Source organism: uncultured Marivirga sp., assembly GCF_963974845.1.
In the GTDB taxonomy this organism is placed as follows: domain Bacteria; phylum Bacteroidota; class Bacteroidia; order Cytophagales; family Cyclobacteriaceae; genus Marivirga; species Marivirga harenae.
Genome location: NZ_CAXBEQ010000006.1, coordinates 1 through 115,343 on the forward strand (window position 1 = coordinate 1; position 115,343 = coordinate 115,343).

General features: G+C 35.7%; 96 protein-coding genes and 2 tRNA genes (1 of these 98 running past the window's edge). 68 read left to right on the forward strand and 30 right to left on the reverse strand.

The annotated features are described in order from the left end of the window. Nucleotides 1–42: 42 nt before the first annotated feature. The 5 genes from AAC601_RS13710 to mutS form a co-directional block, all read right to left on the reverse strand. Nucleotides 43–126 (reverse strand) — tRNA-Leu (locus AAC601_RS13710). A 238-nt stretch (nucleotides 127–364) separates the two neighbouring features. After that, nucleotides 365–437 (reverse strand) — tRNA-Gly (locus AAC601_RS13715). A gap of 77 nt (nucleotides 438–514) precedes the next feature. Next, nucleotides 515–1,447, reverse strand: a complete 933-nt coding sequence (locus tag AAC601_RS13720; RefSeq protein WP_340153576.1) for an acyl-CoA desaturase — start codon at nucleotides 1,445–1,447, stop codon at nucleotides 515–517. 617 nt (nucleotides 1,448–2,064) lie between these two features. Continuing rightward, nucleotides 2,065–3,084, reverse strand: a complete 1,020-nt coding sequence (locus tag AAC601_RS13725) for a PAS domain-containing protein (RefSeq protein ID WP_340153577.1) — start codon at nucleotides 3,082–3,084, stop codon at nucleotides 2,065–2,067. A gap of 233 nt (nucleotides 3,085–3,317) precedes the next feature. After that, nucleotides 3,318–5,921: a DNA mismatch repair protein MutS gene (mutS, locus tag AAC601_RS13730; protein ID WP_340153578.1), complete on the reverse strand. Its 2,604-nt coding sequence runs from the start codon at nucleotides 5,919–5,921 to the stop codon at nucleotides 3,318–3,320. 47 nt (nucleotides 5,922–5,968) lie between these two features. Here mutS and AAC601_RS13735 point away from each other — a divergent pair, with 47 nt between their 5' ends. Then, nucleotides 5,969–6,505 (forward strand): RNA methyltransferase, encoded by a 537-nt coding sequence (locus AAC601_RS13735; protein ID WP_340153579.1) that lies wholly within the window; start codon nucleotides 5,969–5,971, stop codon nucleotides 6,503–6,505. A gap of 301 nt (nucleotides 6,506–6,806) precedes the next feature. Here AAC601_RS13735 and AAC601_RS13740 read toward each other — a convergent pair whose 3' ends face one another. From AAC601_RS13740 to AAC601_RS13755, 4 genes are read right to left on the reverse strand one after another with little or no spacing between them, the layout of a single operon-like run. Further along, nucleotides 6,807–9,239 (reverse strand): TonB-dependent receptor, encoded by a 2,433-nt coding sequence (locus AAC601_RS13740; protein ID WP_340153580.1) that lies wholly within the window; start codon nucleotides 9,237–9,239, stop codon nucleotides 6,807–6,809. Further along, on the reverse strand, nucleotides 9,236–10,573 hold the full coding sequence (locus AAC601_RS13745; RefSeq protein WP_340153581.1) for an HTTM domain-containing protein: 1,338 nt from the start codon (nucleotides 10,571–10,573) through the stop codon (nucleotides 9,236–9,238). The genes AAC601_RS13740 and AAC601_RS13745 overlap by 4 nt, the downstream gene beginning before the upstream one ends. Beyond that, complete coding sequence (locus tag AAC601_RS13750; RefSeq protein ID WP_340153582.1) at nucleotides 10,560–11,678, reverse strand: imelysin family protein; 1,119 nt, start codon at nucleotides 11,676–11,678, stop codon at nucleotides 10,560–10,562. The genes AAC601_RS13745 and AAC601_RS13750 overlap by 14 nt, the downstream gene beginning before the upstream one ends. Nucleotides 11,679–11,684: 6 nt before the next feature. Continuing rightward, complete coding sequence (locus AAC601_RS13755) at nucleotides 11,685–12,782, reverse strand: DUF4856 domain-containing protein (protein ID WP_303271407.1); 1,098 nt, start codon at nucleotides 12,780–12,782, stop codon at nucleotides 11,685–11,687. Between the two features lie 708 nt (nucleotides 12,783–13,490). On the opposite strand from AAC601_RS13755, the gene fumC reads away from it, so the two are divergent. From fumC to AAC601_RS13770, 3 genes are all read left to right on the forward strand, one after another. After that, nucleotides 13,491–14,891, forward strand: coding sequence for a class II fumarate hydratase (gene fumC / locus AAC601_RS13760; RefSeq protein ID WP_303271408.1), 1,401 nt, complete (start codon nucleotides 13,491–13,493; stop codon nucleotides 14,889–14,891). Between the two features lie 74 nt (nucleotides 14,892–14,965). Next, the gene (locus AAC601_RS13765) at nucleotides 14,966–15,616 is read left to right on the forward strand and encodes an Ezrin/radixin/moesin family protein (protein ID WP_303271409.1); all 651 of its coding nucleotides are present in this window, start codon (nucleotides 14,966–14,968) and stop codon (nucleotides 15,614–15,616) included. Between the two features lie 127 nt (nucleotides 15,617–15,743). Continuing rightward, nucleotides 15,744–18,209, forward strand: a complete 2,466-nt coding sequence (locus tag AAC601_RS13770; protein ID WP_340153583.1) for a bifunctional UDP-N-acetylmuramoyl-tripeptide:D-alanyl-D-alanine ligase/alanine racemase — start codon at nucleotides 15,744–15,746, stop codon at nucleotides 18,207–18,209. A 33-nt stretch (nucleotides 18,210–18,242) separates the two neighbouring features. On the opposite strand, the gene AAC601_RS13775 is transcribed toward AAC601_RS13770, so the two are convergent. Continuing rightward, nucleotides 18,243–18,884, reverse strand: coding sequence for a hypothetical protein (locus tag AAC601_RS13775; protein WP_340153584.1), 642 nt, complete (start codon nucleotides 18,882–18,884; stop codon nucleotides 18,243–18,245). Nucleotides 18,885–19,278: 394 nt separating this feature from the next. Between AAC601_RS13775 and AAC601_RS13780 the strand changes: the two genes are divergently transcribed. Further along, nucleotides 19,279–19,503: a hypothetical protein gene (locus tag AAC601_RS13780; RefSeq protein ID WP_340153585.1), complete on the forward strand. Its 225-nt coding sequence runs from the start codon at nucleotides 19,279–19,281 to the stop codon at nucleotides 19,501–19,503. Beyond that, nucleotides 19,490–19,846, forward strand: a complete 357-nt coding sequence (locus AAC601_RS13785) for a hypothetical protein (RefSeq protein ID WP_340153586.1) — start codon at nucleotides 19,490–19,492, stop codon at nucleotides 19,844–19,846. Before AAC601_RS13780 ends, AAC601_RS13785 begins: the two co-directional genes overlap by 14 nt. 121 nt (nucleotides 19,847–19,967) lie before the next feature. On the opposite strand, the gene AAC601_RS13790 is transcribed toward AAC601_RS13785, so the two are convergent. The 4 genes from AAC601_RS13790 to AAC601_RS13805 form a co-directional block, all read right to left on the reverse strand. Continuing rightward, nucleotides 19,968–21,020 (reverse strand): endonuclease/exonuclease/phosphatase family protein, encoded by a 1,053-nt coding sequence (locus AAC601_RS13790; RefSeq protein WP_340153587.1) that lies wholly within the window; start codon nucleotides 21,018–21,020, stop codon nucleotides 19,968–19,970. A gap of 173 nt (nucleotides 21,021–21,193) precedes the next feature. Then, nucleotides 21,194–22,519: an ABC transporter permease gene (locus AAC601_RS13795; RefSeq protein WP_303271415.1), complete on the reverse strand. Its 1,326-nt coding sequence runs from the start codon at nucleotides 22,517–22,519 to the stop codon at nucleotides 21,194–21,196. Nucleotides 22,520–22,537: 18 nt separating this feature from the next. After that, a complete protein-coding gene (locus tag AAC601_RS13800; RefSeq protein ID WP_340153588.1) occupies nucleotides 22,538–23,467 on the reverse strand; it encodes an ATP-binding cassette domain-containing protein in 930 nt (309 codons plus the stop codon). A 91-nt stretch (nucleotides 23,468–23,558) separates the two neighbouring features. Continuing rightward, complete coding sequence (locus tag AAC601_RS13805) at nucleotides 23,559–24,977, reverse strand: GAF domain-containing protein (RefSeq protein ID WP_303271417.1); 1,419 nt, start codon at nucleotides 24,975–24,977, stop codon at nucleotides 23,559–23,561. 254 nt (nucleotides 24,978–25,231) lie between these two features. On the opposite strand from AAC601_RS13805, the gene AAC601_RS13810 reads away from it, so the two are divergent. The 19 genes from AAC601_RS13810 (at nucleotide 25,232) to AAC601_RS13900 (ending at nucleotide 48,735) form a co-directional block, all read left to right on the forward strand. Further along, a complete protein-coding gene (locus AAC601_RS13810; protein ID WP_340153589.1) occupies nucleotides 25,232–25,789 on the forward strand; it encodes a YceI family protein in 558 nt (185 codons plus the stop codon). 30 nt (nucleotides 25,790–25,819) lie between these two features. After that, a complete protein-coding gene (locus tag AAC601_RS13815) occupies nucleotides 25,820–27,109 on the forward strand; it encodes a hypothetical protein (RefSeq protein WP_340153590.1) in 1,290 nt (429 codons plus the stop codon). A 98-nt stretch (nucleotides 27,110–27,207) separates the two neighbouring features. Then, nucleotides 27,208–27,786, forward strand: a complete 579-nt coding sequence (locus tag AAC601_RS13820; protein ID WP_340153591.1) for a YceI family protein — start codon at nucleotides 27,208–27,210, stop codon at nucleotides 27,784–27,786. A gap of 56 nt (nucleotides 27,787–27,842) precedes the next feature. Beyond that, on the forward strand, nucleotides 27,843–28,364 hold the full coding sequence (locus AAC601_RS13825; RefSeq protein ID WP_340153592.1) for a hypothetical protein: 522 nt from the start codon (nucleotides 27,843–27,845) through the stop codon (nucleotides 28,362–28,364). A 3-nt stretch (nucleotides 28,365–28,367) separates the two neighbouring features. After that, the gene (locus AAC601_RS13830; protein WP_303271422.1) at nucleotides 28,368–28,574 is read left to right on the forward strand and encodes a helix-turn-helix transcriptional regulator; all 207 of its coding nucleotides are present in this window, start codon (nucleotides 28,368–28,370) and stop codon (nucleotides 28,572–28,574) included. Between the two features lie 141 nt (nucleotides 28,575–28,715). Next, nucleotides 28,716–29,543 (forward strand): ABC transporter permease, encoded by an 828-nt coding sequence (locus tag AAC601_RS13835; protein WP_303271423.1) that lies wholly within the window; start codon nucleotides 28,716–28,718, stop codon nucleotides 29,541–29,543. 166 nt (nucleotides 29,544–29,709) lie between these two features. Next, on the forward strand, nucleotides 29,710–30,234 hold the full coding sequence (locus AAC601_RS13840) for a UpxY family transcription antiterminator (RefSeq protein WP_340153593.1): 525 nt from the start codon (nucleotides 29,710–29,712) through the stop codon (nucleotides 30,232–30,234). A gap of 295 nt (nucleotides 30,235–30,529) precedes the next feature. Beyond that, the gene (locus AAC601_RS13845; protein ID WP_340153594.1) at nucleotides 30,530–31,762 is read left to right on the forward strand and encodes an ABC transporter ATP-binding protein; all 1,233 of its coding nucleotides are present in this window, start codon (nucleotides 30,530–30,532) and stop codon (nucleotides 31,760–31,762) included. After that, on the forward strand, nucleotides 31,762–32,685 hold the full coding sequence (locus tag AAC601_RS13850; protein WP_340153595.1) for an FkbM family methyltransferase: 924 nt from the start codon (nucleotides 31,762–31,764) through the stop codon (nucleotides 32,683–32,685). Before AAC601_RS13845 ends, AAC601_RS13850 begins: the two co-directional genes overlap by 1 nt. Before the next feature lie 2 nt (nucleotides 32,686–32,687). Further along, complete coding sequence (locus AAC601_RS13855; protein ID WP_340153596.1) at nucleotides 32,688–33,569, forward strand: hypothetical protein; 882 nt, start codon at nucleotides 32,688–32,690, stop codon at nucleotides 33,567–33,569. Continuing rightward, nucleotides 33,566–34,660, forward strand: a complete 1,095-nt coding sequence (locus AAC601_RS13860) for a glycosyltransferase family 4 protein (RefSeq protein ID WP_340153597.1) — start codon at nucleotides 33,566–33,568, stop codon at nucleotides 34,658–34,660. Before AAC601_RS13855 ends, AAC601_RS13860 begins: the two co-directional genes overlap by 4 nt. Further along, nucleotides 34,609–36,537: an asparagine synthase (glutamine-hydrolyzing) gene (asnB, locus tag AAC601_RS13865; protein ID WP_340153598.1), complete on the forward strand. Its 1,929-nt coding sequence runs from the start codon at nucleotides 34,609–34,611 to the stop codon at nucleotides 36,535–36,537. The genes AAC601_RS13860 and asnB overlap by 52 nt, the downstream gene beginning before the upstream one ends. Next, the gene (locus tag AAC601_RS13870; RefSeq protein ID WP_340153599.1) at nucleotides 36,537–37,673 is read left to right on the forward strand and encodes a glycosyltransferase; all 1,137 of its coding nucleotides are present in this window, start codon (nucleotides 36,537–36,539) and stop codon (nucleotides 37,671–37,673) included. The genes asnB and AAC601_RS13870 overlap by 1 nt, the downstream gene beginning before the upstream one ends. After that, nucleotides 37,663–38,742: a hypothetical protein gene (locus tag AAC601_RS13875; RefSeq protein WP_340153600.1), complete on the forward strand. Its 1,080-nt coding sequence runs from the start codon at nucleotides 37,663–37,665 to the stop codon at nucleotides 38,740–38,742. The genes AAC601_RS13870 and AAC601_RS13875 overlap by 11 nt, the downstream gene beginning before the upstream one ends. Beyond that, nucleotides 38,717–39,688: an FkbM family methyltransferase gene (locus AAC601_RS13880; protein ID WP_340153601.1), complete on the forward strand. Its 972-nt coding sequence runs from the start codon at nucleotides 38,717–38,719 to the stop codon at nucleotides 39,686–39,688. Before AAC601_RS13875 ends, AAC601_RS13880 begins: the two co-directional genes overlap by 26 nt. Beyond that, nucleotides 39,685–40,941: a hypothetical protein gene (locus AAC601_RS13885; RefSeq protein WP_340153602.1), complete on the forward strand. Its 1,257-nt coding sequence runs from the start codon at nucleotides 39,685–39,687 to the stop codon at nucleotides 40,939–40,941. Before AAC601_RS13880 ends, AAC601_RS13885 begins: the two co-directional genes overlap by 4 nt. A 1-nt stretch (nucleotide 40,942) precedes the next feature. Then, nucleotides 40,943–41,740, forward strand: coding sequence for a glycosyltransferase family 2 protein (locus tag AAC601_RS13890; RefSeq protein ID WP_340153603.1), 798 nt, complete (start codon nucleotides 40,943–40,945; stop codon nucleotides 41,738–41,740). Further along, nucleotides 41,740–42,933, forward strand: a complete 1,194-nt coding sequence (locus tag AAC601_RS13895; protein WP_340153604.1) for a glycosyltransferase — start codon at nucleotides 41,740–41,742, stop codon at nucleotides 42,931–42,933. Before AAC601_RS13890 ends, AAC601_RS13895 begins: the two co-directional genes overlap by 1 nt. 9 nt (nucleotides 42,934–42,942) lie before the next feature. Beyond that, a complete protein-coding gene (locus AAC601_RS13900) occupies nucleotides 42,943–48,735 on the forward strand; it encodes a PKD domain-containing protein (RefSeq protein WP_340153605.1) in 5,793 nt (1,930 codons plus the stop codon). 332 nt (nucleotides 48,736–49,067) lie between these two features. Here the strand turns inward: AAC601_RS13900 and AAC601_RS13905 are convergent, their stop codons facing one another. Beyond that, on the reverse strand, nucleotides 49,068–50,351 hold the full coding sequence (locus AAC601_RS13905; RefSeq protein WP_303271438.1) for an acetyl-CoA hydrolase/transferase C-terminal domain-containing protein: 1,284 nt from the start codon (nucleotides 50,349–50,351) through the stop codon (nucleotides 49,068–49,070). A gap of 117 nt (nucleotides 50,352–50,468) precedes the next feature. Between AAC601_RS13905 and AAC601_RS13910 the strand changes: the two genes are divergently transcribed. Further along, entirely contained in the window at nucleotides 50,469–51,002 is a 534-nt protein-coding gene (locus AAC601_RS13910; protein WP_340153606.1) for a hypothetical protein, read from the forward strand. A gap of 31 nt (nucleotides 51,003–51,033) precedes the next feature. On the opposite strand, the gene AAC601_RS13915 is transcribed toward AAC601_RS13910, so the two are convergent. From AAC601_RS13915 to AAC601_RS13935, 5 genes are all read right to left on the reverse strand, one after another. Continuing rightward, nucleotides 51,034–51,432: an STAS/SEC14 domain-containing protein gene (locus AAC601_RS13915; RefSeq protein WP_340153607.1), complete on the reverse strand. Its 399-nt coding sequence runs from the start codon at nucleotides 51,430–51,432 to the stop codon at nucleotides 51,034–51,036. A 290-nt stretch (nucleotides 51,433–51,722) separates the two neighbouring features. Further along, the gene (locus AAC601_RS13920) at nucleotides 51,723–53,186 is read right to left on the reverse strand and encodes a glutamate synthase subunit beta (RefSeq protein WP_303271441.1); all 1,464 of its coding nucleotides are present in this window, start codon (nucleotides 53,184–53,186) and stop codon (nucleotides 51,723–51,725) included. A 1-nt stretch (nucleotide 53,187) separates the two neighbouring features. Continuing rightward, nucleotides 53,188–57,711 (reverse strand): glutamate synthase large subunit, encoded by a 4,524-nt coding sequence (gene gltB, locus AAC601_RS13925; RefSeq protein ID WP_340153608.1) that lies wholly within the window; start codon nucleotides 57,709–57,711, stop codon nucleotides 53,188–53,190. A gap of 225 nt (nucleotides 57,712–57,936) precedes the next feature. Then, complete coding sequence (locus AAC601_RS13930; RefSeq protein ID WP_340153609.1) at nucleotides 57,937–59,052, reverse strand: PQQ-dependent sugar dehydrogenase; 1,116 nt, start codon at nucleotides 59,050–59,052, stop codon at nucleotides 57,937–57,939. 458 nt (nucleotides 59,053–59,510) lie between these two features. Next, on the reverse strand, nucleotides 59,511–61,271 hold the full coding sequence (locus AAC601_RS13935) for a long-chain fatty acid--CoA ligase (RefSeq protein WP_340153610.1): 1,761 nt from the start codon (nucleotides 61,269–61,271) through the stop codon (nucleotides 59,511–59,513). Between the two features lie 186 nt (nucleotides 61,272–61,457). Between AAC601_RS13935 and AAC601_RS13940 the strand changes: the two genes are divergently transcribed. Then, nucleotides 61,458–61,781, forward strand: coding sequence for a hypothetical protein (locus AAC601_RS13940; protein WP_303271445.1), 324 nt, complete (start codon nucleotides 61,458–61,460; stop codon nucleotides 61,779–61,781). A 66-nt stretch (nucleotides 61,782–61,847) separates the two neighbouring features. Here the strand turns inward: AAC601_RS13940 and AAC601_RS13945 are convergent, their stop codons facing one another. Continuing rightward, nucleotides 61,848–62,267: a nucleoside-diphosphate kinase gene (locus AAC601_RS13945; protein WP_303271446.1), complete on the reverse strand. Its 420-nt coding sequence runs from the start codon at nucleotides 62,265–62,267 to the stop codon at nucleotides 61,848–61,850. A gap of 194 nt (nucleotides 62,268–62,461) precedes the next feature. On the opposite strand from AAC601_RS13945, the gene AAC601_RS13950 reads away from it, so the two are divergent. The 7 genes from AAC601_RS13950 (at nucleotide 62,462) to AAC601_RS13980 (ending at nucleotide 67,857) form a co-directional block, all read left to right on the forward strand. Next, entirely contained in the window at nucleotides 62,462–63,505 is a 1,044-nt protein-coding gene (locus AAC601_RS13950) for a bifunctional oligoribonuclease/PAP phosphatase NrnA (RefSeq protein WP_340153611.1), read from the forward strand. Continuing rightward, nucleotides 63,492–64,424, forward strand: coding sequence for an FKBP-type peptidyl-prolyl cis-trans isomerase (locus AAC601_RS13955; protein WP_340153612.1), 933 nt, complete (start codon nucleotides 63,492–63,494; stop codon nucleotides 64,422–64,424). The genes AAC601_RS13950 and AAC601_RS13955 overlap by 14 nt, the downstream gene beginning before the upstream one ends. A 1-nt stretch (nucleotide 64,425) precedes the next feature. Next, entirely contained in the window at nucleotides 64,426–64,965 is a 540-nt protein-coding gene (locus AAC601_RS13960; RefSeq protein ID WP_340153613.1) for an FKBP-type peptidyl-prolyl cis-trans isomerase, read from the forward strand. Beyond that, nucleotides 64,958–65,485 (forward strand): FKBP-type peptidyl-prolyl cis-trans isomerase, encoded by a 528-nt coding sequence (locus AAC601_RS13965; RefSeq protein WP_303271450.1) that lies wholly within the window; start codon nucleotides 64,958–64,960, stop codon nucleotides 65,483–65,485. The genes AAC601_RS13960 and AAC601_RS13965 overlap by 8 nt, the downstream gene beginning before the upstream one ends. 19 nt (nucleotides 65,486–65,504) lie before the next feature. Continuing rightward, nucleotides 65,505–66,083: a non-canonical purine NTP diphosphatase gene (locus AAC601_RS13970; RefSeq protein WP_340153614.1), complete on the forward strand. Its 579-nt coding sequence runs from the start codon at nucleotides 65,505–65,507 to the stop codon at nucleotides 66,081–66,083. Between the two features lie 467 nt (nucleotides 66,084–66,550). Beyond that, nucleotides 66,551–67,168 (forward strand): uridine kinase, encoded by a 618-nt coding sequence (gene udk, locus AAC601_RS13975; RefSeq protein WP_340153615.1) that lies wholly within the window; start codon nucleotides 66,551–66,553, stop codon nucleotides 67,166–67,168. Beyond that, the gene (locus AAC601_RS13980; RefSeq protein ID WP_303271453.1) at nucleotides 67,165–67,857 is read left to right on the forward strand and encodes a TrkA family potassium uptake protein; all 693 of its coding nucleotides are present in this window, start codon (nucleotides 67,165–67,167) and stop codon (nucleotides 67,855–67,857) included. The genes udk and AAC601_RS13980 overlap by 4 nt, the downstream gene beginning before the upstream one ends. Nucleotides 67,858–68,460: 603 nt before the next feature. Here AAC601_RS13980 and AAC601_RS13985 read toward each other — a convergent pair. Continuing rightward, the gene (locus AAC601_RS13985) at nucleotides 68,461–68,838 is read right to left on the reverse strand and encodes a helix-turn-helix transcriptional regulator (protein ID WP_340153616.1); all 378 of its coding nucleotides are present in this window, start codon (nucleotides 68,836–68,838) and stop codon (nucleotides 68,461–68,463) included. A 116-nt stretch (nucleotides 68,839–68,954) separates the two neighbouring features. Between AAC601_RS13985 and AAC601_RS13990 the strand changes: the two genes are divergently transcribed. The 13 genes from AAC601_RS13990 to AAC601_RS14050 all read left to right on the forward strand — a co-directional run bounded on the left by AAC601_RS13990 (nucleotide 68,955) and on the right by AAC601_RS14050 (nucleotide 82,184). Beyond that, complete coding sequence (locus tag AAC601_RS13990; protein ID WP_340153617.1) at nucleotides 68,955–69,155, forward strand: hypothetical protein; 201 nt, start codon at nucleotides 68,955–68,957, stop codon at nucleotides 69,153–69,155. A gap of 217 nt (nucleotides 69,156–69,372) precedes the next feature. Beyond that, a complete protein-coding gene (locus AAC601_RS13995) occupies nucleotides 69,373–70,017 on the forward strand; it encodes a hypothetical protein (protein WP_340153618.1) in 645 nt (214 codons plus the stop codon). 207 nt (nucleotides 70,018–70,224) lie between these two features. Further along, nucleotides 70,225–70,734 (forward strand): hypothetical protein, encoded by a 510-nt coding sequence (locus AAC601_RS14000; protein WP_340153619.1) that lies wholly within the window; start codon nucleotides 70,225–70,227, stop codon nucleotides 70,732–70,734. Then, complete coding sequence (locus tag AAC601_RS14005; protein ID WP_340153620.1) at nucleotides 70,734–71,213, forward strand: hypothetical protein; 480 nt, start codon at nucleotides 70,734–70,736, stop codon at nucleotides 71,211–71,213. Before AAC601_RS14000 ends, AAC601_RS14005 begins: the two co-directional genes overlap by 1 nt. Before the next feature lie 147 nt (nucleotides 71,214–71,360). Then, the gene (locus AAC601_RS14010) at nucleotides 71,361–73,505 is read left to right on the forward strand and encodes a peptidase domain-containing ABC transporter (RefSeq protein ID WP_340153621.1); all 2,145 of its coding nucleotides are present in this window, start codon (nucleotides 71,361–71,363) and stop codon (nucleotides 73,503–73,505) included. A 338-nt stretch (nucleotides 73,506–73,843) separates the two neighbouring features. Then, nucleotides 73,844–75,142 carry a carboxypeptidase-like regulatory domain-containing protein gene (locus tag AAC601_RS14015; RefSeq protein ID WP_340153622.1) on the forward strand — a complete coding sequence of 433 codons (1,299 nt, stop codon included), beginning with the start codon at nucleotides 73,844–73,846 and terminating at the stop codon, nucleotides 75,140–75,142. Nucleotides 75,143–75,500: 358 nt separating this feature from the next. Beyond that, nucleotides 75,501–76,415, forward strand: a complete 915-nt coding sequence (locus tag AAC601_RS14020) for a patatin-like phospholipase family protein (RefSeq protein WP_303271463.1) — start codon at nucleotides 75,501–75,503, stop codon at nucleotides 76,413–76,415. Next, nucleotides 76,393–77,007, forward strand: coding sequence for a class I SAM-dependent methyltransferase (locus tag AAC601_RS14025; protein WP_303271464.1), 615 nt, complete (start codon nucleotides 76,393–76,395; stop codon nucleotides 77,005–77,007). The genes AAC601_RS14020 and AAC601_RS14025 overlap by 23 nt, the downstream gene beginning before the upstream one ends. A 182-nt stretch (nucleotides 77,008–77,189) precedes the next feature. Then, nucleotides 77,190–78,878 carry a PAS domain-containing sensor histidine kinase gene (locus tag AAC601_RS14030; RefSeq protein ID WP_340153623.1) on the forward strand — a complete coding sequence of 563 codons (1,689 nt, stop codon included), beginning with the start codon at nucleotides 77,190–77,192 and terminating at the stop codon, nucleotides 78,876–78,878. Nucleotides 78,879–78,930: 52 nt separating this feature from the next. After that, nucleotides 78,931–80,409, forward strand: a complete 1,479-nt coding sequence (locus AAC601_RS14035; RefSeq protein ID WP_340153624.1) for a glycine--tRNA ligase — start codon at nucleotides 78,931–78,933, stop codon at nucleotides 80,407–80,409. Between the two features lie 119 nt (nucleotides 80,410–80,528). Further along, entirely contained in the window at nucleotides 80,529–80,840 is a 312-nt protein-coding gene (locus AAC601_RS14040) for a thioredoxin family protein (protein ID WP_340153625.1), read from the forward strand. Further along, on the forward strand, nucleotides 80,821–81,078 hold the full coding sequence (locus AAC601_RS14045) for a hypothetical protein (protein ID WP_303271468.1): 258 nt from the start codon (nucleotides 80,821–80,823) through the stop codon (nucleotides 81,076–81,078). Before AAC601_RS14040 ends, AAC601_RS14045 begins: the two co-directional genes overlap by 20 nt. Before the next feature lie 242 nt (nucleotides 81,079–81,320). Next, nucleotides 81,321–82,184: a transporter substrate-binding domain-containing protein gene (locus tag AAC601_RS14050; protein ID WP_303271469.1), complete on the forward strand. Its 864-nt coding sequence runs from the start codon at nucleotides 81,321–81,323 to the stop codon at nucleotides 82,182–82,184. A gap of 97 nt (nucleotides 82,185–82,281) precedes the next feature. On the opposite strand, the gene AAC601_RS14055 is transcribed toward AAC601_RS14050, so the two are convergent. Then, the gene (locus AAC601_RS14055; RefSeq protein ID WP_303271470.1) at nucleotides 82,282–82,590 is read right to left on the reverse strand and encodes a hypothetical protein; all 309 of its coding nucleotides are present in this window, start codon (nucleotides 82,588–82,590) and stop codon (nucleotides 82,282–82,284) included. Nucleotides 82,591–83,199: 609 nt separating this feature from the next. Here AAC601_RS14055 and AAC601_RS14060 point away from each other — a divergent pair. From AAC601_RS14060 to AAC601_RS14070, 3 genes are all read left to right on the forward strand, one after another. Continuing rightward, nucleotides 83,200–84,522: an NAD(P)/FAD-dependent oxidoreductase gene (locus AAC601_RS14060; RefSeq protein WP_340153626.1), complete on the forward strand. Its 1,323-nt coding sequence runs from the start codon at nucleotides 83,200–83,202 to the stop codon at nucleotides 84,520–84,522. Nucleotides 84,523–84,607: 85 nt separating this feature from the next. Continuing rightward, entirely contained in the window at nucleotides 84,608–85,642 is a 1,035-nt protein-coding gene (locus AAC601_RS14065; RefSeq protein WP_340153627.1) for a histidine kinase, read from the forward strand. Nucleotides 85,643–85,659: 17 nt separating this feature from the next. After that, the gene (locus AAC601_RS14070) at nucleotides 85,660–86,379 is read left to right on the forward strand and encodes a LytTR family transcriptional regulator DNA-binding domain-containing protein (protein ID WP_303271473.1); all 720 of its coding nucleotides are present in this window, start codon (nucleotides 85,660–85,662) and stop codon (nucleotides 86,377–86,379) included. Here AAC601_RS14070 and hemW read toward each other — a convergent pair. Beyond that, the gene (gene hemW, locus AAC601_RS14075; RefSeq protein WP_340153628.1) at nucleotides 86,376–87,506 is read right to left on the reverse strand and encodes a radical SAM family heme chaperone HemW; all 1,131 of its coding nucleotides are present in this window, start codon (nucleotides 87,504–87,506) and stop codon (nucleotides 86,376–86,378) included. The two genes, AAC601_RS14070 and hemW, sit on opposite strands and share 4 nt — an antisense overlap. Here hemW and AAC601_RS14080 point away from each other — a divergent pair. The 8 genes from AAC601_RS14080 to gldN all read left to right on the forward strand — a co-directional run bounded on the left by AAC601_RS14080 (nucleotide 87,490) and on the right by gldN (nucleotide 96,799). Further along, nucleotides 87,490–89,148 carry a hypothetical protein gene (locus tag AAC601_RS14080; RefSeq protein WP_340153629.1) on the forward strand — a complete coding sequence of 553 codons (1,659 nt, stop codon included), beginning with the start codon at nucleotides 87,490–87,492 and terminating at the stop codon, nucleotides 89,146–89,148. The genes hemW and AAC601_RS14080 overlap by 17 nt on opposite strands. 76 nt (nucleotides 89,149–89,224) lie before the next feature. Beyond that, nucleotides 89,225–90,316, forward strand: a complete 1,092-nt coding sequence (locus AAC601_RS14085) for a DUF4271 domain-containing protein (RefSeq protein WP_303271476.1) — start codon at nucleotides 89,225–89,227, stop codon at nucleotides 90,314–90,316. A 28-nt stretch (nucleotides 90,317–90,344) separates the two neighbouring features. Further along, complete coding sequence (locus tag AAC601_RS14090; protein ID WP_303271477.1) at nucleotides 90,345–91,124, forward strand: uroporphyrinogen-III synthase; 780 nt, start codon at nucleotides 90,345–90,347, stop codon at nucleotides 91,122–91,124. 113 nt (nucleotides 91,125–91,237) lie between these two features. After that, nucleotides 91,238–92,194 (forward strand): type IX secretion system membrane protein PorP/SprF, encoded by a 957-nt coding sequence (locus tag AAC601_RS14095; protein WP_303271478.1) that lies wholly within the window; start codon nucleotides 91,238–91,240, stop codon nucleotides 92,192–92,194. A gap of 170 nt (nucleotides 92,195–92,364) precedes the next feature. Continuing rightward, nucleotides 92,365–93,402, forward strand: coding sequence for an SUMF1/EgtB/PvdO family nonheme iron enzyme (locus tag AAC601_RS14100; protein ID WP_303271479.1), 1,038 nt, complete (start codon nucleotides 92,365–92,367; stop codon nucleotides 93,400–93,402). Nucleotides 93,403–93,459: 57 nt separating this feature from the next. After that, the gene (gene gldL / locus AAC601_RS14105) at nucleotides 93,460–94,272 is read left to right on the forward strand and encodes a gliding motility protein GldL (protein WP_303271480.1); all 813 of its coding nucleotides are present in this window, start codon (nucleotides 93,460–93,462) and stop codon (nucleotides 94,270–94,272) included. A 31-nt stretch (nucleotides 94,273–94,303) separates the two neighbouring features. Beyond that, nucleotides 94,304–95,890 (forward strand): gliding motility protein GldM, encoded by a 1,587-nt coding sequence (gene gldM / locus AAC601_RS14110; RefSeq protein ID WP_303271481.1) that lies wholly within the window; start codon nucleotides 94,304–94,306, stop codon nucleotides 95,888–95,890. A gap of 24 nt (nucleotides 95,891–95,914) precedes the next feature. Continuing rightward, on the forward strand, nucleotides 95,915–96,799 hold the full coding sequence (gene gldN / locus AAC601_RS14115) for a gliding motility protein GldN (RefSeq protein WP_340153630.1): 885 nt from the start codon (nucleotides 95,915–95,917) through the stop codon (nucleotides 96,797–96,799). 48 nt (nucleotides 96,800–96,847) lie between these two features. On the opposite strand, the gene uvrC is transcribed toward gldN, so the two are convergent. Genes uvrC through AAC601_RS14130 form a run of 3 tightly spaced genes read right to left on the reverse strand, consistent with a single transcriptional unit; the run spans nucleotide 96,848 to nucleotide 103,587 of the window. After that, nucleotides 96,848–98,641 carry an excinuclease ABC subunit UvrC gene (gene uvrC, locus AAC601_RS14120; protein WP_340153631.1) on the reverse strand — a complete coding sequence of 598 codons (1,794 nt, stop codon included), beginning with the start codon at nucleotides 98,639–98,641 and terminating at the stop codon, nucleotides 96,848–96,850. An 11-nt stretch (nucleotides 98,642–98,652) separates the two neighbouring features. Continuing rightward, a complete protein-coding gene (locus AAC601_RS14125; RefSeq protein WP_340153632.1) occupies nucleotides 98,653–100,932 on the reverse strand; it encodes a transglycosylase domain-containing protein in 2,280 nt (759 codons plus the stop codon). 42 nt (nucleotides 100,933–100,974) lie between these two features. After that, nucleotides 100,975–103,587 carry a tetratricopeptide repeat protein gene (locus AAC601_RS14130; protein ID WP_340153633.1) on the reverse strand — a complete coding sequence of 871 codons (2,613 nt, stop codon included), beginning with the start codon at nucleotides 103,585–103,587 and terminating at the stop codon, nucleotides 100,975–100,977. A gap of 104 nt (nucleotides 103,588–103,691) precedes the next feature. Here AAC601_RS14130 and AAC601_RS14135 point away from each other — a divergent pair, with 104 nt between their 5' ends. The 10 genes from AAC601_RS14135 (at nucleotide 103,692) to atpG (ending at nucleotide 110,725) form a co-directional block, all read left to right on the forward strand. Continuing rightward, nucleotides 103,692–104,543, forward strand: coding sequence for a M23 family metallopeptidase (locus AAC601_RS14135; protein ID WP_340153634.1), 852 nt, complete (start codon nucleotides 103,692–103,694; stop codon nucleotides 104,541–104,543). A gap of 23 nt (nucleotides 104,544–104,566) precedes the next feature. After that, the gene (locus AAC601_RS14140) at nucleotides 104,567–105,007 is read left to right on the forward strand and encodes a polymer-forming cytoskeletal protein (RefSeq protein WP_303271487.1); all 441 of its coding nucleotides are present in this window, start codon (nucleotides 104,567–104,569) and stop codon (nucleotides 105,005–105,007) included. Next, the gene (locus tag AAC601_RS14145) at nucleotides 104,985–105,197 is read left to right on the forward strand and encodes an AtpZ/AtpI family protein (protein ID WP_303271488.1); all 213 of its coding nucleotides are present in this window, start codon (nucleotides 104,985–104,987) and stop codon (nucleotides 105,195–105,197) included. Before AAC601_RS14140 ends, AAC601_RS14145 begins: the two co-directional genes overlap by 23 nt. Before the next feature lie 4 nt (nucleotides 105,198–105,201). Continuing rightward, nucleotides 105,202–105,591 (forward strand): DUF6168 family protein, encoded by a 390-nt coding sequence (locus AAC601_RS14150; protein WP_340153635.1) that lies wholly within the window; start codon nucleotides 105,202–105,204, stop codon nucleotides 105,589–105,591. A 111-nt stretch (nucleotides 105,592–105,702) separates the two neighbouring features. After that, entirely contained in the window at nucleotides 105,703–106,770 is a 1,068-nt protein-coding gene (gene atpB, locus AAC601_RS14155; protein WP_303271490.1) for a F0F1 ATP synthase subunit A, read from the forward strand. Nucleotides 106,771–106,808: 38 nt separating this feature from the next. Then, nucleotides 106,809–106,997 (forward strand): ATP synthase F0 subunit C, encoded by a 189-nt coding sequence (gene atpE / locus AAC601_RS14160; RefSeq protein ID WP_085516136.1) that lies wholly within the window; start codon nucleotides 106,809–106,811, stop codon nucleotides 106,995–106,997. Between the two features lie 82 nt (nucleotides 106,998–107,079). After that, the gene (locus AAC601_RS14165) at nucleotides 107,080–107,580 is read left to right on the forward strand and encodes a F0F1 ATP synthase subunit B (RefSeq protein WP_303271491.1); all 501 of its coding nucleotides are present in this window, start codon (nucleotides 107,080–107,082) and stop codon (nucleotides 107,578–107,580) included. A gap of 9 nt (nucleotides 107,581–107,589) precedes the next feature. Beyond that, nucleotides 107,590–108,147: an ATP synthase F1 subunit delta gene (gene atpH / locus AAC601_RS14170; RefSeq protein WP_340153636.1), complete on the forward strand. Its 558-nt coding sequence runs from the start codon at nucleotides 107,590–107,592 to the stop codon at nucleotides 108,145–108,147. Between the two features lie 29 nt (nucleotides 108,148–108,176). Further along, complete coding sequence (atpA, locus tag AAC601_RS14175) at nucleotides 108,177–109,751, forward strand: F0F1 ATP synthase subunit alpha (RefSeq protein ID WP_303271493.1); 1,575 nt, start codon at nucleotides 108,177–108,179, stop codon at nucleotides 109,749–109,751. A 92-nt stretch (nucleotides 109,752–109,843) separates the two neighbouring features. Further along, nucleotides 109,844–110,725: an ATP synthase F1 subunit gamma gene (atpG, locus tag AAC601_RS14180; RefSeq protein ID WP_303271494.1), complete on the forward strand. Its 882-nt coding sequence runs from the start codon at nucleotides 109,844–109,846 to the stop codon at nucleotides 110,723–110,725. 53 nt (nucleotides 110,726–110,778) lie between these two features. Here the strand turns inward: atpG and AAC601_RS14185 are convergent, their stop codons facing one another. The 3 genes from AAC601_RS14185 to AAC601_RS14195 form a co-directional block, all read right to left on the reverse strand. After that, on the reverse strand, nucleotides 110,779–111,249 hold the full coding sequence (locus AAC601_RS14185) for a CBS domain-containing protein (protein ID WP_303271495.1): 471 nt from the start codon (nucleotides 111,247–111,249) through the stop codon (nucleotides 110,779–110,781). Between the two features lie 72 nt (nucleotides 111,250–111,321). Beyond that, on the reverse strand, nucleotides 111,322–111,927 hold the full coding sequence (locus AAC601_RS14190) for a class I SAM-dependent methyltransferase (protein WP_340153637.1): 606 nt from the start codon (nucleotides 111,925–111,927) through the stop codon (nucleotides 111,322–111,324). Nucleotides 111,928–112,088: 161 nt separating this feature from the next. Further along, a protein-coding gene (locus AAC601_RS14195; RefSeq protein ID WP_340153638.1) for an AAA domain-containing protein crosses the window boundary here: on the reverse strand, nucleotides 112,089–115,343 show its 3' portion. The gene runs 768 nt beyond the window's last position; the window shows 3,255 of its 4,023 coding nt (coding positions 769–4,023); the start codon falls outside the window, past its right edge; it ends in the stop codon at nucleotides 112,089–112,091.

A 115,343-nucleotide genomic window follows, 5' to 3' on the forward strand; every position in this document is an offset into this window, starting at 1 on the left:
GCCATAAAACACAAAAAGCCTCTCATTACTGAGAAGCTTTTGTGCCAGGAGCGGGACTTGAACCCGCACGAACTAATGTTCACAAGATTTTAAGTCTTGCGTGTCTACCAATTTCACCATCCCGGCTTAATTTAATTCATGCTAAAAAGCATTGAATAAATTAAGGTTTTAATTTTTTTATACCATTTTGTCCAAACTCCTTTAGCTGAACTAATGCTCACAATATTTTAAGTCTTGCGTGCCTGCCTGTCTTTAAACTTTCATAATTGAAGGCAGACAGGTCTACCAATTTCACCATCCCGGCTAAGAAGGTGGTATGTGTCAAAAAAATAAGTGAGCCTTATGCTCACTTATCTAACTTTTGAGCGGGAGACGAGGTTCGAACTCGCGACCTCAACCTTGGCAAGGTTGCGCTCTACCAGCTGAGCTACTCTCGCTTTTCCCTCAATGGGATTGCAAATTTAATAGGCTGCTTTTAAAATACAATAGCAATTCACAAAAATTTAAAAAAAATTTAAGCTACCTGCTTTTTATACTGCTCTTTTAACTCTTTTGCTTCCTGCTTATTTCTTGACTTTTTTATGTGTTTGGGTACAGCTTTTAAATCCCATATTAATCCTATCATTGACATAAACTTTAGTCCATAATAGGTTAAATCTACTTCCCACCAAAAGAATCCTTGCCTGGCGGAAGTCTCGTAATAATGATGGTTATTGTGCCAGCCTTCTCCTAATGTCAATAAAGCTAACCAAACGCTATTTCTGGATTCATCCCCGGTTTCGTATCGTTGGTTACCGAATTTATGCATTATACTATTAATTGAAAAAGTAGCATGATATAAAATGATCGTACTCAAAAAGAATCCAATAAATAGTGTGGAAAAGCCTGCAGCTGTAAACATGGCAAGTATACTACCTCCATTGACCAATCCGCCTAAAGCCATTACTAATAGAGCCAGCAGGACAGGTGGTACCAAATAATTTCTATTTAGCCATCGCAATTCCGGGTATTTGCTGTAATCGGAAATTACTTTAAAATCAGTTTTTTTAAAATCAGAACCAATAATCCAACCCACATGAGAATACCAAAAACCAAAATGCAACATGCTGTGAGGATCTTTCAGGGTATCGCTGTTTCTATGGTGGTGGCGGTGATGTGAAGCCCACCAAAGTGCACCTTTTTGGGCAGAGGTCTGTGCAAAAAAAGCAATTAAGAACTGGAACCAGCGTGAAGTATTATAACTTCTGTGGGCGAAATATCTGTGATATCCACCTGTTACCCAAAACATTCTCCAAACATATAGGAAGGCACAGACAGTCCAATCGAACCAAGTAGCACCTGTCCAAATTGCACCTAATGGCAATAAATGGACGATGGCAAAACTAATTTCTTTTTTCCAACTGCCTTTTTTTCGAATCTTTAGGTTTTCTTTTACTGCAACTGCCATTTCAAATAGTATGTAATTTAATAAGTAAGTACAAAGATAGGACTAATCCCTTTTTAAATCTTGAAAATTCAGAACGATTTGATCTACAAAATAGTTCTGTGACTGAAATATTTAGATAGGAATTGAACACTCTTTTATAAAAATCAATGTGCAGAGTTTTAAATCGTGTTCCCTGAGATGGTCCTTTTGCCAGTATATGGCTAATTATAGAATGATTCCGTCCTCATGCATCGGTGAAATCTATAAGTAATAATTGATTATAAAAAATATGGTTCCCCTGCCAGAACAACTATTGACCATGTCTAGGGAAAAGTTTCAAAGTGGTTCATCTCACAGATTTACTATTTCAAGCACGGGATTGCGAAACAAAGTGTAAAGAATCTGTCTTCTCTGGATTTGGTATCGCGCCCAACCAAAGGTTAAGTTAAATCCGCAGTTGAGAGTTGTTTTGCAAATTGCTCTAAAAGAGAAGAAAACACCTTTTTTTAAAACCTTCCCTACCCCAACGCTCCCGAAACGTTATTGAGCAAGTTTGGCAACTGATATGTAGTCATTTATTGATTGAAAATAATGGACGATGTGCAACACAAATAAATAAATTTTTGTTGAGGATTATTTTAAGCTGATTTAATTGAGTCTGGATAGCTGATATAAGTGCTTTCAGACACTTTCAGGATTATTTTCTCTAAATTAAAAGCAGAGCTTTTCAAGTGGTTTAGGATGACCTTACTATCTTCATTTACTTCTTCAAAATCCAGTAAATTCAGTAGACCAAGAATAGAAGCTAAAGGAGCTCTCACTTCATGAGCATTGATAAAGGCAATATCGTCTAATTTTTTCTCGGATGCTTTAATTCTCTTTTCCAGATTTACTTCTTCTGTGATGTCAGTCGATGTCAAAATGATACCCATAATATTGCCAGCAGAATCCGAAACCGGCTTCAACTCCATATCCATAACCTTTTCATAACCGCTTAAATTTTTAAAGGATCTACAAAACTTTTGTTTATGACCATTTTTAGTTTTTTCAAAAAGTGCTTTGAAGGTATTTGAAAAACTACTTCCAAAGTAATGGAAAATAAACTCATTCAGCCTTAGTTCTTTGTGAGTGTACCATGAAAAAAATTCGTAAGCCATTGCATTGAATTCAATTACATCTCCATCTAAGCCAATTAAAATATTAACTTCATCAGCATCATTGAAAATAGCTTTCATCCAACTTTCCGTTGTTTCCTTTTCAGTTATCATGCTTTGTTGAGATTTACCCACTGTTGCCAGTAAATTAAAGCCTATATAGGTCCCATTTTCATCTCTGGAAGGGATAATGTTGGTATGGAACCAGGAGGATGAGCCATTGACATTCGAAAAAGCAAAGTTTCCATTCCAAGATTTTTGTTGACGGAGTAAGTAGCTTAATTCGTCTTGAATATAATCAGGAAGTTCACTGCATAAGTGTTGGAAAAAGTTTAATCTATCTAGTGTGTTTTTATCAAGACCTGTGACTTTCAAAAATGTCTCATTGGCAGAAAGAACATCAAAATTTTCATTAAGTGATAGCAGCACAACATTATCAGATAAGTAGTCAATAGGATCCTTTTTTGCTTTTTGTGCTTGTTCAATGTTTATAACTTTTTCCATAAGGATCTTTAAACAGCCTTTAGCGTTAAATGTTTAGCTTTTGCTGCTGTGACGCCTTTGAAGCACACTTCAGGGAAGAGGGTGAATCTGTATTATATGTATCTACATATAATTTAAATGAGTAAACAAGTAAATTGTAGTTGATCCTTTTGGAGAGATAAAAAATTACAGAATTAAATTTATTTAGCTTTTTCTCAAATGAATGCTATCAACTCTCAAAAAAGAAAACTGAATTATTTCAGCTTACTTTTTAGTTCATTGAGTTTCAAAAGAGCCTCAACTGGTGACATGGAATTAATATCTAGTTGATCTAATAGATCTCTTATTTCAGAAAGGACTGGATCGGCCTCGAACATATTTAGTTGATAATTATTCTTAGGGACGGCTTCTATTTTTCGATTGGCTTTATCCCTAATCTTATCCTTTTCCAAATGATGCATTATTTCATTGGCTCTCAAAACCACTGGATTTGGCATTCCTGCAAGGTGGGCGACATGAATACCAAAACTGTGTTCGCTTCCTCCCTTTTTTAGCTTTCTCAAAAAGATTATTTCACCATCGATTTCTTTCACCGATACATTGAAATTCTTGATTCGAGGAAAATCATGGGCTAACTGATTCAATTCATGATAATGAGTCGCAAATAATGTTTTAGCTTTAGATTTCGGATGATTATGTAAAAATTCTACTATGCTCCAAGCGATGGATACCCCATCATAAGTGCTCGTTCCTCTTCCAATTTCGTCCATCAAAACCAAGCTTCTATCTGAAAGGTTATTCAATATGCTGGCGGTTTCCGTCATTTCTACCATAAAGGTTGATTCACCCTTGGATAGATTATCTGATGCTCCTACTCTAGTAAAAACTTTATCTACTAGGCCAATTTCAGCTGATTTGGCCGGAACATAACACCCCATTTGTGCCATGAGAACTATTAACGCGGTCTGTCTAAGCAAAGCCGACTTACCAGCCATGTTTGGCCCCGTAATAATCATGATTTGCTGGCTTTCATTATCTAAAAACACATCGTTGGGAATGTATTCTTCACCATGTGGCAGTTGTTGTTCAATTACTGGATGTCGACCTAATTTAATATCTAAAGCGGTACTATCTGATATAGTCGGTTTCACGTAATCATTGGCTTGAGCGATTTCTGCAAAACTCAGTAAACAATCTACTTGTGCTATAATTCTGGCATTTTGTTGAATAGGGCTGACAAAGTCCATAGCATTTTGTAATAGACTATGAAATATCCTCTGCTCTATTACCACCATTTTATCTTCTGCACCCAAAATCTTTTCCTCGTATTCTTTTAGCTCTTCGGTAATGTACCTTTCTGCGTTAACCAAAGTCTGTTTTCGAATCCACTCTTGCGGCACTTTATCTTTATGAGAGTTGGTCACCTCCAAATAGTAGCCAAAGACTTTATTGTAGGCCACTTTTAAAGAAGTTATTCCAGTCTTTTCCATTTCTCGCTTCTGCAATTGAAGCAAATAATCTTTTCCTGAGAAAGCTATTTTCTTCAATTCATCCAAGTCATGGTCAACTCCTTCTTTAATCAAGTTTCCTTGATTGGTATGTAATGGAGCATCCTCCATCAATTGACCATCTATCAATTCATATAAATACTCACAAAGATTAATTTGATTGGAAAGCTTTTTCAAAGCTTGCTCATCAGATTCGTCCAATGCTTTTTTTAAGGGAACCATTAAACCTAGAGCCTTTTTCAGTTGATTCAGCTCTCGTGGATTTACTCTCCCAACAGCTACTTTAGAAATCAACCTTTCCACATCGCCCATTGATTTTAATGAAGTGTTCAGTTGCTCTTTCAGATCATTTCGATTATGAAAAGCCTCAACAATTTGCAGGCGCTCCTCAATGATCGCCTTATCTTTTACCGGTAATACCATCCACTTCTTGATTTGGCGGGAGCCCATAGGAGTGAGGGTTTTATCTAAAATTTGAATAAGTGGAATTCCTCCTTCTTGTTGCGGATAAACTAGTTCTAAATTTCTGATTGTAAATTTATCCATCCAAACATATTTTTCCTCTTCAATTCTCGAGATGGAAGCAATATGTTCAATTTTTTTATGCTCAGTTTCTTCCAAATAATGTAGAATGGCTCCCGCAGCAATGATTCCTTCCTCAAGGTTTTCAATTCCAAATCCTTTTAATGAATTGGTCTTGAACTGCTTAGTCAGTTTTTCATAAGCAAAATCAAAAGCGTAAATCCAGTCTTCCAAATGATGGACATTATAATCATCGGAAAATTTTTGAGAGAAATGCTCTCTAGCTGACTTGGAATAAATGATTTCCGATGGCTGGAATCCTTGCAATAATTTGTCGATATAAGGAGCATTTCCAGAAGCAGTCATAAACTCTCCTGTGGAGATATCTAAAAAAGCAATCCCCAAAGTGTTTTTGGAAAAATGAATAGAAGCCAGATAATTATTCCTGCCTGTTTCCAACACATTATCATCAAAACTAACGCCTGGGGTTACCAATTCCGTTACGCCTCTTTTCACAATTCCCTTTACTGATTTTGGATCTTCCAATTGATCGCAAATGGCTACTCTGTGCCCAGCACGGACTAATTTAGGGAGATAGTTATCCATGGCATGATGTGGAAAACCAGCTAATTCGATATGGGAAGCAGAACCATTTGCCCTTTTAGTCAGAATAATATTAAGAACTTTGCTTGCTTTCACGGCATCTTCCCCAAAAGTCTCATAAAAATCGCCCACACGGAATAATAGTAAAGCCCCAGGATATTTGGACTTTATTTGATTATACTGCTTCATTAAAGGGGTTTCCTTTGCTTCTTGAGTCTTCGCCATGCTTTTAGGGAAATGTTCTTAGTTTTGCAGTTCAAAGATGATAAAATATGAGGAAATTAGCCAATGAAGAATTGAATCGATTGGAAGTTGATGAATTCAAAAAGGTGAAGAAAAATCCAATCGTTTTGGTGTTAGATAACGTCAGGAGCATGAATAATGTAGGTTCTGCCTTTAGAACGGGAGATGCATTTTTAATTGAAAAAATTTATTTATGCGGAATAACCGCCCAACCCCCTCATAGAGAAATTAATAAAACGGCACTCGGGGCAACCGAAACTGTAGAATGGGAGCATTTTGAAAGCACATTGGAGGCGATTGAAAAACTAAAAAAAGACGGGTATAAAATCTTGAGTGTTGAACAAGCTGAGAATAGTTTGAGTTTAGAGAAATTCACTCCTGAACCGCATGAAAAATATGCCTATGTTTTCGGTAATGAGGTTTATGGCGTTGAGCAAGAAGTCGTGGATCAAAGTGATCATTGTTTGGAAATCCCCCAATTCGGCACTAAACATTCTTTGAATATTTCGGTGAGTATTGGGGTGGTGCTGTGGCATACTGTTTTTAAAAGCGGTATGGTAAGATAAGTTTAAATCATTCTTTGGTATAGTAAAAGACACCCCTATAATCCCCTCAAGGGGATAGATCGCTCAGATTTATATCAGCAATAAATAATTAATTTTATCAATGCTTATGACTACAATTTGATAAAGTGGAAATATCAAATTAAAAGCAAAAGTAATTTCGTACGTCTCCCCCCTTGAGGGGGGCGAAGGGGGTGTCGATTGAAAAGAATCTGCTAGATAAGGCTCTTAAGGAAGTTTTCAGCTTTTATTTAGTGCGTGGGATCAGCAATCCTCACCAAAAAGACACTGGCGACTGTGTGAATTAAAACTTCAAATCCAAAGTCACATAAAAGTTTCTCCCTGCAGAAGGGATAATTCCAGGGCCAGGATAGCCAACAGCTCTTCTTGTAAAATAATAGTTGTTCGTTAAATTATTGATACCTGCTTCAAGCTGAGCAAATTTGTATTTGTATTTTGCACTCAAATCTAGGACGTGAAATGAAGGGATGACCCCATCCACTCCGGTTGCAGTTCTCTTAGCATTTGTAGCTTCAGTGAATTGTTCACTCAAATAGGTGAATTGCAAAGTGGAAGAAAAGTTTTTCCAATTGTAATTGATACCGGTCTTGATATTCAAATCCGGGACTAACTCCACTTTATTTCCAGCAATGGAGCTTTCCATATTGTCTTCAGCATACCGTCCTCTAATAAACGCGGCATTTAAAAAAGTACTAATTTCATGAATGGGTTGCGGGTTTAAAAATTTACTCCAGTTCATTTCTGTATATGATTCAATTCCTGCGATCGCTGCATTCCCAACATTGGTTCTATATCGATAGATTCTTGGGAAACCATCGATAGCATCATCATAGCGTAAAAGCGCTCCTAATCTGTCATTGTAGGCCAAATAGAATAAGCTCCAGTCGAAATTTAAAAAGTCGCTATAATTACCTCTGAAACCCAAATCAGCATTGTAACCGCTTTCATCTTGCAAATTAGAATCAACCAAAATATTGGTGTTATTCACTCTTAAGTCATTGAAGTTAATTCCTCTATAGTTCATGGAGATATTTCCATAGACTTCTAAATCAGCTGGGGTTTTGTAACTCACGCCTAAGCCGGCCAACATAAAAGATCTATCTAAATTCTTAGATTCATAAATAGTGGTATCGAAAATAATATCTCCGGCAAGGTTTTCCACCATATTTCGGTAGTAACCAGAGCTATTGGTGCTGATATATTCCCATCTTAAACCCGGAGTGATGCTTAATCTCTTATTCACGTTAATAATATTTTCTGCAAAGAGCGCCACGTTTTCCGAAGGGTAACTAAAAGATAAGTCTTCTAAATTAGCAGGATTATTATATTGGAAATCAGCATCAAAGCCTGCTGGTCCTAACCCCTGACGCTGTTGTGTATTTCCTCTAAAGTACCTTGCACCAACGGCTAATGCTTGAATTTGACCCATAAAATCGTATCGATGCAATAATCTTAATTCAGAGCCAAGGTTCTCATAATCATCCCAAAGTAGATTTCGTTCTTCTTCAGGAAAATCAGCCTGAGTTACTCTTTCCAAATTACCCAGAGCTTTTCTGGAGCCAACTAAGCCAAATGTCTTCCAGTTTAGCTTAGTTCTATCATTAATTCGGTAGTCTAGAATGATAGCAGGTATATTCCATTCAATTCCAAACCAGTTTCGCTCTCTAACTGATTGCCTTGGATCTCGCTCAAAAAGATTATCAGTTAATCCACCGGCTTGTTGAGCCAAATAATCCATATGCGTAAACTCAAAGCATAAATATAATTTATCACCTATATCGAAATTCACATCTGCAAATAATGTATTGGATTCAAATGATTCGTTATCTCTAAACCCATCACCTTGTTTTCTCTGATAAAAAACAAAGTAATCCATTTTCTCAGTATTACCAGAAAGGCTATTGTAAGAGCTCAATAATCCAAAAGAACCCGCTGTATTTCTTGTATGAAATTGGGCAGGCTTTCCTTCTGGAGCTTTCTTAAATAAGAAATTGATCATGCCTCCAAATTGAGAGCCATATTGCAAAGAGGCCGCGCCTCTCACTACCTCAATTTTGGAAAGTGCCTCAACTGGCGGAGTATAGTAGCTTTCTGGGTAGCCTAACGGATCAGCGGAAATATCATATCCATTTTGGCGCGTATTAAAATTTGAGGTTCTGTTAGGGTTTAATCCTCTTCCGCCAATTCCCAATTGTAGACCACCACCATCACTTTCCCATATGTTTAAGCCCGGCACTTTTGCAAATACCTGTCGAGCATTATTTGTGGCTAAATTACCGTTGATTTGATCAACAGCTATCACTTCATTTTTCTTGGCTTCATATATCAGTGTTCCTTCTACAGGATTAAGCCTTGTAATATTAAAAACCTTTGATTTTTTACCGATGGTTTTTACTTCTTCTAAAGTTTCCAGTAAGGGTTTTAAAGTAAAGTTGATGGTTTCCCAATTGCCATGTAATTCAATCTCTTTGATTTCACTTTGCCTCCCTAAGTAAAATGCAGCTATCTTATATTTGCCTTCTGGCAGATTCAATTTATAATTTCCATTGCCATCGGTCACAGCTTTTTGATTACTATCTAAGACGAAAATTTCAGCTAATTCAATTCCTTTTTCACTCTCAGAATCTTCAACTACTCCTCTTATACCTTGAGCAAATAAAGAATTAGTAAATGCACTAATCAATAATATGACAATATAGATATTCGGTTTTCTCATTGATTATAAGGCAATACCCAATTTTTGTGTTGATAACTATTTTTTACTGTCGCCAAATTAACCGCAGGATCAATGAAAGGACGACTACCCTTTCCGTTGATGGTCGCATAGCTTTCCACGAATACTTCCACTTCTGAATTATAATCAGATTGATATTGATCCCTGAGGAAATGGGCAAATTGCAGTATCATATCCGGTTGAGTATTCATCATTTTTTCCTGTACCGGAGTTAAATATTGGCTTGGAATTACTTCAAATGCCTTATTTTTTTCAGGTAGGTTTACTGTGAATTGTGTATAGCCCACCTTTTCCATTAGCATTACCCGCCAAGAAAAACGATAACCCTGCTCAGTCCAAAACAACTTCCCAGGATATAATGCATATCTGAACGGCAATAAAATTTGCAAGCCGAAGAAGATTATTAAGAAATACTGTAAAACAATTGGTTTGTAGAAGTAAGAAGAGTGGGTTAGAAGCGGTTTTTGTATAGGCATGATTTTGTGCCAAAGTTTTTTATGGAAATCTTCTGAGAAGAATATGAGCGTACTAACCACCATGATGTAAGGAAACATTCCGATTTGGAAGAGAGCGGCTGTCATGAAATGGAAAACAATAACTGTTAGATAAGCAAAAATTCTTGTTCTTTTCCATAACAAGAAAAAAGGAATAGACAGATCATAAAAAGCGCCAAACCAGCTGAATAAGTAGGCGGTTAATTTATAATTTAGTAATGGTCCAATGATAGGGGTGTCCGCTCTTGAAGGGAGCCATATCTTTAAAGGAAGAGCCTCTAATAACCAGTCAGCTTGGAGTTTAGCCAGTCCGGCAAAGCAATAGACCAATGTTAATTGCAAAATAATAATGTGGATGCTCCAAGCTGGAACATAAAATTCTTGCTTCTTTTTGCGCCAAGCATCAAGTGAATAGGCTTTATGCGCTGGCACGAGGATCAACAAGAAAGCAATGATGCTCACAAAATAGTAATGATTGAGATAATTGGTTTTATCTATCAGCTCTACATAAGTGAAACTTACGAAAAACAAGGTTGCGCTCCATCTGTAAAAGGCTCCTAGTGCAATTCCAATTGCAGCAATTCCCATCAGGGCAAAAAGGATATACATACCTGGGTCTCCCCATGACTGAATCCACTCGAAACCTAAATATGGAAAGTAGAAGTCAGGATCAATGTATTGTTTGGCAATCCAACCATTAGCCCAAAAGCGAATTATGGAGGCAAGCATCATAATACCAAAAGCTACCCGAAAGGTAGCTAATGGTGCAATATGCTTTACTTGATTGAGGCGATATTTGGGAAGCCACTTAGTCACCGTCATTATCTTGGAAAGTGATAGAAACAGACATAGCTGAAGTCATATCCACCTTTATTAATGGGATTACAGCTTGTAGAGCATTGTACACCTCAACCAATTGACTTCCCTCAGCGGAGGCTACCTCACTGTAAGGATTGGAAATTTTCTCCATTTCTTCTAGGGCCAAGGTTTTTTGATTGATAATGGCCACACTTAAATCTTGATCATCACGTGTTTTGGCATTTAGGGCTAATAAATAGTCATCTAAACCAAGACCATCTTCATTGGCATTGAAGTGTTCTCCTTTAAAAACCTGTATGGAGGATAGAACTGCTTTTTCTGCTAATTCACCAGACCAACCAGAGTAAAAGGCTTCCACATCCTGAGGAGAAAGCACGCCACCCGTTCTAGGATTACCCCCTGCAGGAAAACCGATTTTTGCATTTTTAATCCTTATGTCAAATTGAAAATTATATTCATTGACTAATAAGCTGGTTCCACTTCCTACGTCAGTGCCGGTGTTTCCAACAAAAGTTGATCTATAATCAGGCCAATCTTGTGAAATTATATTAGAAACTGTTTGAATATCTTCCACCAGATCAGTTAAATATTGCAAGCGATTATTTCCTAAATCAGGATTCCCAAAATATGCAACAACGTCCTCGTTAGTCTCTCCAGTACCGAATAATAGATAATCCAATGCTGGGAAGCCTTTGGCTGCCACGTTAGAAGCAGAACCCAAAACATAATCTTGTGTATTTATATTTTCTTCAATAACATCCGCTTTGGCAGGGAAGATATTGACTCTGTCCCTTAAATTAACATTGGCAACCGGCCCAACTTGCACAAATGCCAAGTGTTGGTACACTAACCAGGCTTCTTTCAGTTCAGCACGTAAAACTTCCAAGCTTTCAAGTGAAATATTTTCATTAAAAGAGTTAGTTGCAACAGAAAGCCCCTCTGCTTCTAAGGCAAAGTTTTCTATAGATGGCTGAATTACATTATCAGCCATATTAACTAGAAAAGTCTGTCTGTCAAAATCCACTTTTTCACTGCCTGACTCATTATCACAGGCAGCGAAAAAAACAGAAACTATTAATATGAAGAAAGAAAATCTTAAATTTCTCATTATGTATTATAGTTGGTCTTGAAAATCTTCAAATCCGTAAGCTTCAACCAAAGTCGCTTTTGCAGCATTGATATTATCGGTGGTAATCTCGTAGAAATTATCACCTAATTCTTCTAAAACCCCATCGATTTCAGCATTGCTTAATTTTTTGTTTGGATTGTATTTCAATGCATGGATGAAAGCCCAAGCTTCTGATAAAGTATGGTTCCTAATGGCGTCATCTGCAAATGCTTGATTCGCTGCATTCAAATAATGAACAGCTGTTCCAGCGGATACTTTTTCCCATTCATTTCTGATGATTTCGATCTGCTCATCTCTAGTTTCTAAATCTTGGTTTGAAATAGCTGCTCGTCCAGTAATGAAGGCATTCATTAAAGCCTCATTTGTGCCCAGTAAACCATCTCTTCCGTTAGAATATTTACCCCAAAATCTCGCCCCGTCAGGATTTCCTGGGAAATCAGTTGCTACTCCTAAGTAACCAAAGGCCTCATCCCAGTGATGCTCCATTGCTGTTCCTTTTCCTTCCTCTATTTCTTCATTATCTACATCCATTTTATCAGAACCCAAATAGATAGAAACTCCTTGGAAATAAAAGCATGAGCCCATCAAACCTTTTTCGATATATTGGATATGCTCAATACCGTTAGCATCGAAGAAATATTGTTTTGAACCATCGTTGGAGGTTACAACACCTGGTGTTCCATTGCTTCCTACACCGCCATCAGCCTCGGCCGTTGCCGCTGCAAAATCTCTGATGAATTCCTGAAACATGCTGATGTCTCCTTCAACTGTTTTATTTTCCAATTCTTTGCTATCAGCTTCATTCAATTCTGTATTGTTAAAAGCATTGTTTTCGTTAGCATACATATCCAACATTGCCTGAGCGTCTAAAACTTCTCCGTTGTTAGCAGTTTTCATGTAAACTGTTAATTCATCTAACATATCCAATCTTTGGATTTGTCCTGTATAGCTCACATTTTCAAAATCATAAGTCGATGGAATTTCATAGTTGCCATCATTTTCACTAACAGTGTTTTCATCGTCACAAGCAGTGAAGGCAAGAGCTGCCAATAGTGATAATCCTAGTAATCTTAACTTGATCATTTTTTGCAAAATTAATATTTGTATTTAGATTGATTCTAATGATGATGCAAAATTAATTTTATTTAGATTGCTTACAAATAAAAAACTACTTTTATTTAGATTACATATAAATAATTGCAAAAATGTGTCTTTAAACTATTTTTGAGACCTGTTTGGAGGTGGTTTGAATTACAAGAATAATACTTGGGTTCAATATTTATAGGGCGTCCTGAAGGGAAATTCATGAATCTGGCTATACAAATTGTAGCGACAATTCAGAATACTCATCATATATATAACTTAATTGCTATGATTATTTTGAATAATGGTTTTAATGGAATGAGATGTACTCTTACAGTAAATATTTTGAATAATCACTTTTTACGGGAATACCGCATAGCCAGTTGAGCCTGTCGAAATGTCTTGTAAAGAGGACATTACCTTTTTTCCTCCTTCTTTTAATTGATGACAATAGCTTACTGATAAGACGCAGACAAAGATCATAAGTAAGCTTATCATCAGCCTTCTATATAGGTTATTCATTTAAGCCTTTCATTTGATGCGGTGCAAAAATATTGGAATTTTCTATCATTTACTAAAAAACTATGACTTATTTAATATTTGGTTTGATTATAATCATTTATTAGCATGCTGATTTTCACAGTTTATCATAGCAATTCATGTGATTAGTTGTAATTTTACGCTGTTAATCGAAAAATACATTTGGAAATGGAATATAGGATTGAAAAAGACACAATGGGTGATGTGAAAGTGCCTGCTGATAAGTATTGGGGCGCCCAAACAGAAAGAAGTCGAAATAATTTCAAAATAGGTGCTGAAGCCAGTATGCCTTTGGAAATAGTGCACGGCTTTGCTTACCTCAAAAAGGCAGCGGCACATACCAATCACGAGTTAGGTGCTTTAAGTGAAGAAAAGAGAGATTTAATCTCAAAGGTTTGTGATGAGATTTTAGATAATCAGCATAACGATCAGTTTCCTTTGGTAGTGTGGCAAACGGGCTCCGGTACACAATCCAATATGAATGTAAACGAGGTGGTTTCGAACAGAGCTCAGATCTTGGCCGGAAAAACATATGAGGATGATAAATTAGTCCATCCTAATGATGATGTGAATAAATCCCAATCATCTAACGATACCTTTCCAACCGGAATGCATATAGCCTGCTATAAAATGGTCATAGAGACTACTATTCCCGGGATTGAAAAGTTACGAGATACATTAAAGGATAAATCAAAAGCCTTCGAAAAAGTTGTAAAGATTGGACGGACACATTTAATGGATGCAACTCCTTTAACCATAGGTCAGGAATTTTCCGGATATGTTTCACAGTTGGACCACGGCTTGAAAGCGCTGAGAAATACACTTGATCACCTATCGGAGATAGCGCTGGGCGGAACAGCGGTTGGAACTGGAATTAATACACCAGATGGATATTCGGAATTAGTTGCCAAAAAGATTGCAGAGTTTTCAGGATTGCCATTCCGAACGGCTGAAAATAAATTCGAGGCTTTGGCAGCTCATGATGCAATAGTAGAATCTCACGGAGCATTGAAGCAGATTGCTGTTTCATTGAATAAGATCGGAAATGATATTCGATTATTAGCTTCAGGACCAAGATCCGGAATTGGTGAAATCATAATTCCAGCAAATGAACCTGGTTCTTCAATCATGCCGGGTAAAGTAAATCCTACTCAAGCAGAAGCTTTAACTATGGTTTGTGCTCAAGTAATGGGAAATGATGTTACAATAACAGTAGGGGGCACGCAAGGGCATTATGAATTGAATGTTTTCAAACCAGTGATGGCGGCTAATTTTCTTCAGTCCGCAAGATTAATAGGAGATGCGTGTGTATCATTTAATGATAATTGTGCTATTGGAATCGAACCCAACTACGAAAGAATAAAAGAACATTTAGATAATTCCTTGATGCTGGTAACTGCATTAAATACCAAAATTGGATATGAGAAGGCAGCCAAGATAGCTAAGACGGCTCATGAAAATGGTACTAGACTTAAAGATGAGGCTGTTAATCTAGGATTTTTGACCGCAGAGGAATTTGATCAGTGGGTAAAACCAGAGGATATGATCGGCAGTTTGAAAAAACAATAAATAGTATTATTTGTCTTTATAGTAGTTATTTACTTACTTTAGTTGTACAAAATTGAATTAACCGAATTGATGATATGAAAAGCAAGATAAGTTTAATCGCCATTTTAATGATTTTTTGCATGGCATTTTCCGTTTCCGCTCAACTTAGCAGGAAGGAAAAAAAGGAAATGAAAAAAATGGCCAAAGAGCTCAAAAGAAATCCGGAGCAGATGAAGGCAATGGTTGAAGAGAATGAGAGTTTGAAAAGTTCAGTTGCCAGCTTAAATTCAGAAGTGGAAAATCTTAAAGGGCAGTTAAGCAATAAAAATGCTGAAATCGCTACCGCGAGACAAGAGGCGCAGGAGGCGAAAGCAATGGCTGAAGCACAACGACAAAGGGCCAACGAGATGGCAAAAAAGGTAAAAGAAGGTCAAAATAGCGAGCCAAATGCATTGGATGAAAGCGGAACTTGGTTTAAAGTGCAAGTAGGAGCTTTTGAAAATATCGATATGTCCGAATACTTCAAAAATAATCCCAATTTCAGTGGAGAAGAGACGGAAGAGGGTTTACAAAGAATTACTCTAGGACGATTTAGAGATTATTGGGAGGCCGATCGGTTCAAAAAGACTTTAAGAAAAATGGGCGTTAAAGAGGCTTGGATCGTACCTTACAAAGACGGTGCGCGGGTTCCTCTAAAAGAGGTGTTAGAAAACCTGTCTGCTAAACCGGAAAACGCTGGAGAATAGATCATCTAGGCTTGCTTGAGACTAATTTCCATTTTATATCAATGGAAATATTGCAAAACACCATGCAATTAACTTTCGAGCAAGCTTTTTTTATATTCATTTTGTATCATTCATTTTGTCCTATAATTTGAAAATTGAATTCTCTTCCCTACCTACTATTCTAGATGGAGATATTTATCAGCTCCGAAAAGATAGAACTATTGAGAATATTTACATAGACAGTAGGAATGCTGTCACCAATCCTAAAAATTTATTTATCGCAATAAAGGGAGAGCGCCACAATGGTCATGATTTCATTGATGAACTCTATAAAAAAGGGATAAGAAATTTCATTATTGATCAAGAAATTAGTAGCCTTAATTACCCTGATGCCAATTTTTTTAAGTCTAATAACAGTGTGGAAGCTCTGCAGTCTTTAGCTGGTTACAAAAGAAAAAGCTTTACTGGTAAATTAATAAGCATTACGGGAAGCAATGGCAAAACCATTGTAAAAGAATGGTTGGGAAAATTAATTGAATCAGTTTATTCAGTTTATAGAAGTCCAAGAAGCTATAATTCACAGGTAGGAGTGCCTTTATCTTTATGGCATTTGAATAACTATCAAGATTATGCAATAATAGAGGCAGGTATATCCAAGCTGGGGGAGATGGAAAAATTGGAAGCCATTATCAAACCTGAAATTGGAATTTTTACGAACTTGGGCACTGCTCATGATGAAGGGTTTTCTAGTTTGGAAGAAAAAGCAAATCAAAAGGCTCTGTTATTTAAAGATGCAAAAACCATCATATTTTGTAAAGATTTCCCTGAAGTCTCTAATTCGCTACATAATATTCCAAGACTTGAAGAAAAAGAGTTTATAGGATGGTCATTTGAGGATAACACTTCTAATTTTTTTGTGGAAAGGGAAGAACGTGGAAATGGAACTGCTATTCGAATTCCTTTTGATGAGCAATTTCATATTTTTCATGTGCCTTTTCAGGATTATGCCTCGTTGGAAAATATCACGCATTGTTTGCTTTTATTATTGCACGAAGGGCTACCTATCAAAATAATTCAAAATACAGTAAATGATCTGAGACCTCTAAATATGAGGTTGGAAACCAAAAAAGGTAAGAACAATACATACCTGGTCGATGATTCCTATAATAATGATTTGGTCGGCTTAGATACAGCCCTGCAATTTTTTGGTCAGCAAAAGCAGTATCAAAAGAGGGTTCTCATTTTATCAGATTTATTAGAAACTGGACTCAGTTCAAAAATTTTGTACAAACAGCTAGCAGAAAGAATTTCTTCTGAGAAGCTCGACTTGATCGTAGGGATAGGAGATGAAATTTCACTGCTGTCAAATCATTACGAGGGGCAGGTTATTAATTTTGAAGACACCAATTCCTTTCTAGAATATGAAAAAGATCATCCTTTTCAAGAGGCAGTAATTCTCATCAAGGGAGCTAGGAGGTTTGGTTTTGAGTCAATTGTTCAGAGATTAGAGCAAAAGATCCATGGAACCGTTCTAGAAATAGACCTCAATAAAATAACCCATAATTTGAACCTTTACCGGTCGAGATTAAAGCCCAATGTTAAAACCATGGTGATGGTAAAAGCATTTGCTTATGGCAGTAGTAGTCATGAGATTGCTAACTGGCTGGAATTTCAGAATGTGGATTATTTAGCAGTTGCTTATGCAGATGAAGGGGTAGTTTTGCGCCAGCACGGGATTAAATTACCCATTATGGTCATGAATCCGGATCCAAGGTCATTTGAACTTCTCCACCAATATGATTTAGAACCAGAATTGTACAGCCAGGAAATTTTCAGAGATTATGCTAGCTATACTCGAAACCAAAAGAAGCAATTTCGAATCCATTTGAAGTTAGACACAGGCATGCATAGGTTGGGTTTTGAGCCTGTGGAAATGGATATTTTAAAGTCACTATTAAAGGACAATCCCCAATTAAAAGTAAGCTCCATTTTTAGCCACCTGGCTGGATCTGATGAAGCATTGCACAATGGATTTTCTGCTCAGCAAGCTATGTCATTTAAGAAATCAGCAGATGCGATAATTGATCATATAGGCTATAAACCAATATTACATCTATTAAACAGTCCAGGTATCAGCCGATTTCCAGACTACCAATTTGATATGGTGCGATTGGGAATCGGCTTGTACGGAATCGATCCCACAGGCCTTCATAGTAGCCAATTAAAATCAGTTTCAATTTTAAAAACTGTAATTTCACAAGTAAAGCGAATTAGAAAAGGGGAAACCATTGGCTATTCAAGAAAAGGGGTGGCTCATGAAGAAATGAAAATTGCCACGATTTCAATTGGTTATGCAGATGGGTTCAATAGAAAATTTAGCCAAGGTGTTGGACAAGTGATGATCAATGGAAAATTGGCTCCGGTTATCGGCAATGTATGCATGGACATGACAATGGTAGATGTGACCAATAGCGAATGTCGTGCAGGAGATGAAGTGATTGTCTTTGGAGAGAATCCCGATATTTCTGAAATGGCAGAAGCGATTGGTACAATCCCATACGAAATCCTTACCAATATCTCAGAGAGAGTAAAAAGGGTTTTTTATACTGAGTAAAACAAGCCCTTTTATTTTAACTTGTTATGTCTTTTAAGAATTACATCCAGTAAAAAATCCTAATAATTTGGAAAAATATAATTGAAGATCCTTGGATCTATCTGTTTTCGAAAAGTCTCCAATTCTTTTTTCATCTACTTTATGCTCTTTAAGAGTAGCTAAAATACAGCTCTTTTCCTTTTGATCTAGCATTTCTCGATTCGTCATCTTATTTAAGAAATAATCTGCGAATTTAAAGTCTAGCTGGTCGAAAACCAGCAAACCATATGTTAGGGAAATAATCGCAGAGTTTTTTGATGATTTCAATGTTGAATATAAATCACCTTTAGTCAGATCTGTTCTGATAAATTCAGCCTTCATTTTGACTAATTGCAACTCAGCATATAAGGCTGTTTTTCCAGAAGCCGTTGATGTATGTATCTCTAAAAATAACTTTGATTCAAAAAAAACCATCAAACTAGTTTCAAAAACCTTCAGCGTTTCGTCAAAAGGGGATTTTTGGGCGACTATCTTATGAGTGGTGCCAAAAAAACATACACCAGCAAGTATCATGATGCATGCGAGGTTTGTAAGGGTTTTCTTCATATTATCTAAGATCATTTTAGCAACATTTATAACAACTCGCTTCACATTTAGCCTGACATTCCCTTTCATCATCATCATTACAGCTATCATTGAATTTTTTTGTTGTTATTTTTTCGCTGTAGTTAAAGCAAGGATGCTAAAACTTCTCTATTAAATATTGACAATTAGACCTTTCAGAGCTTTTGTTTTCATAAGACAAGAATCGGTAATATCCTCTCGAAAAAGCTCATTTAAAAGCTTGCGTAGGTCAAAACTTTCAACATCAAAATTCTGATCTATGCTATAAAATAGTACTAGTTTAATTTATTCAGATATGTATACCGTCTGTACTTCTTTAGAAACAAATTATACAGAAAAAATGAATTAAATGAGACTTTCAGAACATATTTTACTTCATGCTGAAGCTTATGAGAAATAAAAATACCCATTTTTGGGTATTGCCAATTTTAGATTATCCATCGAACTTTGATAAAAAGCTTAGGGGATGAAGTTTTTCTTAGTTATATCAATTATTGCCTTTTGGTGGGTTCCTATGAACTCACCTGGCAATATTGGTATTTCTACTTTTTTGTATTCAACTGAATTGCTAGCACCAATGAATGAGATCAATGATACTACCATTGGCCAGCAGGAATTTTCAACTAAAAGGAAAATGGATCATTTTGGGTTTCGGTCAAGACGGGATATGTTAATAAATGAGATCGATTAAGATGGAAGTAAACTATCAAAATATACAAGAAGAAATTCAAGGGAATTGGCTTTGCACCAAATCCTTTGATCAAACAGAGAAGAAATCAATAGATTTGGATTTTTCTTTATTGATTGCTAAAAATATTATCTCCAGGACAGGCGCTGGAGCCAGATATTGGCCTAATATTGCAAGTTTTGAATTAGTAGGATCAAACAAGGACGGGTATTTTTATCGTGAGGATGGATGTTTCATGCAAGTAAAGACTATAGCTAACAACGAAATGGTAATTGAACTTTTTTTGAAAGATAGCAGAGGACAGCTGAACACCGTAATTTTCACTTTTGAGAAGGAATTGTATTAGTAATTAACCTTATTTTAAGAATAGCAAAAACCTGCGTCAGTTTTCTTTTTAGTTAGGTATTTAGACTGACCGTGTTTTCATCATTCATTTAAGTTGTACGCCTTTCAGCTTTCATCTGCTGCTAAGCCTTTTCAATTTTTTCTTTTGACAAGATCTTATCTTCTTTTTCTAATTCCAATTCATCACTATCGTCATTTGTTTTGGCAAGATTCAGTTGCAGAAACATAGGAAAATGATCGGATCCAATATCGCTCATTCTTTTCATTTTTTGCAGTCGGAAATGTCCTGAACAAAAAACATGATCTAACGGCCATCTGGCAATACTGTGCTTTGCATGAAAGGAACTGAAAAATCCTCTACCTCTTCTCGGATCCAATAGACCGCTAATTTTTAAAAATAGCTCCGTGGTGTAACTCCATGCCACATCATTCAAGTCACCAGCCACAATTGTGGGTGTTTTATCAGCCTGGGTTTTTTGTCCTACCAGTAAAATCTCAGCATCACGAGCTGTAGATTTTGGATTTTCAGACGGTACTGGGGGTTCTGGATGAATCGCATATAGTTTTATTAAACGATTATTCAACTTGATATCCGTTTCAATTGACGGAATGTCATCTTTAATCCAATGGTGAACTCTTGTATTGATAAGCTCCAATTTTGAAAATAAAAGCATACCATAAGTATTCTCTTTATCTTCTAGGACATGATACTTATAATCATTACCAAAAGCATTGACACATTTTTCTTTCCACCATTCGTTAGTTTCTAAAAGTAATACAATATCAGATTGCTCTTTCTGTACCATTTTGGCCAATTTTCCCCAGTCCCGGTTACCTTGCAGAACATTGGCAATTAATAGTTTAATGCTAGGTTTTCGGTCAGTTGGCACAGAATCAATCTGCTTTTTTGCAAAGGGTAAATATGGATAAATCTGATAGGTTAAATAAAATTGGTTTGCAATAAGTAATAGTATAAAACCGTAAGAAAAGTATTCTTCAGCGGTGAATGTGAGAAAGGAGGCAATGACTATGATTAGGTTTGAAACCCACTTTTGCGCTCTAGGGAACTCAAAAACACGAAAAGTCCAATAATCATGACGAATTAAAGGAAGTAAGCTGATAAGTATCAAAATACTTCCTAAAACATAAATGAGAATCTTAACAAAATCTATCAATAGTTCTGGCTTCTATAGTCTGTTCAAGATAATAAAATCATTCTACTAAATTGGATTATAAAATAGTATTCACTAAAAATTGCTGACATATGACAAATTTCAAATAGATCATATCTATTTAATGGAAGTTCAATTGTTAGCTTTTTTATATAAAAAGTAACTCAAGTTGGCCACTAACTATTTGTTTTCACCCATTTCAATAGGGTCTTGTAATTCACTTTAGTACCATGCATTAATATTCCAATTCTATAAATTCTGCCAGCCATCCAAATAGTAAAAATAAATCCAACGATCATCAGTCCCATGCTTAAAGCCAGTTCCCAAGCAGGAACACCAAAGGCAACCCTGGCCATCATGGCTACAGGAGCTGTGAAGGGAATAATGGACAACCAAAAGCTAACATTCCCATCCGGTTCCGGCATTACGAACATGAAGGTTCCTAAGAACCCGATAATCATAGGCATGGTAATCGGCATGGTGAATTGCTGAGCATCGGAGATATTATCGACCGCTGATCCAACTGCTGCGAATAGGGCACCATACAATAAATATCCACTGACAAAGAAAAAAGCAAAAACTGATATATAGTAGGCATAAGGAATATCATAAACAATATTGAGTATTTCCCCTACTTTAGAATTCTCCATCATTTCCTGTGCTTCGGTATTGCCATTCATGCCCGACATACTTTGCTGGGCAGTTTGCATATCGGCAGGATTCAAATCAAACATGCTAAAAACAGCTGATGATAGAACAAAAATCAAAACTACCCAAATTACAAACTGTAATAAGCCCACTGAAGCTACTCCTACTACTTTTCCAATCATAAGTTGGAATGGCTTCACAGAAGAAACAATAATTTCAACGATTTTACTCGATTTTTCCTCAATAACGCCTTGCATGATTTGACTTCCGTAAATCAAAACAAACATATAAACAAGAAAACTAAAGGCATAAGCAATACCATAAGCAACGCCTGCACTACTCGCTTTTTCCTCTCCAGAATCGGATACGTTGATAGTACTTAAGCTTATATTGGTTTTTAAACTTTCTAATTCCTCCTCATTAATTCCGCTAGCTTTTAATTTTTGATCTCGAATTTGAGATTCTATTTGATTTTCAAAATAGGAGCTGGCTTGCAAACTAGGATTCTTTTTGGCGTACATGGTGATCCCTTGCGGATCGCTCAATTCCAATTTTGGTAAATACAAAAGTGCGTAAGCCTCACTTTCAGTAAATATAGTTTTAGCTTCCTCTAAATTGATGTTTAATTCTTCAAAAGCATATTTGTTATCGTTTTCGAAATTAAAGGTTCCTGCTTCATCCAAAACATAAACTTGTTGTTGTTCAGCATTTTTGGATTCTTCTATAGCGAAATACAGCATACCGCCAATTATTGCAGGAAAAAGTAATGGAACTAATATGGTTGCTAATAAAAAACTTTTCTTTTTAACTCTGCTGTCGAATTCCCTTTTAATTACTAAGCCTATCTTGCTCATCTGATGGTTATTTTAAGGTTATGTTGTTGGAATGTTTTGTTTATCTCCTTTTACTAATTGGATAAAAATGTCATTGATGGATGGAATTTCCTCTTGAAATGACACAATATCTACATTTTGATTAATCAATTCCTGTAGTACTTGATTAGAGGAGGAGCCTGATATCAATTTTAAGGTTGATTGCTGTAACCCATCGCCCAATTCTGATTTATTTTCCAGATTGAAGGTATCATTAGTTGAAATACCGTTGCCTCTATGTACTAAAGTATATTGATTGGATTTAAATTGATTTTTGATTGTAGATTTTTCACCGTCTAAAATCTTCTCAGATTTATTGATCAATGCAATATAGTCACACATTTCCTCAACCGACTCCATTCTGTGTGTACTGAAAATAACAGTGCTTCCTTTCTCTCTCAGGCTTAAAATCTCATCTTTTATCAGATTGGCATTAATAGGGTCAAAACCCGAAAAAGGTTCATCTAAAATTATCAATTCCGGTTCATGCATCACCGTAGAGATGAACTGCACTTTTTGTTGCATTCCTTTAGATAGGTCTTCGATTTTCTTATCTAACCAATCCGATGCCTCAAATCTTTCCAACCAAGCCTTAATTTTTTGTACAGCTTCTTTTTTTGAAAGGCCTTTTAATTGAGCCAGATACAAAAGTTGATCGCCAACTTTCATTTTTTTGTACAGGCCCCTTTCCTCAGGGAGGTAGCCAATTGTACCAATATGCTTTGGAGCTAAATTCTCCCCATTGATTTGGATCTGACCGCTATCAGCGTTAATGATTTGGTTTACAATTCTAATAAAAGTACTTTTTCCTGCTCCATTTGGACCCAACAAGCCAAAAATTGAGTGCTTTGGGATTTCTAATTCCAAGTTATGAAGCGCTACATTTTCATGAAATGTTTTATTAAGGTTCTTTGCGGTAAGTATATGCACGTTGATGTAATTTTTTTTACAAATGTATTCCAATAATTATTAACTGCAATAAATAGATTTATAATTGCATTATTTTGCTGATAAGTGGTTGTTAGCCTTTTTGCAATTGATCAATTAATTTTTCCTTTTGCTCTAACTGTTTTTCTATTCTTTCTTTGGCCTCTTTAACGTCATTTAATTCCGATCTCAACTCTGTTTCTTGTCGCTCTTGTTGCTCTTGAGTGGCTTGCAATTCCTCCATATTTTGCCTCATCTCTTCCTCTTGCGAATGCAATTGCTCTGATTGCTCCTGCATTTCAGCTAAAAGATGCTTGGTTTTTTCGTTATTTTTGAGGCTGTTTAGTTGCATGGCAATATTTTCCCCCATTTCTAACATGAAATCTATTTGGTATTGTTCAAAGGTATGGAATGATGCAATTTCAAAAATGCCGTAGACTTCTTCATTCACAATCATTGGAGTGATCAGAATTGATCTTGGATTAGCATCGCCTAAACCACTTTTAATGGTAATATAGCTTTCAGGAATTTCGGTTAAGTAAATATAATCTTTCTCTAGATAGCATTGACCTACCAAACCTTCTCCAGGATTCATTTTTCTTTCCAAATGCTTTTTACGATTAAAGGCGTATGCAGATTTTAGGGTAAGCATCAAATCCTGATCATTTTCATTTTCCAATAAAAATAATGCTCCTTGATTAGCCTCTAAATACTTCACCACAAAGGTGATAATCTTATCTGTTAATACTTTTAAATCCTCTTCTCCTCTTAGGAGTGAGCCTATTTCCGCTAAACCTTTTGTAGCCCATGCCCTTTTCTTTTCTTCAATTTGTGCTTTTTCGAGTTGACCTAAAGACTCTTCTAGTTCTTTCTCCTTTTCTGTGGCTCTTCGGTTTTCATCGGCAAATTGATTAGTAAGCTCTTGTGCTTTGTCGAATTCTTTTTGATTGAGTCTCTGCAAAAAGATAAATAGAAACCCTCCTAACAAGAACGCTCCAAACAGAACTGTAGTCCTGATCCAGGCTTGCTGAAAGGTGGAGTTGTCAAAGCTGGTATCAAAATAGTTATTTAATTCATGAATGTAGAGGACTGGAATTATGGAAATGATAAATGCTGGCAACCAAAACTGAGCTCTTTTATAATCAAATAAGCTAAATGCAATTAAAGAACCGACAATTTGGAAGGCATAAATTTCCTTGAGAATCATATCTTCTGCTTGCATGATAACTGCATGTAGCATTCCTATTACCAATGCCGGCATAATAGACATTAGAAATCTACTCAGAACATTCAATCCAAAATAGGAGGTACTCAATACGATAACATAAGCGACTAGGCCATATAGGCAATATGGCAGAACCTCAGGAATGACTAAACCAGAAATTATAGCATAAAAGCTAATGATAATAATCAAAGCCAAATTAAGAATATTCCCTAATCTTATTTTAGTCTTAACGGAATCAGATATGTTATCTGTGATTCCAAACTCGACTATCCTTGTAAATATGTTCATAATGAATTGATTAATATGAAGCCTTTTCCAAAAGCTATCTTTGTAAAAATATGATAAAGCATTAGAAAATACACCCCTCTTCCAGATTTTTTTAGCCATTTGTTACAATCAGTAACCAATTTAATTTAAATGATTTGTGCAAAAGAGTCACTATAACACTCTCAGGGCAATTAATCATATTTTTCTATGACGTAGATCATGGTTTCGCTAGCATTTACCGACCACCTTTACATCATAATTAAAAGTCAAAAGCTATGAGAAATTTAATGATCATATTGATGCTGTTTTTCGCACCGATGGTGTACGCACAACAGCTTACAGTAAACGAAAGCAACACAAAACTAACCGTTGATGGAACCTCAACTGTTCATGATTGGACAATTGAAGCAGAGCAATTTGATGGTAAGGCAAATGTTACTATTGAAAACAATGCTTTACAAAGCATCAATAGTTTAAGCTTTAATGTTCCTGTTGAAAGTTTGAAGAGTGGAAAATCTGCAATGGATGATAACACTTATGAGGCTTTGAAATCAGATGATCACCCAGTGATTAAATATGAATTTCGATCTATGGACAATGTTAAAGTAAATGGTACTACTACAACAATGTCAACCAAAGGAGTATTAACAATAGGTGGTGTAAGCAAAATAGTGAATATGAATGTAACGGCTGATGCAACTAATGGCATCACATTTAGCGGAGATATCACCTTTAAAATGTCTGTTTTTGAAATAGACCCTCCTACTGCGGTGTTTGGAACCATCAAAACTGGAGATGAAGTAACAATTAAATTTAATACACAATATAAATAAATTAAAACAACAATTTAAATAAAGAAAACCATGAAAACGTTTTTAAGATTCACAATGATTGCCCTATTAATGGGATTTGCGCAAGTGCTTTTCGCACAGGATGGCAGAAACTTGCAGTTTTTCAGACCAGTTGGTCAACCAGGTTTGAATGTGTTTGAACCTTCAAAAGCTGATACAGTAGAATATGAAGGTGTTAAAGTTAGAGTTGGTGGTGATTTTGCCATGCAATTTCAAGGATTAAGCCAAAGTAATGATGCTGCAGCTGGTTCTGGTTTAGAGTTAAAAGAGCTAGGTAATAATTTTAACTTACCAACCGCTAACTTAAACCTTGATGTTCAGATGTATGATGGGGTAAGATTACACTTACGTACTTATTTGTCTGCTCGTAACCATGCTGAAGCTTGGGTAAAAGGTGGTCACTTGCAAATTGATAAATTAGACTTCATCAAAGAAGGATTTATGGAAGGTATTATGAAATATACTACTGTTACCATTGGTTTAGATGAGTTTAATTACGGTGATGCTCACTTTAGAAGAACTGATAACGCAAGAGCTATTTATAACCCTTTTGTAGGTAATTACATAATGGATGCGTTTTCTACTGAAGCTTTTGGTGAAGTAACTATCCAAAATAATGGACTACTTGCAGTGGTTGGTGTTACTAACGGTAAATTAAACCAAAGTGTGACTTCTGGTAATGATAATAAACCTTCTTTCTACACTAAATTGGGATTTGATAAACAAATCAGTGATGATTTCAGAGCTCGTTTAACTGGTAGCTGGTATGTTAATACAGGAACAAGCACTGGAACCTGGTTATACGGTGGAGATAGAGCTGGATCTAGATATTACCAGGTATTGCACACTGTTGGTAATGAAGACTTAGGCGTTGCTTCTCAAGGTGGTAATTTTGATGGCAGATTTAACGCAAGATTTACTAAAATATCTGCTGTGCAAATCAACCCATTCATTAAAGCAGGTGGTTTTGAGTTCTTCGGTATCTATGAAGTAGCTAGCGGATTAAATGAAGGTGACGGTGCGATGACTCAAATTGCAGGTGAAGCGCTATACAGATTTGGTGCTAATGAAAGATATTACATTGGTGGACGTTACAATACAGTAAATGGTAAAATGGCAGAAGCTGCTCCAGAAGACATGAATATTAGCCGATTAAACTTCGGTGGTGGTTGGTTCTTAACTGACAACATCATGACCAAAGTAGAGTATGTTAACCAACAATATAATGGAGATGCTTGGGCAGGAAGATTTGCTGGAGCAGAATTCAAGGGTGTGATGATTGAAGCAGCAATTAGTTTCTAATTTGAAGCATCTTGTTTAGGGAAAGGCGGTGGAGCAATGCTTCATCGCTTTTTTTTAAATTAAACAAAACGTAATTTACCCTTGGATTAAAAAGCTAAATGAAATTTTCATTTCTACATATTCTACTTCTTTCTCTGATTGGGCTTTCTCCTGTTTTTGGACAGAACAGCAAGAAACTGGTGAAAATCAATACCCAAACCTCATATGTGGAAATCCATGGAACCACAAATGTTAATAGTTTTAATTGTAGCTACCGTGCTAACCTACCTGAAAATGAATTTGAAGTAGCTATTTACCAAAAAGGAAATGAGATAGAAATTCAACATGAGGCACTTTTCCTAAAAGTCCTCAATTTTAAATGCCCCAATTCCCAAATGACGGATGATTTCCATGATTTATTAGAATACGAGAATTATCCCTACATCATTTTTAAAATGACTAAAATCACAGATCACAATATGGCTCATATTATGATTGAGATGGCCGGAGAAAAACAGAATTATAAAGTAAAAGTAGAAAATAGCCTTCATAATAATGCAATTACTTCTAGTGCAATAATGCAGCTTTGCATCACAGATTTTGGACTAGAAGCACCTGAAAAGTTCTTCGGAATGGTGCAAGTCAATGAGAATATTGAAGTAGAATTCAAGATAGAATTAAATATTTACGATAAATAATTATTGTTTAACAATAAATTTGTTTAGTTTTGCCAATAATAAATAAAAGTAGAACTATGAAAAGTAATCTTATCTTATCTATTAGTGCAGCATTGATGCAGGTGGCAAGGGTTGTTATTGCCTTATTAGCAGGTTTAATCATCGTAATGTTTATCGGTTCATTTGTAAACGACACTATCGTTCTTTCAGAATTCTTAAAATCAGTATCTTTATCTGGTACAGGTTCGGGCCACATTGTTTATAATTTAAGAGAGGGTAGTTTTTGGGTATCTTTCTTTGTGATTATCCAAAATCTGGCCATACTAATTGTCTGGTTTCTGATATTGGGATATGGAAAGGACATTATGATTAATATAAAGAGTATCAGAACTTTTGCAAAAGATAACGTAAAAGCATTTAGTAGAATAAGCAGCTTAGCTTTACTATTAGTTATCATTCAGTTCATTGCTCTTAGCCCTGGTAAAATTGGACTCAAAATAGAGTTTAGCTACGTATTTTTTGCTTTTGCGGCAATTATTTTAACCCAGGTTTTTAAAGAAGGAGAAAGGTTATTAGAAGAAAATGAATTAACTGTTTAAATCATGCCTATAGTCGTAAATGTAGATGTCATGTTGGCCAGAAGAAAAATGCAATCGAAAGAATTGGCTGAAATCATTGGGGTAACAGTTGCTAATTTATCAATTTTAAAAACGGGCAAAGCTAAAGCGATCAGATTTTCCACTTTAGAAGCTATTTGTAAAGCTTTGGATTGTCAACCTGGCGATCTGTTGGAATATCGGGAAGAGTAGAATTTTATTCAAGCTTTTTATTTTAGCTATTTCAAATTTTTAGGGTGATTTTCGATTGACAATCTTCTAACTCTAAACTTCTAACTCTTTCCCCTATATTTGTAAATTAATTTAAAACGCTGTATATCATTCTCAAGTAGCATGGAAAAACTAGTTGTTGACGCTTCCAAACCGAAATGGCACATTAATTTGAAGGAATTATGGGCTTACCGAGATTTGTTTTACATTTTGGCCTACCGAGATTTGAGAGTTCGATATGCTCAAACATTTTTAGGTTTAGCCTGGGCATTTATTCAGCCATTAGCCACTCTTGTGATCTTTACGGTAGTTTTTGGAAGAGTAGCGCAAGTTGATACTGGTGGAATTCCTTACCCGCTCTTTGCTGTATGCGGAATGGCTTCCTGGTCCTATTTTTCTTTCGTATTGAATCAATCGGGTAATTCTATTATTGGTGCCCAGGAGATGGTGAAGAAAATCTATTTTCCTCGTTTGGTAATTCCATTATCAAAAGCATTAGTGGGATTTGTAGATTTTGCCATAGCTTTACTATTTGTGGTGATTTTAATGATCTATTATGGGTTTATTCCATCAGCTAATATTGTTTATCTGCCCATCTTTATTGCCTTAACCATTATTTCAGCACTGGCAGTCGGAATTTGGCTAAGCGCTTTGACTATTCGATACCGTGATTTTCAGCACGTAGTCCCCTTTTTAGTACAGTTTGGATTATATGCGACTCCCGTAGGTTATCAAGCTAAAGATGTGTTTAACAGAATTCCTGATTGGGCCTCCTTTGTCTATTATGCAAATCCTATGGCAGGTGTGGTAGAAGGTTTTAGATGGAGTTTGCTAGGCGGTGACCCACCCAGTATTTTTGCTTACTTCTCTTTTAGCATAGTTATTCTCCTTTTCATCACTGGACTTCTGTATTTCAAAAGAGTAGAGAAAGTAATGGCGGATATAGTGTAGAAGCTAGAGCCTAGAATCTAGACTTCTTCTGCCTAACTTCCCACTTCCAACATCCATCTCCCAACTTCGCTCTTCTGACTTCCAACTCACATTCTTCATCGAAATCAGTTAAAATCCTTTTTATAAACTGTGAGAAGCATTAATTTTGGATAATATATTATAATTTATGGAACATTGGTTTGCTATTTACACGAAATCCAGAACGGAGAAGAAGGTTGCAGATAGGCTTGCCGATCAGCATATAGAAGTCTATTGCCCAGTCCAAACGGTATTACGACAGTGGTCAGATAGAAAAAAGAAAGTAAAAGTTGCTGTTTTCCCTTCCTATGTATTTGTAAAGTTTCAAGATGATCATGAGCGATTGCGGATATTGCAAACTCCAGGTGTGGTGAACTTCGTACGTCATTTGGGTGCAGATGCAAAAATTCGCCCCAAGGAAATTGAAGCCATACAAAATTTGTTGGGAGAATATGAGGAAGTAAGTGTGGAGCCCCTTGAAAAAGGTGATAAAGTGCAAATACAGCACGGAGGTATGAAAGGACAACAAGGTAAAATAATTATCGCTCAAAAAGACAAAGTAATTGTATATATTGAAAGTCTAGGCCTAAGCTTAAAAGCAGAGGTAAGCAAGGCCAAAGTGAAAAAAGTTGGAAAAGAAGAGGAAGAAAAAAGTGGGAAATACCATTTTTGATGGCGGTTTTACGGTTAGCACCGTCTAAGCGCTAAATACGTGCTCCTATCTCCCGTGAGGGGAATTTAAGGGTACCTGAGAAGAAATAAAAAGAATGCAGGCGCATGTTTTCTAATGTGCCTACAATAAAAAGCATACAGGTAGATGCTAGGTTCCGTAACTGGGACTGAAAGGGCGGAGCCGTAATCGGAGCGAAGCGGAGATCCCGAGACGAAGTAGTCGGGATTCTCAATTAAGATTGTTTAATTAGAATTAGAGTAAGGTAATCTAGCTGTACTTTAACTAGAATATTTATATGACGGACACCGCCATCAGCGTACAGGGTTTAGGGAAAAACTACATTATCGGCCATAAAAAGGAGGGAGACTTCCGCCACGCTATTGGGAATAAGCTGAAAAACATCTTCAAGCCCGATGCCAGCGAGAAAGAAGTCTTTTGGGCACTAAAAGACATCGACTTTGAAATAAAGCATGGCGAGGCAGTAGGCATTATCGGTAGAAACGGAGCAGGTAAAAGCACCCTCTTGAAAATACTCAGCCGTATTACCGACCCCAGTACAGGCCGCTTTGAAATTAATGGGCGTGTATCTTCTTTGCTAGAGGTCGGCACCGGTTTTCATGCAGAACTTTCAGGTAGGGAAAACATTTATCTCAATGGCACCATATTGGGCATGAAAAGAGCAGAAATCAAACAAAAATTTGATGAGATAGTCGATTTTAGCGGAGTGGAAAAATTCTTAGATACGCCCGTTAAGCACTACAGCTCAGGTATGAAAGTACGCTTGGCTTTTTCGGTGGCCGCCCATTTGGAACCCGAAATCTTAATTGTAGATGAAGTACTAGCCGTAGGGGATGCCGAATTCCAAAAGAAATGTCTGGGCAAAATGGATCAGGTAAGTAAGAATGAAGGAAGGACGGTGCTTTTTGTAAGTCATAATTTGGCAGCGGTATCACAACTTTGTAGTCGTGGCATTTTGCTGAGAAAAGGAAATTTAGTTCTTGAAGAAGAGGTGAACTCCGTAATTCATGAATATATAAGTTATAATAGAACTCAATCCAACACAGGAGAATTGATTAATTTAGACCTACGAAAAGGAGATGGTCGATTCAAGGTTAGTGAGATTAAATTGTTGGATCATAAATTAAACCCGATACGAATAGGTAGAACTGGTTCTGAATTGATCTTTGAAGTATTTTTCAATAAAAAAGTTAATCCTCTACATGGCTCTTTCCGGATAGACTTTGCGATAGACAATGAACAGGATCAAAGAATAGCTTGGTTTAGTTCTGATGCGGTAAATGCTGAATTACAAACCGATTTTGAAAGTATAAAACTAAAGATTACTAAATTTCCATTTGGTGCAGGTACTTATTATCTTACTTTTTATTGTACCGTTAACGGACAAGTAGTTGATTACATTCACCAAGGATATGCCTTTACTATTGAAGAAGGTGACTTTTTTGGAACTGGGAAAATTATACCGAAGTCTCAAACATTTATATACGCTGACCATATAGTTGAAATTTAATGAGTATTTCAAATTTTATTTACAGACAAAAGCAAAAGATAAAATATCATTTTGCAATTACTGATCATGAACGTTTGGTAGCTGAGATAAATCGCAATGATAGATTAATAGAATTTAGGGAAAACAGTTTTAAACTGAAAGAGGCGGAGTTTATTTTTCCTATAGAATATTTATTCCTTTTGGAAAGATATGATGATTTAGTCTTTCTTCTTAGCCAATCTAATGGTTCTTTTCAATTAATTGGTAATCAACTAGTTTTTAAATTCAATAACCTAAAATTATTTATTAAAACTTCTGAGGAGCTGTTTATTATAAAAGAAGTCTTTTATAAACAAATATATAATATTAATCTTGGTTCTACTTTCAATATAATCGATGTTGGAATGAATGTAGGCTTTACTAGCTTATACTTTGCAAATAGGGATGATGTTCAAAAGGTTTATAGCTATGAGCCCTTTAAAACTACTTTTAAAGATGCACAGGAAAATTTCGAATTAAATAAAGAGATCGAAGAAAAGATTGAACGGAAAAATATTGGTCTCGGACTAGATAGTAAGGTAATTAAGGTTAATTATTCTAATAATTTGAAAGGGAAAAATACCACCAGTAATGTAACTAATTTACAGTCTGAAAGTCTTGATTGTGCTACGATAGAGCTGGTAAAAGCGAGTGATGAAATAAACGCTTTAGTATCTTCTAATCGTAATCAACTGTTTGTAATTAAACTTGATTGTGAGGGAGCTGAATTTGATATTTTTAAAAGTTTTGGTGATCAAAATATTTCAGAAAAGATTGTGGCATTCATGATTGAATGGCATCGAAATAAACCTCAACTATTAATTGAAAAACTAATTCATAATAATTTTAAAGTCCATTGCACAACTGATTCAAAGGAAATAGGGTTTATAGTTGCTGTACGCTAATCATGAGAAAACTTATTAACTTTATTAATCGAAAAATCTCATCCTTACTGGGAACCTATAAAATCAATACAATTGAAGAGAAAATAACTCGGATTGAAGAACTTATTGAAGACATTCAAATTGATGAATATTTAAAAAGGAATCTTTTTGAGAATAAGAGATACTCAGATTCCAAAAGGATTAGCCATTATCATAAATGCGTATATACACAAAATGGCGAGGATGGAATAATTGAGGAGATTTTCAGAAGAATAGGCGTGGAAAATAAAACGTTTGTTGAGTTTGGAGCTCACGGGGTTAAAAATAACAGTACATATTTACTCTTAAAGGGATGGACAGGACATTGGATTATTGGAACTGATCAAGGCTTTGCAGTTATCAACAAAAATTTTAAAGAATTTATAGAGAGTAAAGCTTTAACTCTTGCAAAAAGATGGATAACTAGAGATAATATTGAATCAATTTTTCAGGAAGCAGCGGTTCCAAAGGAATTAGATTTTTTATCAATTGATATCGATGGAAATGATTTTTGGGTTTGGGAAAGTATTTCTAGTTATAATCCACGAGTGATTTGTATAGAGTATAATGCAACATTTCCAGCCAATGTCTCCCTAGCAATGAAATATAATGAAAATCATTCATGGAAGCAGAATAGCTACTTTGGCGCATCATTATTAGCCCTAGAGAAGTTAGGGCAAAAGAAGGGATACAAGTTAGTAGGATGTGATTTTGCGGGTTGTAATGCATTTTTTATTAGAGAGGATTTATCAATTGAATTATTTGAAGCACCATTCACAGCTGAAAACCATTACGAACCGCCAAGGTATTTTATCAGACGAAATTCAGGACACCCAATTGGTGTAGGAGAATTTATTACGGTATGAAAGTAGTGCTTTTTTCCACTCAATGGCCTGAATACATGGTAGAATTAGCGAATGGGCTTTCTAAGCATGCAAATGTAATGCTCATGATGCCAAATAACCATAGGTTCAAGTGTATTCATGCTAGTCTATTAGATCCTCAAATCAGGTTGGTACAGTATAAGTTAGTACTTCATAAGAGTTCAAGAGATAATTTCAAAATGCTCTTTTTTATTTTAAAAACCCTTTGGCTGATTAAACCTGAAATTTTACATATACAGGCAAATGGTCACCGCCTTTTTCATTGGGTAGCGCTTTTTAAGCCTTGGAAAACAAAAATTGTCAATACAATACATGATCCAGCTAAACACATTGGGGATAAAGCTTCTGAACAAATTAATGATGAATTTGTAAAAAACATATCAAAATATTTCACACATAAATTCATTGTTCACGGCAAATCCTTGATAATGGAATTAATCAAAAACTATGACGTAGAACAAAATAAAATTGTAAATATTCCCCATGGTCACTTTGAAATCTATAAAAAGTTTAAAGACGGTCAGTTTGTTACAAAGCACAAGAATTATATATTATTTTTTGGAAGGATATGGAAGTACAAAGGATTGCAATATTTTATAGATGCAGCAGCTATTGTTCTTGAACAATTTCCAAACACCATGTTTTACATCGTGGGAAGGGGGGAATCATTAGATAATTACAAAATTCCTGAAAGACTTCGAGAAAGCCTGTTCATTGAGAATAGATACGTTAGCTTGAGCGAAACTGCGTATTTTATCGAAAACTCATCATTTTTAGTGTTACCTTACCTTGAAGCAACTCAAAGCGGTGTCATTCCTCTAGCATATGCTTTTGGTAAGCCTGTTATTGCCACTGATGTTGGAGCGTTAAGCGAAGTAGTGCTAAATAATCAGACAGGGTTTCTATTAAAAGACGCGAATGTTATTGCTTTATCTGAAAGAATGAGTCTTTTTTTAAGAGACACTAGTTTAATTGACTCTTATGGGCAGAATGCATATAAATTTGCAAAAACACATCTTTCTTGGGATTCAATTGCTTCAAAAACTTTCAAGTCATATCAGAAGGTATTATAGATATGTGTGGGATTATAGGTTATTTAACAGGCAATAAATTAGATAAGGATAATATTGAAAAGAAATTAAGTAAGGCTCAATCATTTTTAAAATTTCGAGGACCAGATAACGGGTCAAGAGAATTAATACAATTTAATGATCAATTTGTAGCATTTGTGCATAACCGCCTAACGATTATTGATTTAAATGAAAAGTCAAATCAGCCTTTTTATAGCAATTCTAAAAATACCATAATAACTTACAATGGAGAAATATATAATTATCGTCAGCTCCAAAAAGAATTAATTGTAGAGGGTTGTAAATTTAGAACTAATTCAGATACGGAGGTAATTATTAATGCCTATGAACAGTGGGGAATACAGAAAACTTTAGAAAAAATAGATGGTATGTTTGCTTTTGGATTATATGACTTCACAAAAGATAGACTATTTATTTCTAGAGATCGATTTGGGAAAAAACCAATGTACTTCTATAATTACAATAGCACGTTTATTTTTGGTTCAGATATTAGATCAATAAAAGAATTAGTTAGGGACAATTTATCAATAGACTTTTATGCATTTAATTATTTTTTATCTGAACTCTCAACTCCTAGTTACAATTCAATATGGAAAGAAGTAAAAAAACTACCACCAGCCACTTACCTTGAGGTATCTTATAATGAATCTAGATATGTCATAAAGCAAGAGAAGTATTGGGAATTGAAATACAGTAACAGTTGCAATTTATCATTCAAAGATATTGTTGAAAAGACAAATTTTCTACTTTCACAAGCAGTAAAGAAAAGGTTGGTTGCTGACGTAAGAGTTGCAACTTTATTGAGTGGAGGGATTGATTCAAGTCTTGTGGTTGCTAAAATGGCAGAATTATCTTGTGACAAGATAAACACATATACGGTGGGTTTTAAAGATCGGGATTTTGATGAGTCTAGTTTTGCTCGTCAAGTTGCTAAGAAGTTTGACACTAACCATACTGAAATTATTTTAGATTCTGATTTAGGTTCAATAATAGATAATATAATCTATGAATATGGAGAACCCTTTGGTGACAGTTCAATGATTCCATCTTATCTAATTTGTAATGAAGTTAGTAAAAATGAAAAAGTTGTTTTAGGGGGTGATGGTGGGGATGAATTGTTCGGCGGTTATGATAACTACTACAAAACTTTCCATTTTGATAAATGGAAGGAATTGAAGGTTTTAAAACCATTAGTCAATGTTTTAAATGATTTAGCTCCATCCTACCGAATTAACCTTCTAAATGAATTACTGAATAAAGCATATCAGCCATATCATAAGTTCCTTGATAGAAACATGGGTTTTAACCAAAAAGATCAAAGTGAACTTCTCATCTCTTCGGTATGCTTCAATAGTATTGATACAGAGCATTCAAAAATTTATAATTCCACTAGTAAGAGTTTAAAGTCAGAATTACTTAAAGTAATGAATGCTTCGTTTCAAACAAGGTTGCTAAATGATTATCTAGTTAAAGTAGATAGGGCATCGATGTTTGCATCACTAGAAATGAGAAGCCCTTTCCTCGACAAAGATTTAACAGAATTTTCAGCCACCCTTAGACCATCACAACTGTATCATCAAGGCGAGCCTAAATCTATATTAAAAAATCTAGCTCGTAAATACTTTGATAGATCTTTTATCTACAGGAAAAAAATGGGATTTGGAATTCCAATAATTAACTGGTTGATTCACAACGATCTTAAAGGATTTATGGATGTGATTTTGTCACCAAATAAATATGTATTGTTTGAATACGCCTTCTTGGAGCAATTGATTAATGAACACATTTCAAATAAGAAAAATCATCAGCATAGGCTGTGGCTAATTTATGTTTTTAACAAATGGGCCTCTTTTAACTAATGAATATTCTTTATTTAATTGATCCTAATTCCATTCATGATCAAAAATGGATTTCTTTCTTTACAGAAAAGTCTGGGTATGAGTGCTTTTTTATATGTAGACGTCATCATTATAATAAAGAGTTAATTGATCAATTTGAAATTAATTTTAAAATCAAGTTCAGGGGCACTATTGATTACTTCTCTTTTAAAAGAATAGGATCTTCAATAAAGCAGGTTTTTACTATAAAGCAGGTTATCGATATAAATAATATTCACTTATTTCATATTCAATTTGCGGAACCAAACGCACTTTGGGCATTTTTTAGGAGGGTACTTGGTGTGCCAATTATAATTACTTGCAGAGGAACAGACGTCTTAAAAACAATCCCTAATCATTTTAACAGAAATGATATATTCAATAAGCTTATTGCATGGGCATATAAAAAATCATTGAACAATGCCGATTGGGTTACTTTTACATCTAAAAGTCAATGGGATTCGATAAGGCCATTAATAGATAGAAAAGACAATATTTCCGTAATTAGAACAGGAGTTAATTTGATTAAATTAGAAAAAGATACCTCTGGGTTTTTTCCGAAAAACATGAGCAAACCTTTTATTCTTTTTCCTAGATATCTAAAGCCAATTTATAATCATGAATTTGCCATTGAAGCTGCGAAAAAGCTTTCATCAGATTTGAAACAAAAATATCAAATGGTTTTTGTAGGAAAAGATGCGGGAGATATCGAATACCAGAACCAATTAATACAGATGTTAAAGGAGGATAGAGAGATTGATTTTTTGTTTTTGGAAAAGCAAAAGCAGGAAAGTATTTGGGAATTATATAAAAATGCTGAGCTAATCATTATGACTCCAAAGTCCGATGGAAGTCCAGTAAGTGGCATGGAGGCTATTGCACTAAATAAAAGACTAATACTTGGACCGTTGGAATATGATAAAGATATATTTAATGAACCTAATATTTTCCAGCTGGAGAAGTGGTCGTCTGATGAACTATCTTCCTTAATTGAAGAAGTGTTAAAGAAAGTTAATACAAATGTGAAACCAACTGTTCAATACCTCAATAAAATTGATAGAGATCATAATATGAAAATATTGGAGAAAACTTATCAAAATCTGATAGTTGGAAATTAAAGAAAAAAATATAATTCTTATTTCTCCAGAGCCTTGGAATCATATTTTTGTTTCCAAGCATCATTATGCTACTCATTTAGCGAAAAGAGGCAATAAAGTTTTTTTCTTAAATCCACCTTCAAAATCACTGCAAATAGAAGAAACAAATATTGAGAATCTTTATTCAGTTCACTATAATGGTTTTGTAAAGGGTCTGCGTTTTTTTCCTCGTATCTTACGGAATTACTTACTCAGGAAAAAATTCGAACAACTTCAAAAAGTATGTAATACAGAATTTGATATTGTTTGGTCATTTGATAACTCAGTGTTTTTTGATTTTTCTGCTTTGCCGAAGAAAGCTTTTTGTATCTCCCATACGGTGGATTTGAATCAAGATTTTGAATTTGAAAAAGCCGCACAATCTGCCGATTTATGTCTTGGTGTTTCGCAAGCTATAGTGGATAAACAAAAGCAGTTTAATGGTAGAAGTTTCTTCATTAATCACGGTTACAATCAAAGCGCAGCTCAGTTCAACGAAGATCTGGTTTTACCTGGCAAGCAAAGTATCAAAGCTTTTTATGCAGGAAATTTGAATATCAGATACCTCGATTGGGAATTGATTCAAACATCTATAGAAGAATTTCCACAAGTAGATTTTATTTTTGCCGGACCATGGGATGAGGGAGCTCAGAAAACTGATATAATAGCTAAGCATAATTTTCATTATATTGGAGTTTTAGCCGCAAAAGATTTAAGAAGCTTTTATGAGATAAGTGATTTGCTGCTAATCACCTACAAATACGCACTCTATCCCGAGCAACTATCTAACTCTCATAAAATGATGGAATATTTGGGGTCTGGTAAGATGATACTGGCTACATGGACAAAAGAGTACGAATCATTGGCAGAAGAAGATTTAATTAAAATGGCTAAAAATACAGAAGAGTTTTTAATTTTATTTCAGGAAGTGATTGCTGATTTAGATAAATGGAATAGTAAGCATAAATCTGGTGTCAGAGTAAAAATCGCTGCCAAAAACTCTTACATAAATCAATTGAGAAAAATTGAAGAAACTACTAAGAATATTTAGGAACTACTCCTTTGTAAATGCTGTTGGCAGAGGTTTAATAAAGTCAAGTTCGAGTACAAATTATAGAATTTCTCAGCGATTGAAGTTATTCTGGCCTGTATCGGGTACTGTACTAATAAAGAAAAAGAATTTCAGTTTTAAACTGAAATCCGAAGGGAACGATGCCTTATCAAACAAACTATATTACGAAGCAAATTGGGAGGACGAGACAATCTACCTATTAAAAGCTCTAGTTCCAAAAGCGAAAGTATTTTTCGATGTGGGTGCTAATATTGGAGTATTTAGTTTACTAGCAGAGCAATTTAACCCAAATACCACGATATATTGCTTCGAACCCAACCCAATCAATGTGAATAGAATTAAGGCAAACTTAATAGCTAATAATTCAAAGAACACAAACTTGGTTTCCAAAGCAATAGGAGAAAAAAAGGGCCAGCTAGAATTTTATGTGCCCAATGGAAATTATACCTCTGACGTATCCTCTTTCTATAATGCCCACACAAAGGACTTCAATGATTTTGGTACCAAAGCAATAAATGTAGAGGTCATATCACTTGATGAGTTCGTCTTGGAAAATAAAGAAGCTCCTGATTTAATTAAAATGGATATTGAACTGTTTGAGTATCAAGCATTAAAAGGTTCTTTAAACTTATTAAGAGAAGAAAACCCAGTAATTATTATTGAATTGTTCAACGATGTGGTCAAAAGGGCTATTAACCCAGCGTTAAACGATGAATTAGAAAAAGACCTTACTTTAAAAACCGAAAAATTGCTTGCAGACTTGGGTTATCATTTTTATTTGATTTCTACAAAAGGATTACTACACATACAAAACCTTACTTCAAATGCCGATTCCAGTATGTACCTGCTAACAAAAGAAGTGCTTAGCAAAACATTCTATTTGCAAAGTGAATATGAAGAATTGTCAAATGAATTATTCCATTGAAAAAACTGCTTATAATTTCCTATCACGCGCTGCCGCTCGATGTTGTTGCTTCTTATAGAACGAAAGCTTTCTGTGACTATTTGAAGGAGAATGACGTATTGCCAACATTAGTTACTCATCGGTGGGAAAAGGAGTATAAAAATGAATGGAAGTATCATAAAAGCAACGAAAAAGAGCTGTATGAATTCAATGGTAATTACAATATAATAAGACTACCAAGACCTAATGAAACGGTAAAATCAAATTCCTCACTTGTAACGTTAAGTTATTGGCTAAAAGGAGAATTTGACCTTCATCTTTCGAATAGTTATAAAGTTTTCAAAAATTTTCTTTTCCAACATTTAAAAAATAATAGGTATGATGCAATTTTAGCCATTTTTAGTCCTCATTTTCATTTGAAACTAGCATACGAAATCCATAAGAAGTTTAAGATACCTTATATATTAGATTTTAGAGATTTATGGGATAATCAAGTGGTAACAAAATCGTATAAACCCACTTTAAAAAAAGATATTCAAGACCGAATCATACAGTATTATTGGAAGCGATGGCTTGGCAAAAGCATGTATTTTTCTACAACTAGTGAAAAATGGCTTAAATTATTAGAAAACCTTACTCCAGTCAAAGGCATAAAAGTTAGGAATGGTCACGAAATTTCAGAGATTTCAACAAAGAAATTTAAAACTAATAAATTTCGTGTAGCATATTTTGGTCGAATTTACCAATATCAGAACCTCAAGGTTATTATCGAGGGGATAAATCTATTTATAAAGCAGTATAACCCAAAAAACAATTTTGAAATTTGCCTCATTGGCATCAAAAGTGTTGACCAGTTTAGTGGATCTGATATTTTTAAGAGTCTAATTAGTAAGGAGTTCATAAAAGAATATGATTATATACCTAAGAAGGAATTAATTGACTTTTCTTTAAAAAAAGTGAGTACCTTCATACTACCTAATCTGAATGAAGATAATGGCAGTTTTTTCGTCAAATTATTCGATTTTATTTCTATCGGAAGAGCAGTGATTTTGGCTCCAAAGAATGGGTCTGAAAATGACTTGGTATTAGGTCAAATTAAAAGAGGTTTGATTACATCATCGCCTAATGAGATAGCGGAATATTTAGGTAAGAAATTTTTAGAATTTAAAAGTTCGGGAGTTATCGAATCATTGATAGACCACGACCTGTTAGCCTCCTTTCACAGGTCTAAACAAGTTGAAAATTTCGCAAAACATTTTTACAAACAGTTTTAGTATGATCTCGATTATATTGCCATTTTTTAATTCAGAAAAATATTTAAAAGATGCAATTAGTTCTGTGTTGCTACAAACTGTTGATCACTGGGAATTAATTTTAGTAAATGACGGCAGTACAGATAATTCAAAAAGTATTGCTCTTTCCTTTGACGATGAAAGAATAAGATATTTTGAACAACAAAATAAAGGCGTGAGCTCCGCAAGAAATCTTGGCTTAGCAAATATGAAAGGGAACGTTTTTTGTTTTTTAGATTCAGATGATATGTTCACTTCAAACAGTTTAGAAAGCAGATTTAGACTGTTGGAAGATAACAAGAATCTTAGTTTTGTGGATGGAGTTGTGCTAAGAAAAAACGAAAATCTAACTCAAACTTTACATAAATGGGTGCCTGCCTTTCAGGGTAATCCTTTACGGGATTTGGTAAAGTTAACTGGTAAAAGTTTTCTTGGGTTAACATGGATGGTACGAAGAGAACCATCGATAAAATATTTTTTTAATGAAAAATTAACACATTGTGAAGACCTTTACTTTTATATGAAAATTGCCGGAAGGAATAGACAGTATAGCTTTACAAATGATACAATTCTGTACTATAGAAGCAGTGCTAATTCGGCTATGGGAGATTTACATGGTTTAGGAACTGGCTACAAGTTTATTGAAAAAAATCTTTGTGACTTGAGAAGAGTGGATTTAGTATCCAAACTGCACTTTAAATTTAAGTATAGGAAATCAATGATACTGGCACATTTAAGAAAGAAGCAGTTTAGGATGGCCCTAAGTTATTTAATCGCTTAATGAAATCCGCCTTAGTTTTTATTTATAATAGTTTTAATGACCCGTTATTTAAGGGAAATTTATTTCAACACTTATTAAAGGAAAGTAAAAATAGTAGATTCAAATTTATCATTATTTCATTTGAGCAACCCGACTATCAATTAAGTGTAGCGGAAAGAGAAAGGATAAAAAAAGAACTCTTGGGTTTAAATATTTACTGGTACCCGTTAAAATGGCATTCAGGTCGGTTGATTCTTTTGAAGAAACTTTATGATGGAATTATTGCTCTCCTACTCGTCCTTAAACTTCATTTTAGATTCAAACCTAAGGTTATTATTTCGCTTGGAACGATAGCGGGCAGCTTTGCTTATATCCTAAAGAAGGTGCTGGCATTAAAGCATTTTGCATATCAGCACGAACCACACAGTGAATTCATGTTGGATTTTGGTATTTGGAAGAAAAGTAGTATTTCATACCGATTGTTAAACTATTTTGAAAGGAAGACTGCTAAATCGGCAGAAATTATATCAACCGGTACCGATTTTATGCTTCATAGACTAAAAAGGGAAAGTGTAACAGGTGAAGTTTATAAATTGCCTAGTTGCGCTAATGATAAAATATTCATTATTGATCACAATAAACGATTAGAAGTGCGCCATAGTTTAGGCTTATCCAAAGAGCACAATGTATTTATATATGTTGGTAAATTCGGAGGTATTTACTATAAAGAAGAGATTTTTGAGGTAATAGGAGAGCTAAATAGATTAATCAATGATTTTTTCATAATTATACTAAGTCCCAATGAACGTTCTTGGATTGAAGAAATGCTTGTAAACGAAAATGTAACTCAATATTATGTGTCAAAAGTACCATATGAGAAAGTTTATGAATATTTAAATGCATCTGATATGGGCATAAGTGCTATTCCAGGTTTTCCTTCTCAGAAATATCGATCTCCCATAAAAGTGGGGGAGTATCTTTTGTGCGGCTTACCTTATATAACTAACAAGGGGGTTTCCGAGGACGATATAATTGCTAAAAAATTTAAAGCTGGTGTTGTATTGAATGAGTTTTCAAAGAATCAGGTAAATGAGCAAATTGATAGCATCAAATCATTATGTAATAGAAATATAAATTTGAGGAAAATAGGACTTAATTACAGAGGTATATCTGTATACAAGTCGGTAACGGATAATGTTTTTAGTAAATTATAAGGCAATAGTTTGAAAGAGATATTTTTTATAATTTCCGCTTGTACGCTAACATTGGTATGTGATATTTATGGGCAATCTCCAGTTGCTGATTTTAATATACCAACAGAGGTATGTTTGGAGGAACAGTTTCAACTGGAAAACATCTCGGTAAATGCAGATAGCTTCGAATGGGATTTTTGCCCTGGAGAATTTTCATCCATTCCGACTGATGAAAATTATGCATCTATTTCAGGCATATCGCAAGGAGAGAATTTACAGATTTATCAGGAGGATTTTTATTCGGACACTATATATGTTTTTGTAGCTTCGGGCAACGGGAGTATATATACAGCTAAGGTTACTAAATCGACAACTGCAGTACCTTCCTTCCAGCCGATCAATATCGCTGGGACGAGTTTTTCAAGGCCGATAGATTTTTCAGTGGTAAAGTTAGAAGGAAACTACTACGGCTATTTGATTGATTTAACATCCAATTTCTTATATGAATTTAGTTTTGGTGGAAGCTTACAAAATGATCCTGTTATCAGTAACCTCGGTGACTTTGGTTCATTGAACAATCCATATAGCATTAAAGCTGTTGTTGAGCAGAGCAATATAAAATTGCTAGTGTCAAATCTGGGTACTAACTATTTAACAATAGTTGAACGTGAAAGTGATGGTATATATTCTTCTGTTAATTTAGTTACTGGTTCTAACCAAGGATGGGGATTGGGCGTAGAGAAAATTAATGGTACTTGGTGGATAGCAGTTGCCTATCGCTCATCTAACCAGCTTCGTTTAATTGATCAAGGTTCTAGCATAGACTTAAACATCAATTCAAATACTGTCCTTTCAAACGCTAGTACTGTTGGTCCAACCAGTGTTTCGTTTGAAACAGAAGGTGACAGTACAAGCCTATTTGTAAAATCAACTAGCACTGGTCTGATGAGGTTTAAGTTTGGGCGTGATCTTACCCAATCTCCTGACTTTCAGCTGTACGGAAATCTAACATCACTGAATTCAAATTTCAGAGGCTTTACCTTTTTTAAAGATAAGCGATCAATATGGAATGGTTTGATGGTTAGAACAACGAGTGAAATCAGGAAGATTGAATTTAGTCAAGATTGTCCGATTCAATCACCAATTTCTTTTGAAGAAAGTCCAATTTCCTCCTTCGATAACCCAGGTTCATATTATGTAAACTTGAAAGCTTTTAATTCTGAAGACAATTATAGTGCTATTACAAAAGACTTGGTGGTTAGCTCGAATGAAGCGCCAACGGGTGAGATAGTTTTAGATGCCGCCTATTGCGTAGCCGATAATATTAGTTACAAATTTGACACTTCCGATGAGATTAGTATTTACAATTGGGATTTTGGCGATGGCAATTCGAGTAATGATATTTCCCCTACTCATAAATATGGCAGTGGTGGAGAATATATTATTACGTTAGAAGTGGAAAGTACATCTGGCTGTCCCAATATATTTTATGACACTTTGAATATCCTTCCAGAACCACAAGCAGAGTTTTCCACTGCAGCCACAGAATTCTGTACATTTGAATCTATTAATTTCGCAAACGATATTCCCTTTGATTTTGGTGCGAATATCGAGTGGTCGTGGAGTTTTAACGGAGAAGGTAGCAGTACAGCCGAGAGCCCGAACTTTACTTTTGAGACATCCGGTACCAAAACCATTACCCTAAAGGCCAATGTACTGGGCTGTGTGGACACCTATCAATCCACTTTGGATATTATGGAGGGTCCTGAACCAGCTTTTGAATACGATAAAAACTGTTTAGGGGAAGCCATACAGTTCACCAATCTGAGCACGGGTGCCAATATCACGGGCTTTCAATGGGATTTCGGCAACGGAGAAAGCAGCACGGACGAAAACCCACAGGCTATTTACGATATTCCCGGGAATTATACAGTAGAACTTACCGTAAGCAACGCCAGTGGCTGTGAGAATACTACTGTCCAAAGTATCCAACTATTTGATCAAATAGTGGACAGTGTTATGGCAACGGAAGCCATTGAAAACCTTCCGTTTGAACTGAGCATTGATTGGAGGGATGATTTTGACAGCACCCAAAACTTAACTTACCAATGGGAGATTGATGGTGAAATACAAACTAGCGAAACAGCCGAATATACTTTAGCCGAAGGTGTATATTCGGTCAACCTTGAAATAATAAGCGCAGGCACTTGTATTTTTTACGCGGATAGGACAATAGAGGTAAAGTTCTCCGAAAAACCAAGCCCCGATTTCAATCTGTCAGACGAGATATGTTTGGATGAACAATTTGAACTGGGAAACATTTCTGTAAATGCTGATAGTTACGAATGGGATTTTTGTCCAGGAGAGTTCTCATCCGTTCCGAATGATGAAAAATATGTATCTATTTCGGGCTTATCGCTAGGAGAAAACTTACAGATTTATCAGGAGGATTTTTACTCAGACAGTATATACGTATTTGTTGCCTCTGGAGGTGGCAACCTTTATAAATCTCGTATTTCCAAATCTACAGAGATAGCGCCATCATTTGAAGCCATCAATTTTTCTGGTGCAAGTTTTTCTAGACCAATAGATTTTTCGGTGGTAAGGCTGGGTGAAAATTACTACGGTTATTTAATTGATTTTAACACTAGTTTTGTTCACGAATTTGATTTTGGATCTAGCTTACGAAATGATCCCACAATAAGTAATCTTGGAGATTTTAGTTCATTGAATGATCCATACAGTTTGAAAGCTGTAAATGATCAGGGCAATATAAAGCTTTTAGTGTCGAATTTAGGAGCGAATTATTTGACTATCATTGAAAGACAAGAGAATGGGACATATACTTCTTCAGATTTAGCTACAGGATCAAATCAAGGTTGGGGGTTAGATGTGATTAAAGTTAACAATAATTGGTGGATAGCTGTGTCATACCGTTCACTGAATCAGGTTCGATTACTAGATCAGGGTAATAGTATAGATGTCAACATCAATTCGAATACTATTTTATCAAATGGTGATACTCAAGGACCAACTAGTGTATCGTTTGAAACGGAAGGCGATAGTATAAGTCTTTTTGTAAAATCGACAAATAATGGTCTGATGAGATTCAAATATTTTGACGATCTTACCCAATCTCCAGACTTTCAGCTATACGGTAATCTTGAATCATTGAATTCAAGTTTCAGAGGGTTTACATTTTTTAAGGACAAACAATCGGCATGGAATGGTTTGATGGTTCGGTCAACAAGTGAGATAAGGAGGATTCAATTTAATCAAGAGTGCTATAGTCCACACCCTATCTCCTTCGAAGAAAGCCCTGTTCCTTTCTTCTCCCAACCCGGCACCTACCCCATCACCCTAACCGCTACTCACCCCAATGGTAATACTGCCTCCATTACCAAAGAAATTACCGTAACAGAAAACCAAGCACCTGACATCGCTTTTACCACAGGGGATAATTTATGTATTGCAAATGCCGTTGAATTTGAAAGCCAAAGTACAGCCGAGCTTAATAGCTATCAATGGGATTTTGGGGATGGTGAAATAAGTACGGAGGCTAATCCTAATCATACTTTTGCCACTGCTGGTACCTATGCCGTAAAATTAAGCGTAAGTGATACCAGTGGCTGTAGTAACCTTTTTGTTGATTCAGTGCAAGTCTTCGAACAGCCTGTCCCCGATTTTCAGGCCAGTGCCCAAGGCAGTGTTTGTTCACAAAAGCCTATCGTTTTTGACAATTTGACAACGCTACCTACTGAAGCCACTTTTTTCTGGGAGTTTGGTGATGGTAACACTAGCACGGAAGAAAATCCTGAGCATATTTATCAGGAAGCAGGAGAATATATCGTAATACAAAGCATTAATATGGCCGGTTGTGAAGTAGAGAAAACCGATACCATTTCGGTCAATCCGGGGCCAATAGTGGCTTTCCAAACAGCGAATAATTGTCTGGGTGAAATCCTACAGTTTGAAAATACCAGTCAAGGCGACTTTTTGGAGAGTTTCCAATGGGATTTTGGGGATGGCACACAGTCCACCCAAACAAACCCAAGCCACCTTTATGATACGGCCGGTACCTATAATGTGCAATTAACCGCCCTTACATCCAACGGATGTGACTTTACCATCTCGCAGGATGTCAACATTCAACCTTTAGCATCAGTGGCTTTTGAGGCGGAAGTGGCATGTGCCAACCAGCCCGTTCAATTTAGCGAACAGGTGAATATTGCAGTTTCCAATATCACCGATTATTTCTGGGATTTTGGCGTTTCCGGCACCCAAACGGATGTTTCCGCCGAGGCCAATCCTACTTTTGCTTTCCCTGCTTCCGGCTCATATAATGTACGATTGCAAGTCTCCACCTCAGATGGCTGTACTACCGATACCACTCAAACCATCATGGTCAATGCATTGCCACAACCAGATTTCGAATTTGAAAACAGCTGTATCAACGAAAGCCGACTGTTCACCCCTCAAAATTCGGCTAATATCACTGCTCATTTTTGGGAATTGCAAAATGCTCAAGGAGAAATTTTGCAGAGCAGTCAAAGCGAGAATTTTGCTTATCTATTCAGTAAAGCAGGCAATTATCAGCTGACCTACCGACAAGAGAATGAAAATCTTTGTAGCAATGCCATTACGAAAAGCTTCACCATCAACGAATTGCCCGAACCAGATTTTGCCTGGGGAACAGCCTGTGCTGGAGAAGCCGTGGAGTTTGAAAATTTAACGGATTTAAATGGGAATAATTTGAAAAAATATAATTGGAGTATTGATGGGGAAGTGATATCCACCGATGCCCGGCCGCAGTACGTTTTTGAGAATAGTGGAGACTATCTTCTCAGTCTTCAAGTAGAAACTCAAGGCGGTTGTGTGCAAAGCGTAAGCAAAGAAATCAGCATTTCCCCAGCTCCAACAGCCTTTTTTGAGCTCACTCAAAACATCGGAGCCTATCCATTCACTTTAAGCACAAGCCCAAGCGGGCAGGACTATCCCCTTGAGGGGATTATAGGGGTGTCATCCAAACTTCCCACTACTAACTCTCAACTTCCAACTTCATCATCAAGGTCAGACGATAGTCAGACCGGCTCATCATACGTATGGTTGTTAGGCAACGACACCATCTCCAACAGCCAAGAACTCAACTACACCATCACCCAACCCGGCACTTACCTACTGGGCCTCATCCTCACCAACGAAGCCGGCTGTAGCGATGAATATTACGAGCAAATAAGAGTCCGGGAGCCTAGTCTAGATGTTTCACTAAGTAATTTAAGGGTAAGCAAAGATGATGAATTCACCACCTTTGTTTTAAACATCAGCAATAGGGGCTCCTTGGTTCCGGATAGGATTGATTTGGATGTTGACTTAGGCAGTTATTCGGTAACGGAAAGCTTAGAAACTCCGCTGTATCCTGAAAGCAATAGAAACTTTTCATTAAGTTTAAAACTAACAGATGAGCAATTAAGAGGCTTGTCAAAAATTTGTATTAATGCAACTCCTAAAACCGGTGATTACAATGACAGTAACAGTCAAAATAATCGATTGTGCACCAATCTAGAAAGTGGATTTAAAGTCATGGATATTTATCCTAATCCTGCGGTTAATCAATTTACCATTCCACTGATCATCCCTGAAACTGATCAATTGACAATCAGTATGGAAGACAGCAACGGCCGACAAGTGAAAATATTCAATTATGATTTAGAGGCCGGCTACAACGAAATCCAGATCCAAAGAGAAAGTCTAAGTCCTGGCATTTATTTCCTCCGATTTCGCCATCAAGGTCAAGAAAAAGTCAAAAAGATCATTTTTCAGTAAAGAACTATACTCCATATATTTCGCCCTTTCAGGGCTTTGGAGATAGTTTTGTCTTTAACAGGGACTTCACGCTTTGTTAGAATATGTCGTCCTTTCGACTTAAGTTTTGGAAGCCTCATCAGTAGTCTGCAAATACTGTTCAAATCATATAATTAAAACCCCGAAGGAATGACATATATAAGCGTGGGGTGAAGCCCACGCTAAAAAAGTTAAAATTCAACCAAGCCCTGGAAGGGCGAAATACTTCTTTCCTTAACTCTTAAATAAACCACTAGCCCTTAAATCATTTCCACTGTTCCCTATCTCCCCTTTAGGGGCAAAGAAAAAGAGCTTTAGTGAGCTTTAAATCTTTCAAAAGCAGCCCTTTCCAATTCCTCCCTCGCGTCAGGATGCGCAATCGAAATCAAGGCTTTTGCCCTTTGATTCAAATTCTTGCCATATAAATCCACCACTCCATATTCAGTTACTACATAGTGAACGTGTGCCCTGGTAGTGGTAACACCTGCTCCTTCCTGTAAGAATGGTACAATTTTGCTCACTCCTTTCTTGGTAGCTGCCGGCATTGCAATAATAGCCTTCCCTCCTTCAGATAAAGAAGCGCCTCTTATAAAATCCATTTGTCCACCTACCCCTGAAAACTGCATTTTTCCAATCGTGTCAGCACATACCTGACCTGTTAAATCAATTTCTATTGCAGAATTAATTGCGGTTACTTTTGGGTTTTTTCTAATGATGGCCGTGTCATTAGTATAAGCCGCCTCCTTCATATGCACTAGCGGGTTATCATCCATGAAATCATATAGTTTCTGGGAACCCACGGCAAAGCAGGTTACTAATTTACCTGTTTTCACTTCTTTCTTGCTTCCATTGATCACTCCACTTTCCACTAATGGCAGAATTCCATCAGAAAACATTTCGGTGTGAATCCCCAGGTTTTTATGATTGCCTAAATTTTGTAAAGCCGCATTCGGAATCGCTCCTATACCCATTTGCAAGGTAGCTCCGTCTTCCACCAAACCGGCAACGTGAGCGCCAATTTTTTGCTCTATTTCTGAAGCTACAACTATGTCATGGCCATGTATAGGTTCATTTACTTCAACGGCATAATCAATTTGACTTACGTGTATAATACCATCACCGTGTGTCCTTGGTACATTAGGGTTAACTTGTGCAATTACCAGTTTGGCTGTTTGTATGGCAGGAATCGTTACGTCTACTGACACTCCTAAGGAACAATACCCATGTTGATCAGGTGTGGAGATTTGAATAAAAGCCACATCTAAGGGTAAAATATTTCTTCTGAAAAGCCAGTGCACCTCACTTAAGAAAATGGGAATATAATCACCTCTTCCCGCTTGAATTGCTTTTCTGACATTTCCACCTACAAATGCGCTATTAATTTTGAATGATTTATAGAATGGTTCCTCCGTGTAAGCTGCTCGGCCTTCAGTGTGCAAATGCATCACTTCTACGTTTTCCAAAGATTGGTGTCTATTAGCCAAGGCATCAATTAATGTTACAGGAGTCATTGCCGCACCTTGAATAAACACCCTGTCTCCGGATTTTACTGTTGAAACTGCCTCTTGTGCAGTTACTATTTTTAATGAATTATCCATTTTTCTTGTTGTTTTGCAGTTGCAAATTTACTACCCATAAGATAAGTATTATTGAGTAAAACCACCGAAAATAATGATTAATATCAGGTTTTTTTTGACATTCATTTATTCGGTGACTTGGCGATAATTCTAGGAAATATTCTGTATATTGAAGACTTAGGCTTTAGTTTCTTAAAGATGTCAACACTCTATTTAAATGTAAAAAGCGGATTATTATTTCCATTCCAGTTTCAAATCCTGGGGTATGTATTTTTATTTTCGGGTATAGCCTTGACTGCCATTAATATTTGGACGAGTATTGTTTTTATTTTGCTGGGAGGATTCATCGTTACTGCATATTCAGGAATTGATTTCAGAGGTGAGCAGCTTAGGGAGTACAACTCTTTCTTGTTCTTCTTTAAATTTGGAAAGTGGCAAAGGATTGAGTCTCCAGAAAAGATATTTATAAAGAAGGTTAAACGGAGTCAAAAGTTTTATGGCAGGGCTAATCAAAGCTCCACATTTAAGAAGGTGATTTATAAGGCATTTTTGAAACTTGATGACAATGCTACTATTTCCTTATTTGAAGATAAAAATCAAGGAAAAGTTTTGGAGAGATCTCAACCCATAGCTAATTACTTTCGTATTGAAGTTGTTGATTATTCGAATTGACAGTCGATAAGGATCCACCAAACTGGGCTCTTTATTTGGAACTTATTTGATTCAGTTCTTCGATCCAAGACTCTGCTTCTTCCAGATTAGATACTATTTTGTAGGGTACAGGTTGATTTTGAAATGAAAAAATCATTTTCAGTACAGCTCTAATTGCAGTGCTTGGGATTACGTAAGCAGTACCCAAACAGTAGTTTTGCATTAATTTCCAGTGCTGGCTGAGCCAGGTTGCTTGCTTCTTTTGGTGCGATAATTTTGGAATAACGGCATTGCTTGCATCAAAAATAATTGCGATGGTTTTTCGATCATCATAGCATTTTTCTACCTCATCCAGATACGTTTGGAAATTTTCATCTGTGCTTTTTTCACCTGTGAAGGTCACGGTAATTATGGGCATCCGGGTAGAATCAACAATAGCGTAAGACTTCATTTTAGGTTTTTTTACTGATTATGTTTTTAACTACGAAAAGGACTAAAGGTTTGGATTGGAGATTACCCAATGAAAATAACGGCTGTACAATGAAAGTAGTCCTGAAAGGACAAAATATTATATAACAGGGTGAAGCCCTGTGGTCAAACAGACTTACTCAAAAAGCCCTGAAAGGGCGTAATATTACGCCCTTTCAGGGCTAATGTCTACTCACTTTTATTTGTAGGGCTTCAACTCTACGTTTTGGTGTGTCAGCCCTTCGGGCCTTAATAAATTCTTCCAAAAGGGGCTCAACTCAACTCCGCCACATTGAAGAATGAATCATCTTTAGCAGGCAATTCTGTTTTCCCCATTAAAAATTGATCGACTTCTCTTGCCGCTTCTCTACCTTCCGAAATAGCCCAGACAACCAGAGACTGACCTCGTCTGGCATCTCCTGCCGTAAAGATATTCTCTACATTCGTTTTGTATGCATTGGCTTCTACTGTTCCAGTTTGAGTTTTATTCACTCCCAGACTATCAAGCAAATGATTTTCTGGATGCGTAAATCCTATGGCCAATAGCGCTAATTCACACGGGACATCTCTTTCAGTACCTTGAATCTCTTGCATGTTTTGTCTTCCTGCTTGAGTTACCCATTCAATGTCCACCAAAGTAATATGGGTTAGCTCTCCTTTTTCATTGCCCTTGAACTCTTTGGTTAATACCCCCCATTTTCTTTCACCACCTTCATCATGCGAAGAGGAGGTCCGTAAAGTCATGGGCCATAAGGGCCAAGGATCTGATTCACCTCTATTTTGAGGTGGTTTTGGCATTAATTCCAATTGTAAAACGGAGCTGGCATGTTGTCTGTGTGATGTACCTATGCAATCTGAACCGGTATCACCCCCGCCAATCACTACTACATTTTTGCCTTCTGCTGAAATTTTATTTTCAATAGAATCTCCTGCTACTTCTTTGTTTTGCATGGTCAAGAAATCCATAGCATACTCAATTCCTTTTAATTCCCTTCCCGGAATGGGCAAGTCTCTAGGAACGGTCGAGCCTGTGCAGATCACAATTGAATCAAAATCATCTTTCAGCATGTCCGGATTAATATTTTTACCCACTTCCGCATTTACTTTAAAGCGGACACCTTCTTCATCCATGATATTAATTCTGCGTTCAACATATTGCTTCTCCAGTTTAAAATCCGGAATTCCATAACGTAATAATCCGCCAATTCTGGATTCTCGTTCAAAAACAGTCACCCAATGACCTGCTTTGTTCAATTGATCTGCAGCAGCTAATCCTGCAGGTCCAGAACCAATCACAGCTACCTTTTTCCCTGTTCGGGTCTTAGGAGGATCTGCTTTTATGTAACCTAGTTCATATGCTTTTTCAGCTATCGTTTTTTCAATATGTTCTATAGCCACAGCCGGTTTATTAATGCCCAATACGCAACTTGCTTCGCATGGGGCAGGACAAATTCTTCCTGTAAATTCAGGGAAGTTATTGGTAGAATATAAAATGTCGGCTGCTTCTTCCCAGTTTTCGCGGTAAACCGCATCATTAAACTCAGGAATGATATTGCCCAAAGGGCAACCAGAATGACAAAATGGAATGCCACAATCCATACATCTTGCTGCCTGCTTTTTGGTTTTCACCTCAGGGAAGGGTTGATATATTTCCTTGAAATCTTCAACTCTTTTTTTTGGGGATCTGCTATCGGGCAACTCCCTATCAAATTTTAAAAATCCGTCTTGTTGTCCCATATTATGCTACAATTTTTTCATTCTCTTTTTGTTCCTCGGCCTTTTTAGCCTCTAATATGCGTTTGAAATCATGAGGAATTACCTTGATAAATTTTGGAAGATATTCTGCAAAATTATCCAGTATTCGATCTGCTTTTTGGCTTCCGGTTGCCTGTGCATGGTAGCTTATAAGCGTTTTCAATTCTTCTACATCTTCTTCTGAGGGGCTTTCCAAACCTACCATTGCTTTATTGCAGTTGTCTTCAAATGCTTGTTTTTCATCTAAGATATAAGCAATACCACCGCTCATGCCGGCTGCAAAGTTTTTCCCAGTTTCACCGAGAACAACTACTCTTCCACCAGTCATATATTCACAGGCATGATCTCCAACGCCTTCCACTACAGCGCTAACGCCTGAATTTCTCACCGCAAATCGTTCTCCAGCCATCCCGTTGATGTAAGCATAACCTGAGGTAGCTCCGTAAAAGGCTACATTTCCAATGATAATGTTTTCTGAAGCATCGAAATCGGAATTTTCAGGAGGATAAATAATTAGTTTTCCTCCTGATAGTCCTTTTCCGTAATAGTCATTGGATTCACCTTCTATCTCAAATGTCACTCCATTCGCTAAGAATGCACCAAAACTCTGCCCGGCAGAACCTTCAAATTTGTATCGGATTGTATCTTCAGGAAGTCCTTCTCCTTTATATTTTTTACTGATTTCGTTAGATAAAATAGCGCCAACTGCTCTATTGATATTTCGAATTGGGAAAGTGGCAGTTACGGGCTTCTGGTTTTCCATTGCCTCTTTGGCAGTTTCCAGTAATTTCCAATCCAACACTTCCTCTAATTCATGTTCTTGTTCAATTTGCTTGAAAACCCCCACTTGTTCAGGGATATTTTCCTGATATAGAATTGGGCTTAAATCCAAGTCTTTCAGTTTCCAGAACGGTACATCATTTCTGATTTTAAGCACCTCTGAATGTCCAACCATTTCCTCAATGGTTTTAAAGCCCAGCTGGGCCATGATTTCCCGTAAATCCTCAGTCAGGAATTTGAAGAAATTCACCACATGTTCAGGGTCACCTGTGAACAATTTTCTAAGTTCAGGATTTTGCGTGGCAACACCCACAGGACAGGTATTGGTATGACATTTTCTCATCATGATACAGCCTTCTACTACCAATGCAGCAGTAGAAATCCCCCATTCTTCTGCGCCTAGTAAAGTTGCAATAGCCAAATCTCTCCCCGTTCGCATCTGGCCATCGGTTTGTACTGTTATTCGACTTCTTAAGTTATTTTTCACCAAGGTTTGGTGGGCTTCAGCTAATCCTAATTCCCACGGCAAACCCGCGTGACGGATTGAACTTAAGGGAGATGCACCAGTTCCGCCATCAGCACCCGAGATCAAAACAACATCTGCATTGGCTTTGGAAACACCCGCTGCCACAGTGCCAACTCCGGCTTGAGAAACTAATTTTACATTAATTCTTGCAGCTCGATTGGCATTTTTTAAATCAAAGATGAGTTGTGCTAAATCTTCAATAGAATAAATGTCATGATGTGGAGGAGGTGAAATCAATCCTACTCCTGGTGTGGAATGTCTTACTCTTCCGATCCATTCATCCACTTTGTGTCCAGGTAACTGGCCACCTTCTCCGGGCTTGGCCCCTTGCGCCATTTTAATTTGTAACTCGTCAGCATTTGTCAAGTAGTAACTGGTCACCCCAAATCTACCTGAAGCTACTTGCTTGATAGCAGAGCGTTCCCAATCGCCATTGGATTTAACCTCAAACCGAACTTCATCTTCTCCCCCTTCTCCACTATTACTTTTTGCACCAATTCTATTCATGGCAATAGCTAATGTAGAATGCGCTTCATGGGAAATAGAACCAAAAGACATGGCTCCGGTGGCGAACCTTTTCATGATTTTGTCCGCTGGTTCCACTTCTGATAGAGAAATGGGAACTCGTTTTTTGAAATCAAATAGCCCTCTTAAGGTTAGTGTATCTTTTACTTGATCATTAATTTTAGATGCATATTTTTTATACAATGAGAAATTGGCTGTCTTTGTTGAATGTTGCAATAAATGGATAGTTTCTGGATTGAAAAGGTGTTTTTCACCTCTCAATTTCCATTGGTAGACACCACCGACTTCCAATCCTTTTTTCACATGTTCATTTTGAGGGAAGGCTTGTAAATGTCTCACTAAAACTTCGCGTGCTAGTCCATCAAAATCTATACCTTCAATTCTTGATATAGTACCCGTAAAACATTTTTCAATTACTGTAGAATGCAGGCCTAAAGCTTCAAAAATCTGGGCACTTTGATAAGATTGCAAAGTGCTGATGCCCATTTTGGATAAGATTTTCAATAACCCATAACCAATAGCAGTTTGATAGTTGGCAACAGCTTCTTCTTTACTAATATCCTCACCCAAAAGCTTTTTATCATGTAAATCTTCAATGGATTTGATAGCTAAATATGGATTAATGGCACTTGCCCCGTAACCAATGATGGTAGCAAAATGGTGCGTTTCACGAACATCACCAGCCTCTATGATGAGTCCCGTTTTAGTTCTTAAATTCTTCTTCACTAAATGCTGATGCACAGCTCCTGTTGAGATCAAAGAAGGGATAGCAGCATGATTTACATCTATATTCTTATCAGACAGGATTAGAACCACTTTTCCGTTATTGGCCGCTTCTTCTGCTTTTGCACAAATAGTATTTATTCCTTCCTCTAATCTTCCCGCTTCACCATCAGCTTTGAAAACGCAATCAATAATTTCATACTCAAAACCGATATCTTTTAAATACATGAATTTGGCAATATCCGAATCTAGCAGCACAGGTTGGGAAATATGAACTTGCTTTGCATGAGCAGGGGTTTCCTCTAAAATATTTAGACTCTCTCCCACGCGGGTAAATAAAGACATCACCATTCGTTCTCGAATTGGATCAATTGGCGGATTGCTCACCTGTGCAAAAAGCTGTTTGAAATAATTGGCTATGTGCTGACTTTGCTTACTCAAAATAGCCAAGGGAGTATCGGCACCCATTGACCCAATGGGTTCGGTTGCACGAACTGCCATATCTGCTAAAATTACTTTTAGTTCTTCAGAAGTATATCCATATGCTTTCTGTTTTCTCAAAAGTATATCGCCCGAGATTTTTTCAGTTTTGATTTCAGGAACTGGTAAGTTTCTTAGTTTTACTCTGTGCGCAATTATCCAATCTTGATAGGATTTATTGGATGTAACTCCATATTTAATTTCCTCATCAAATAGTACTTTTTGCTGTTCTATATCTGCCATCAGCATTTTTCCAGGCTGCAGTCTTCCTTTTTGAATCACATCATCTGATGCAACTGCTAAGGCACCTGCTTCTGACGAAACTATCAGTCGGCCGCTTTTGGTAATGCAGAATCTGGAAGGACGTAATCCATTTCTATCTAAGGTCGCTCCTACTTTTTTACCATCAGTAAAGATCAAGGCCGCTGGTCCATCCCAAGGCTCCATGATAGAAGCATGATACTTATAAAAAGCTTTACGATCTTTATCCATCATGCTATTGTCTTGCCATGCTTCCGGAACCAACATCATCAGAACATGCTCTAAAGGTCTTCCGTCCAATACCAACATTTCAACAATACCATCCAAATTTGCAGAATCCGAATGCTCTGGATTGGTAACGGGTAATAATTTTTCTAAATCCTGATCTGTAAAGACTTTGGAATCGAAATTGGCTTCTTTCGATTTCATTTTGGTCACATTTCCTCTTATAGTATTGATTTCTCCGTTGTGAGCTATAAAACGGAAAGGCTGCGCCAGTTTCCAGTTTGGGAAAGTATTGGTCGAGAACCTTGAATGAATAATGGCAAATGCAGATTTGAATCTTTCATCTCTCAAATCATCAAAATACTCTCTTAATTGGTTGGTCCTTAATTGACCTTTATAAATAACGGTATTGGTTGAAAGGCTACACACATAAAATGCTTTATTGTTTCCTTGCACGTTATGACCAATGAAATGGGTACTATAATTTCTTAATACAAACAGCTTTCGCTCCAGTTCAACAGAAGACATTTGGCTTTCTGCTTGGATAAATACCTGCTCGATTAGTGGTTCTACTGGTTTTGCACCTGCTCCCGGTACTTTTTCGTTAACTGGAATTGCTCTGTAGCCCAATATTTTTAATCCTAACTCCTGTGCATGACTATGCAATACAGCTTTACATTCATCTGCAACTTTTGTCATTTTAGGAAAGAAGAATATACCTGTGCCTACGGGCTGATTTTTTTCATATGAAATATTGGCATCTTCGGAGGTCCACTTGATGAAATGCTCATCAATTTGCAACATGATTCCTGCACCATCGCCAGTTTGCTTGTCAGCACCTGTTCCACCGCGATGTTCCATGTTTTCCAACATATCCAAAGCATCTTGAATAAGTTGAAATTCTTTTTTTCCATTAATGTTAACAATTGTGCCTATCCCGCAGGCATCATGTTCAAAAGCCGAATTGTAAAGAGAATTATTGTGCATAAATTTGATTGTCAGTCAATTGTAAAATATAATTTACTGATAAATACTAATCCAAAAAAGTAATAATTGATGGAATTTAGTGTAGATACTTAGTGTCTAATTTACACTAAGCAAATTTTAAATGCAAATTTAGCTTGGAAATAGATTTTTAAAAGTAAACATAAAAAAACAGTCCTATGCATTTTGAGCGAAATAGGACTGTTTTAATGGGGAGCTAAAGAAGAATTATTTTTTTGGCATAAGTTTAATGATTTTCCCTGGTCCTTCTACGGCAACATAAATAAATCCATCGGGACTTTCAGCAACATGTCTTACTCTGCCAATGCCTTCTAATAGTTTCTCTTCCTTCACATAATTTCCTTCCTCATCCAAAACAACTCTATTTAAGTATCTAAATTTGAGTGAGCCCATCAATATGTTGTTTTCCCACTCGGGATAACGTTCACTAGTCACAAAAGTCATCCCGCAAGGAGCTATCGATGGATCCCAATAATGAACGGGTTGCATCATTCCTTCTTTCTTGGTTTCATCTGTAATTATGCTACCATCATAATCTATTCCATAACTAATTTCAGGCCAGCCATAATTTTTGGCTTTTTGCACAATATTTAATTCATCTCCGCCTTTTGGTCCATGTTCATGAGCCCAAAGCTCACCAGTTTCAGGATGAAATTGCATACCTTGAGGGTTTCTGTGTCCATAGCTCCAAATACTTTTTACGGCATCAGGGATCTGAACAAATGGATTATCTTCCGGAACATCTCCGTTTTCATGAAGCCGGTGAACTTTCCCAAATGGGTTACCTACTGATTGCGCATTATCCATTTCTCCTCTTTCACCAATAGTAAAAAATATATAGCCATCTTTAAAATCTATACGGGAACCGAAATGGACACCAGATCGGGTTTTAGGAAATGATTCATATATCAATTCTTTATTGACTAAGTTATTTCCATCTAATTTTGCTCTCATAATGGCAGTGCTTCCACCACCATCGCCTGGCTTAGAGAAACTGAAGTAGATCCAGCCGTTGCTCTCATAGTCCGGATGTACTTGAATGTCTAATAAACCGCCTTGATTATTTGCATAAACTTCAGGAACTCCATTGAGTTTTTTGCCATTATATTTATCACCTTCAATTATTAATATCTCTCCTTTTATTTCAGTAACTAGCATTCTGCCATCGGGTAGCCAAGTCATACCCCAAGGATTATTCAATCCATCTGCAATAGTTATGGTCTCAAATTCAGTAGCAGCCGTTTTCTTTTCCGGTTCAGCCTGACAAGATATGACGACTGACATGCTGAATAATAGTGCAGGTATAAAAATCGATTTTTTCATAGTTAATGATTTTTGGTATGATGTATTATACCGTTTTAAGTGGATAATGTTGGGTGAGGATGGAAGAGTCAGAAAACTTATGTCTTGACACCACATAATATTTCGCTCTTTTAGGGCTGGATTGAATTTAACTTATTTAGCGTAGGGTGAAGCCCTACGCTTCGATATAACATCCCTTCTTTATCAATTAGATGTTTGTCCTACTTGACCAAGCAAGTCATATTGTTGAAACCTGACAGCTATGGGCAAAAGCATAAAATGTAACAAAGTAGCACTAAATATTTCCTGTAAAAAAACAGGATTTTAAACTTCCTCCCACTAATTAAATGGCATTTTACCTTTAAGTCCTGAAAGGATCCAATAATCTAACACAAGATGAAGCCCTGTGCATAAAACCAAAAGCAACCTCTTAGCCCTGAAAGGGCGAAATATATCACTATTCAAAACAGCAGAAATACTTAATCCTTATAAATACTCTCAATTTCTTTTTGATAATTGTTTTCTATTATCTTTCTTTTTAAGCTCAGTTTAGCCGTAAGCTCATGATTTTCGACCGTCCAAGCTTTTGGCATTAGAACCGTTTTTTTGATTTTTTCATATTGAGCAAACTGCTCATTGGCTTTATCTACTTCTTTTTGAAATTTATCTAAAATGATTTGTTGCTTTACCATATCTGTATCGGAGGAATAAGCTATGCCTTTATGATGGCACCACTCCCTCAAGGCTTCAAAATTAGGAACAATCAATGCTCCCGGGAATTTTTGTCCATCGCCAACGACCATGGCCATTTCTATTAGTGTTGATTCTTTGAGTTTGTTCTCTATATATTGTGGCGCAACATATTTTCCACCTGATGTTTTAAACATCTCTTTCTTGCGATCAGTAATTTTGAGGAACTTACCATTGACCATTTCCCCTATATCTCCGGTATGGAACCAGCCATCTTTGTCTATCACCTCATCAGTTTTTTCTGGTTGATTATAATATCCTTTCATGATATTAGGACCCTTTGCCAAAACTTCTCCATCTTCCGCAATTTTTATTTCTACTCCTGGCAGTGCTGGGCCAACGGTTCCAATCAACATATCTTCTTTATTGTATCTATTGAAAGCAATTCCTGGAGAAGTTTCTGTCAAACCATAAGCCTCTAAAACAGGAATTTGTGCGGACCAGAAAATTGTAGCCAACCTTGGCTGTAATGCAGCTCCCCCTGAGGCGATTAGTTTGATGTTTCCACCCACTGCCTCTCTCCATTTGCTGAAAATTAGCTTATTTGCTAATTTAAGTTGAAAGTTATACCAGCCCCCTTGATTTTTATTTCGATCGTATTTATGTCCGAGGTTTAAGGCCCAAAAGAACATGGATTTTTTGATGCCCGAAAGTTCCATTCCTTTAGCCACTATCTTATCATAGATTTTTTCCAGTAGTCTAGGAACAGTGGTGAACATATCCGGCTGAACCTCTTTTAAATTATCCCCAATTTTCTCTAGACTTTCGGCATAATAAACTGCTACACCTCTGTATAAGTAGAAATAAACACTGGTTCTTTCAAATATGTGACAAAGCGGTAGAAAGCTCAAAGATTTTCTGATGCCTTCCACGTTTAAATTTTCGTTGACTGCTTTCGCATTGCTTAACACATTATTGTGGGTCAACATGACGCCTTTTGGATTCCCTGTAGTTCCGGAAGTATATATTAAGGTCACTAGATCTTCCGGTTCAACTGCATCTCTATAAGGTTGTAGATCAGTCTCATCATTTTCACCACTTTCTTTAAGTTCTGTCCAATGCGGTACGCCTGCTAAATTTTCATAGGAATATATGTTTTTAATAAAAGATAACCCTTCCGAAGCCTTTTTCACTTTATCATAAAGCTCCTGATCTTCGGCAAAAACATATTTTAATCCGGAATCTTCAAAGATAAATTTATAGTCTTTTGGTGTTATAGTAGGGTACATGGGCACACTCACGGCCCCAATCTGCTGCAGCGCCAAATCAATAAAATTCCATTCAGGTCTATTGGAAGAGACTATCCCTACTTTATCATTTTTGGCCAAGCCTAACTTTATAAATCCTCTAGAAATGGAATCAACTATGTTGATCACTTCATCAATGCTGTAATTTTTCCATTTCCCTTCATATTTATAAGAAAAGGTGTCATTTAGTGGATTATTAGCTTTTTGGTAGCTTAATAAATCAAACAGTCGAGTAGGTTCCATAGTGAATTGGTATAATTTTTCATTAATATAATTGAAAATAGAGCTATTGCCATGCAGACAAAAGAAAATTTTTACTTTTGGTAAAAGATTGATTGAAACCTTACAGTTAATTAGAAGTTCTCAATAGGTTGTTAGTATAAATTCATATTTATTCAATATATTTGATAACATCAAAATGTAATAACCATGTTAAATCACAAAAAAACCGGTATTATCATTTTAATACTCGCTTCATTTTATGCATTTGATGTTTCGGCCAAGGAGAAAGATGAGAAAAAAGAGAAGGAAAAGGTTGAAGCAGAGCCCGAAAAAAAGAAGTGCGAAAAAACTGATTCTTTAAATGCATTGAAAGAACAAGCAATCGTTAAAGATAGCCTGAGTCAGGATAGAAACAATGCTCCCAGCTCTATGTCATCTATGTCCTACAATATCCTTTTTCAAGTAATTTACAGATATAGCTTCAAAGAAATTTTTGATTCTCCAGCGGCATCGGAGATCGTAACTAATTAAGTAAAAAAAGGCACCCGTTAGCTAACAGATGCCTCCATTCATTTCAGTAGAAAAAAGGTCTATTTCTTAAAACTTTTCGATATCAGCAAAGAAGAAACTTCCTTCGATTTGTGCATTTTCGTCTGAATCAGAACCGTGAACTGCATTTGCTTCAATAGATGAAGCAAATATTTTCCTAATCGTTCCTTCAGCGGCATCAGCAGGATTGGTAGCTCCAATTAATTTTCTGAAATCTTCAACAGCATTCTCTTTTTCCAAAATCATAGCTACTATATTGCCACCAGACATATAAGCAACCAAATCTTTGTAGAAAGGACGCTCCTTATGAACGGCATAAAACTGCCCAGCTCTTTCTTCGCTTAATTTTGTCATTTTCATAGAAACAATTCGGAATCCACCTTCCTCTATCATTTTTGTAATTGCGCCTATGTTGTTCTCACCCACTGCATCGGGCTTGATCATCGTAAATGTTCTGTTTCCAGCCATTGTATTAATTTTATTGAGTTAAATATTTTGAGCTGCAAATTTAAGGGATTAATCTGATATGAAATATTATATTTCCTTAAACTGCACATGAATTCCTGATTTCATCAAACGCTGAGCTATTTAGGCGTTTGTTTTTCATGATTTTCTTATCAACTTTGCAAATCAATTTAATCCCACTAGGGTTAATCTGATTCATGCAGGATATTTTAAAATTAAAGGAGGTCTTAGAAAACCCTCAGAATATTGTAATTACTACTCACCAAAAGCCAGATGCTGATGCATTGGGTAGTAGCTTGGGAATCTATAATTACTTAATTAAAACAGGTCATACTGCTACGGTGATAACACCTACAGATTATCCCAAATTCCTAAATTGGATGAAGGGTAATGACCAAGTTATGGTCTTCAATGAGAATGGGAATGAGGAAAAAGCAAAAAAGCTAGTAGCAGAGGCGGATCTTATTTTTTGCTTAGATTTTTCCAATCTTAATCGGATAAATGAACTTGGGGATGCGGTTAGGGCCTCTAAAGCAGATAAAGTTCTAATAGACCACCATCGTGATCCAGAAGATTTTGCAGAATACGCATATCATGATGTAGATTCAGCTTCAACTGCTCAGTTAATTTTCAAATTAATAAAACTTTTTGGTGATAAGGAGCAAGTGGATAGTGATACTGCGGATTGCTTATATGCGGGGATTATGACTGATACCGGATCTTTTAAACACCCAAATACAACTCAGGAAGTACATGAGATTGTGGCAGAGTTGATAAGCTTAGGAGCAAATAATTCAGAAGTTTCTAGATTGATATACGATACCAACTCCTTGGATCGTTTAAAATTCTTAGGTTTTGCCCTGAGTGAAAGACTTACGGTATTTGAAAATGAACATGCAGCTTATTTCGCTATTTCTATGGAAGATTTGGAGAAATTCAATTCGAAAAACGGAGATACAGAGGGATTAGTAAATTATGCATTATCGGTTGATGGTATTACGATGGCCGCACTTTTTACTGAAACAGAAGATGGAACGAAACTTTCGCTAAGGTCTATTGGTGATTTTGAAGTGAATACCCTAGCTGGAGAATACTTTAAGGGTGGTGGTCATAAAAATGCGGCAGGCGGAAAAGTAAATATGAGCTTGTCTGAGACCGTCAAATTATTCGAAGAAATAATTAAAAAATACGCTAAACAATTAAAAAACAGAGAAAAAATAGAAGTTTATGAACAATTTTAAAAATCTGGCATTCGGATTATTATCACTTATACTTATAGTAGCATGTGATAGTCAAACCCAAGAAAAGACAGAAGATGGTGTAGAATATGTCCTAATTGAGTCAGGAGAAGGCGGAAGTTTTGAAGAAGGCGATTTTGCTATTTTCTCCATCAAAATTGTCGATAGCAAAGATTCAGTGATGATTGATAGTGAAAGAGATGGCGAGTTGCCTGTCCAAATTAATGATTCGATACTCTCAACTAGAGGCCCATTATTCTCTATTTTGAAGGAATTGCAAATAGGAGATAGCATAAAAACTAAGTTGTCTGCAAGTCAGGTATTGACTGAAGGCTTCAGACAGCCCATTTCTCAGGATAAAGACAAAGCTGAGAGATTGACAGTATTTGCGAAAACATTGGAAAAATTAGATACTGCTGGTTTCATGGCGTGGCAGCAGCAAAAAAGAACCGAAGCCATGGAAGAAATGCAGAAAAAGGCCGAGGAGCAAAAAGGAATTGATGATCAATTAATTAAAGACTTCTTGGCACAAAAAAATATTGAAGCTAATAGAACTGAGTCAGGTTTATTCTACATCGTTACCCAAGAAGGTAGTGGTGAACAGCCACAACAAGGTGATTCTGTAAGTGTGAACTATGTTGGCAAATTGATGGACGGAACCGTTTTCGATACTTCATATGAAGAACTTGCACAGGAAGCAGGGGTTTACAACGAAAACCGCACTTATTCACCATTTAGTTTTCCTATTGGTAAAAGGCAAGTGATCGCTGGATGGGATGAAGGACTAATGTTGTTGAACGAAGGTAGTAAAGCCACTTTTTATATTCCATCAGGTTTAGCTTATGGTCAAAGAGGTTCAGGTCGTAGAATTCCACCAAACAGTCCATTGATTTTTGACGTTGAGCTAGTGGAGGTAAAATAATATGAAAAAAATATTGTTATTGATGATGACGGGGCTACTTACAGTCCTGTTTTCATCCTGCGAGGAGGAATGTGAGAATACTTACGGAGAATGTCCAGAAGAACAGTTGGCAGAAGATGTTCTACTTATTGAGGAATATCTTGAGGATAATAATCTAACTGCTGAGAGACTGACCTCATATGACCTATTTTATATTATTGAAGAGCAGGGAGCAGGAGGAGAACCAGAAAACGGGCAGAATATATCAGTAAACTATGTCGGGAAATTTCTAAATGGAAAGGTGTTCGATACCTCTATTGAATCAGTTGCAAAAGATGCAGAGATTTTCAGTGAATCTAGAACTTATGAACCCTTCAGTTTTACATTAGGGCAGCGTCAGGTAATTTTAGGATGGGATGTAGGATTAAAATTGATAAATGAAGGTGGAAAGGCAACTTTGATTTTACCGTCATACTTGGCTTACGGACCACGAGGGAGCGGATCCATTCCCGCCAATGAAGTATTACTTTTTGAAGTTGAATTAGTGAGCATCAATGAATAAATTATCATTTGTAATGATCAAAAATCTATTATCTATCAGCATTTTTACTGTTTTATTTGTTGGTATTTTTTCTTGCCAGTCGGAAGTTCAATGCAATCAAATACCTGAAAATTCAGCAGACCAAACAAGGTTAGAACAACAAATCCAGGAAATAGAGAGTTTTTTAGAATCAGAAGGGATTGAATACCAAACTCATTCTTCAGGAATCAGGTACTCAGTGCTTGAGTCGGGAGAAGGCAATTCTCCAGATTTTTGTTCTGGCGTTTCAGTAGATTACGAGGGCAGGGTACTAGGTGAAGATGAAACTTTTATTTCGGGAATAGGAACAGATTTCTCCTTGAGATCGAATCAAGTGGTAGTAGGTTTTAAGATAGCTATCAGTTTGATGAATAGAAATGCTGATTACAGACTATTTATTCCTGGAGAGCTTCTTATCAATAGAGGTATTAGCAATACAGTTCCTAGTAGTATCCCTGATGGTGAAAACATTGAGTTTCGCGTTAGATTAAATAGTTATTAATAGAGATTAGCGTAATGTTATGAAACTGTGTTTTGCAACTAATAATCCCAATAAGATCAAGGAAGTCTCTCAGCTCTTAGGAGAAAAATTTGAACTGCTAGGACTGAAGGATATAGGATGTAATGAGGAACTAAGAGAAGATCAAAGCACTTTGGAGGGTAACGCTCAACAAAAAGCCGAATACATTTTCGATAACTATAATATCAATTGTTTTGCAGATGATACGGGCCTTGAAGTGGAAGCTTTGAATAGCGAGCCAGGCGTTTTCTCAGCCCGATATGCAGGCCCTCAACGATCAGATCAGGATAATATGTCACTTTTATTAAGTAGGCTGGAAGGCTCGCCCAATAGACGGGCACGATTTCGAACAGTGATTTGTGCCTTTATTAACAATCAAAAACACTTTTTCGAAGGAATTGCAGAAGGAGAAATCGCAAAAAGACACAATGGGGATAAAGGCTTTGGCTATGATCCTATATTTATCCCAAAAGGTTATTCTCAAACATTTGCACAAATGAGCCTTGAGGAAAAGAACAATATTTCCCACCGATCAATTGCAGTCAAAAAGTTAGTCGATTTTTTGAAAACAATTTCATAAAAACAGTATCAGTATAAAACTGTAATTTTAATAATACCGACAGTCAGATAGGCTGTTTTTAATTCAAAATTTGCTTTCTTTTTATATTTTTTGACACCTATAATTGGCCTAATATAGGTTTATGAAAATTTTAAATTGAAAAGTAGTTGAAATTTAAGCCCTCAAATTTCGCCACGAACGAAAAATGTGGGAAGGATGGCAAAACGCTGAGCCAGCGATGGCATGAAGGGTGGAAACTTCGTTTTGCCTAGATTTTTTGCATACTTTTTCAATATTGGAAAAAGTATAAGGCACCAAATGTGCATCTAAATTTATTACTTTGATATTTAACCTACTTATAAACTTTTGAACAAATGATCCTGGAGAAAAAAAAATAAAATTTCCCATCGATCGATAGCAGTCAAAAAATTGGTCGAATTTTTAAAAACAAATTCATAAAAACAGTATAAAACTGTAGTTTTGCATTCATGAACAATCCATTCATTGTAGGCATCACAGGAGGAAGTGCTTCAGGAAAAACTATGTTTCTGAAAAGTTTATTAGACCATTTCCCTAAAGATGAAATCTGCCTCGTTTCTCAAGATAATTATTACAAAGACCGACATTTACAACCTAAAGACGAAAATGGAGTAGAAAACTTTGATACTCCTCAGTCCATTGAGTTTGATGACTACGCCCGAGACATCAAAATGCTGAAAGAGGGAAAACCAGTGAGCCGAAAAGAATATACTTTCAACAATCCGGATGTAGTGCCTAAAATGCTAGAGTTTAAACCATCCAAAATTATAGTAGTGGAGGGTTTATTTGTATTTTACTTTCCGGAGTTGGTGAAGTTATTGGATTTAAAGGTTTTCATAGATGCTAAAGATTACGTAAAGCTCAAAAGAAGAATCATGCGAGATAATTCTGAGCGCGGCTATGATTTGGATGATGTTTTGTATCGATACGAAAAACATGTGGCACCCACCTATGAAAAATATATCGATCCATTCAAATACGATGCCGATATCATCATTCCAAATAACAATAAATTTGATAAAGGTCTGGAAGTTTTAGTATCTTACCTCAAAAATAAGAGTAAATGACCAATCGCTTTGCAGTAATCGGATTAGGACAGTTTGGAGAATCCATCGCACGTACCTTGAGTGACAGTGGTGCGGAAGTACTAGCTATCGACATTGACCTTGATAAAGTAGAGGCGATAAAAGATGATGTCGCCTATGCTGTTGCATTGGATTCCACAGATGTGAAAGCTTTAAAAGCCCAAAATATTCAGGATATGGACGCAATAGTGGTGGCCATAGGTGAAAATTTCGAAGGACTGTTATTGACTACCGTTTTACTGTTGGAATTGGAAGTAGAGCGAATTATTGCAAGAGCCGCCAATTCACAACAGCGCATGATTTTAGAGAAAATGGGAATAGAAGAGATTTTGTCTCCGGAAGAAACCGTGGGTAAAACTGTAGCAGAAATGTTGCTGCATCCCAACATGAAATCCTTCCTTCCATTACCCGATGATTATGAAATTGTGGAGATCAATACGCCTGCCCGGGTTGTGGATCAAACCATTAGCGAAATTGGATTAAGAGAAAAATATAACCTGAACTTGATAACTGTCAAAAGATTGTATGATGAAAAGGTGGACGGTCAATTACAGCAAGTAGAACACATCATAGGCGTACCTAGAGCCGATACTTTTCTTAAAGAAACTGATATTATGATCCTTCTCGGAAAATCGAAGGATGTAAATAAGTTTATTGAGGTGAATAAGTAGTTTCAGGTAACTTAGACCTTTTTCCAAAGAATAGTACTTAGGAAATGATATTTGTTAAAAATTTATCTTTCCACTCCTATTTCCCTTGGTAAAATTTTATTAAGACAGTTTATTGGTTTAAAGAGACTTTCTCATTGTTCAATGGTTTTCTAGAGAGTAATTTTAAGTGTAAGATTGCATAAATGCTCGTTTTATGCTTCTTATTTTTTCCATTGATGAAAAAGTAAGCAAAAAATCTAGGTAAAATGAAGCTACTTCCCACAAATGCCAACGCTGGCTTGTCTGCACAAGCAGGCCAGCCATTTTACCCTCCTCCCCGCTTTTTCGCTTAAGGCGAAATTGGGGGTGTTAGCTATTAATGCATTCATTAAATAAATTTTGTCTTAGTGTACTTTTTTGCATTATTGGAAAAGTGTTAAAGCGACCATTTCCGAGGAACTCGGAAAAGCGGGAGGGAGGAAAGTTTAGCGAGCCAGTGGTTGCATTGAGGACTGAAGCATTAAACTTTCTTGATTTTTTGTTTCTTTTTGATTAAGCAAAAAGAAAGGGAAAAATGATGATAATGCCCACAGATTCTAAATTAATTCATTCGATATTGTAATCTCAAGCAAAAACCTTTTCCAAAGTTCTAAACTTTGGAAAAGTTGGTTGATAAATAATTACCCCCCCCCTATTTGAATACAAATGTTCTTTAATTTCTAGAAGCTCGCGTTTCAATGACTTTATTTCTTTGCAAAGGTGGGATATTTCAGCTTCAGTTTCATCCACATTGTCTTTCCCTGATTGATTTGACTGAATTAGCTCAATGTAATTTATTCTTAATATTTGGCACATTTCTAATAAATCATTTAGCAAAATATCAGACTTGCCATTTTCAATTCTGTTAAATTTACTTTGGCTTATTCCTATTCTATCGGCAATAAATTGTTGGCTAATGCCTTTTTTAAGGCGTATTTTTCTGATATGATCCCCTATGGACATGACTTTTAGGTTTTAGTTTTAATTATTCAAATATAAATAATGTTATTTAAATATGAATAAAACGCAGAAGATTTTTTTAGTTATTTGTGTATGTTTAACTATTAAAACTTATAATTATGAAAAATTTGAGTATTGAAAGAATGGAGCAAATTGAAGGTGGCGATGAATGCGCAGCAGCAATAGCACTTGGAGTTGCTTCTGTTTGGATAGCAGGGGCAAGTTTTGTGCCTGCGTTAGCACCAGTAGGCATCATATGGACAGTAGGAATGATGGCCGCTGCCGCAGCTGGTGTATTACCTGATGAACAATCATGCTAGTAAATGAATTAGGCTGTCTCAAAAGTAGGATAGCCTTATTTATTGCAAAATATTATTTGAAAATAAACTTTTTATAAGTAAAAAAATCTGAGCTATTGTAGAAATTTCAATAGGAAACCTTAGTTATTTTCATTTTTTAATCCTTCTTCAAAATAATGCTTTGTAAAAATTAGAATCTACACTTTTAAATAACCCTATTTTCTTAAATGAAAAACACATGGTAAAAACAGGATTAAGCATAATACTTAGCATAGGATTGATATTTATTTCTTTTGGTCTATTTTGGATTTACACTAATAACAACCAGATTTTGCCATCAGGAATATTATTGTGCTTGCTTACAATTTTACCGCTGACTCATATTTTAATCAATTTCTTTTTGAAGGAGGATTTAATTTATTTAGGTCATTTTGATAATTATATAAAATTTAAAAATGTTCTCTTTTGGACTGTGATTTATTATTTATATCCGATCATGGCTATGTTTTATTTTCTCTTTATTAAGTATGGTCTTGCTTCAATTAATGTTTTTGAGTATATATTTTATAATATATTAGTGCTAAATTTCTTTGTATTTTCTTCTATTTTTAATGGACTCACGTTGTCAAATTGGAGAAAGATGGGAGACTTTTTTAATTATTTAGTATTAGCATTTTTCCTATTTTTACCATCTATTAGATTTTATATCCTGCCTTTAGTAATTAAACCAAGTAAATCTAAATTTAATATAGAATTTATCGATCTGTTTTTGAAAAGCAACCAATCATTCTTTATCGTTCTTTCGACAATTAGCCTCATAATTTTGGTATTTGTTCTTAATTTTTCTTTCAAATATTTAAAAATTTTAAAGCCTAAAGTGTAATCAAAGATTAGCTTTTTGACCTATTAATTTCTTTAAAAAATGATGGTGAAAGCAAACTATAACATTAATAAAATCTGTTCATTAAGAGATAATGTTGGGTTCCATTTTGTACTATTAATTATCATTACTTATACGGTATTATTTACGACAAATAGTTTTCTGATATCCGATAACCACTTGGTCAATTTTTATTCTAGCCATTTGTCAATGGATCGTATATCTGAAATATTATCTTTTCGTAAAAAATGGGGATTTGTAAATTATATAATAGTTCTAGTAACTATGGCCGTTAAACTTATCCTAGTATGTTCTTGGATACTTTGCGGAACTATTATTGCAGGGTATAAAGTGAAATTAGCATCTATTTTTAAAATAGTATTATTAGCAGAGTTTGTGTGGTTGTTGCCCTCGATAATTTTAATTTTTTGGTTTGGTCTTATTAATACTACTTATACCCTCAATGATGTGCAATATTTCGCTCCCCTGTCCTTGCTAAACCTTTTTGATAAAGCTCACTTGGATTCATGGCTCATTTTTCCTTTGAAATCCCTAAATCTTTTTGAGGTGATTTATATTTTAGTACTAGCTTTAGGCATTAAGAAAATCATGAAGAAAGACTATGATTCAGCATTGAAATTTACCTTACCTGTTTATGGTTCCGCTTTAGTGGTTTGGATATTATTTGTCACATTCTTGTCAATTAATTTGGGAACATAATGAAGAAAAAACTTCTTATCATTGTCGGGCTATTAGTGATTGGTCTTTTGTCTTGGATGGGCTATTCAAGTATTCAAAAATTAGATCAGAAAAGTAAATCGGAAGCGATTATTCAAAACCTCAGTTCCTTGACCAATAAGCTGGGATTTGAAGTAGCAGATACTGATCAATCTACTATTTTCATGTATTTCAATAGTGATTGCCATTTTTGCCAATGGGAAATGAAAGAGATTGGGAAGAATAAAGAAAAGTTTCAAAACTATCAGTTGCTGTTGGCCTCTTTTGAACCTATGGAAGAAGCACTTGAATTTCTTCAGCAATACAATCTTACACAGCATTATGTTGAAGTAGATCCTGATTCATTGACTAACACCATTAGGGGCGGTGTACCACAAACTTTCATATATCAAAACGGCTTACTGCAAAAACATTTTAAAGGGGAAGTAAAAATAGAAGCTATTTTAGAAGTTTTGGAATGAAGGGATAATTATGGGTACTGTATTTAACCAAAACCTGTCAGGTTTTGAATAAAAAAATTGTTTCAGTTTTTGAAAGATACTTAGATTTTTAATGCCAGTAAACCTGACAGGTTTCATCACTGAAAGATATTTAAAAGAACCAACCGCATGATTAAAAAACTCAACCAATATTTCGTTCAGCAACACGGTCAATCGGATTGTGGACCCGCTTGTTTGGCTTCCATTATCAAATTTCATGGAGGAGAGCATAGTTTGGATGAAATCAGAAGGATTACGGGGACTACTCAAACAGGTACTAAATTATTAGGGCTATTTCAAGGAGCAAAAGATTTGGGTTTTGAAGTCGAAGGCTTAGAATCTGAATCAGTCGAGAATTTAAAGGAACTGAATTCCCCTGCTATTTTACATGTGATTTTGGAAAATAGGTTGCAGCATTATGTGGTTTTTTATGGTTTTCAAGAAGACCAATTAATAATTAATGATCCGGGCAGAGGAGTAGAAATATGGTCAAAAGAAAAACTAGAAAAAGTATGGCAGTCCAAAGCTTTGCTAAAGCTGACACCCAATGAGAAATTTGAAAAAGTAAAATCCAAAACTAAAAAATATGAAAATCTTCTGAGTTGGGTAAAGGAAGACCTCAATATTTTATTAGCCGCACTTTTCTTAGGTATTTTGATTGCTATTTTTTCATTGGCCACGGCTATTTTTAGCCAAAAGTTGATTGATGTGATTTTGCCTACTAAAGAAGTCAGCAAACTCATCATAGGACTGGTTTTATTTGCTTTGATTTTATTGATTAAGATGGGGTTAAGTTATGTTAGGTCAACATTTTTGATCACACAAAGCAAGGATTTTAACAATAGAATGATAAGGTCTTTTTTTCAATCCCTTTTAAATATTCCCAAACCCTTCTTCGATTCCAAAAAAACAGGGGATATGGTAGCAAGGATGAATGATACAAGACGCATTCAATCTTCTATCAGCAATCTGATTGGTAATCTTTTAATAGAGTTTTTGGTCATTATCATTTCACTGATTGGGGTTTTTGTTTATTCATGGCAAGTAGGGTTAATTGTTTCTATTTTTATACCTCTTTATGGGTTGATCCTATGGCGATTGAATAAACCGATCATTAATGCCCAAAAAGATGTGATGAGTGCTTATGCGTTCAATGAAGGAAATTATATAGATGTGATTACGGGTATAGCAGAAGTAAAGACAACAGGAACTATCAATCTTTTTCATAAGGCTACTACCTTTTTGTATAAAAACTTTCAAGAGCAGATATTGAAATTGGGTAAAATTCAAGTAAAGTTTGGGTTGCTTACAGAGTTGTCGGGGATATTACTCGTAGTAGGGGTAATATCTTTAGCCTCCTTTTTAGTATTGAGAGGAGATTTGTTAATTGGTTCTTTGGTGGCTTTATTATCACTTTCAGGTTCTATAGGCCCTTCTTTAACCAAAATTGCCCTGTTTAATATTCAGTTTCAGGAAGCGAAAGTAGCTTTCAACAGAATGGAAGAGTTTACAGGAATAAAAACGGAGGATACTGGAGAGAAAGAAATAGAGATCAAAAAGATCGATACGTTAGCAATTGAAAACCTGAATTTTCATTATCCTGGTTCATTAAACTTATTGAACCAAATCAACATGAAAGTGGAAAAGGGGAAAATCACTACCCTTTTGGGAGAAAGTGGTGCAGGAAAAAGCACTATCTTTCAATTGGTTCAAAGATTTTATGCACCATCGGAAGGATTCATAAAAATAGACGGGAATTCAATTAATGATTTAGACTTAGAAGGGTATCGAAAATTAATAGGAGTCGTCCCTCAAGACATTAAGATTTTCAATAATTATTTACTTTTCAATATTTGTTTGAGCGATGATCCTGCAGAATTAGAGCATGTAGTGAAATGGTGTAAAGAATTTGGCTTTGATCAATTCTTTGAAAAATTCCCTCAAGGCTATATGACATTGTTGGGGGAAGAAGGAGCTAATATTTCTGGTGGTCAAAAGCAGTTGGTAGGATTAGCCAGGGCACTATATCGCAATCCACAATTATTGTTGATTGACGAAGGTACATCCGCTATGGATAGAAATACAGAACAGTTTATTCTAAATCTATTACAGCAATTGAAAAAGGAGAAGGCTATTTTATTTGTAAGTCACAGAATGAGAGTTGCTGGTTTCTCTGACTACATCTACATATTGGAAAATGGCAGTATTACAAGTCAAGGAGAACCGCAAGCTTTAATAAAAGAAGAGAACTTCTTTAGCGAATCTGTTAATTAGTTGGCCTTTTGAGGTGAATAAGTAGACGACTTTAACATTTTAACGTTTCTGTGGTTCATACTAAACTACTTTTTAACCTAAAGAGACCATGCAGAATTCCACCTTTGTAAAACTTCTACTCCTTATCGTTTCCTTTGGCATCTTTTTGTTCAATTCTACCTACGGTATTATATCTGTAATAGTGATGCAGGGAACTATATTTTTACTAGAGTACAGGAAAAGAAAACTCAAAGAGTGATTCATTGAGGAACATATTCAGGTATAGCATTTTATTGATTTAGTTTAATTAATATTTTTCAGTAAATTGATTTCAACCTTTAAAATTACCAACTCCCTATATGAAAGTTTTATTCATCGCATCCCTATTTTTATTTTTCAATTTAACACTATTAAAATCTCAAAATCCTCAGCCTGAATACAAAGAAATCAGTGGGACTTTATTTTCCAAAGCAGATTCATCCACTATTCCCTTTGCGAACATCCATTTAAAAGGTACCATGATGGGCGCTCATTCCAATGAAGAAGGACAATTTAGCTTTCGTTTCCCACTAAAAGAAAAGCATGATACAGTAGTGATTTCAAGCATAGGATATGAGGATTTGGCGTTGCTGGTAAGCAATTTAAAAAAGCAAGATTCGGCTTACTATTTAAGTCCAGAACAGGGAATGCTTAATGAAGTAATAGTGAGACCAACGAAAGACACACTCAGGGCTTTAGTGGGTGAGGCGATAAGAAAAATCCCATTTAATTATTCACGAAGGTCATTTCTATTAAAAGGTTTTTATCGCGAAATGGTAGTGAGGAACAATAGCTATGTTCGTTTACTAGAGGCAGCAGTTTCCGTGCAGGATAATGGTTTTGATTTACCCTACAATCGCTTAAAAATCCGACTGGACGAATTGAAAAAAAGCGAGGATTATATCGACTACAGTTTCTTTGAAACAGTTTATAAATACTTCATGGGTGGCGATGAAAACAACTTGTACAAATCTTTTGATTTTGACTATATCAGAGGCTACAATACAACAGAAAACTACCAATATTTAAAAGGATATTATGATCGTTTTGATTTTGAGTTGGATTCAGTAATTCAATCCGATAATGGAGCTGTTTATGTATTAGATTACTACTCTCCCACCTTCCATCTTGGTGGTCTCCAAACTTTTGGAAAAATATATATCAATTCAACCGATTATGGCATTGTTAAACTAGAATTTAATCACCAATTCTTTCCTGTAGAAGACTCCAATGAAGCCAGATTTAATAAGGATCAAGAGAAATTGTTTTTGAAAAATGTTTATAAACAATCCAGTGTGGTTTACCGAAAAATTGGTAAAAAGTATTATTTGAGTTATATAAAATGGAAGGCCCCGGTAAGAGATGCTTGGCAAACCGAAACAGAGGATGGGGAAACAGAAGTGCAGTTTTATGATGCCGCTTTTTACGTAACGGATGTAAAAACCAGAAGAAGAGACTTTAAAAGAATTAAGTATAAAGAGTCAATGGCGGTGGATGAGGATTTATTTGATGTTGAAACACCTTATAATGAAGAATTTTGGAATAATTTTAACTCAGTGATAATTGATCCGAAGCTCAAAAAAGCTAAAGAGGATATTGAACAACTGGAAAGCAATTGAAATTTATTAACTTTAGACCATGAAAAACAAGAGTGCTTATTTAAGATTACTGATTATAATTGGAGTTTTCACATTGTTTCTGCTAAAGGTATATAATCTCTGGTATTATCTGCCTTTTTTAGTTTCATCATTCTATTTAGCGTATCGCGATTCAAAAAAATCGAAGGACAGAGGGAGTTTCGTCCTCACGACAGTTGCGGTCACCTTATTTTTGGGTGTAATTGTTATATTCCGCTTCTTTATGTAATACTTTGTGAGAAATAGCCAGTTCTTAGATCATAAAGCAATCATGACCAATATCTTTAATTTCCGTCCCATTTTTTCCTAACTTGCCTTACAGCCAAATTTTTTAATTGACATGAAGCAAAAAGTAGCGTTAGTTTTAGGAAGTGGTGGCGCCAGAGGAGTTGCCCACATTGGCGTAATTGAAGCATTGGAGGAAAATGGATTTGAGATTTCTTCTATCTCAGGATCAAGTATGGGCGCTGTAATTGGCGGACTGTACGCGGCTGGAAAAATGCAAGAATATAAAGACTGGGTGACTCATTTCGACAAAATTGATGTTTTCAAACTATTAGATTTTACTTTAAGCTTTCAAGGTATTGTGCGGGGAGAAAAAGTATTTAAAGAGATGCGAAAACTCCTGGGCGAATTTAAAATAGAAGATTTTCCAATCCCATTTACAGCTGTGGCGTCCAATATTAGAACCCAGAGAGAGATACTCTTTTCAGAAGGGAATTTAATGGATGCTTTGCGTGCTTCTTGTGCCATTCCCACCGTATTAACACCAGTGTACCAAGATAATGAAGAAATAGTGGATGGAGGCGTGCTCAATCCCATACCTCTAAATCGGGTAAAACGTACCCAAGGAGATATTTTGATTGCTGTAGATGTAAATGCGGCTATTCCTTTTGAGAAGAAAGTGGCGGTAACTGCTGAAGAAGTGAAGCAGGATGAAAAAAATAAACAGTTTTTGGAAGAATTTGCAACCCGGATAAAGAAGTATTGGCCGATGAATAATGGGAAAGAGGTTAGTTCGACTCCCAAGAAGCTAGGCTATTTTGATTTGCTAAATAGATCTATAGACTTAATGCAGGAAAAAATGACCAATTTGCAAATGGAAATCATCAAGCCGGATATGTTGGTTCAGATTTCGAGAAACTCATGCGGTACTTTTGAATTTTACAGAAGTAATGAGCTGGTAGAGATAGGTAAAACTGCATTTGAAAAGTCTTACAGGCAATATAATAATGGATTGGAAACAACTGAATAGAGAACTAGGGAACATTGACCTCTACTGGCTCGATTTTATTCTGAAGGGATATTTACCAGAGGATGCCAAGGTATTAGATGCAGGTTGTGGCGAGGGTCGAAACCTTACTTACTGCCTTCAAAATGGCATGGACGTTTTTGGAATCGATGAAAACCCAGAAGCCATTCAGTTTTTAAAACTAGTGGCAAAGCAGTATAAAATTCAAGATATAGAAGCCAGGTTTCACGTGATGAAACTAGATAAAATTCTTTTTCCGGATGAAACCTTTGATGTGATCATTTGCAGCGCAGTACTGCATTTTGCTAAAAACTATGAGCATTTTCACAAGATGATTTTGGAATTAGTGCGATTGTTGAAACCCGATGGAAAAATTTTCATTCGGAGCATGACCGATCGCTATCTAGCTGAAGGAACTGTTGAGATCAATCAAAATGTTTATCAGTTTCCAAATGAACAAATTCGATTTGCTGTTAATGCCGAAGCACTTATAGGGTTTTTAACGGATTTGGGTTTAGAACTCATAGAGCCCTATAAGGAAGTAGTGGTGCAAAATCGGCATACAATGGGGACGTTCATTCTACAAAAGCAATAATAAAATTGTTTGAAATTTATTACATCTAAATTAGCTCCACAATTCGCCTTTTTTATTGTTTAAAATCTTGTAATAAAAATTTATTACCCAAATTTTGGTAAAATAATACATCAAACGTAATCTGTTACGTCTTACGTAATTAAAAATATTTCGAAAAATAAGTATATTTACTGATTATCAGTATGAAAAAACGCTCATTTCGAAATATTATACTGGGTGAAACGCCCCACATAAAATCTGAAGGAGACTACCGTAAAGCGCTACTTGTCGGTGTTTGTTGTTTAATTCTTTCATTTATTAGCACGGTCAATGGGCTGCTTAATATTTTTTTATGGGATATTTCACTAACACCATCATTCATGGTAGGTATTTTTGGCGGTATTTTCGGGTTTCTGTTAAACCGCTTTGGAAAGTATGAACTAGCAAAACATAGTTTGCTTCTGATTGCCATTTTCTTTGTGTTTATTTTTATGAGCAATGAAGGAAAGTATTATGGTTCACAACTTTACCTATTTCCGATCTTGGTCGCATCCATCACGTTATTTGGCTACAAAAAAGTCAAAATTTGGCTTTTTTATGGACTTATTGCCTTTGCATGTTTTGCAATCAGTGAATTTACGGCATATAAAATTGTCACAGTCGATACCATAAATGAAGCAAAAGAGGACAAAATATATTTCCTGAACTATTTTTTCACCTTTCTTGGGCTTATAGTTGTGATTTATTTTCAGGTGAAATTACAGCATAAATCCGAGCAAAAGATACTGGAGCAAGACCGTAAACTTAAGGAGAGCGAGGAAAGATTTCGCTTGGCCGTTGAGGGTACTAACGCTGGAATATGGGATTGGGAAAATATCAATAGGGATCAACAATGGTGGTCACCTAAGTTGTACGAATTACTGGGCTACAATCCCAAAGAATTTTCACCTGACCAATCTAGTTTTAAAAACTTGTTGGCTGAAAAATCAGACTACCCCCGATTGGTAAACGATTTTAAAAGACACCTTCAAACAAAAGAACCGTTTTCTGTTGAATACAAACTTAAGTGTAAAGATGGAAGCTATCGTTGGTTCCATGGTTCGGGTCAAGCCAAGTGGTCTATTGATCAAAAACCGCTGCGAATGGTGGGCTCCCTCGTTGATATTACAGATAAAAAATTAAAAGAGGAAGAAATTAAAGAAAAGAATCAGCTCTTGGAACAAACCAATGCTGAGCTGGATAGATTCGTTTATAGTGTTTCTCACGATTTGAGAGCACCCCTAAACTCCATTCAAGGTCTTATTAATATAGGTGATACGACTGAAGATAGCCAAGAGTTAAAGCAGTTACTTGGCATGATGAAGAATAGAGTGAAAAAGCTTTATACGTTCATAGATGAAATTATCAGCTTTGCTCGTAACACACGAACAGATATTATCAAGGAAGGTGTAAATCTTTATGATCTGGTAAAGGAAACTTTTGAAAATACTCAATATCGAGAGCTATCTGCAGATATTGATTTCAGAATGAGTATAAGTGAGAATACCGTTGTAAAAACTGATAAAGGACGACTACGAGTAGTGCTAAACAATTTGGTGGATAATGCAATTAAATATCATCGTCATGCAAGTCCAGGAAAATATGTGGCCGTCCAAACCGAGGATTTAGGTAACGAAATTTTAATTAAAGTAGTCGATAACGGACAAGGTATTCCTGCAGAGGCACAACCAAAAATATTTGACATGTTTTTTCGAGCATCAGAAAACTCTAAAGGTTCTGGCTTAGGCTTATATATTGTGAAGGACATGGTAGAAAGATTAGGTGGAAACATAAACTTACAATCAGAAAAGGGAGAAGGAACTACTTTTACAATAAAATTACCTAAAACTTAAAATTTCAAAGAATCCTTTCTTATCCACAATTGATTTAATTTATCTTTGCGGCATGGCAAAGAAAGAACAAACTCCCGAAAATACACTTTTTAGAGATATCATAGCTCACGCTAAAGAATATGGTTTTGTTTATCCTTCAAGCGAAATTTATGAAGGTTTGCAAGCAGTATATGACTATGGGCCCTATGGAGCAGAATTGAAGAAAAACATCAAGGAATTATGGTGGAATACCATGACTCGATTTAATGATAATATTGTTGGTTTGGATTCAGCGATTTTTATGCATTCCGATACTTGGAAAGCCTCTGGCCATATCGAAAGTTTCAATGATCCAATGATTGATAATAAAGATTCCAAAAAAAGATACAGAGCGGATGTCTTGTTGGAAGATAAAGCAGCAGAATATGAGAACTCGGGTCAGCAAGAAAAGGCCGATGAATTATTGAAGAAAACAGGCCAGCTCCTTGAAGCAGAAGATTTGGAAGCTGTTCGTGAGCTAATCATTTCTGAAGATGTAAAATGCCCTATTTCAGGTACCTCAAATTGGACGGAAGTTCGACAGTTCAACCTGATGTTCTCCACTCAAATAGGAAGCGTTTCAGATGGTTCGGGTAAAATTTATTTACGACCTGAAACAGCCCAAGGGATATTTGTTAATTTCTTAAATGTTCAAAAGACGGCCAGAATGAAGGTGCCTTTCGGAATTGCACAAATTGGAAAGGCCTTCAGAAATGAGATTGTTGCACGCCAATTTATTTTCAGAATGCGTGAATTCGAGCAAATGGAGATGCAATTTTTTGTTCGCCCCGGAGAGGAAATGGGTTGGTATGAAAAATGGAGGGATATGCGGGTAAAATGGCACAAAGCTATCGGTATTGCAGATGAAGATTTAAGGTTGCATGAACATGAAAAGCTTGCGCATTATGCCAATGCAGCTGTTGATATAGAATATAAATTTCCTTTTGGGTTTAAAGAAGTGGAGGGAATTCACAGTCGGACAGATTTCGATTTGAAAAGCCATCAAGAAGTTTCTAAAAAGAAGCTGCAGTATTTTGATCCTGAACTAGGAAAAAATTATATTCCCTATGTAGTAGAAACTTCAGTTGGTGCCGATAGGTTGTTTTTAATGTTGTTTTGTAGTGCTTTTAAAAATGAAGAGATTGGTGAAGGAGATAATATCAAAAAAAGGACTTATCTTAAATTGCATCCGGCTCTTGCGCCTGTGAAAGCAGCAATATTACCATTAACGAAAAAAGATGGATTAGCTGAAAAAGGTCAGGAAATCTATAAGTCCTTGAAAGGAGCATTTAATGTTGTCTATGAAGAAGCGGCTTCTATTGGTAAGCGTTATACTCGTCAAGATTTGATAGGAACGCCATTCTGTATTGCAGTTGACCATCAAACTTTAGAGGATGAAACCGTGACCATAAGACATAGGGATAGCACTGAGCAAGAAAGAATGCCGATTGCTGAATTAGAATCATACATTGCAAAAGCGAGTTCCTTTAATAGGATTTATGAGCTTTTGTAGAGGTGTTATTCGTAATAGATTTTATCTATTTTCATATGTAAACAATCAATTTAGTTAATTGTAACCTATTCGTAATTTTGTGGTTCATTTAGGTATAAGTAATTAAACGAATTTAAATAATGATAGAATTAGCAGAAGATAAATTACAAGAGATAGTAGATGAAAATGAAATGGTAATGGTGCAGTATGGTGCGACATGGTGCGGAAATTGCAAAATTACTAAGCCCAAATTCAAAAGATTAGCTGGGGAGAATGAAAGCGTAAAATTTGTTTATGTTGATGCCGAAAAATTACCAAATTCAAGATCATTGGCAGAAGTTAAAAATCTACCAACTTTTGCCGGTTTTAAAAACGGTAAATTAGTAAATTCAATATCAGGAAATAAGCCAAGCATTATAACAGATTTATTAGATGAGGTTACCAATAATTAAGCACGTAGTAGAATTCATCGAAAAAAACGATGAGGATTATGTTGTGGAAAGTATGGATCTGCTCGAGGATTTAATTGAAGCGAAAGGAATTAAAGATGAGGAGCTAGAAGTAATAGGTGAGTTGCTTTCAAATTTTTCAGGTGCTCTCGAAGTTCATAAAGATATTAGATCAGGAACCGATAAGAAAGAAGCATTAAATGGATTTATGAAACGAGTAATGGGATCCATCGATGGATGATTGAATAGCTTCTTTAGTGAGCTTATTAAAAGCACAGGCTCTTTTGAGGCTGTGCTTTTTTGTTTTTAGATACTAGTTTATCATAAAGGAATAGTTATAATTGAATGCCTGCATAACTATTATTTTGATATCCTTTCTCTAATAAGTAGTATTTTGTCGATAAAAGTATTTGTTTTACAGAATATTACTTCCTAATTATAAAAGGTTTAATTACTTTACAAATTGGACACTAAAATGAAACTATGAAGAAGCTTCTATTTAACTCGTTTTTTATGGTCCCCATGTTCTTTATTGGATTTGTATCCAGTGCACAGTATACAGGGGATTCCTTTGCTAAAGCAAAACAGACGAAAACAGCTAATCTAACTTATGTATATTCTGAATCACCTGGTTTTGCCGCTGAAATTAGCGGAAACGTTCAAGGTGTTTGTGTGGATGTAATGAGCGATTTTGAATTTTACTTACTAGATAATTATGGTATTACGGTAAACTCCAAAATGGAAAAAGCTCATGCAAATAATTTTACAGCTTATTTAAACGCAGTAAAAAAATCATCAAATGGTGTTTTTGGCTTAAGCAATACTACTATAACTCAAAAAAGAAAAGCAGAATATAACTTCAGTCCGCCATATATCACTAATATCGGCATGATGTTAAGTAATAGTGCACTTCCCACGCTCAATGACATGAGTAAAATTGCTGATGTTTTTGCTGGTAAAAAGGCGGTTACAGTTAAAGGCTCTACTAATGAAGATCAAATTTTAAAGATAAAGAGTAAATATTATCCTAGTCTTACAATAGAGTATGTTAATTCATTTGATGAAGTATTGGCAAAGATTGTGAATAGCACAGATTATTTCACCAATATTGATTTTACGTACTATTTAGATGCGACAAAATCCAAAAAACCTATTAAAAGACATCCGGCTGGAGATCAAACGGCCGAAGAGTTTGGAATTGTAATGCCTAAGAATAGCGATTGGGATAAGCCATTTGAAGAATTCTTGACGGAATCCTATAGGACTAGTCCAAGTTATAGGAAAATTATTGCTGAACATTTAGGTAGGAATGCACTGCAGTTGCTAGATGCAGTTGTGCAAGAGTAGATGGTAAAAGTAAAAAGCCTCCCACTTTTCAGTGTAGAGGCTTTTACTTACCAAAACATCAACCATTCACTATGAATTAAACTATGCCTTATAAATCCTAAATGTTAGGATTTAGTTCCTTTTCTTTAATAAATATTTTCTGAGATTTATAATCCATCAATAAATCTACATTTCGCATAGCTACAGGATCAATGTTATCTTTTTGAAAGCTGTGCAATAACTCACCTTCTGTACTATAAATTAAAACGTCAGGCTCTTCTTCAATCACGTCATTGATGAAGAATGACTCTGCCATTTCTGCTTTTACTTCTTTGATTAATTTTGGATCGATTGAAACCGATTCTTTACTTGCATATGCATTGCTGAATACAAGTGCTATCACTAAAGTTACTATTACTCTTTTCATTTTATTTTGTTTTAGGTTCTTTTGCTTTCAGGACGCAGAATATTATCGATAAGTTGCACCGAGATCACAAAAAATAATTCGGTTAATGTAATTTATATGTAAGATTTATTACTTTAATCAAGTTTTAGTTACTAAAAATAATATTTTGTTGATACAATTAAAAACCTAATAATATTTGGATCTATGAGGGCTCTTGTAATCTAAAAATATATTTTTTGCAACGCTACATATCGTTTATTTGCGAAGATTGGATGTAAATCCTTTCAGGGGGCAATATTAATAAGTATTTGAATATCAGCGTAAAGCACACTGTGTCTCTGTTCTTAAATGGTAGATGGTTGAATTGAAATAGGATTTAAACAAGACGTCTAAAAGTTGCACCTTCTTTATGATGCTTAGTCTCCTGTTTTGGAGTACCTAGTGAACTTGTCTTTGTACACTTTCAAGAAGAGATTTCTGGTATTATTTTGCCATTTTAAGCGTTAGAAAATTTTTCAGCTTATGTAAGAATAAATGCATCTTAAAACTAATTCAGATGACATAGAAGATATTAAACCTAATATTTTTAAATGAGTTATAAGAGGGTCTAGTTTTTAACTTTAAAGATTTATGGATAAGCCCAATTCATTTAAAATTCCTAATACTAATCAAAAGCGAATTATAATTGTAGGTGGAGGTTTTGCTGGCATCACGATGGCCAAGAAGTTTGCTGGCAAAGATGTGCAAATTGTTCTTTTGGACAGGCATAATTATCACACCTTCCAGCCCTTATTATACCAGGTGGCAACAGCTGGTCTCGAGCCCGATTCGATAGCAGGGCCCTTACGTAAGTTACTTGAAAATCACAGGAATATATATTTTCGAATGGCTACTGTATCTAGAATTGATCAGCAGGAGAATAAGATCATTAGTAATGTTGGCGAATTGGAATACGATTATCTAATAATTGCTGCGGGCTCAAAAACGAATTTCTTTGGTCAGAACGAGAAATTCGAAAAAGCCTTCCCGCTCAAGCAAATCCCACAGGCTTTAGATTTTAGAAGTCACATACTGCAAAATTTTGAAGAGGCAGTTTTAAGTTCCGATGAGGCTAAAATTGAGCGGTTAATGAATATTGTTATTGTGGGTGGGGGTCCCACAGGCGTAGAACTTGCTGGGGCTTTGGGTGAGTTAAAGAAGCACGTTTTACCTAACGATTATCCAGATTTGGATTTTAATAGATTAAACATTTACCTGGTAGAAGGCATGGGAAGGCTTTTAGGTGGAATGTCTGATTTCGCAGATAGGAAAGCCCAAAAATATCTTAAAAAATTTGAGGTGAATGTAAAGCTCAACACCATGGTTAATAGCTACGATGGTGAAAAAGTAGAGTTCAGTAATGGTGAAACACTTCCTGCGGCTACGCTGCTCTGGGGGGCTGGTGTAATGGGAAATGTTATAGAAGGACTTTCAGAAGAAAGCGTTTCAAATAGTAGGTACCAGGTCGACAGATACAATCTGGTAAAAGGAACACAAAATATTTATGCAGTGGGAGATATTGCTTTAATGCAAACAGAGGATTTTCCAAAGGGACACCCCATGTTGGCGCCAGTTGCCATGCAACAAGGAGATAGATTAGCTAAAAACATTTTGGCAGCAATGAAGGGGAATGAACAGAAACCTTTTAAATATTTAGATAAGGGAAGTATGGCTACTGTGGGTAGAAATAAAGCTGTGGTCGATCTTCCTAAAAACTTGCATTTTGGAGGCTTTTTCGCGTGGTTTATCTGGATGTTTGTACACCTTATCTCTATAGTTGGGTTCAGGAATAAAATCGTTATCTTAAGTAATTGGATTTGGAATTATTTTACCTACGATCGAGGTACTCGCTTAATTATTAGGCCATTTGTCCCAAAGGTTAAGAGTCAGAAAGATAAAAAGAAGGTAGCATGATTTGACAGACGGTTTCTTTAATCTATAAAAAGGGGCTTATTTTGTACCAAATTATTGGTTACATATTTTTTAACCTAAGCACGGAATGAACAAAAAGGCACTGTATTGGACGCTTCAGATAGTTGGCTGGACTGCTTATGGCTTATTGAATATTTATTTGGCATATTTGGGTGAAAGGCTTTCCTCGCAACAAGCCACGGGCCAACTTATCTTGGTTCCTTTTTATATTACTATTACTCATTTATATAGAAATTTCATTATCAGCAACGGATGGTTAAAAATAATCATTCAAAAACTGGTCGTAAGAGTAATTATTGCTTGTTTGATTTTAAGTATTATCAATTATGCCTTCTTATTTGGCATCTCCTCGATATTAGGCTTGCTGGATCCCGCCTTTGATTTGAACCCTATCGTAATTTTTCTCAGTATATTGGCTAACCTAATTCTGTATTTTTTATGGTCGCTGGTTTATTTTATGTATCACTATGTGGAGAATTATAATCGGTCATTAAAATATGATGCAGCTATGAATGAAATTGAGTTGAACAACCTTAAATCTCAATTAAATCCTCATTTTATCTTCAATGCATTAAACAGTGTTAGGGCATTGGTAGATGAAGATCCAGCCAAAGCAAAGAATTCTATCACTCAACTTTCCAATATTTTGAGAAACTCTCTAATTTTGGATAAAAAAAGATTGATTAATTTTAACGATGAGTTAAACACCGTTATAGATTTCTTGGCGTTGGAGAAGATCAGATATGAGGAGAGATTGACAACTGAATTTATAATTCACCCAGATTCTTATAAATATCAAGTTCCTCCGCTAATGATTCAAACTTTGGTGGAGAATGGTATTAAGCATGGAATTTCTAACTTAACTTACGGTGGGAAACTTTCAATAGAAACGCAGTTGGACAATAAAAAATGCTTGAATATCTTTATCAGAAATTCAGGAAGCTTTAAATTGGATAAAAGAAGAAAGAACAAGGGGTTTGGTTTGGAAAACACAAAGCAGCGGTTGAAATTGATCTTTGATAATGAAGCCTCGTTTAATATCAAAAACGAATCGGAAGGAAATGTATTAACAACTGTGAAGATCCCACAAGTTAATTATTGAATTTTTAATTTATAAACATGAAGGTATTAATAATAGATGATGAAAGGCTCGCTAGAAAAGAATTAAGCACTTTATTAGCAGAATACAAAGATATTGAAATCTTGGGCGAGGCAGCCAATGCGGATGAAGCTGAAGAAATGATTGACAAGCTAAACCCTGACTTGATTTTTTTAGATATTCAGATGCCTGGTAAAACTGGTTTTGAGTTGTTGGAAACCTTGGAAAAAACCCCGAAAGTCATATTTACCACAGCTTATGATGAATATGCTTTGAAAGCTTTTGAGTTCAATGCTTTAGATTACCTTTTAAAGCCAATTGAACCAAAAAGACTAACCGAATCTATAAATAAAATCCGCAAGGAAGTAGAAGCACAAGCCGAAAGACAAAAAAGTAATAACCAGTTGACTGTAAACGATCAGGTTTTCGTAAAGGACGGGGACAATTGCTGGTTTGTAAGATTAAAAGATGTTCGCTTATTCGAATCTGACGGAAACTACATTAAAGTTTATTTTGATAAGAATAAACCAATGATTCATAAGTCATTAAACGCATTGGATGAGAAATTGGACAATAAGCATTTCTTTAGAGTAAGCCGGAAACATATCATCAATTTAGAATGGATAGATGAAATTGAAACTTGGTTTAATGGAGGCTTGATGGTAAAATTAAAAGGAGGAGATAAGGTTGAAGTAAGCCGAAGACAAGCCACTAAGTTTAAAGATTTGATGAGCCTTTAATTGACCAGAAATAAATCCGAAGCCAATTTATCGGCTAAAAGTCTACCTTTTAGGGTAAGTCTTAAAATATCATTTTCTAAAATGCAAAGTCCAGTATTTTTCCAATGCTCAATTTGTGGCTTTGCATTTTTTACTAGATCATAATTCAATTCATTAGCTAGAAATTTCAAATTACACCCTTCAGATGTCCTTAAGGAAGTCATCAAATATTCATTGATTCGATCTTCCTGTGTCAAGATATCTAATTGAGCAGGGATTTCATTGGACTGTAAAGCCTTCAAGTATTTTCCATTACTAGAGACATTGAACTGTCTGTTTTTTCCGTCATATGAATGAGCCGATGGCCCAATCCCCAAATAAGACTTTTGTTCCCAATAGCTGCTATTATGTTTGGAGTGAAACCCTTTTTTCGCAAAGTTTGACACCTCGTAATGTTCATATCCTGAATTTGTCAGGTATTGTGATAAATATAGAAATTGCTCTGATGAATAATCTTCCGAAGCTTCATTGAGCTTTCCTTTTTGCTGCCACCTACCAAATACAGTATTAGGCTCAATCGTTAAACAATAGGAAGAAATATGAGGTGGTTGAAAACCAACCAGACTTTTTAAATCTTTTTCCCAAGTCTCGTGTGTTGAATTGGGTATTCCATAAATCAAATCTAAACTGAAATTATCGAAGTCACTTTTCTTTATCAATTCTAAACACCGGAAAGCTTCTTGACTATTGTGTGCTCTATTCATCCATTTTAATACTTCTTGGTCAAAGGATTGAATACCCACACTTAATCGGTTAATTCCATTTTGATAAAGGATTTCCAGCTTGTCTTGAGTGATATCATCAGGATTGGCCTCAAATGTAATTTCGGCATCAAATGCGATATTATGAAACCTATTTAAATAGTTGAAAATAGATTTTAGATGAGTTTCATCTAGAAGCGAAGGCGTTCCCCCGCCAAAATAAATGGATCGGATTAATTCTCCATTCAGATATTCTTGTTGAAGTTCAATTTCTTTACAAATTGCTTCTACCATATCATTTTTAATTGCCATATTGGTGGAAAAATGGAAATCACAGTAAAAGCACGCCTGCTTACAAAAGGGAATATGTATGTATATACCTGCCAAAATTAACGCAAATTTAAACCGAATTTTACAGAAGTCCCTCCTGTTTTCATTTCTATATTTTTCAACCTTCTCTTATGCATATTCTCAAAATTCCAGCGACAGTCTTTTACAACAAAGGAATAAAATTCAAGATTCCCTCATAAGATCCGGTTTTTGGGAAGCTAAAGTCGTAATTGACCAGAACAACGGCTTGCAAATAGAGAAAGGTAGGCCTTATTTCTGGAAGCCTATTCAAGTCTATAATGGTCAAATACCCATTGCTGTCCAAAATGTAGAGAAACTGAGCGGTAAAATTGCTAATCAATACGTGCTTAATAAGAAATTAAGGAACTACGTCCGGATGAATTATCATCGGAAAGGATTTCCACTTGCTAAAGCGAATTTAAGCATTAGCAGTTTAGAGGAAAATCAAGTTGAAGCGATTGTCAGGATTAACCCACAAAATTTTATTGTCTATGACAGTCTCGAAATTGATGGAGATAGTCGGGCCGTTAATGTTCCATATTTAAGCAATCTACTAAGTTTACGCTATAATGAACCATTCGATATTAAAGCATATAATGCGATCGGAAATCAAATAGATCAAATCCAGTATTTACGATTAGCCTCTTCTCCGACTCTTTCATTTGCTAATAATAAAGCCAAGATCCAAGTAAATTTACAAAAGGTGAAAAGCAATCAATTTGATGCAATTATTGGGCTGATTCCTGAAGGGAATCGGACGAATCTAACAGGACAAGTGGATGCGCGATTAAGGAATTTGTTCAAGAGAGGTGTAGGATTGGATGTATTCTGGCAGAAGTATTCAGCTAATTCTCAAATTTTAAATACCAGTTTTCGTCAATCCCACGCTTTCAAAAGTCCATTGGGCCTAAATTTTGGGTTTGAGCTTTTGCAAGAAGACAGCACATTTCTTCAAACTGATTTACAATTAGGAGTGCAATATTTTATATGGAGTAATTTCAGTATAGGTATGGCCTATCAACGGCTCAGTAATAATATTCTTAGGGGATTTTCCGAGGAGGAAATTTCAAACCTTAATCCTTTGAGAAGTTCTAACACGAATGCTGTTCTCATTAATTTTTATTGGAGAAATGAATTAACGTATCCGCAATTAAGCAACTATTCCTTTGCTACCCTTAATTTTGGTTTTGGTAACAAGAAAATTACGAATTTCTCGGCATTACCTACTGCTTGGCAAAATGTTCCAGAAGTTAGCAATAGCTTTAGTACTGGCACTAAGTTGCATTTTCAGAGAGTGTTAGGAAAGCGAATATTATTAGAAGCTGTCCCACAATATGCGATCATCAAAAACCCGGCATTGTCTCAAAATGACTTACTGCGCTTAGGCGGGTTGCAAAACCTTCGAGGGTTTGACAGAAATTTCTTCTATTCCCCTTATTATGGACTTCTAAATTTGAATTACAGATACTTTTTAGATCAAAGATCTAGTTTTTTCTTACTTACAGACCTCGCAAAATTACCGAAGAATATAGATTGGGTCTATGCCTTTGGTGCTGGGATAGACGTCAAAAGCCAAAATGGTTGGTTCAGGATAATTTATGCTTTAGGAAATCAGTTGGGAAATAAGCCTGAATTTTCTCAAGGAAAGGTGCATTTTGGTTATATTGCAGTCTTTTAATTTATAAGAGGTTCTCAGCTTATAATCATAGCTAGACTCAGATTGAGAAGTAGAAAAATCATATGTTTTAATCAGTATGTCATTAATTAACAGGCTAATTTATTTGTTGTCAGTTTCAATCTTACTTTCCTGTGTGCAAGAAAATAAGATGCAAGAGGATGACTCAGCTGTAAGTGATAGTGAGTTACGCGTGTGGCACCAAGCCGATACCTTAACAAATATAGATGAATGGCCCTCCGACACTCTCAAACAAATAACATTAGATCTTCAAAATTTCTCAGAATCAATTTTAGAGGTTAGTTCTGATGCTCCGACCTATTTATTTTCCGGGGAAAAGTTAATAGAAAAGTCTGAAAATAATTTTCTGAAGTATTCATTTAAGTCGGTACCAACAGAACAAATTAATATAAGCTGGGATGAAAAGCTGCAAAACATGAGTTTTGGTGTTTATTCAATTGAAAACCCTGACACTAAATTGGATTATCAAGGTCTTGAAAATTCATCTCGGGAGAACAAATGGATCTCTGACAATATTTTGTTGATATTATTGATTGGCGCTTCACTGTTTATGGTAATTGTCAAAGCGAATTACGATAAGCGTTACCTTAATATTTTATCCATTAGTAAGATATTTACCTTCCGCTTGAAAGAAGGAGATCAGTCTCGCATCAGAATAATGGACCAGGACAATTTAGTATTTGCAGGATTGTATGTTTTTTTAACAGCGGGCTTAATTTATTTCTTGATAATGGGCAAGGGTATTAGTTTTCTTGAGATAGAATCAAATGGAATACTGGCCTTTATAAAAATTATATCTATAATCTCTATTGGCTTAATTGGAAAGGTGATTTTAGTTGCAGTTGCCTCAAATTTGTTTGGAAATAATAGAATATCGGCCTTTTACATAAAAGAATTGTTAAATATCAATCTATTTTTCGTCAATGTTCTGTTCTTTACTTCAATTCTAATTTATCTATATGTTGGGTCAATCCCTTCAATTTGGTTAACTATAGCCATTTATGGAATAGTAGCTCTTTATCTTGCTAGGTTAATATTAATATATTTTAAAATATTAAAATTAAGCAGCTTCTCTAATCTCTATTTATTTTCTTACTTTTGCACCACAGAAATATTCCCATTTTTAATTGGACTTAAATATTTCATTTGATTAAACTTTTCAAAGTAGACTTATTAGTATGTCAACAAGTGTAAAAGACCGATTTTATCCGGTAAAGAGTATCATGGTTTCACAACCTGAGCCGGCAGACATTTCAAACTCTCCGTATCATAAATTGGCGGACAAGTACAAGATCAAGATTGATTTCAGGCAATTTATCAAAGTTGATCCTATCGATTCGAAGGAATTTAGGAAGCAAAAAATTGATATCCTGAAACATACTGCTATTATATTTACTAGTAGAAATGCAGTTGATCATTTCTTTAGGATATGTAAAGACAGTAAGGTGGAAATGCCACCTGAGATGAAATATTTTTGTATTTCGGAACAAACCGCAAATTACCTTCAAAAATATATAGTGGTACGAAAGCGAAAAGTTTTCGTGGGAGAGAGAACCGCACAGGATATTTTGAACGTAATTAAGAAGCATAAGAACGAAAAATATTTGTTTCCTTGTTCTAATATCAGAAAGGATGACATTCCATCTTTTATGAATAAGAATGGCTATAATTTCACGGAAGCGACTATCTATAAGACTGTTGCGGCTGATTTATCAGACCTGGAACATATTACATATGATATTTTAGCGTTCTTTAGTCCCTCAGGAATTAATTCATTATTTGTGAACTTCCCTGAGTTCAAACAAAATAAAACAAGGATTGCTGTTTTTGGTCCTACTACTGCTCAGGCAGCGAGAGATGCTGGTTTAATTATAGATATTGAAGCACCATTACCAAACGCACCTTCCATGACAGGAGCATTGGAACTTTATATAAAAAAAGCTAATGGGCTTAAGTAGTTGATTTAAAGTGGATTAAATATATTTAATTCTATAATAACTTTAAATTAATTACATAAAAGCTTGAACAAAAGTTATTTTTATTATATTTATCCTTCTAAAGTGTTGAGGATATGAAAAAAACATTACAATTATTGAGCGTAATCTTCTTGACAGTGGGCATTTTTAATGTCCAAGGTCAAGATGTGCAGTTCTCTCATTACATGTTTAATAATCTTTTTAATAACCCGGCTTACTCGGGAGTAGAAGGTTATACAAAATTAACGGCAATGCACAGGACGCAGTGGGCAGGTTACGCTCCTTCAAACGGTCCTGTCGGTGGTATTAATTCCCAATTAATCTCATTAACGTCTCCAATCATGAGATATAATAGTGGGTTTGGGTTTTATGTCTTAAACGATGATATTGCCAATCAGAATTTTATTCAGGTGCAAGCATCTGGAGCCTATCATTTGGGGATCAAAGATTCTAAATTAAGTATTGGTTTCAGAGGAGGCGTTATTACCCAAAATATTAATAAGGACGGGTACATTGTAATAGATCCTGATGACCCAAACATCAATAATATACAACCGACCCAAGTTCGCCCTGATTTTTCAATTGGGGTAAATTTTCAACATAAGGATTTTTATGTGGGGGCTGCTCTCAACCATTTAATAGAGGCAGAATTTGGATTTGGGTCAGATGCCATAAGAAATCCATATCCAAAGGATTTAATAGTAACGGGTGGTTATACCTTTCCGATAAATTACGACATTAGTTTAACGCCAAGTTTTTTAGTAAGAACTACTGAATTTAGTTCTTACACTTTTGATGTTTCTGCAGTTGCTACCTACAAAGAAAAAATTTGGGGTGGACTTTCCTTCAGACAGCAGGAAGCTGCTATTGTGATGTTGGGGTATAGCTTCTTTAAAGAAAACACATTAAAACTAGGTTATGCTTTCGATTATACCCTTGTAGCACAAAGCGCAAAGAGCACCACTTCACATGAAATTATGTTGAGTTATAGGTTGCCTGCTATATCTACATCGGGAAAAAAGGTGGTGCGAACGCCAAGATTTAGACATTAATCGTAAAATACTTGCAGAATAAAACTTTTTTGTGAAAATTGTAGAGATATTTCTATAAAATATTTAAAATACAATAAAACCTTACAATTTGAGGTTTTATTATTAAGGTGTAAAGAATATATTTAATAATTGTCAATATATTAGCGTTTAGTTAGAAACAAATAGGTGTTATGAATAATAAAGGTGTTTTGAAAAAATTAACCCTATCAATTTTGTTTGTTGCTACTCTTTTCCTTGAAGGCTGTGGTCTTTTTGGAGGTGGTGCTGGCGATGGAGGTAATTTGGTAGGTGTTCCCGGTAGAGAAGGGTGGTATATGGCTACTCCTTATGGTATGAGAGCAGTTCCAGCCGGAACTTTTCATATGGGACAAGCTGACGAAGATGTGGCAGCAAGTCAAATTAATTTTAACAGACAGGTTACAATTGGTGGGTTTTATATGGATGAAACTGAAATTACCAATAATGAGTACCGTCAGTTTATTCAAAGAATGATGGAGGACTCAGCCTCTACTCTTGGCAGGGACTACATAATGAAGGAGCTATACCCTGACACAACAGTGTGGATGAAGGATTTCACTAATCATATGGGAGATCCAATGCAGGAGTATTATTATATGCACCCTGCTTTCGATGATTATCCCGTTGTTGGCGTGGATTGGGAAGCTGCTAAAGTTTTTTCTGAATGGAGAACAGACTATTTGAATTCTTATAGAGAATCATTGGGTGAGTTTCCAATGCCTGCTTTTCGTTTGCCTTCAGAAGCTGAATGGGAATACGCAGCTAGAGGAGGTAGAGATATGGCCAAGTACCCTTGGGGTAATCCTTATATAAGAAATGCGAAAGGATGTATGTTAGCCAACTTTAAACCAGGTAGAGGGAATTATTATGATGATGGAAACGCTTATACTGCAGAAGTAATGTCTTATTTCCCGAACGATTTTGGTTTATTTGATATGTCGGGTAACGTTGCTGAATGGTGTGAGGATGCCTTTAATCCTGCATCAGTTCCTTTGGTTTGGGATTTAAATCCAACATTTTTTGATGAAAGCGAACCTAGAAAAGTTATTAGGGGAGGTTCATGGAAAGACATTGCTTTTTATCTTGAAACAGGTACTAGAGCATTCGAACATAAAGATTCAACAAGAGCTTATATAGGATTTAGATGTGCAATGACTTACCTTGGCAGGTCATCAGGTGCAGAATTTTAATTGACTTTTTAAAAAAATAAAACAATATTTAGACATTAACCATAAAAAACTACAAACATGAGTAATAAAAAAGGCGGATTTCAGGAGTTATTATTCAAGACCATAATGCCTAAGGTGTATGGTATTGGTGCGGCAATCGTAATTATCGGTGCCATGTTTAAGATTCTTCACCTTCCAGGTGCATCTTTTATGTTGGGTGTTGGTTTAAGTACTGAGGCCATAATTTTCTTATTGAGTGCATTTGAACCTGCACATGACGAAGTTGATTGGAGTAAAGTATATCCAGAGTTGGCGGAAGAATTTGATGAAGAACCAGCCCCAAGGAAAAAACAAATATCTTCTGTGTCTGGAGGTTCTGCTTCACAACAATTAGACAAGGTTTTGGAGGAAGGGAAAATTGGTCCAGAACTAATAAAGAGCTTAGGAGATGGAATGAAAAGCATGGCAGACTCTGCCAAACAAATGTCTAATTTAAGTAATGCAGCCGTTGCAACTAATGATTATGCTAACAACGTTAAGCAAGCTAGCAAGTCTTTATTAGAAATGAATAAATCTTATGACACTACTGTTAAAGCAATGTCTGAGATGTCGAACGCTTCGATGGATGCTAAATCGTATCATTCACAAGTACAAGCGGTAACCAAAAACTTGACGGCATTGAATCAAGTGTATGAGATGGAATTGCAAGATTCTCAAAACCATGTTAAAGCGATGAATAAGTTCTACAAGAATTTGTCAACTGCTTTAGATAGTATGACTGAGGCGAGTAAAGATACTGCACAGTTCCAAACAGAAGTTAAAAACTTAACAACTAATCTTTCTCAGTTAAATAAGGTATATGGCAATATGCTATCTGCTATGAAAGGTTAATTTGTTTTTAAAGCTTAAAATATAAATCTATATGGCTGGAGGAAAAGAAACCCCAAGACAGAAGATGATCGGCATGATGTACCTGGTACTGACTGCCCTTTTGGCGCTTAACGTTAGTGTTACGGTACTCGACAAATTCATCGACATAAATAACTCCTTAGAAGTATCTGTTGATGCCGCTAAAGAGCAGAATGGTAATACGCTTCGCAGAATTGAAAATGCTGTAGAGGAATCCGGTAGTCGCCCAGATGATGTGAAAATCTTGGATAAGGCTAAAGAGATTCGTCAAAAGACCAGAGAGATGGTTAATGAATTGGCAACTTACAAAGAAACTTTTGTTAAAATCACTGGTGATAGAGACGAAAATGGTGACTTAGTAGGTAAAACTGATTATGACAGAGTTAGTAACTATATGTTACCTGAAAACGAAAATAATGGAATAGCACTTCAAAAGGAGCTAAATGAATATTCGAAGTATATCGATCAGGCAGTTGGTGATTCTGCGGTTTCGTTCGATTTATTAGCGCTTGACGCCAATGAAAATCCTCGTTTTCAAAATGATCCTAATCAAAAAGGTAAAGATTGGGCTACTTTAGAATTTATGGGCTCTCCAACTCCTGCAGCTCTAGCAACTATCAGTGACTACCAAAACAAAGTTATGGCTTATGAGTCAAGAGCTTTAGATTTGTTAGCAAGAAAAGTGGGTGCTGGTGATTTGAAATTTGATTTAATTCGATTGGTTGCTTTACCGGAATCCAAAGTTGTTGCAGCTGGGGCTAAGTATAAAGCTGACCTTATAGTAGCGGCATCTTCTTCCGCGGAAGATCCTGAAATGACTTTTAATGGTAATGAAATTGATGTTGAAAATGGGAACGGTAAAATCGAATTTACTGTAACTCCAGCTGGTTCTTACGGTGAAGAGGGTACAGCAAGAAAAACTTATGAAGCAACTGCAAAATTAAAAGACAGTGTTTATCGTGAGGAGATTGAATACTTTGTTGCGGAACCTGTAATCCAAGTACAATCTGCTGCTCTAAGCCAGTTGTATCTGAATTGCGGAAATGAATTAGACGTATTGGTTCCTGCCTTAGGAACTTCATATAATCCTTCATTTTCAGTTCAAGGCGGAACTTCTATCCAAGGACAAGCAAGAGGTAGGGTAACAATTATACCGAACGCTCCAAAAGTAACTTTAGGGGTAAGTTCTGGAAGTACCAAAATAGGCAATAAGGTTTTTGATGTTCGTAGAATACCTAAACCTGACGTGCAAGTATTTGCTGGTTCTAAACCAGTGAACTTGAAGCAAGGTGAAAAAGCTACTGCTTTACGTGTATTGAGGGTAGAGGCCATTCCTGATGACAACTTTAAAGCACAATTACCAAAGGATGCTCAATACAAAGTAACTAGGTGGACAATCACCTTAGCCAGAGGGCCTAGACCTGTTGGTCAGCCTATAAAAGCTACAAGTGAAACTGTGAATATATCACAGTTGATGTCCAATGCAAGACCAGGAGATAGATTGGTAGTGCAGGTAGATCAAGTATTAAGAAGAAATTTTAGAGGAAATACTGAAGAGGTAGCGCTAGGTGAGCAAGTCTTCCCGATTACTCTAAATTAATAGAATTTAAGAAATTAACAGGTTATGAAAAAGTTTGTGATATTAGCATTGGGAGTTGTGTTGATGGTTGTTGTACAACCGTCAAAAGCTCAAGAATCGGCAAATGATGGGTATAATCCAAATTCGGTTTACCCAATTCATGAGGACGATATGTTTTTTAAGAAGCGTGTTTGGAGACGAATGGATTTGAAGGAAAAGCAAAACAAGCCATTCTTTTCATCTAATAATGAAATTACCAAACATATAGTAAATGCTGCCAAAGCAGGAATACTTCCTATCTACAAAGGGGACTCCATGGTTAATAGAATGACCAAAGAGGAATTCTTGGAAAAATTGGAAGACCCAAGCTTGAAAGATATGAATATGGGTGGTGCTGACGATGGTTGGGGAGATTCTGGTGGTGATGCATGGGGTAGTGATGATGGATGGGGTGATACAGCTGATGCTGCAGAAGAGGAAGAAGAAAATGCTCCAACTACAGAGATTTCTACCCAATTTACAGTTAGGCAGATGTCAACCTTGGAAATAGTAGAGGATATGATATTTGATAAGCAGCGTTCCGTGCTAGTTTGGGATATTCAAGCTGTAAAAATTATTATTCCTGCGGCAAACTTTACTTCAGGCGTTGAAAGAACAGTTGGGGTTTTTAAATATCTTGATTTGGTGGATCTGTTCAGAAGCAATCCAGAACAAATGATTTGGTTTAATCCGCAAAACAGTGCTGAGCATAAAAATTTAGCAGATGCTTTTGCTTTAAGGTTGTTCAATGCCAGAATCGTGAAGGTTGCTAACCCTGATGATAACATGATTATTGACGTGTATTCGGAATCACCTAAGCAAGGTATAATGGCCTCTCAGTGGTTAGAATATGAATTAATGGAAAAAGAGCACGAATTGTGGTCTTATTGATCAAAAGATTTAGAATTGTTCAAGAGGAAGGTGTATACCTTCCTTTTTTTATTTAAAGGCTTTTATTATTAGCTCGGCCTTAGAGTTGCCTACAATTTTACTAAGATTTTCAAATGAAGCTTCTTTTATCTTCTTTACTGATTTGAAATGATTGAGTAACTGGTCGATTGTTTTTTCTCCAATTCCTTCAATGCCTTCTAGTTCAGTAGTGAAACTATTCTTGCTCCTGATTTGTCTGTGGAAGGTGATGGCAAAGCGGTGTGCTTCATCTCTAAGTCGCTGAATTAACTTTAATGACTCGCTTTTCTTGCTGATATGGACTGGATAGGGATCTTCGGGAAAGTATATTTCCTCTAGTCTTTTAGCAATGCCTATTATTGGAATTTTGCCGTATAGTTCCAATTCATTTAATGCTTTTACTGCTGCACTTAGCTGACCTTTTCCTCCGTCTATTACAATTAAATTGGGTAAATCTTGCTGTTCATCTAGTAGTCTTTTGTATCGTCTTCCTACAATTTCTGTCATAGAGGCAAAATCATCTGGGCCAATCACAGTTTTAACATGATAATGTCTGTATTCACTCTTTTTGGGTCGAGCATTCTTGAAGTGAACCATAGACGCTGTTGGATTGGTGCCTTGCATGTTGGAGTTGTCAAAACATTCAATTTTAAGGGGAAGCTCCTTCAGGCGAAGGTCTGTCTGGAGTTGCTTTAGTACCCTAAGTTCTTTTATCTTACTGGACTCATTTTGATTCAGTTTTTCCTTTTTAAAGAACAAAGCGTTTTTCAAACTCATTTGAACAAGTTTCTTTTTGTCCCCAATTTGAGGTTTAATAAAATGAAAACTCTCTGCTAAGTTCTCAATCTCGATATTTGTTAAAATTTCATTTGTAGTACTCTCATAGAGCTTCCGTAAATCGATTAATGCTAATAGTAGTAATTCTTGATCTGACTCGTCTAGCTTCTTTTTTAATTCAATCGTCTTGGTTGCATTAATGCTTCCGTTTTTCACACGCATGTAATTAACAAATGCATATTTATCCTCCGATATAATGCTACACACATCGATATCTGTAAGTCTTGAATTAACAACTAGTGATCTGCTATGAAATTTCTCTAGGAGGTCGAACTTTTCTTTAAATTTATGTGCCTTTTCAAAATCTAGTTCATCCGCTGCACTTTGCATATTCTCTTTGAAGTGTAGCTTAGGGATATTTAGATTTCCCTTAAGTATTTCAGCTGCTTGGTTAATATCTTTTTGATAGTTATCATGATTTTGTAAGCCTTCACATGGCCCCTTACAATTGCCAATATGGTATTCAAGACAAACCTTAAATTTTCCTGTTTTAATATTCTGATCTGTAAGATTTAGTTTACAGGTTCTAATAGTATATAACTTCCTAATTAATTCTAAGACATTGTTCATTGCCCTCACACTAGCATACGGGCCAAAATATGTGCCGTTTCTAGGAATTCTCTTTCGAGTTGAAATAATTCTGGGGAAAGGCTCATTTGTAATACACAAATAAGGGAAGGATTTATCGTCCTTCAGTAGAATGTTGTATTTAGGTTGTAACTCCTTTATTAATGAGTTTTCTAGAAGAAGGGCATCAAATTCGGAGTTGACAATTGCTATTTCAATTTTTTCAATCTCGCGAACTAGTCTTATTGTTTTTCTATTATGATTTGCAGATTTATTGAAATAGCTTGATACCCTATTTTTTAAATTTTTTGCTTTTCCTACATAAATAATTTCCCCAGATGAATTATGAAATTTGTAAACCCCAGGTAGTTTAGGTAATTCATTTAAATCTTGAGGCTTGAGAAATACCGCATCGTACATTTCACAATTTTTTATTGTATGCCATCAACATCCAATTTTTGAATTTGTTCAGTGGAATCGGTTACATTGTTTTGTTGCATCATATATTGCTCACAATCCAATTCTATGGACAGAGTAGATGGTTTTTTAAATTCTCCTTTACTTACTGCTAACTCCGCATCTTCGTAAACTTTCTTCATAAATTTCTCCCAGATTGGCATTGCCATTCTTGCTCCTTGCCCCAAACCAATATTTCGGAAATGTATACTTCTATCGTCTCCCCCAACCCACGCGCCAGCAGCGATGTCCTTGGTTACACCAACAAACCAACCATCTGAATAATTTTGAGTGGTCCCAGTTTTTGCTCCTATTTCATTTTCTTCTCTTAATTCCCTATCCAAGCCTAAAGCAGTGCCTCCTGAAATTTCGGTGGATCCTTTCAACATATGAAGCATGGCATAGGCAGTTTCAGAACTTAATGCCTCTCCAGTTTTAGGGACAAATTGCTTTAATATCTTTCCGTTTTTATCCTCAATCCTTTCAATGTAAAATGGTTTAGTATAAAAGCCTTCGTTCACAAAAGTACTGTAAGCACCAATTAACTCATAAATTGATACATCCGAAGTGCCTAAACACAATGAAGGAACTGCATCTAAAGGACTTTCTATACCAAGTCTTTGAGCATAGTTGACCACAGTTTGAGGACCGATTTTCTTCATAACGTAAGCAGTTCCAGAGTTTAGTGACCGAGCCATAGCTTGCCTTAAGGTCATGGTTTCTCCTGAAAACTTCCCATCTGAGTTAGAAGGGGTCCAAGTTGGTGGATCTCCTGGGACTTCAAATGTAACTGGCACATCTTCTATTTGGTAACAAGGAGAATATCCGTTATCAATTGCAGCTGCATAAACAAGTGGCTTAAATGTGGATCCAGGTTGTCTTCTTCCTTGTTTTACATGGTCATATTTAAAATACTTATAGTTAATGCCCCCTACCCAAGCCTTGATGTGACCATTATTAGGGTTCATGGCCATAAATCCAGCGTGTAGGAATTGCTTGAAATAACGAATTGAATCCATTGTGCTCAGTACTGTATCAATTTCACCCTCCCAACTAAAAACCTTCATAGACCTGGGTTCCTTTAGCTTTTGAAATATTTTCTTTTCATCATTTCCAAACTCATCTTTCCAATATTTATAGGCTTGTGTTTTTCTAGCTTCATTTTCAACAAAGTCTTTTATTACTCTTCCGGATTCATCTCTCCAAGGCGCTTTCCCTTCCCAATGTTCATCGAAAAGCTCCTGTTGGAACTTCATGTGTTCTTCAACAGCCTCCTCAGCATACTTTTGCATCCTACTGTCGATGGTCGTATAGATTCTTAAACCATCTTCATAGAGATCGTAGCCATTAGCTTTGCTCCAGGCCAAAAGATCCCATAAAATAACTCCTCTGAAGTATGTAGCAAGTCCATCATTATGATTTTCAACGTCATAATCTAATTCTATCGGTTTGCTTGATAATGAATCATAAGCGGTGTCATCTATATAGTTATATTTTCTCATTTGATTCATTACAGTATTTCTCCTTTGAAATGCATTTTCAGGCTGGTAAACCGGGCTGTACAAATTCGGATTTTTGCATAGACCAACTAAAACAGCTGCTTCAGGAATCGTTAGTTGGTCAGGAGTAGTATTAAAAAATGTTTTGGAAGCTGTTTTTATCCCAAATGCATTACTTCCGAATTCAAATGTATTGAGGTACATTGCGATAATCTCCTTCTTGGTATAGGATCTTTCTAATTCTACAGCAACTATCCATTCTTTCATTTTGGCTATTACTAAACCTAGAACAGGAACATTATTTAAACTTCCATTTGATAAATCGCTTCGTGTCCTAAATAATATTTTGGCCAATTGTTGTGAAATTGTACTTCCCCCACCAGCACTTTTATCAAACATTAGAATAGATTTGAAGAATACTCGTCCCAAACCTCTAAGATCAATACCTGAATGCTCAGTAAAGCGTATGTCCTCTGTGGCGATTAGTGCATTTACAACATTAGGAGAAAGTTCATCAAAAGTCACTTGACTTCTGTTATACCTATAATATTTCCCCATTTCCTTATTATCAGCAAAGTATAAGATGGAAGACAAATCACTTTTAGGGTTTTCAAGGGATTTTAAGCCAGGTAGTTCCCCATACCAGCCGTTAAGATTAATGCTGATACTGTAAATAAATAAGGCAAAACCAATGATGGAAATAATAAAAATAGCCCACATTGCCGCTACAGCTTTAAATATCTTTGATTTTTTCATATTAGTTGAACTCATAAATTTGCAGTCAAATCTAAAAAATGCCTATGGTGTTACTTGGTAATTTGTATTGAAAAATTCAGTATAACTGTCCGCCACTTTTGCTTGATAGAAGATTTGAAAATTATCTTTTGAGATTACAAAATTACTAAAATTTAGGCTTTTGAAATTTTTTAAGGGTGATAAATCACTATTAAATTTCTTAAAAAATGCTTCTGCAATCTCTTTTCCCTCAAATTCGCTCAATAGTATCATTGAATAGTCGTCATTAAAAACAAGATTTCCAGATTTTAATTCTTGTTCAGGGAAGAATTTATTTCCGAAATCCTCTATTTCCTGCGGAAGTACACCAGCCAACGCTTTATTTTTTTCATACAGAACAACGAAGTAGTGGGCCTGCTCAAAAAATGGGACGTATTTGATTTGTTCATTTTGTTGCCTTTTCTTATCAAGGTTGTCAATTGCAGCTAAAAGGCTTTTAGAAAAGCTGTATAATTCACTTTCTGGATAATTCTCCATAAAGCTTTGCAACTTGAACTTATAAGGATTTTTACCGTCCGTAATTCCGGTAATAAGAGCCTCTAAAAGTTTTAAATTGTCTTCATAATCATTTTCAGGATAGTTGTTTAAACCCTCATTGATTTCTTTGATGGCTCCCTGATAATTTTCATTTTGATAAAGACGATAGGCCTTTTCGTAGATCACTTTCACTTTGGCACTTGCCAAATTACTTTCTTCCTGATAATTAGGGTTTTCTATAAGTTTGGCGAAAATTGTGTTGGGAAAACTCTTGAGTAGTTCGTTAGCAAATGTTTGAGCTTTTACCTCTTCTTTATCTTCATAATAGATATATAATAAGTAAAGAATTTCAGCTCGGTACTCTGTCTTTGGGAAGCGGCTTAAGAGTGTTTCATAAGTGTCTATGGCATCTTTCTTCTCTTGTAAATCAAAATTGTAGATATTTCCCAATTTATAATAAGCTATTTCCATTTCGTTTAATAGCTTTTCTTGTTGCTCTTTTTCAAATGGAATCGAATTAAAGAATTTTTCTCTTTCTTGAGCTATCAAATCCTCTTCAGATAAATCTTCTTCCCTATCAGCTACAGATTCTTTGGGGGCACTTTCCTGCTCTTCCGACCTACTCTCGTCAAAAACTTGTGTTCTTTTCATTCTCCAATCATCTTGTAATGATCGATTTCCCCAAATTCTTTTAAAAGTATTTCTCCCTTGAGCTACTGTTGCTTGATCATAAAAATAAAATCCACCACCTGGTGCTGTATTGGTTTGGATATTTGGACCTTGTTCAAATGCAGTCGTCTTATTGTTAGCAGCCTGATTTCTTTCAGCCCTTTCACGTTTTCTTTTTTCTTCTTTTTCTTTTTCGATTCTTTCATTCCTTTGTGCCAAAAATATTTTATTAATTGCACTGCTGTCCATTTGGGCAAGACTTACTAATGAATCGTTTTCTTGAATTGTATTTATCTGCTTAATAAAATCTGAAAGTACCGATTGTCTTGTAGCAACCTGTTGATAAATAGTTTCATCTTCCGGCATGATTTTATAAGCACTATCGTAATATGCCTTAGCCAAGGGGTATTTTTTAAGTTCATCGAAATACAGCAAGCCCAATTTGTGGTAGGAGAAAGATTTTTGTCGTTGATTATCAACACTATTTTCGATCGATGATTTATAAAATGGGATAGCTTCTTCAATATTTCCCTGTTTTAGTTCAAACTCACCCATCTCGTAGTAAATCTTGTCTTTAAAGTCCACATTTTTACCATCTTTCAGTAACTGTTCAAAATACTTTCTGATCTTTTTAATATCCTCACCTTTCGACAGCTCTGTTACTTGTGCCATGTTTAATCTAGCGTAAAATGATAATTCATAAGGAGGCCTGTTATTGAGAACTTCTCCATAGTTATCATAAGCAACGGCATCTAATTTTGATTTTTGGTAAAGTTGCCCCAAGATAAAATGCATTTTAGCTTTTTCAGGACCTTTGGACATTAATTTTATGGCAGCGCTTAAGTACTTAATAACATTATTAGGATCATTTAAGATTTGATAATAATGAGCAGCATTTAGATACAATTTTCTCTTATTCGCTTTAGATAATTTTTGTCTATTTAAGTAGTCAATAACTGCTAAAGCATTATTTAATTCACCATATTCTGTAAAGGTTCTAACAAGATAGGTAAGTGCTAAATATTTTGTTTGATCATCTTTACTATTGACATTAACATACTTTAAGGTCTCAATTGATTCTTCATATTCTCGATTTAGCATCCTGGCAATACCTACTAAAATATAGCTATCATCAACCCATTTACTTACTTTATGTCTTTGAATAGCTATTGATGCTTTTTTTATAATATCGTCTACTTTTTCTTGATTCGCATTAACAATATTTGTGTCAATTGGAGCTTTAACTTTTAAAACCCTGTTAAAATTGTTTTGGTGAGCATCCTCTATTTCTAATAATACCTCTTGGAGTTTTTCGTTTGCAATAAAAAATGCATTGTATTTTGCTGTAACATTATGATAACTATATCCGACAAGGCCAGAGTTTTCAGGTGAACAGGCTGCAATCATTAAGAAAAAGCCTAGTAGTAGGTATCGATATTTTTTGATATAGTAACTCACTGTAATTTTCAAACGACTAAAATAAGCGATTCATATAAGAAAAGTATTGAGAGTCGTTGATAATATGTATTTTTGCATTAAATAATAAAAAAACAAAGTTGCGAATAAGAAAGACAATGTCCAATTGGCTTACCACAAGATATCAAATGGTGGTAAGAAACGAAGAAAACTTGGCTGAAGTATCTACCATTAACTTTACTTATGCAAAGGTAGCGGTTATTAGTTTATTATCTTTTATTATAATATTTATTGGGGCATTATATTTATCCCAATCTTTATTGGCACAATGGTTTGATCCAAGACATACTACGATGGAGTATAATCAAAAACTATTGTCCTTGACTATAGAAATGGATTCTCTGAAATCAAGACTGAGAGCTCAAGACCGGTTTATTGGGAATTTACAAACAATTTTACAGGGAGACGTGCCGGATGGAGAGACTTATAGAGAGCCAGATCAAGTGAACACTGATGATCTGAACAAGGATTTTAACCCTCAGAAGATAGATGCAGGAGATTCCATTATTAGACAGGAATTTGAAGAGCAGGACTTTAGTTTAACCAGCTATTCAAGTAATAATTACTCCGATGAATTAAAAGATATTTTCTTTTTTCCACCAATTCAAGGAATAGTAAGTTCACCTTACGACATGAGTATTGACCACTATGGAATTGATATAGTGGCAAAAACAAATGAACCAGTAAAATCTATTGCGGATGGAACCGTTATATTATCATCATGGACTCAAGACGGAGGATATGTGATTGCGGTTCAACATAGAGCAAATTTAATTTCAGTAATCAGGCATAATTCGGCATTATTGAAAAAAGTTGGTAATTTTGTAAATGCTGGCGAAGTAATCTCCATAATTGGCAATTCTGGGGAACTAACTACGGGACCACATGTTCATTTAGAAATATGGTATAATGGAAATCCGGTGGATCCGGAAGAATTTATTACTTTTTAATATAATAGGAAAAGGAAACGGAGATGTTTAATAACAAGCAAGATAAGATACAAATGGCACAAGATATCACAAGTTCAAGCAATACTATCGGTAAAGGAACTACGATAAATGGGGATTTAGAAACCTTTGGAAATATCCGAATTGATGGTAAGGTAATAGGCAATATCAAAACTAAATCAAAATTAGTCTTAGGTAATACTTCTCATATTGAAGGCAATGTATTGTCGCAAAATGCGGAGATTGAAGGGGAAGTTAAAGGAGTTGTAGAAATTACAGAGTTATTGGTTTTAAAACCATCTGCAGTAGTGCATGGTGATATAATCACGAACAAATTAATTGTAGAATCAGGTGCTACTTTTAATGGAGAGTGTAAAATGGGTGTTACCAACAAATCCATTAAAATAGGAGATGAAACTGCTAACGGACAATCAAACCCTAAAATTGAAAAAGCAAAAGCCGTTTAATAATTATTTAAAATTCTCTGGATTAGCTATTCAAATGGCTGTAACAATTTATCTGGGACATCTCCTAGGTGAATACATTGACGAAATTGCTGGAAGTGGATCGGATATTTATACCAAAATAATCACGCTTTTAGCAGTTTTTCTTTCAATTTTTGTTGTAATCCGAGAAGTAATTAGGTCTCAGGAATAAATCAATGTACAAAAGACTTATACTCTTCACATTAATAACAGTAGCAATAGCTGTTTCTGCACTTTTTTTTCAAAAATGGTATATTTCAAATCAGAATGAGTTTTTATCGTACTCATTAGATTCTGTTTATATATTTCACTTCATTGCATTTATTTTTATAGTAGGATCAGTTGAGCTTTTAAGCAAAAAGCTTCCAGATCAGGTGGGTTACTTCTACTTGGCTAGCGTTTTTGTTAAGATCGGCCTCTTCGTACTGGTCTTTAAAGACACTATTTTTTCAGAGACATCCATGGATTTTCTTGAGCGAATATCTATCATAATTCCCTTTTTTATGTTTTTAGTATTTGAGGCGATCTATAGCGGAAGGCTAATGAATGCCAAGGATAATGAGTGAAATTTCAAAGGGTAAAAAACTTAATAAAAAAATTATGTTTATTAAGAAAATGATTACCTTTGCCCCCAAATTAAGGCAATCGTAAAAAGTAGAATGATCAATCCAACTATAATGAGAAACACATTGTTGTTCGCACTATTAATATCGCTAATCAACGTAAATACGTTATTTGCGGTTGCAGGAGGTTCAGAAGATGGTGGACAAATTGACACTAAAGAGGAGATTAACGAATATATTCAGCATCACTTGCAAGATTCTCATGATTTCACTTTTTGGACTAGTGGTAAAACTGGAACGCATTACGGATTTTCTCTTCCGGTAATATTATGGTCTGATGGATTGCATGTTTTTTCTTCCTCTAACTTTGATCACGGTCATGAGGTGGCTGAATCAAATGGGAAACACTTTGCCTTGTTTCATGGGAAAGTTTATGAAACTAATGCGGAGGGAGAAATCAACTTAGATGAAGAGGGTCACGCTACTAATCCAAAGCCTTTGGATATTTCAATCACTAAAAATGTGGTAGGGATGTTGCTAACGTCTTTATTGATGTTCTTAGGATTTATTTCATTAGCTAAGGGATACAATAAAAGATCAATTCCTAAAGGAGTTGGAAGAATTTTGGAGCCTCTAGTGATTTACGTTAGAGATGAAATAGCTAGACCTAACATTGGTTCTAAGTACGAGAAATTCATTCCATATCTACTCACAGTATTTTTCTATATCTGGATTTTAAACTTATTAGGATTAACTCCATTAGGATTTAATGTCACTGGTAATATTGCAGTTACTGTAGGATTAGCTTTGATTACCTTTTTTGTAACACAGTTTAGCGGGAATAAAGATTATTGGAAACATATTTTTTGGATGCCAGGTGTTCCTGTTCTTATGAAGATTATTTTAATGCCTATTGAGGTGTTGGGAATGTTCACTAAGCCATTCGCATTATTAATTCGTTTGTTTGCAAACATTACGGCAGGTCACGTGGTAGTGATGAGCTTAATTGCTCTGATTATTACAATGCGTTCACAATTTGGAATTGTTGCTTCTTCAAGTATTTCATTTGGATTGGCATTTTTTATTACGCTAATAGAATTATTAGTGGCTTTTCTTCAAGCCTACATTTTTACAATGCTGTCAGCATTGTTTATAGGTATGGCAGTAGAGGAGCATCATTAAAAGTGTATTTTTGTTTAATTTAATATAAATCAACTATCATGTACAATTTAATTGGAGCAGGATTAATCGTAATCGGTGCTGGTATCGGACTAGGTCAAATTGGTGGAAAAGCAATGGAAGGTATTGCTAGACAACCTGAGGCTTCTGGAAAAATTCAGACCGCTATGATTATCATCGGTGCATTATTAGAAGGATTAGCATTTGGTGCTTTGATCCTTGCTGGATGATTTAATCCTAAAAAGTAACGCTATTTGTATGCGCTAGGCTGCAAATAGCGTTTTTTAAAACTTAAATTAATCAAATTAAGAGATGGAACAATTAATAAATGACTTTTCTCCGGGCTTGTTTTTCATGCAGCTCTTCATTTTCCTTGTTCTCTTGTTTTTATTGTCAAAGTTTGCTTGGAAGCCAATTTTGAACTCATTAAAAGCTAGAGAAGGCAGTATTGCAGATGCATTACAATCAGCTGAAAATGCAAAAGAAGAAATGGCAAAGTTGCAGGCTGATAATCAAAAACTACTGCAAGAGGCAAGATTAGAGAGAGATAAGCTATTGAAAGAAGCAACGGATATTGCTAATAAAATAAAGGAGGAAGCTAAATCTGATGCAGCAAAGCAAGCTGACAAAATGATTGCGGACGCTAAAAGCTCTATCGAGGTGGAGAAAAATGCTGCTTTGAAAGAAGTAACTACTAAAGTTGCAGAACTTTCATTAAATATAGCCGAAAAGCTTATCCGTAAAAACTTATCTGACGATAAAGCACAAAAGGCTTTAGCGGAAGATTTCATGAAAGATTTAAAACTCAATTAATCTGATCAAATGTCAGAATATAGAATTGCATCCCGTTATTCCAAATCTTTAATTGATCTCGCAGTTGAGAAAAATCAGCTAGAAGAGATTAAGGCGGATATGGAGCTGTTATCTAAGGTCTGTAAGGAAAACAGAGAGTTTATCCTTATGTTAGATAATCCGATTTTGGAGAGCGTGAAAAAGGCTGCTGTTATAAGGGCGGTATTCAAAGATAAGGTACAAGAAATGACATCTTTGTTTTTTGATATTGTTTCAAGAAAACACAGGGAGTCTGTTTTACCTGAAATGGCCAAAGTTTTCAAGCAGCTTTATAATGAGCATAAGGGGATTATTACTGCTGAAGTAAGCACTACATTCAAACTGGATGATAGTTTGCGTTCTGAAGTGATTAAAATAGTAAAAGAGATTTCCGGTAAGGAGGTTGAATTAAGCGAAAAAGTAGATGAATCTTTGATTGGTGGCTTTTTAATCCGCGTGGGTGATAAGCAAATTGATGAATCCATTCAAAGCAAGATGAATGATTTAAGAAGGGAATTAACCCGAAATCAATTAATCAAACAGATTTAAAAAATTAATTAACCTATAATAATAGAATAATGGCAGAGGTTAGACCAGACGAGGTTTCAGCAATATTAAGAGAACAACTTTCAGGCTTCAAAACAGAAGCTCAATTAGAAGAAGTTGGTACCGTCCTTCAAGTTGGTGATGGCGTGGCAAGAATTTATGGCTTAACACAAGCACAATCCGGTGAGTTGTTGGAATTTGAAAACGGCTTACAAGCATTGGTGTTGAACTTGGAAGAAGATAACGTTGGTGCTGTATTGTTCGGTAGCTCTCAAGGAATTAAAGAAGGCGATGCTGTAAAAAGAACAGGAAAAATTGCTTCAATTAAAGTGGGTGATGGCATTGCTGGTAGAGTAGTTGATACTTTGGGGCAGCCAATTGATGGAAAAGGGCCGATCGAAGGTGAACTTTTTGATATGCCTTTAGAGCGTAAAGCTCCAGGTGTAATATTCCGTGAGCCAGTTAGTGAGCCTCTTCAAACGGGTATTAAATCAATTGATGCTATGATTCCTGTTGGTAGGGGTCAGCGGGAGTTGATTATTGGTGACCGTCAGACTGGTAAAACGGCCGTGGCGATTGATGCCATTATTAATCAAAAAGAATTCTATGATGCTGGCAATCCAGTTTATTGTATATACGTAGCTATCGGACAGAAAGCTTCTACAGTAGCTCAAATCGTTGCTGAGTTAGAGAAAGCTGGTGCAATGGCTTATACTACTATTGTTTCAGCTTCTGCAGCTGATCCAGCTCCTTTGCAGTTCTTTGCCCCTTTCGCTGGTGCTGCTATCGGTGAGTACTTCAGAGATACAGGTCGTCCGGGATTGGTTGTTTATGATGATTTATCTAAACAGGCGGTTGCATATCGTGAGGTTTCTTTGCTATTAAGAAGACCTCCAGGACGTGAAGCATATCCAGGAGATGTATTTTACTTACACTCTCGTTTATTGGAAAGAGCTGCAAAAGTTATTAATGACGATACTATTGCTAAAGATATGAATGACTTGCCACCTTCCTTGAAGGATAAAGTAAAAGGTGGAGGTTCTTTAACTGCGCTTCCAATTATTGAAACCCAGGCGGGTGATGTTTCAGCGTATATCCCAACAAACGTAATTTCGATTACAGATGGTCAGATATTCTTAGAAACCAATTTGTTTAATGCTGGTATTAGACCCGCTATTAACGTTGGTATTTCGGTATCTCGTGTAGGTGGTAATGCGCAGATTAAATCAATGAAAAAAGTATCTGGTACCTTGAAGCTAGATCAAGCTCAGTTCCGTGAATTAGAGGCTTTCTCTAAGTTTGGTTCTGATTTGGATCCAGCAACGAAAAGAATCATTGAAAGAGGTAAGCGAAACCAAGAAATCTTGAAGCAAGGACAGTATTCTCCTGTTGCTGTGGAGCAGCAAGTGGCGATTATTATTGCTTCTACAAAAGGATTCTTAGATAGAGTCCCTGTTGATAAGGTTAGAGCTTTCGAAAAGGAGTTTGCCATGATGATGGAAAACCAAGAGAAAGAGACACTTGATGCTTTTAAATCAGGTAAAATTAATGATGATTTGATCGCAGTAGTGAAGAAGGTAGCGGACGATTTATCATCTAAATATTAATATTTTTAAGGAGCTAAGCATAGCTCCTTTACTACGTTTTAAGATTAACTTTTTCCTTTAAATATTAGAGGTTAAAATAGATAAAAGGCTGTATGGCAAATCTGAAGGAAGTAAAAAATAGGATTAGTTCAGTTGTTTCAACACAACAAATAACCAAAGCCATGAAAATGGTGGCTGCAGCGAAGTTGAAGCGTGCGCAGGATAGAATCACGATGATGCGTCCTTATTCCCAAAAACTATCTGCTATTCTACAGAACGTAAGTGGCAGTGGGGAAGATATGAACAATCCTTATGCTAAAGAAAGGACTGTAGAGAAGGTTTTATTGATTTTGGTAACTTCTGATAAAGGTCTTTGCGGAGCTTTTAATAGTACAGTCACACGTAGGGTTAAAAGCTTAATGGAAGGTGAATACAAGTCAATTGCGGAAAATGGTAATTTGCATTTTATGACAATTGGTAAAAAGGCCGCAGACTTTCTAAAGAGAAATAAGCTTCCCAATAATGCTGATTACATTGACCTATTTAATAGATTGAATTTTGAAGATGTCAGTGAAGCAGCACAATTTGTAATGGATGAATTTGAGAAGGGGACTTATGATAAAGTTGAAATCATTTACAATGAGTTCAAAAATGCTGCTACTCAAGTACTGAATCAGGAACAGTTTCTTCCAATTGCTAGAGCAGAAAATGAAGGAGAAGCTGATACAGATCACGCGTATTCATACGAGCCTTCTAGAGATTATATAGAAAAGGAATTAATTCCAACGTCATTAAAGACGCAATTATTTAAAGCGCTTTTAGATTCAAACGCATCAGAGCACGGAGCACGAATGACAGCTATGGACAAGGCGACAGAAAATGCAGGTGAATTGTTGAAAGAATTAAGATTGACTTATAATAGAACTAGACAGGCAGCTATTACAACAGAGATATTAGAAATCACAGCTGGAGCAGAAGCATTAGCTGCTGACTAATTGCAAAGTAGACATATAATGAAGAAAGCCGAAAGATTATTTTTTCGGCTTTTTTAATGCTTCCAGTTGACTTCTTGACTGTCTCGTACTGCCCTCATTATATCGCGTTGGCTTATTTGTCCAACTAATTTCCCCTCTTTTAAAACAGGGAATCTTCTAAACCGCATCCTAAGAAACATATTGGCTGCCTCGAAAATATTCGTGTCGGGATCAATGTGAATAATATTAGTAGCCATATAATCTTTTACTAAGCCAGGTAGTTTTGGTGAATTATTGTATTTGCCTTTAACAATTTCTTTTAGGCAATCACCTTCTGAAATCACACCTATTAGATTGTTTTCCTCGTCTACAACCGGTCCACCAGATATTTTCTTTTTCATCAAAATATCCATGGCTTCGTAAATTGTTTGATGCTGATTGAAAGTGATAAGATTTCTAGCCATGTAATCGGCAACTGAGACGCTTTTTTGTTCTTGTTGCTTCGATTCTTTTTTGATGAATGCTCCTTGATAGCTCTTGACCATGATTGAAAAAATAGTTTAGTGTTGTATAATATACAATTATATTTAATCAAATCAAACTTAAAGCTTTACAAGTCAGGAATTTGATGATTTACTGAAGGTAATAAGCCTGCCTTTTATTTCTAAGTCGTGAAACTCGAGCGAGTCTTGAATCCATTTAAAAGTCTGTTTTTGGTAGAAAAACACATGTGTCAGATCATCTTTATAGTACCAGTTGTCAAAATTGATTTTTTCTTTGTAAAGGTCAGTCATAATAAATAGTTTACCACCAGGCTTCAGCAGAGACTTCAGCTGTTCAAACTCCAAGTACGGTTGATGAAAGTGCTCAGCTACTTCACAGCAAGCTATGTAATTATAGGCTATGTTGAGGACTTCCGGCCTATTGTCAAAAAAGGGATCGTATGTCTCCACATGATATCCGTTTTCTCGCAAAACAGCGGTGATCACAGGACCCGGACCGGCACCAAAATCTAATCCTATGTGTTGTTTGTTAAAATAAGCAATTATCGCTTCCGTAATAGGAGAAACGAATTGACGATAATGAGTATCTCTCACATTATTGTTGTGGGCTTCATAACGATCTAGTTCTCTTGCTTCATTAGGTAGAAATAACTGAGATAAAAATATTCCACCACAATTTGGGCATTTGAAATAATATCTATCATTTGTGATGTGAAACATGGGGCTCAGGGTATTACATAATCTGCAATTTTCTTGTTCATGCATCATAAATAGAAGTGATTCTGAAGTGAAAGAAGATGAAAGAAATGCTTATTCATATATATACATATTTTAGCTCCGGACTCGTCAGGCAGTCATACGAGAACCTAAATTGGGTAAACTTAATCGTTCCTTTTCACAAATTGCACAACTCTTTCCATCAACTCCTCCCTATCATTCCAGAAATTTCGACTCTTGATTTGAATGTACGGCCAGTTCATTTTTGATAATAGGTAGGGAGTATAAGCAAAGATGTCTTTAACCGAAGGATTGTCGTAAAAGAGATTATCATCAGACAGTAGCAAACCTTTGTACTGCTCTTTATCCTTAAAACTCAGATCAGCAAAAGGCAATTCTTCTTCTGCTTTTATGGTTTTCATACTGTTTTCTAACTTCTCTTTTACCTTCAATTTTAGGAACCAACTACTTTCGAAGCTATCGACTGGACTTGGCATAGGTTTAAAGTTACCCTTGGAAACATCTAAGGCATATTGTAAGTAAGATTTTAAGAGCTTCGGCCCATTGTTTTTAGCATCATCCACCTTGAGCTGGTCAGGGAACAAGCTACTAACGATGATTACCTTCTCACGGGCCCTCGTGATAGCCACGTTCAATCTGTTTTCTCCTTTTGGAGCATTGATGCTCCCAAATTGCATTCGTAATCTGCCAGACTTATCAGGAGCATAGCCGGTGCTGAAAATGATGATATCTTTTTCATCACCTTGAACATTTTCAATATTTTTCACAAAGAATTTGCTGGGTAAAGTTAGATGCCCTTTTGCAATCTGTTCTTCTAAAATATCCCAAATCAGACTTTGTTGTGGCGCATTAAAAGTGACTACACCTATTTCTTTTTCAGGTTCATTTTTTAGATATTCCTTTATTAGATCTACTACATTCAGGGCTTCAACTTCATTGGCATTTTGTTCCCAAATACCTTCTACTTTGATATAATCAATTCCTGGGTCAGCTTTGTTAATATAATTGAAGTCAGGCAGTAAACGGAGTCGGTTCTTGTAGAAATGACGGTTAGAGAACTCTATAAGATCTAATGATTTACTTCTATAATGTCCAGCCAAGTGCAGGTTCATTACATATTTGTTGGCCAAATCCAATAAAGAGTCAATTTCCAAATCAGGATGGTCCACTTCTTCCTCTTCCCATCGTACTTTATAAAGGTCATTTGGACTTAGCTGTTTATCATCCCCAGCTACCAACACTTGCTTTCCTCTGTACATAGCAGGAATTCCTTTCTCAACAAAGCATTGAGAGGCTTCATCAAAAATTACCAAATCAAAAATTTCCTCCATGGGAAAAATAGCGGAAACTGATTCAGGACTAGCCATCCAGCATGGTATAAGATCAAACAATTCATCTTGAAATTCCTGAATAACCCTTCTTATTGGCCATATTTGTCGTTTTTTTGTAACCTGATGGCTCAAGTCTCTGTAAGAAATCCGATTATTCAATCGGTTATATTCAACATTTGCAAATGTCCTTTCCCGTACTTTTAGGTTAAGAATATCAGTACTTAATTTTAATTTACTTTCAATTTCATATTGGAGATCATCAGTTTGTTTATCAAATTTTCTTGTGGAGACCTCTCGTAAAATTGGATACTTGGTTTCAATATGATTGATCCATTCTAAATAAATGCTGTTCAAGAAAATGGCTTTAATATTATGATGATCAATAGTGACTTCACTTTCATTTAGTAGCTTTACTACCTCTTTCTCATGATTCTCTAAACTTTCATAAAGCTGGTCAAATTGAACTAGTTCATCAAAGTGCCTTTGGAATGTTTTAATGTAAGTCTGCGGTAATCTTTCTTGTTCTAGCTGATCAATTTGGGTTCTAGTGAGATACCGTTTCCATTCATTTTTCTCTTTAATAGTATCCTCAGATAATTGAATAATAGCCTTAATTTTTTCTAAGAATTCTGATAGGGTTTTTCCTTCAATTAAGGAAAATGCTTTGAAATTAGTGAAAGAGCTTATAATTTCTTTCGACTTTATAGCTTGAGTTTGCTCTTGAAACCAATGATTTAGTTCCATCTGATTTTTGGTCGATGGAATATCTTTTAACCATGTTTGTTTTTTGAGTTTCGTCATATTATGCTCAAAATTGAGGCGATTATCCAGTCGTTTCTCCAAGTCTTTTACTCCTGCACTATTCACGGGAAGGCTGTTGGCTAGCAAGACCTTTTTCAAAAAGTATTTCTCTTTCGCAAATAGTAGCCAATGGATCCACTTGGTAGGTCTTTTTCGAGATTGTCTTCTTAACTGGATGATTTTTTGTAAACTCCCTAAATCTTTTGACTGCAAACTGCTTTCAATTCCACCATCTTTATAACAATCATTTAGTACCCTTTGGACATTGCTGAGCCATAAGGCATTTGTATTGTCATCAGAATAATTGAACATGTGAAGTAAGTATTGATAAGCAGTTGTATTTAGTAATTCTTCGAGTTGATTTAATTTTTCTTGATGCTCCACTACATCTTCAAATTCTTTCAAGCTCATTGATGAACCAACCAGTTTCTTTGATTTTTCAGACGTCTGTTGGAAATAGGACGGAATTTTTTCCAACAATTTTACAATCTCCGCTTTGTCACTCAGATCAAAGTTTTTGAAATTCACACGATCTTGCCAAATGAAATCATCCTTACTGAAATCATCCACATAGGTTTGAAAATGAACTAGTTTCTTAGCGAAGTCTTCAATTTGTTTTTTATGAAAGTGCCGGTGAATCTGCTTTAAATTGATTTTAGTATCATTAAAATCGCAATTTAAATAGAGCTCCTTAGCGGAAATACCACATTCTGATTCATCAAATAATGCCAATCTATATTCCTCTTTTTCTTCAACAATCTGATCAATAATTCTGCTGGTTTTCAGAAATTCTCTTTCAATTTGCACAGAATCTAGGCCATTATTTTTGGCTTCATACTCTTCTAATCTGTCAATTTGATTTTGGATTTGTTCGAATATAGCTTTTCGATCGTTCTTGAAATCATGTACTAGGGCTACGAAGGGTTGCATATCAATTGACTTCATGCGCTCATGAATTACATCAAGGGCAGCTCTTTTTTGGCAAACCACCAATACTCGTTTACCTCGGGCAATGAAGTCCGTTACTAAATTACTTATCAATTGAGACTTTCCAGTTCCGGGAGGGCCTTGCACTACTAATGAATTCCCTTTCTTCACCGCTTTCAGGGCATTTTCCTGATAGGCATCCATAGGGAATACGGTGAAGGTTTCCTCTTCCTTGACGCTCTCAATAAATCGATACCGTTGGGAGTAATCAGAAGGATCTTCGGTTTGTTTATCTGGGTTTCTACTTAAGAAAAACTCTTCTATATCTTTAACTTCCTG

Bases quoted from the DNA above. Each gene is read 5' to 3' on its own strand.
- AAC601_RS13835 (WP_303271423.1), top strand. From the start codon at position 28,716: ATGGAAAAACTAGTTGTTGACGCTTCCAAACCGAAATGGCACATTAAT.
- atpE (WP_085516136.1), top strand. From the start codon at position 106,809: ATGTACAATTTAATTGGAGCAGGATTAATCGTAATCGGTGCTGGTATC.
- AAC601_RS13960 (WP_340153613.1), top strand. From the start codon at position 64,426: ATGAAAAAAATATTGTTATTGATGATGACGGGGCTACTTACAGTCCTG.
- AAC601_RS14025 (WP_303271464.1), top strand. From the start codon at position 76,393: ATGGATTGGAAACAACTGAATAGAGAACTAGGGAACATTGACCTCTAC.
- AAC601_RS13955 (WP_340153612.1), top strand. From the start codon at position 63,492: ATGAACAATTTTAAAAATCTGGCATTCGGATTATTATCACTTATACTT.
- AAC601_RS13750 (WP_340153582.1), bottom strand. From the start codon at position 11,678: ATGAGAAATTTAAGATTTTCTTTCTTCATATTAATAGTTTCTGTTTTT.
- AAC601_RS14020 (WP_303271463.1), top strand. From the start codon at position 75,501: ATGAAGCAAAAAGTAGCGTTAGTTTTAGGAAGTGGTGGCGCCAGAGGA.
- AAC601_RS13805 (WP_303271417.1), bottom strand. From the start codon at position 24,977: ATGAACATATTTACAAGGATAGTCGAGTTTGGAATCACAGATAACATA.
- AAC601_RS13940 (WP_303271445.1), top strand. From the start codon at position 61,458: ATGTTAAATCACAAAAAAACCGGTATTATCATTTTAATACTCGCTTCA.
- udk (WP_340153615.1), top strand. From the start codon at position 66,551: ATGAACAATCCATTCATTGTAGGCATCACAGGAGGAAGTGCTTCAGGA.
- AAC601_RS14005 (WP_340153620.1), top strand. From the start codon at position 70,734: ATGAAGAAAAAACTTCTTATCATTGTCGGGCTATTAGTGATTGGTCTT.
- AAC601_RS13930 (WP_340153609.1), bottom strand. From the start codon at position 59,052: ATGAAAAAATCGATTTTTATACCTGCACTATTATTCAGCATGTCAGTC.
- AAC601_RS14000 (WP_340153619.1), top strand. From the start codon at position 70,225: ATGGATCGTATATCTGAAATATTATCTTTTCGTAAAAAATGGGGATTT.
- AAC601_RS13985 (WP_340153616.1), bottom strand. From the start codon at position 68,838: ATGTCCATAGGGGATCATATCAGAAAAATACGCCTTAAAAAAGGCATT.
- AAC601_RS13825 (WP_340153592.1), top strand. From the start codon at position 27,843: ATGAAAAGTAATCTTATCTTATCTATTAGTGCAGCATTGATGCAGGTG.
- fumC (WP_303271408.1), top strand. From the start codon at position 13,491: ATGGAATATAGGATTGAAAAAGACACAATGGGTGATGTGAAAGTGCCT.
- AAC601_RS14190 (WP_340153637.1), bottom strand. From the start codon at position 111,927: ATGTTTCACATCACAAATGATAGATATTATTTCAAATGCCCAAATTGT.
- AAC601_RS13870 (WP_340153599.1), top strand. From the start codon at position 36,537: ATGAATATTCTTTATTTAATTGATCCTAATTCCATTCATGATCAAAAA.
- gltB (WP_340153608.1), bottom strand. From the start codon at position 57,711: ATGCACAATAATTCTCTTTACAATTCGGCTTTTGAACATGATGCCTGC.
- AAC601_RS13970 (WP_340153614.1), top strand. From the start codon at position 65,505: ATGAAACTGTGTTTTGCAACTAATAATCCCAATAAGATCAAGGAAGTC.
- AAC601_RS13935 (WP_340153610.1), bottom strand. From the start codon at position 61,271: ATGGAACCTACTCGACTGTTTGATTTATTAAGCTACCAAAAAGCTAAT.
- AAC601_RS14165 (WP_303271491.1), top strand. From the start codon at position 107,080: ATGGAACAATTAATAAATGACTTTTCTCCGGGCTTGTTTTTCATGCAG.
- AAC601_RS14045 (WP_303271468.1), top strand. From the start codon at position 80,821: ATGAGGTTACCAATAATTAAGCACGTAGTAGAATTCATCGAAAAAAAC.
- AAC601_RS13855 (WP_340153596.1), top strand. From the start codon at position 32,688: ATGAGAAAACTTATTAACTTTATTAATCGAAAAATCTCATCCTTACTG.
- AAC601_RS14055 (WP_303271470.1), bottom strand. From the start codon at position 82,590: ATGAAAAGAGTAATAGTAACTTTAGTGATAGCACTTGTATTCAGCAAT.
- AAC601_RS14095 (WP_303271478.1), top strand. From the start codon at position 91,238: ATGAAAAAAACATTACAATTATTGAGCGTAATCTTCTTGACAGTGGGC.
- AAC601_RS13895 (WP_340153604.1), top strand. From the start codon at position 41,740: ATGAAATCCGCCTTAGTTTTTATTTATAATAGTTTTAATGACCCGTTA.
- AAC601_RS13980 (WP_303271453.1), top strand. From the start codon at position 67,165: ATGACCAATCGCTTTGCAGTAATCGGATTAGGACAGTTTGGAGAATCC.
- atpG (WP_303271494.1), top strand. From the start codon at position 109,844: ATGGCAAATCTGAAGGAAGTAAAAAATAGGATTAGTTCAGTTGTTTCA.
- AAC601_RS13850 (WP_340153595.1), top strand. From the start codon at position 31,762: ATGAGTATTTCAAATTTTATTTACAGACAAAAGCAAAAGATAAAATAT.
- AAC601_RS13725 (WP_340153577.1), bottom strand. From the start codon at position 3,084: ATGGAAAAAGTTATAAACATTGAACAAGCACAAAAAGCAAAAAAGGAT.
- gldL (WP_303271480.1), top strand. From the start codon at position 93,460: ATGAGTAATAAAAAAGGCGGATTTCAGGAGTTATTATTCAAGACCATA.
- AAC601_RS13775 (WP_340153584.1), bottom strand. From the start codon at position 18,884: ATGATAGCTGTAATGATGATGATGAAAGGGAATGTCAGGCTAAATGTG.
- AAC601_RS13720 (WP_340153576.1), bottom strand. From the start codon at position 1,447: ATGGCAGTTGCAGTAAAAGAAAACCTAAAGATTCGAAAAAAAGGCAGT.
- atpA (WP_303271493.1), top strand. From the start codon at position 108,177: ATGGCAGAGGTTAGACCAGACGAGGTTTCAGCAATATTAAGAGAACAA.
- AAC601_RS14135 (WP_340153634.1), top strand. From the start codon at position 103,692: ATGTCCAATTGGCTTACCACAAGATATCAAATGGTGGTAAGAAACGAA.
- AAC601_RS13920 (WP_303271441.1), bottom strand. From the start codon at position 53,186: ATGGGACAACAAGACGGATTTTTAAAATTTGATAGGGAGTTGCCCGAT.
- AAC601_RS14125 (WP_340153632.1), bottom strand. From the start codon at position 100,932: ATGAAAAAATCAAAGATATTTAAAGCTGTAGCGGCAATGTGGGCTATT.
- AAC601_RS13965 (WP_303271450.1), top strand. From the start codon at position 64,958: ATGAATAAATTATCATTTGTAATGATCAAAAATCTATTATCTATCAGC.
- AAC601_RS13915 (WP_340153607.1), bottom strand. From the start codon at position 51,432: ATGAAGTCTTACGCTATTGTTGATTCTACCCGGATGCCCATAATTACC.
- AAC601_RS13890 (WP_340153603.1), top strand. From the start codon at position 40,943: ATGATCTCGATTATATTGCCATTTTTTAATTCAGAAAAATATTTAAAA.
- AAC601_RS14035 (WP_340153624.1), top strand. From the start codon at position 78,931: ATGGCAAAGAAAGAACAAACTCCCGAAAATACACTTTTTAGAGATATC.
- gldM (WP_303271481.1), top strand. From the start codon at position 94,304: ATGGCTGGAGGAAAAGAAACCCCAAGACAGAAGATGATCGGCATGATG.
- AAC601_RS13780 (WP_340153585.1), top strand. From the start codon at position 19,279: ATGAAGTTTTTCTTAGTTATATCAATTATTGCCTTTTGGTGGGTTCCT.
- AAC601_RS13785 (WP_340153586.1), top strand. From the start codon at position 19,490: ATGAGATCGATTAAGATGGAAGTAAACTATCAAAATATACAAGAAGAA.
- AAC601_RS13735 (WP_340153579.1), top strand. From the start codon at position 5,969: ATGAGGAAATTAGCCAATGAAGAATTGAATCGATTGGAAGTTGATGAA.
- AAC601_RS14050 (WP_303271469.1), top strand. From the start codon at position 81,321: ATGAAGAAGCTTCTATTTAACTCGTTTTTTATGGTCCCCATGTTCTTT.
- AAC601_RS14065 (WP_340153627.1), top strand. From the start codon at position 84,608: ATGAACAAAAAGGCACTGTATTGGACGCTTCAGATAGTTGGCTGGACT.
- AAC601_RS14010 (WP_340153621.1), top strand. From the start codon at position 71,361: ATGATTAAAAAACTCAACCAATATTTCGTTCAGCAACACGGTCAATCG.
- AAC601_RS13945 (WP_303271446.1), bottom strand. From the start codon at position 62,267: ATGGCTGGAAACAGAACATTTACGATGATCAAGCCCGATGCAGTGGGT.
- AAC601_RS13845 (WP_340153594.1), top strand. From the start codon at position 30,530: ATGACGGACACCGCCATCAGCGTACAGGGTTTAGGGAAAAACTACATT.
- AAC601_RS14185 (WP_303271495.1), bottom strand. From the start codon at position 111,249: ATGGTCAAGAGCTATCAAGGAGCATTCATCAAAAAAGAATCGAAGCAA.
- AAC601_RS14060 (WP_340153626.1), top strand. From the start codon at position 83,200: ATGGATAAGCCCAATTCATTTAAAATTCCTAATACTAATCAAAAGCGA.
- AAC601_RS13950 (WP_340153611.1), top strand. From the start codon at position 62,462: ATGCAGGATATTTTAAAATTAAAGGAGGTCTTAGAAAACCCTCAGAAT.
- AAC601_RS13795 (WP_303271415.1), bottom strand. From the start codon at position 22,519: ATGAGCAAGATAGGCTTAGTAATTAAAAGGGAATTCGACAGCAGAGTT.
- atpB (WP_303271490.1), top strand. From the start codon at position 105,703: ATGAGAAACACATTGTTGTTCGCACTATTAATATCGCTAATCAACGTA.
- AAC601_RS13995 (WP_340153618.1), top strand. From the start codon at position 69,373: ATGGTAAAAACAGGATTAAGCATAATACTTAGCATAGGATTGATATTT.
- AAC601_RS14090 (WP_303271477.1), top strand. From the start codon at position 90,345: ATGTCAACAAGTGTAAAAGACCGATTTTATCCGGTAAAGAGTATCATG.
- AAC601_RS13745 (WP_340153581.1), bottom strand. From the start codon at position 10,573: ATGACGGTGACTAAGTGGCTTCCCAAATATCGCCTCAATCAAGTAAAG.
- AAC601_RS13830 (WP_303271422.1), top strand. From the start codon at position 28,368: ATGCCTATAGTCGTAAATGTAGATGTCATGTTGGCCAGAAGAAAAATG.
- AAC601_RS13755 (WP_303271407.1), bottom strand. From the start codon at position 12,782: ATGATCAAGTTAAGATTACTAGGATTATCACTATTGGCAGCTCTTGCC.
- AAC601_RS13990 (WP_340153617.1), top strand. From the start codon at position 68,955: ATGAAAAATTTGAGTATTGAAAGAATGGAGCAAATTGAAGGTGGCGAT.
- gldN (WP_340153630.1), top strand. From the start codon at position 95,915: ATGAAAAAGTTTGTGATATTAGCATTGGGAGTTGTGTTGATGGTTGTT.
- AAC601_RS13765 (WP_303271409.1), top strand. From the start codon at position 14,966: ATGAAAAGCAAGATAAGTTTAATCGCCATTTTAATGATTTTTTGCATG.
- AAC601_RS13740 (WP_340153580.1), bottom strand. From the start codon at position 9,239: ATGAGAAAACCGAATATCTATATTGTCATATTATTGATTAGTGCATTT.
- AAC601_RS13840 (WP_340153593.1), top strand. From the start codon at position 29,710: ATGGAACATTGGTTTGCTATTTACACGAAATCCAGAACGGAGAAGAAG.
- AAC601_RS14150 (WP_340153635.1), top strand. From the start codon at position 105,202: ATGTACAAAAGACTTATACTCTTCACATTAATAACAGTAGCAATAGCT.
- AAC601_RS14080 (WP_340153629.1), top strand. From the start codon at position 87,490: ATGTATATACCTGCCAAAATTAACGCAAATTTAAACCGAATTTTACAG.
- AAC601_RS13815 (WP_340153590.1), top strand. From the start codon at position 25,820: ATGAAAACGTTTTTAAGATTCACAATGATTGCCCTATTAATGGGATTT.
- AAC601_RS13810 (WP_340153589.1), top strand. From the start codon at position 25,232: ATGAGAAATTTAATGATCATATTGATGCTGTTTTTCGCACCGATGGTG.
- AAC601_RS13905 (WP_303271438.1), bottom strand. From the start codon at position 50,351: ATGGATAATTCATTAAAAATAGTAACTGCACAAGAGGCAGTTTCAACA.
- AAC601_RS14015 (WP_340153622.1), top strand. From the start codon at position 73,844: ATGAAAGTTTTATTCATCGCATCCCTATTTTTATTTTTCAATTTAACA.
- AAC601_RS13820 (WP_340153591.1), top strand. From the start codon at position 27,208: ATGAAATTTTCATTTCTACATATTCTACTTCTTTCTCTGATTGGGCTT.
- AAC601_RS14140 (WP_303271487.1), top strand. From the start codon at position 104,567: ATGTTTAATAACAAGCAAGATAAGATACAAATGGCACAAGATATCACA.
- atpH (WP_340153636.1), top strand. From the start codon at position 107,590: ATGTCAGAATATAGAATTGCATCCCGTTATTCCAAATCTTTAATTGAT.
- AAC601_RS14030 (WP_340153623.1), top strand. From the start codon at position 77,190: ATGAAAAAACGCTCATTTCGAAATATTATACTGGGTGAAACGCCCCAC.
- mutS (WP_340153578.1), bottom strand. From the start codon at position 5,921: ATGGCGAAGACTCAAGAAGCAAAGGAAACCCCTTTAATGAAGCAGTAT.
- AAC601_RS14085 (WP_303271476.1), top strand. From the start codon at position 89,225: ATGTCATTAATTAACAGGCTAATTTATTTGTTGTCAGTTTCAATCTTA.
- AAC601_RS14040 (WP_340153625.1), top strand. From the start codon at position 80,529: ATGATAGAATTAGCAGAAGATAAATTACAAGAGATAGTAGATGAAAAT.
- AAC601_RS14100 (WP_303271479.1), top strand. From the start codon at position 92,365: ATGAATAATAAAGGTGTTTTGAAAAAATTAACCCTATCAATTTTGTTT.
- AAC601_RS13860 (WP_340153597.1), top strand. From the start codon at position 33,566: ATGAAAGTAGTGCTTTTTTCCACTCAATGGCCTGAATACATGGTAGAA.
- uvrC (WP_340153631.1), bottom strand. From the start codon at position 98,641: ATGTACGATGCGGTATTTCTCAAGCCTCAAGATTTAAATGAATTACCT.
- AAC601_RS14070 (WP_303271473.1), top strand. From the start codon at position 85,660: ATGAAGGTATTAATAATAGATGATGAAAGGCTCGCTAGAAAAGAATTA.